We start from the raw sequence: 112,493 nt of genomic DNA, 5'->3' as shown, positions 1-112,493 counted from the left end.
ATGCCGATCAGCCGGTGCCGGCCGTCCACCCCGAACATCTCCACGCTGTACTCGGGCGCGTCCAGATACTGCTCGACCAGCGCCCGACCCGCCGTGGCCTGCCCGCGGCCGTTGGTCCGTACGGCCACGATCTCCTCGGTCAGCGCGGCGGCCTGCTCCGCGGTGTCGCAGCGGCGCACCCGCGTCGAGCCGGAGTCGTCGACCGGCTTGACCACGCAGGGCGTGCCGATCCGGGCGGCCGCGGCGGCGGCCGACGGCCCGTCCGCCACCACCTCGAACGCCGGCTGGCCGATCCCGGCCCGCAAAAGGGTGCGGCGCAGCTCTCCCTTGTTCCGGCAGCCGGCTATCGCCTCCGCGCGCTCCGCGGGCAGCCCGACCGCGGTGGCCAGCGCGGCCGCCGCCACCAGGTAGAACTCGCTGGTGGTGGACACCCCGGCGATGCACCCGGGCTCGAACGCCTTGGTCACCGCGCGGACCAGCGCATCGGTGTCGTTGGTGTCGCAGTCCACGACCGTGGCGCCGGTCTCCGCCAGCCCGGCGTACCGGGTGGAGTCACCGGTCGCCAGCACCGGCTCGTAGCCGGCCTCCGCCGCGATCCGCAGCGCCAGCATGCCGGTGCCGGTGGTGTTGGACTCGACGAAGACGAACGCCGGGCGCGGGGCGTCGGCGCGGTTGCGGCGGAACGACCAGCTGTGCACCTCCGTGCCGTCGAGCACCTGACGCGGCACGGTGGCCGACGGCAGCCGTTCCAGGTCCTGTTCGGCCCAGTGCGCGCCGCTGTGCACGGTGTCCGCATAGCGGTCACCGCGGTCCGGGAAGATGCCGACGACGGTCGTGCCCGGGGTGGCCCGCTCGGCCATGGCGCCCAGCACCCGGTACACCGAGCCGGAGGTGTTGCCGGCGAACAGCTTCTCCTCGCGGGCCAGGTCGCGGGTGGCGCCGAACGCCTCCCGGTCGTTGAGCCAGTGCACCTCGTCGATCAGGGCGTGGTCCAGGTTCTTCGGGTGCAGGCTGTTGCCCAGTCCGCTCTGGAGCCGCTTGGGCCGGTCGGGCTGGCCGAACAGCACGCTGCCGACGCAGTCCACCCCCACCACGTACAGCTCCGGCCGGGACTCACGCAGCACCCGCGAGGTGCCGCACAGCGAACCGCCGCTGCCCACCGCACCGACCAGGACGTCCACCGTGTCCAGGTCGGCGAGCAGCTCCTCGGCCAGGTGCCGGTAGGCGGCCGGGTTCTGCGGGTTCTCGTACTGCCGTGGCCAGAACGCGCCCGGGTTCTGGTCCATGATCTCCCGCAGCCGGGTCAGCCTGGCGCCCTGCCAGCCGCGGTCGTCCATCGCGGACACCACGTGCACCTCGCAGCCCAGCGCCTCCAGCTTGGCCAGCGTGATCCGGTCGATCCGGGGGTCGGTGACGATGTGCACCGGGTGGCCGAGGGAGGTGCCCACCAGGGCGACACCGAGGGCCATGGTCCCCGAGGAGCTCTCCACTATGGGGGCGCCCTCGGCCAGCGCGCCGGTGCGGCGGGCGTCGGTGATGATCTGCTTGGCGACCCTGTCCTTCATCGCGAACAGGTTGTTCATCTCCAGTTTGGCGTAGACCGCGACGCCCCGGTCGGCGCCCAGTCGCAGGCGCACCAGCGGCGTATGGCCGATGGCCTCGATCACGTTCTGGCTCAGCATGTGCGCTCTCTCTTCCCGTCCCTGCACCCGGCCGGCCCGGCCCCGTCGTCGAACTCCCGCCGGGGCCGCGGCGCCGGGCGTCACCGGTCGAAGCTCAAGGTCCGATAGACCGTCACGTTGCCGACGAGCTCGGAGCACGCGCTCGCGGCGTCCACCACCCGCTGCGGGTAGGAGGGATCGGCGGTGTCGAGCAGCACCCCCAGGCTCGTCCCGCTGTGGCCGACCACCACGCCGAGCCCGCCGACCTGCCGGCAGACCTCGATCATCGGCTCCAACGTCCGCTTGGGACGCAGCACTTGGTTCATCAGGGCGCTGCGGGTGGCCACCGCGCCCACCTCGGCGAGGTCGGCGGCGGCCACCGCCGTGGTGATCCGCTCCAGCAGCCGGGCGTACTCCGCGCGGTCCGCGGCGGAGAACGGCTTGGGGATGCGGTTGAAGGCGACGGTGTCGATCTCGCCGCCCTCGTCGACGCCCACCACGGTCATCGACGGCAGCGGCCCCAGCCTGGAGTGCAGCGCCACCCGGCGGTGGTAGAACGCCACGATGCCCGGGTACAGGACGCCGTCGGTCGGCTCGATCTCGGCCAGCAGCGTCTCGATCCGCCGGGGCGGCATCGGCTCGCCCAGCGCATTGGCCACCGCGCGCGCCGTCGCCACCAGGTCGGCGGAGGAGCTGGCGAGCCCCTTGCCCTCGGGCAGCGTGCTCTCGATCGTCAGCACCCCGCCCATCGGCGTCGCCGACGACTGCGTGATCATCCTGGCGAGCCGGAGCGCCTTGTGCTTGTGCGCCGGGTGCACCGTCAACGCGTCGGCGCCGGGCGTGCCGTGGAAGGTCACCCGGGCCCAGCGGGCGATCGGCAGGGTGACCAGGAAGTCGCTGTTCTCCTCCGGCAGCACGCCCTGGAGCAGCTCGCCGAACGTGCCGGACGCGGTGCTCATCCCGGTCACCGCCGCGTACGGGGCCGCGCCGCGCCCCAGGACGTCCTGCACCGCCCCGTCGGGGACCGTCGCCACTACTGCCGCCCCTCCGGTCCGGCGAGCAGCCGGTCGAGGCCGGCGGCCGCCTCCTCGATGCCGGCGCGCCGGTCGCGCCAGCGCTCCGCCAGCGCGTCGAACGCGGCCTCCTGATCGGTGAGCAGGGACCGTACCGCGTCCGGACTGGCCGAGCCGTCCGAGCGCTTGGCCGCGAGCCCGCCCGACACGCTCATCGCCTCGGTCAGCAGCCCGGCGGCGTCGTCGGCCCGGTGGCCCTCGTCGGCCAGCAGGGCGTCCAGCAGCGGGCCGTCCGGCTCCGCGGGCGGCAGTCCGCGCTCGACGGCCCGCACGATGTAGCGCCCGGCGACGACCTGGGCGGTGCGCCAGGGCACGGCCGCCCGCAGCGTCAGCAGGTTGGCGAGGGTGAACCCGCCCAGGTACTCGCGCTCGCAGGCCTCCCGCATCCGGTCCGCCCGGAACTCCAGGTTCGTGAGCACCGCACCGAACAGCCGCAGCACCGACCCGAAGGCGTCGAAGGCGGCGGGCACCCCCGCGTTCGCCTCCTTGGACACCTCGACGGAGTTGCTGTACGGGGTGTTCCGCTGGCCGGTGGCGATGTCGGTGTAGGCCGCGCTCAGATGCGCCGTACGGGCCCGGATGCGCTCCAGCACCGGGTAGTTCTTCTTCTGCGGCATCGCCGAGGAGATGCCCGACCAGTGGTCCGGCAGGTCGATGAAGCCGTACCCGGCGCTGCCCCAGGTCATCAGGTCGGTGACGAACCGGCTCAGCGCCACGCCCAGCAGCGAGAACTCCGCGCAGGCCTCCAGCGCCCAGTCGCGCTGCGCCACCGCCCGCAGGGCGTGCGTGCGGACCTCGGTGAAGCCCAGCAGCCGGGCCATCCGCTCCCGGTCCCAGGGCAGTTCCTGGCCCGCCATGGCACCCGCGCCCATCGGCGAGGCGCTGGCGGTCCGGTACACCGCGTCCAACCGTTCCAGGGTGTGCAACACCTGGTCGCACAGCCCGGCGAAGTAGAAGCCCGGACTGATCACCTGGGCCGGCTGCATATGGGTGTAGCCGGGCATCGCCAGTCCGACGCCGCGGCCGGCCAGCCGGTGCGCGGTACGGCCGAACGCCAGCAGCGCCTCGGCGCTCTCCAGCAGCCGGCCGCGGCCGTACATCAGCTGGGCGGTGGCCTGGAGGTCGTTGCGGCTGCGGTCGACGTGCCAGGCGGGCGGCACCTCGGCCAGCCGGCGGGAGACGTAGCGCTCCAGGGTGAAGGCGATGTCGCTCATGCTCTCCCCGGCCTCCCGCGCGATGGCCTCGGGGGTGACCTGGTCGAGCAGTGCGGCGACGGCGCCGACCTGGGCGGCGTCCAGCAGCCCGAGCCGCCGGTACTCCAGCAGCAGCACCTTCTCCAGCTGGACGTACCCGGGCAGCAGGGCGTCGATCTCGAAGCGGAGCTGCGGTTCGAGCACCTCGGCGCGCAGCAGGGCGTCCGGGCCGGACGCGATCCGCCCGGTCAGCCCGCCCGGTCCGCCGGCACGGGGCGCCGTCACATCGTCGTTGGGCATGCGTTCCTCACGGGGGCGAAGGGGTCTCACGGAGACGAGGGGGCGGGTCGGGACGGTGCCGGGGCCGGGGCGGGGTGGGAGAGCGCCGGGGCCGGGGCGGGGTGGGTGAGAGCAGCCAGCACCACGTCCTTGGCGTCGGCCGCTCGGGTTCGTAGGAAGTGGGGCCCACCGGCGTCGAGTTGACGGTACGTCACATCCTCGGAGAGGGACTGCCAGTCCTCCCGTCCGCGGTCCTCGGCGGCCGGCGGGGCGCCGGGGCCGTCCGCGGCCACGACCAGGTCGATGCCCGCCGTGACCCGGTGGTCGGCCGGGCGCTGCCGGGCGGCCAGCAGGAAGCGACCCGCGGAGCGCACGTCGTGCCGGTAGGCGGGGCCCAGCAGCCGGGCCCGCTCGGGCTTGAGCCCGTCGAACTCCACGTACGCACCCTCGCGGAGCAGGGTCGCGGTGACCTCCTGGTCGCTCATCGCCGCGACCCGGTCCATCCGCTCCGGCAGCCCGGCCAGCCAGCCCGGCCCGGCGCCGCCGACGACGACCCGGCGGGGGGCGCAGGGGCCGTCCTGGAGCAGCCGGGCCAGCGCCAGCGCGGGCGCCGCGCCCTCCCCCTGGCCCCACAGCAGGAGCGGCACGGCGGGCAGCCGGCGCAGCTCGTGCTCCACCCGCCGGGCCGCCTCCGCCACGTCCACCAGGTCCTGCGGGCCGGGTACGAAGTCGTGTCCGGGCAGTTCCACGCCGTACACCTCGATGCCGCCGGGAGCCAGCTCCCGGGCGAGGGCGAGGAAGTTGACGGCGTTCCCGCCGGCGCCGGGGAAGCAGACCAGCCGGCCCACGGGCACGGCGCGGTCCGGGGGCGCACCCGTCAGCGGCCGGAGCAGCGCGGCCTCGGAACCGCTGCGTGCGGCGGCGCCCCCGACGTGGTGCCCCGCGTCGGTTGCGGCGTCGACCCCGGCATCGATCGCGGCGTCGATTGCGGCCGCCAGGTCGGCCAGTACCGGGTGGGCGACGATCTGGGCCAGCGAGACCAGCCGGTCGAGTTTGACCACGAGCCAGGTCGCGGAGAGCGATGTGCCGCCGAGCGTGAAGAAGTCGTCGGCCCGGCCGATGCACTGGAGCGGCGCGTTCAGGGCCTCGGCCCAGGCCATCGCCAGGCGCTGTTCGGTGGGGGTGGTGGGGGCGGTGCCGGTGACGTCGGCGTGCCCGAGCGTCCCGGCCAGCTCGGTGAGCGCCTTCCGGTCCACCTTGCCGTTCTCGCTGACCGGCAGCGCGTCCAGCCAGTGGCAGTACGCGGGGATCATGTAGTCCGGCAGATGGCCGGCGAGGACGTCCCGGATGCGGCCGGCGTCCGGGCGGCCGGTGCCGATGAGGAAGGCGACCAGCACCTTGTGCCGGTCGTTGCCGGCCGAGGCCACGACCACCGCGTCCTTCACCCCGTCGACGTCCAGCAGCCGGTTCTCGACCTCACCGGTCTCGATGCGGAATCCGCGGATCTTGACCTGTTGGTCGCGGCGGCCCAGGAACTGCAACCGGCCCTCGGGCAGCCAGCGACCGAAGTCACCGGTCCGGTACATCCGTTGGCCCGGCCGGAACGGGTCGGGCACGAAGGCCGCCCGGGTGCGTACCGGGTCGTTGACATAGCCGCGGCCGACCGCGACGCCGGAGAAGACGATCTCCCCGGTGGCCCCGAGCGGCGCCAGCCCGCCCTGCTCGTCGAGCACGTAGCCGCGCACATTGCGGCGCATCCGTCCGAGGGTGACGAACCCGCGGTCCGGTACCCGGTCGAGGGCCTCGTGCATGGTGTCGTCGGAGACCTCGGTCGCGCCGTAGGCGTTGACCAGCCGGATGTCCGGTTGGCAGGCGAACCACCGCCGCACCAGGTCCAGTTTGAGCTCCTCGCCGGTCACCGAGACCGCGCGCAGCCCGCCGAGGTCGCGGGGGCGCCGCTCCAGGGCGGTGATCAGCGCGTCGAAGTAGGACGGGACGAGCTGGACGACCGTCGCCCGCGCGGCGGTGAGCTCCGTGACGAACCGGTCCACGTCCAGGAGCACGTCGGTGTCCACGATACGGGCGCTGCCGCCGGTCAGCAGCGGGGCGATGAGCTGCCACAGCGAGATGTCCAGGGACTGCGCGGCGGTCTGCGCCACCACCTCGCCGGGCCCGAGGTCCAGGTCGGCCACCTTCATCAGCAGGTGGTTGAGCAGCCCCGCGTGCTCGCACATCACGCCCTTGGGCGTGCCGGTGGAGCCCGAGGTGAAGTAGATGTAGGCGAGCCGGCCGGGCGCCGGGGCCCGGCCGGGGTTGCCGGTGGGATCCGCGTCGTCGGGCCGGCCTCCGTGCCCGGCGACGACGTCGCCGTCAGCTGTGTCATTGGTGTCATCTGTGTCATTGGTGTCATCGGTGCACAGCGCGGCGGCGTCCAGCAGTCGGCGCGCGCCCGCGCCGCCCGCCGCGGTGCGGGCACCCTCGCCGGCGCCCAGCACGAACCGGCATCCGGCGCCGTCGAGCTGTGCGGCGATCCGGGCGGCCGGGAAGTCCGGCTGCACCGGCAGGTAGCAGCCGCCGGCCTTGAGCACGCCGAGCGTGGCCGCCGCCCACTCCAGGCCGCGCTCCATCACGACGGCCACCACGTCCTCGTCGTCGAGCCCGTCCGCCAGCAGCGCGTGCGCGATCCGGTTGGCCCGGGCGTTCAGCCGTCCGTACGTCCACGACCGGCCGCGGTGCGAGACCGCGACCGCGTCCGGGTTGTGCCGGACCTGTTCCTCGAACCGCTCGACGAACAGCCTCCCGTCGAAGGGCTCCGCCGGGCCCGCCAACCCGTAGACCTGGAAGTGCCGTTCGTCCTCGGCGAGCAGGCTCCGCTCGCCCGCCGGGGCGTCCGGGTGCGCGGCCAGCAGCTCCAGGGCCCGGCCGTGGTAGCCGACGATCCGGGTCAGCTGCTCGTCGGTCATGACGTCCGTACGCGACCGGGCGCGCACCGTCACACGGCCGGCGTGCACGGTGATCCGCACCCACAAAGGCGGGGTCGCCTCCGGGACTTCGGGCGGTTCGGCGGCGGACAGGTCCAGTACGGATTCGTGCTGCGGCCGGTCGGCCGGGCCCGGTTCGTCGAGGCGTCGGATACCCTGCGCGGCCTGTCCGACGAGCTCGCGCCAGCTGGTGCGCAGCACCCCGGTCGCGCCCACCGGGTGCGGTGTGCGCGGGTCGCCACCGGCGGGCACGTACCCGCTGACCGGCGCCTGCCGGGAGGTGAGCGCCGCGACCACCCGGAGGTGGGCGGCGAGCAGCACGGCGTCCAGCGGGGCTGGATCCAGCGGGGCGGCGTCCAGCGGGGCGGCGCCGGCCTCGGCGACCGCGATCAGGCGGGCGGCCGTTCCCGCGTGGAGGGCGAGTTCGGCGGCCACCACCGCGGGCGCACCGGTCTCGGGTGCGGTCCATCGTGGGATGCGGACGGCCGCACCCGCCCCGCCGTCCCCCGAAGCGCGCTCGCCCGCCGTTCCGGCCGCGACGGAGCGGCCCAAATTCTTCGACACGTGATCGCCAACCTACGGAGGAATGTACAGAGGACTGTGCTGTCCGGCGTCGCCTGCCCGACCATGCTGTCGAGGGGCACTGACAGGCCGCTGACGTACCGTTACCGGCCGCCGACGCCAGGCCGGCCGCCCTCCGGCGGCGGTCGCTGTGGGCCCCTCGGCTGGCTGGAAACCTCCTTACGCCGTCGCTGTCCGCCGCCCTAGCGTTGACTCCGTGACCAGATTCGAAATCTGGTCACGGAGTCAGGGGGGAACGGGGCAGTGGAACGGGTGGAACGGGCCGAACGGGCCGAACGGGCCGAGCGCATCCTTGAGGCGGCAGCCGAGCTGCTGCTCGCCTGGGGCTACCGGCGGGTGACGATCGACGAGATCGCCCGCCGCGCCAAGGTGGGCAAGGGGACGGTCTACCTGCACTGGAAGACCAAGGACGCGCTGTTCCTCGCCGTCCTCGTCAAGGAGCAGATCCACAGCCAGCAGCGCCAGTTGACGCAGATGCGTCACGACCCGCTGGAGGTTCTGCCCAGCCGGCGGGCCGGCAGCCTGTTCCGCGAGTTCCTGCACCGACCGGTGCTCCGCGCCCTGTACACCGACGACTCCGACCTGCTCGGCCGCCTCAACGACATCGCGAAGAAGGAGTTCGCGCAGCTGATCGCCGAGACCGACCGGATGCTGGGCCGCCACCTCCAAGTACTCCGCGAACACGGCCTGGTACGCGACGACGCCGACGTCCACCACCAGCGGTACTCCCTGATGGCCACCGTCTCCGGCTTCTTCAGCACCGAGGCGCTGCTCGCGGACCGGGCCCCGGACACCCCGGAGGTACGGGCCGACATCCTCACCTGGACGGTCCGCAGCGCACTGGAGACACCGGACCCCGATTCCGTACGCGCCGTCGCGGCGGCCGCGGCCGCACCCGAAGTCATCGCCCTCTACGAGCACTTGGCAGAGCTCAGCGCGCAGGAGATGCACCGCCAGCTCCGCAGCTGAGGGCCGTCCTGAGAGCCGTCCTGAGAGCCGTCCTGAGGGCGGCCCGCGACTCTCCACCCACTCCCAACCGGAGGAGAACGCACGATGTCGGCAGTACCCCGCTCTCCATTCACCGAGCACGTCGGGAAACACCCGGGCGAGCCGAACGTGATGGACCCGACGCTGATCAACGACCCGTTCACCGGCTACGGCGCGCTCCGCGAACAGGGCCCGGTCGTCCGCGGGCGGTTCGTCGACGACTCGCCCATGTGGTTCGTGACCCGCTTCGAGGAGGTCCGCCAGGTCCTGCGCGACCAGCGGTTCCTGAACGACCCGGTGTCGCCGGTCCTGGACCGCGCGCCCGAGGACTCCCCGACGGCCCGGCTGCTGGAGACGATGGGCCTCCCCGAGCACCTCCGCCCCTACCTCGCCGGGTCGATCCTCAACAATGACGCGCCCGACCACACCCGGCTGCGGCGCCTGGTCTCCCGTGCCTTCACCGCACGGAAGATCACCAACCTGCGGCCGCGCGTCGAGGAGATCGCCGACCAACTGCTGGACCGACTCCCCGAGCACGCCGAGGACGGCGTCGTCGACCTGATCCAGCACTTCGCCTACCCGCTGCCGATCACGGTCATCTGCGAACTGGTCGGCATCCCCGAGGAGGACCGCCCGCAGTGGCGGAAGTGGGGCTCCGACCTCATCTCCCTGCAACCGGACCGGCTCGGCACCACGTTCCCCGCCATGATCGACCACATCCACGAGCTGATCCGCGAGCGACGCCGCGCCCTCACCGACGACCTGCTCAGCGAGCTGATCCGGACCCATGACGACGACGGCAGCCGGCTCAGCGACGTCGAGATGGTCACCATGGTCCTCACGGTCGTCCTGGCCGGCCACGAGACCACCGCCCACCTCATAGGCAACGGCACCCTGGCCCTGCTCACCCACCCCGACCAGTTGCGCCTGCTCAAGGACGACCCGGCCCTGTTGCCGCGCGCCGTCCACGAGTTGATGCGCTGGTGCGGACCGGTACACATGACCCAGCTGCGCTACGCCGCCGAGGACGTCGAGATCTCCGGCACCAAGATCAGCAAGGGTGACGCCGTCCAACTCATCCTGGTCTCGGCGAACTTCGACCCCCGCCACTACACCGACCCGGAGCGGCTCGACCTGACCCGGCACCCCGCGGGCCACGCCGAGAACCACGTGGGCTTCGGCCACGGGGCGCACTACTGCCTCGGCGCCACCCTCGCCAAGCAGGAGGGCGAGGTCGCCCTCGGCAGACTGCTCGCCCACTACCCGGACGTCTCACTGGGCATCGCACCCGACCGCCTGGAACGCACCCCGGTGCCGGGCTCCTGGCGACTGACGTCCCTGCCGGTCCGCCTGCGCTGAGGGACGCACCGACAGCTGCACCGACAGCTGCACCGACAACTGCACCGGCTGCCGAACCGACAGCCGGTGCACGGCGGTTCGCCCGCCTACTGCCTACTGCTGGTCGACCGACGCCCGCCAGACGATCGGTGTCGAGCCCTCACCGTCACCGGTGAAGAGCACGGCGGCCGGCGGGTCGCCCTTGGGCAGCAGGTGGACGGAGCACTCGGTCACCACACCGTTCGGCTTCACCATCTTGTCGGGGACGGCTTCGGGGCACTTGGCCACGCCGGGCCCGCCGATGTCGATGAACGTCATCCGCTGCACGCTCTGGCCGCCCGCGGTCCGCAGCGACACCCCTTCGCTCATGCTGGGCAGCAGGTCGTACTTGCCGCTGTTCCGGTACTGCATCGTCACGTAGTACGGCACCATCTTCTTCTGGTCCGCGTCCAGGTCGAACCGGCTCAGGTCGGCGAGGGAGCCGGTACGCACGCCCTTCGGCGTGATGCGCAGCGAGACGGGGCGGCGCCGGCTGTCCTCGGTGATGCCGTCCGCGGGCACGTCCGGCGCCAGCACGCCCTTCGCGCTGCCGCCGGCGTTGCCGACCGGCCAGATGAGGGTGTCGCCGCCGTCGTCCTTGTAGGAGACGGTCGCCGGCCGCTGGCTCTTGGGGAGCATGAAGATCTGGCAGAGCGCGGCCGTGGCACCGGCGGCCAGCTCCGTCGCGCCGCCCTCGCGGCACTCGGGCGGCAGGCCCGAGTCGGTGGCCAGCGGGTTGGTCCGGAACAGCGAGACCGGCTGGGCGGCCAGCCCGTCCACCCCGTTGACGGAGAAGTTCCGCTCCGGGGACGCCATCTTCACCGTCTTCTTGCCGGTGTTGGTGTAGGAGAAGGTGAGGTAGTACGGCACCATCCCCTTGAGGTCGTCGTCGAGCCGGATGTGCTTGAGGTCGGAGTCCGAACCGCGGGCCAGCCGGGTGGGCGTGATCCGCAACGGGTGCGCCGTGTGGTCGGAGCCCGTCCAGGTGGCCTGGCGCGGGGTGGGCTTCATCGGCAGCGGCTTCGCGGGCGTCACGGCGTCCGACGCCCCGGGGGAGGCCTTGCCGTCGGCGGGTGCGCCCGCACACCCCACGGCCAACAGCAGCAGCGCGCTGAGGCTCGCAGCACCAGCAAGACGTATCGGCACCCGCACGGCATCCCCCGTTGTTCTCCGCCGCGTGGCGCCACGCCATGCGGCGGCTTGCTCTCGTCACTCCCGACCGGCACCGGCACCGGCCCCTGCCCTGGCACCGGCATCGGCACCGGCACCGGCACCGGCACCGGCACCGAGAAACCGCACGCCCGGCGCCCGTCAGACCGCACGCCCAACGCCCGTTGAACCGCACGCCCAACGCCCGTTGAACCGCACGTCCGGCGCCCGTTGAACCGCATGTCCGGCGCCCGTTACCGCCGTCCCGGCCGGTCCGGTGCGCCACATTAGCCGCCCCGGGCCGGACGCGGAGCGGCGGCCCTCAGCGCGGCCGGCTCGCCCGCAGCGAGTACATCAGCGGGATGCGCGGCCGGTCGCCCGGGAAGCGGTAGTAGCCGTCGTCGCCGCGGCTCAGTGCGCCGAACCGCTGGAACATCGTCATGTCGTGCTCGTGCAGGAAGTCGATGCGCAGGCCGGCTCCGGCCAGCGCGGAGACGACCTCGCCGAGCGGGTGCTGCCACTCGACGCTGCGGTTGTTGACTGTCGGCGCGCCGCGGTCGGTGTAGGTGCCGGGCGTTTCGTCCACCCAGGCGTCCCGGCTGAAGTAGTCATGGACGACGCGCGCCCCGCTCTCGTCGTCCAGCGCATCGGTCAGCGGGTGGAACTCGGCGAGGTAGAGGAAGCCGCCCGGGGCGACGAGGGAGGCGGCGGTGTCGGCCCAGCGCTCCAGGTCCGGGAGCCAGTTCAGCGCCCCGATGCCGGTGTAGACGATGTCGTACGCGTCGTCCGGGACGGCCTCGGCGGCGTCGTACACGTCGGCGGCGACGAAGGCCGCGCGGTCCGGGCCGTAGCCGAGCGCGGCGGCCAGCTCGCGGGCGGTCTCGACGGCCGGTTCGGAGAAGTCGAGGCCGACGACGCGGGCGGCGCCGCGGTGCGCCCAGGAGAGGGTGTCCTGGCCGAAGTGGCACTGGAGGTGGAGGAGTGACCGGCCGGTGACGTCGCCGACCTCCGCGACCTCGAAGTCCCGTATCACGTCCCGGGCCCGTCGGAACCCGTCCTGGTCATAGAAGTCGCTGGCGGTGTGGATGGCGACCCGCTCGTCCCACCTCGCGCGGTTGGTCTCCCGCCAGTCGTCGGGGCCGGTGTGTCGTGGCATAGCGCGAAGTTATCCACAGCCTTGTGCTCCTCGCCAACGCATTATGAGCGCCGGGCGCAGAATGGGCCCATGACTGACGAGACGACCACAGCCCCCGACCGCTCCACCGACCCAACTCCTCCGGCGACCGCAGCCGGCGGCTCCTCCGTGACGGCGACGGGCCCGGCCACCCCGATAGCGGGCGCCGGAATGCCCGACTGGGAGAAGCGCTTCCGTGCACCGCGGATCGGGCTGCCGGAGTGGGCCGAGGACGCCCCGGACCGCTCCCTGTTCGTCTCGAACGCCACCGGCACCTTCGAGCTGTATGCCTGGGACCGTGCGACGGGCGGGCAGCGCCAGGTCACGGACCGGCCGAACGGCACGACGGACGGGACCCTGTCCCCGGACGGCGAGTGGATCTGGTGGTTCTCCGACACCGACGGCGACGAGTTCGGTGTCTGGATGCGTCAGCCGTTCGCGGGCGGTGCGGACGAGCCGGCCACCCCCGGGCTCGAACCCTCCTACCCGGGAGGCCTCGCCATCGGCCGGGACGGCACGTCCGTCATCGGCCGCTCCACGGACGAGGACGGTTCGACGATCCATGTCGCCAGGCCAGGGCAGCAGCCGGTGGAGATCTACCGCCACCGCGAATCGGCGGGCGTGGGCGACCTCTCGTACGACGGCTCGCTGATCGCCCTGGAGCACACCGAGCACGGCGATGCGATGCACTCCGCGATCCGCATCGTCCGCCCCGACGGCTCCACGGTCGCGGAGCTGGACGACACCAAGGGCGGGACGGAGGAGCTGGGCCTGTCGGTGATGGGCTTCGCCCCCGTGGACGGCGACGCCCGGCTGCTGGTGGGCCACCAGCGCCGGGGCCGGTGGGAGCCGATGATCTGGGACCCGCTGACCGGTGTGGAGACGCCGCTGGAGATCGATCTGCCCGGCGACGTGGGCGCCGACTGGTATCCGGACGGCTCGGCCCTGCTGGTGGAGCACGAGTACCAGGCGCGCAGCGAGCTGTGGCGGTACGACCTGGGTGCCGGCGGCCCCGCCCTCACCCGGGTCGACACCCCGGCCGGTACGGTCTCGGGCGCCACGGCGCGGCCCGACGGAACGATCGAGTTCCTGTGGTCGTCGGCCGCCCAGCCCCCCGAGGTGCGCTCGACGAGCGGCCGGGTCGTCCTGGACCCGCCCGGGATGACGGCACCCGGGTCGGTGCCGGTGCGGGACGTCTGGGTGGACGGCCCCGGCGGCCGGATCCACGCGCTGGTCCAGCAGCCCGCCGGCGAAGGCCCCTTCCCCACCGTGTTCGACATACACGGCGGCCCGACCTGGCACGACAGCGACGCCTTCGCCTCGTCGCCGGCGGCCTGGGTCGACCACGGCTTCGCGGTCGTCCGCGTCAACTACCGCGGCTCGACCGGCTATGGCCGGGCCTGGACGGACGCGCTCAAGCACCGCGTCGGCCTGATCGAGCTGGAGGACATCGCCGCGGTGCGTGAGTGGGCGGTCGAGTCCGGTCTCGCGGATGCCGAACGGCTGGTGCTGGCGGGCGGTTCCTGGGGTGGCTACCTGACCCTGCTGGGGCTCGGTACGCAGCCGGACGCCTGGGCGGTGGGCCTGGCCGCGGTCCCGGTCGCGGACTACGTCACGGCGTACAACGACGAGATGGAAGCCCTCAAGGCGATGGACCGCACCCTGCTCGGCGGCACTCCCGAGGAGGTCCCCGAGCGGTTCGAGGCCTCCTCCCCGCTGACCTACGTGGACGCGGTACGGGCACCGGTCTACATCTCCGCCGGCGTCAACGACCCCCGCTGCCCGATCCGGCAGGTGGAGAACTACGTCAAGCGCCTGGAGGACCGCGCCCACCCCCACGAGGTCTACCGCTACGACGCCGGCCACGGCTCCCTCGTGGTGGAGGAACGCATCAAGCAGCTCCGCCTGGAGCTCGACTTCGCCCGACGCCACGTCACCGGAGGGAGCCGGCAGGACTAGCGGAGCCGCCGAAGCCGGCCGGACCCCCGCCCCCATGTGCCACGCCAGGCCCTCCGCCCGCCGTAGGAGTCGTCACACCGCGCCATGGTGGGCGAGGGCCGCGTGCGGGTCCGTGCCGTCGCTGGTGTGGTCGGTGTGGACGGTCGCGGCGGCGAGCCGCGGGACGGCGTGGATGAGGGCGTGCTCGGCGGCGACGGCGAGCGCATGGGCCTGCACCACGGTCAGTTCCGCGTCGACCACGATGTCGGCCTCGGCACGCAGGCTGTGGCCGATCCAGCGCATCCGGACCTGCCCGACGCCGCGCACGCCGCGCACCGTGCGCAAGGTGGCCTCGGCGGTGTCGACCAACTGCGGATCGACCGAGTCCATCAACCGTCGGTAGACCTCGCGGGCGGCGTCGCGCAGGACCATGAGGATGGCCGCGGTGATCAGCAGACCGACGAGCGGGTCGGCGAGGCGCCAGCCGAGCGCCACGCCGCCCGCGCCGAGGAGGACGGCGAGGGAGGTGAATCCATCGGTACGGGCGTGCAGCCCGTCGGCGACCAGGGCGGCGGAGCCGATCCTGCGTCCGGTGCGGATGCGGTAGCGGGCCACCCACTCGTTACCGATGAACCCGATCACCGCGGCGATGGCAACGGCCCATAGGTGGCTGACGTCACGGGGGTGCAGCAGGCGGTCAATGGCCTCGTAGGCGGCCAGGAGGGAGGAGACGGCGATGGTCAGCACGATGGCGATACCGGCGAGGTCCTCGGCGCGGCCGTAGCCGTAGGTGTAGCGGCGGTTGGCCGCCCGACGACCGAGGACGAAGGCGATGCCGAGCGGGACGGCGGTCAGCGCGTCGGCACCGTTGTGGATCGTGTCGCCGAGCAGCGCCACGGACCCGGACAGCACGACGATCACCGCTTGGATCGCCCCGGTCAGCCCGAGGATGCCGAGCGACAACCACAACGTGCGCATCCCGGCCCGGGAGGTCTCCATCGCCGCATCGACCTTGTCCATGGCCTCGTGACTGTGCGGCGTGACCAGATGCCCGACCCGATGCCACAGCCGCACCCACGGACCGCCGCGGTGCCGGTGGTCTCCGTGAGCGTGCAGGTGGTGATCGACGTGCGGCTGGTCGGCGTGCGCGGGGTGGTCGACGTGCACGGGGTGGTCGACATGCACGTGCTGGTCGGCGTGCAGGTGGTGGTCGACGTGCGCATGGCGATCAGCGTGCTCGTGGCGATCGGCGTGCTCGTCGTGACCGGCGTGCTCGTCGTGATCGGCGCGGGGATGGTGGCGGTGCACATGCGGATGGTTGCCTGCCATAAGACCTACCGTGGCACGCCGATCCGATTGCGGCTACAACGGTCGTACGCCCTATGACCAGGTGCGAATCCGTTGCAAGTGGGGGTGGGGAGGGGTGGGGCGGGGGCGGGGGCGGGGGGGAGCCCCCCGGAGGAGCAGCCACTCCACCCCTCGCGCCCCCCGCCCCTCAGCCTTGCCCCGACCCGACCCCGGCTGCCTCACCGTCATCGGAACCTGCCGCGCCGCCGTGCCCCTCGCCCGCCTCCACCGACGCCTCCACCGACGCCTCCGCAGGCGCAACCACGGCCGCAGCCGCCGGCGCCTCCACCGGCGTCTCCGCCCCCTCAGCCACCTTCGCCGTCACCGCCGCCGAAGCCGTGACCGACTCCGACTCCGACTCCGACTCCGTCACCGTCGCCGACGCCGACGCCGACGCCGACGCCGGCAGGATGCCCAGCGCCGCATCCCGGGCGGCCTCGGCTTCGCGGCGGAAGAGGCGGAACCACATGAAGACGACGAAGCCGGCGAAGACGAACCACTCACCGGTGTAGCCGAGGTTCTGGAACGCCTTGAGGTCCAGGCCGCTGCCCTCTACGGCGGCCGGTGGGACGGCGCGCAGCGGAGCCTGGGTGTCGGTGAGGGTGATCCAGCCGTCGTAGACCGGGTACGGCACGATGTTGACCAGTGACGCCGCGCTGATCATGCCGAGCTGGCCCCGCGGCAGCCCGCCGCCCGCCTGCACGCCGTCGGTGCCCTGGTTCTCGGAGGCCTGGAGCGCCCCGGTGACCGTCACCTCGCCCTTGGGCGGGGCGGGCACCTTCGCCGCGTCGGCCGTGACGTCGGCGTCGCCGGGCAGCCAGCCCCGTACGACCGGGAGCGCCTTGCCGTCGTCAGTCCGCAGCAGGTTGAGGACGTAGAAGCCCTGCCGCACACCGTGCGCGTCCTTCAAGGTGCGGCCCGGTACGAGCAGTTGGTGGCCGGTGTCGTAGTGCCCGCGGGCGCTGGCCTGACGGCCGGAGGTGACCTGGTCGACGGGCAGCAGGCTCTCGATGGGCCGGGCCGCCGCGGCCTGGGCCCGATCGGAGCGGTCCATCTGCTGCTGGTGGCTGTCGACCCGGTCCTCGAAGCGGCCCAGCTGCCAGCTGCCCATGAAGACGCAGAAGGGAATCGCCAGTACGGCGAAGACGTTGATCCCCCACCACCGCGGGGTCAGCAGGAACCGGTACACACCATCAACGGTACGGGGCCCGCACGGAGGGACCGCACCGCCCCCTCCACGGCCCGACGCGGCGGCCGGCGCCTGGGCCGACGGCCGTCACTGGGCCGTCAGCGCCTCCGTGTGGTACACGGTTCCGGCACACGCATCGGCGATCTTGGCGTCGGTCGCGGTGGGCGGCCCGGCCTCCGGCGTATGGCTGAGAACGATTCCTCCGGTCGCGGCCCCGCCGTCGCCAGAACCCGTTTCACCGCCCGCCTGGCCGCCGCCGTCACCGGCAGTCGTGGCCCCTGCGTCCGGGGACTGGCCCGGGGTCTTGGACGGGTCGGGCGTCGGCGAGGGCCCGGGGTTGACGCATCCCGTGGGGCCGCCGCCGGCCTCCGGGATCCAGGCGAACTTGACCTCGTACGCCTCTCCGGGCTTGAGGACCAGCTGGTCAGGGGTGGTGGCCGGGTCGGGCAGGCCGGTCGCGTCGTCGCCCGAGGTGTGGTCGACGACATGGATGCGGTCGGGGTTCGTGGCGCCCTGCGCCACCACGCCGATGGTGCCGCCGCCCTCGACGGAGCAGGCCGCACCGGAGGTGTTGACCACCCGGAACGCGCCGTAGACGCGGCCCGAGGAGTCCGCCGGCTGGACCGTGCCGCTGCCCTGTCCGAGCTGGTCGCGGCTGCACACCGGCGAGGTGACGTCCATGGTTTCGTCCGGGGCGGGGGTGCCCGCCCCGGCGCCGTGGCCGGTGCCGTTCTTCGCGGTGCCGGTGTCCTTGCCCGCGGGCTTGCCCCCGCCGGGCTTGGCTGCGCCCGTGCCGGTCGGTCGGGGCCCGGCCTGCTCGGTGCCCTCGCCGTGGGCCCCGTCGGCTCCGTCGTGTGCCTGCTGGCTGCTCGCGGCGTTGGCGGGCCGGTCCGTCGAGCCGTCCGCGAGGTCCGCCACATGGATCATGGCGGGGATGGACGTGCCGCCGAGCAGCAGCGCGGCGGCCGCGCCGACGACGACGTGCCGACGGCGCTGCCGGCGCGCCGGGACCGCGAGGCGCAGCCGCTCCAGCGCGTCCGGTGCGGGTTCGAGGGCGCCCACGCGGTCCTGGAGCAGTCGCCTCAGCTCGTCCTCGCCGCCGAAGCCACCGCCGGTGGGGTGGCTCCGGCCGTGCCGGTCGCCGTCATCCCCGCCGTTGCCGCCGAGAAGGCCGCCCAGGCTGCCGAAGCCGCCGAACGCCACGTCGGCCTGTACGTCCCGATCGTGCACGTCACGGGCTTCGCCATCGCCATCGCCATCGCCGTCGTGCACGGCGATCGGCCGGGTACGGCTGATCCGCGCACGGTCGTCGTCCGCCGTGCCGTCCGGACGGTCCTCCGGGCCCGCCGCCTCCCGTGCCTCGGGCGAGTCCGTCGCGCCCATCGGGCCCGTCGAGCCGAACGTGTCGAGCGGGTCGTACCGGCCGAACCTCTTGCCACTCATGCCGGAGCCTCCATCGCGACGCGGAGCGCCGCGATACCCCGCGACCCGTAGGCCTTGACCGAGCCGAGCGATATGCCCAGCGTCTCGGCCACCTGGGCCTCGGTCATATCGGCGAAGTAGCGGAGCACCAGCACCTCGCGCTGCCGGCGCTGCAACCCTCGCATCGCCTTGATCAGTTGGTCGCGCTCCAGCAGGTCGTACGCGCCCTCCTCGGCGCTCGCCATGTCGGGCATCGGCTTGGAGAGCAGCTTGAGCCCGAGGATGCGGCGGCGCAGCGCGGAGCGCGAGAGGTTGACGACGGTCTGCCGGAGGTAGGCCAGGGTCTTCTCGGGGTCGCGCACGCGCCCGCGCGCGGAGTGCACGCGGATGAAGGCCTCTTGGACGACGTCCTCGCAGGAGGCGGTGTCGTCGAGGAGCAGGGCGGCGAGGCCGAGCAGGGAGCGGTAGTGCGCGCGGTACGTCTCGGTGAGGTGGTCGACTGTGGTGCCCGCTGCCATCGCGTCGTCAGTGTCCCCACGCTGAGAAGGAAGCTGCGCGGGGCGCGTTGTGGGCCAGGGGGCGATCACCGGCATGCCCCCGGCCGCACGGGGCCGCTGCGGGCGCACTGTTGCGCCTGCTGCGCCCGCCGGGGCGATAGTGAATCCGAGTACCTCTGCCACGTCTGTTGGACACGCTTCCCCCTATGAGGGTTGTACGCGCAAGGCACCGCTTTTGACGATGCATCAAATGCCCTCATGCGTACCAGCTCTTCCCGAATGCCCTATTCATCCCGACGCGATCGCCCCTGATACCCGAGGGCTCACCGACCGGCCCGCGGACACCCCGAGCCACCCATGAGGGTGGCCACAAAGACGCCCCCCACCCAACTGCCGGTTGCAGTATGGCGGGGAGCGAATGGTCGAACAGATCGTCAGCCCAGATCAAGAGGTATGGGCCGGCAATTCGCTCACAGGATCTTCACACGTCCCACAAAGTATCTCCCAGCAGGTCGGCCCGCGACGGCCAATCACGCCAAGTCGCAAACCCCATACGCCCAGTGTCCACCCAGGACGCATGCATGAGCCCCACGACCCTCAGGAATCCCCGACACATCGGCCACCCGCTCCACTACAACAGAGACCACCGAAAACGGAAACCGCCGAAAACGGAGACCGCCGAACCGCCCGACCCCATGCGACTCGCCCGACCCCATGCGATGCGCCCGACCCGTCGAATCGTCCGACCCCATTGAATCGTCCGACGTCCCCGACCCCTCCAGCACCCCCGGCCACCGCCCTCGCCGAACGCACCCCCGGCCACCGAACGCGCCGCCCGCAGCGCCCACATCGCCCTCGCCGAACGCACCGCTCGCATCGCCCGCGACAACCACGACGACCGCACCGCCCGCGTCTACCGCCGCAGTTCCGCCGCCACCAACTCGCCGATCTGCGCCGTGTTCAGCGCCGCCCCCTTGCGCAGGTTGTCCCCGCACACGAACAGCTCCAGCGCCCGCGGATCGTCCAGCGAGCGCCGCACCCGCCCGACCCACGTCGGATCGGTCCCGACCACATCGGACGGCGTGGGGAACTCCCCTTCCGCCGGGTCGTCGCACAGCACCACTCCTGGCGCCGCGGCCAGAATCTCGTGTGCGCCGGCGACCGTGACCTCGTTCTCGAACCGTGCGTGCACGGCCAGCGAGTGGGTGGTGAGCACCGGCACCCGCACACAGGTCGCGGTGACCGGCAGGTCCGGCAACCCCAGGATCTTGCGGGTCTCGTGACGGACCTTGAGCTCCTCCGAGGACCAGCCGTCCTCCTGGAGCGAGCCCGCCCAGGGCACGACGTTCAGCGCGATCGGCGCCGGGAACGGCCCCAGCGTGTCCCCGACGGCCCGCCGTACGTCGCCGGGCGTCGTCCCCAGTTCCGTGCCGGAGACCGCGGACAGTTGGGCGCGCAAGGTGTCGATACCGGACTTCCCCGCCCCGGAGACCGCCTGGTACGAGGAGACGACCAGCTCGCTCAGCCCGTACTCGGCGTGCAGCGCGCCCAGGGCGACGATCATCGACGCGGTGGTGCAGTTGGGGTTGGCGATGATGCCGCGCGGACGCACCCGCGCGGTGTGCGCATTGACCTCGGGAACGACCAGCGGCACGTCCGGATCCAGCCGGAACGCGCCGGAGTTGTCCACCACCACCGCGCCCTTGGACACCGCCACCGGTGCCCACTGCGCGGAGACCTCGTCCGGCACGTCGAACATCGCGACGTCGATGCCGTCGAAGGCCTCCTCGCCCAGCGCGACGACCTCGACCTCCGCACCCCGCACGGTCAGCTTGCGGCCGGCCGAGCGGGGCGAGGCGATCAGCCGGATCTCGCCCCAGATGTCGGCACGCTCGGACAGGATGCCGAGCAGCACCGAGCCGACGGCGCCGGTGGCACCGACGACGGCGAGATGCGGCTTGCAAGCCGTACGGGCGTCCGCCCCCGCGGTGTCAGCGAGGGACGGACGGCCCGCCTCGGCCGGGATCATCGTCCGGTGCCGCCATAGACCACGGCTTCGTCGCTCTCCGAATCGAGACCGAAGGCGGTGTGCACGGCGCGCACCGCCTCGTTGACGTCATCGGCCCGGGTCACGACCGAGATGCGGATCTCGGAGGTCGAGATGAGCTCGATGTTCACGCCGGCGTTGGACAGCGCCTCGAAGAACGTCGCGGTGACGCCCGGGTTGGTCTTCATCCCCGCGCCGACCAGCGAGATCTTGGCGATCTGGTCGTCGTAGCGCAGCGAGTCGAAGCCGACCTTGGTGCGGGTCTTCTCCAGAGCCGCGACGGCCTTGCGGCCCTCGGTCTTCGGCAGCGTGAAGGAGATGTCGGTCAGCCCGGTCGACGCGGCGGAGACGTTCTGCACGACCATGTCGATGTTGACGTCGGAGTCCGCGATCGCCCGGAAGATGAGCGCGGCCTCACCCGGCTTGTCCGGGACACCGACGACCGTGACCTTCGCCTCGGAGGTGTCGTGTGCGACGCCCGAGATGATTGCCTGCTCCATCGGCTGGTCCCCTTGCGGTTCGTTGCTGACCCAGGTGCCCTGCAAGCCCGAGAAGGACGAGCGGACGTGGATCGGGATGTTGTAACGGCGTGCGTACTCGACGCAACGGTGCAGCAGCACCTTGGAGCCGGAGCTGGCGAGCTCCAGCATGTCCTCGAAGGAGATCCAGTCGATCTTCCGGGCCTTCTTCACGACCCGCGGGTCGGCGGTGAAGACACCGTCCACATCGGTGTAGATCTCGCAGACGTCGGCGTTCAGGGCGGCGGCGAGCGCCACGGCGGTGGTGTCCGAGCCACCGCGCCCGAGCGTCGTGATGTCCTTCTTGTCCTGGGACACGCCCTGGAAGCCGGCGACGATGGCGATGTTGCCGTCGTCGATGGAGGCCTTGATACGGCCCGGCGTGACATCGATGATCCGTGCCTTGTTGTGCACGGAGTCGGTGATGACACCGGCCTGGCTACCGGTGAAGGACTGCGCCTCGTGACCGAGGTTTTTGATCGCCATGGCCAGCAGGGCCATGGAGATCCGCTCTCCGGCGGTCAGCAGCATGTCGAACTCGCGCCCCGACGGGATCGGGGACACTTCCTGCGCGAGATCGATCAGCTCGTCCGTCGTGTCGCCCATCGCCGAGACCACCACGACAACCTGGTTGCCGTTCTTCTTGGCCTCGACGACTCGCTTGGCAACGCGCTTGATGCCCTCGGCATCCGCAACGGATGAGCCGCCGTACTTCTGCACGACAAGGCCCACGTGCGCTCCTCGCAACTGTCTCTTCGGGAGTTTCCTCCCGGACCCCCGGACATGGGGGTACTGCGGTCGGCTCAGTCTAACGAGCGAGCGGATTCCGCCCGTCCGATACCACATGGTGAGATGCGTTCCTGAGACGCGCAGCCCACTGTGTGGTCATGTCCGGCTCGGCGGTTCCGCATGGCGCACCGTCGCGCCCGCTCGGCCAGCACATGCCCGCTCAGGGCCGGTACACACGGAAACGTAACCCAGGTCACAGACTTCCGGGCTCAGGTGCTGCGCAGCCCCAGCGGCCCGGCGATCTCCGCCGCCATGACCTTCCCGGCCTCCTCCGCGAGCCGGTCCTCGTCACCGTCGCCGTCGAGTCCACTGTCGGTGTCCAGGCCGTCCAGCGCGTCCAGCGGCTGGTCGAGGCGGACGTGGGCGACCAGCGACTGGAGCGCGCGCAGGGCTGCCGAGGCGGTCGGGCCCCAGTTGGAGAGGTAGGAGAACTGCCACCACCACAGGGCCTCGACGACCCGGCCCGCCCGGTAGTGCGCCAGGCCGTGGCGCAGGTCGGTGATGATGTCGGCCAGGTCGTCGGAGATCCGGCAGGCGACCGGCTCGCTACGCGGCACGTACGGGTCGAAGACCTCGGAGTAGATGTCCACCGGGTCGAGCAGGACGGCGAAGCGCTCGCGCAGCTCGTCCACGTCCGGCTCCGGGCCGGTGTCCGGCTCGTACCGCTCGTCGGGAACGATGTCCTCGTGGGCGCCCAGTCGGCCACCGGTGAGCAGCAGCTGGGAGACCTCCAGCAGCAGGAAGGGCACCGCGCTGTCCGGCTCGTCGCCCTTGGCGACCTCCGTGACGGCGACGATGAAGCTCTCGATCGAGTCGGAAATCGAAACGGCGAAGTCGTCCGGGTCCTGTGTCGCGTTGTGCAGCGTGGCGTCAGACATCGAGAAGTCTCCTCCCTTCGAAGGCCCGCCCGAGCGTGACCTCGTCGGCATACTCCAGATCGCCTCCGACCGGCAGTCCGCTCGCCAGTCGTGTCACTCTCAGGCCCATGGGTTTGATCATGCGGGCCAGGTACGTGGCCGTGGCCTCGCCCTCCAGATTCGGGTCGGTGGCCAGGATCAGCTCGGTGACCGTGCCGTCCGCGAGCCTGGCCAGCAGTTCCCGTATCCGCAGGTCGTCGGGGCCCACGCCCTCGATCGGGCTGATCGCCCCACCGAGGACGTGGTAGCGACCGCGGAACTCTCGGGTCCGCTCGATCGCCACGACGTCTTTGGGCTCTTCCACGACGCAGATGACCGCCGGATCACGCCGCGGGTCCAGACAGACCCGGCACTGCTCCTCCTGCGCCACATTGCCGCAGACGTTGCAGAACCGGACCTTCGCCTTGACCTCCATCAGCGCGTTCGCAAGCCGGCGGACATCGGTCGGCTCCGCCTGAAGGATGTGGAAGGCGATCCGCTGCGCGCTCTTGGGACCGACGCCGGGCAGTCTGCCCAACTCGTCGATCAGGTCCTGGACCACGCCTTCATACACGGAACGTCTTCTCTCTCTTCTGGCGTGCTGCGTACGCTAGTTGGCTACTCCTCAGAAGGGGAGACCGGGGATGCCACCGCCACCCAGACCCTGGGCGAGCGGACCGAGCTTCTGCTGCTGCAACTGCTGGGCGCTGGCGTTGGCGTCCCGGACCGCCGCCAGGACGAGGTCCGCAAGGGTCTCCGCCGTCTCCTCGGCGGATTCGACGTCCACCGCCTTGGGGTCGATGACCAGTCCCTTGAGCTCGCCGGCACCGGTCACCGTCGCCTTGACCAGACCGCCGCCCGCGGAGCCCTCCACGGGCGTCTCCGCCAGCTCCTGCTGGGCGGCCGCGAGGTCCTGCTGCATCTTCTGGGCCTGCTGGAGCAGCTGCTGCATATTGGGCTGACCACCGGGGATCACGACGGGACTCCTGCCGTACGACAACGATTGGTGCGGTAGCCCGAGCCTACGTGTTTCACGGGCCCAGCGCCCTACGCCGTAGGGAGGAGCACGGGTGTACGCCTGATGTACACCGCGTACCGGTCGGCCCCGGAGCATGGGTCCCCCACCGGCATCCCTGCACCGTCGCTAACCGCAACCGCTACGCAGCACCACGTATCCGCCCGCTCACCGGCACACGCCCACCCGCCGCCGAAGCACGCCCACTCCTCCACGCACGAGCGCGCACCAGCGCACGCCCACGGTCACTCATTGTTGAACTCCTCCACCACCGTCGCGCCCAGCTCCCGGACGATCAGCTCATGGCCGCTGAGCGCCGAGTCGACGAGATCGGGGTCGTCCTCCGCCGGCATGTCGTACTCGATCGACATCGGCGGCGGCTCGGGCGGGGTGTACGAGGGCTCCGGCGAGGGGGCAGCCTGCCCGCCGCCCGCCGATGCCGACGGCGCGACCGCCTCCCGCGCCATCCGGGCGCCCTGGCTGCCACCACCACCGGCTCCGCCGCCGCCCTGCCCGTACGGCCCGCCGGCCTGCGGGGACCCTGCCGGGCCGCCCTGCGGAGCCGGCGACTGCGGAGCGGACTGCTGCGGTGCGGCAGGCGCCCCGCCGCCGAAACCACCGCCGCCGCCGAACCCGCCACCGCCGCTACGGGGGGCGCCCCCGGCCGGCGGGTTGGCGCCGCCCGACGGATCGACGATCGCCTCGACCCGCCACTGCACCTGGAAGCGCTCCGCGAGCACGTCCTTCAGGACGTCCTCGCTCCCGCCGTTGGCGAAGCTGTCACGGGCACCGGCATTGGGGAAACCGATCTGTAGCGTCGTGCCGTCGAAGCCGGAGACCTGGGCGTTCTGGCTCAGCAGGATCCAGGTGAAGCGCCGGCGGTCCTTCACCGCCTCCAGGATCTCCGGCCACATCTGCCGCACCTGAGCCGCGCCCTGCGCCGCCCCGGGAGCCACCCCGGCCTGCGCCGGCTGCTGCTGTACCGGCGCGGGACCACCGGCCGCCGGCCCGCCCTGCGCCGGCTGCGGTACGGACGCACCGCCCTGCTGCCCCGGACCGCCCTGCCCGGGCGCCACGGCCGTCGGCCAGCCACCGGGCTGCCGGGCCCCGCCCCCGTTGCCACCACCGGCACCGTTTCCGCGGCCGGCACCACCGGGCCACGCCCCGGGCCGCGCCGCCGCGGCCTCACCTGCCGGAGCCGGAGCCCCCGGAGCCGGAGCCCCCGGAGCCGAATCACCAGGAGCCGGCGCAGCGGCAGCCGGGGCGACCGGCCCCTCCGCGCCAGCACCACCAACACCGCCGGCACCCCCCACCGGCCCGACGGCCCCGGCGGACGCCCCGACACCACTCGCAGAAGCCGCAGGAGCCACACCACCCGCAGCACCCGCACCGCTCGCACTCCCCGCGGCCCCGGCCCCGCGCACCGCGGCCCGCGCGGCCGCCGGCCCGGACGGCCCCGCGGCCGGCATCGGCGGATGCGCCTCCGGCCCCGGCACATACCCGGCCGCAGGCCCACCACCGGCCTCCGCGGGCGCCACACCCGGCGCCACGCCGCCCCCGACACCCGGCACAACACCGGCACCGGCACCGGCACCGGCACCGGCACCGGCCAGCATGGCCGCGCCCGCCCCACGCTCCAGACGGTCGAGCCGTGCCTGCACCGACCGCTCGTCGTCGTACGCCGCGGGCAGCAGCACCCGCGCGCAGATCAGCTCCAGCTGCAACCGGGGCGAGGTCGCCCCCCGCATCTCCGTCAGACCCGCATTGACCAGGTCCGCGGCCCGGCTCAGCTCCGCCGCGCCGAACACGGACGCCTGCGCGGTCATCCGCTCCACGACGTCGGCGGGGGCGTCGATCAGCCCCTTCTCCCCCGCGTCCGGCACCGCCGCCAGGATCACCAGGTCCCGCAGCCGCTCCAGCAGGTCGGCCACGAACCGCCGAGGGTCGTTGCCGCCCTCGATGACCCGGTCCACGACCTCGAAGGCCGCCGCCCCGTCCCCCGCGGCGAACGCCTCCACCACGGCGTCCAGCAGCGACCCGTCGGTGTACCCCAACAGGGCCGTGGCCATGGCATACGTCACACCGTCGGCGCCCGCCCCGGCGAGCAGCTGGTCCATCACGGACATCGAGTCACGCACCGAACCGGCACCGGCCCGCACGACCAGCGGCAGCACGCCGTCCTCGACCGGGATGTCCTCCCGCCCGCAGACCTCCGCCAGGTACTCCCGCAGCGTCCCCGGCGGCACCAGCCGGAACGGGTAGTGGTGGGTCCGCGACCGGATCGTCCCGATGACCTTCTCGGGCTCCGTCGTCGCGAAGATGAACTTCAAGTGCTCCGGCGGCTCCTCGACGACCTTCAGCAGCGCATTGAAGCCCGCCGAGGTCACCATGTGGGCCTCGTCGATGATGTAGATCTTGTAGCGACTGCTCGCCGGCCCGAAGAACGCCTTCTCCCGCAGCTCACGGGCGTCGTCCACGCCACCGTGCGACGCGGCGTCGATCTCGATCACATCGATCGAGCCCCGCCCGTTCCTGGCCAGGTCCACGCACGACTGGCACGTCCCGCAGGGCGTGGGAGTGGGACCTTCCTCACAGTTCAAGCACCGCGCCAGGATCCGCGCACTGGTCGTCTTGCCGCAGCCCCGCGGCCCACTGAACAGATACGCGTGGTTGACCCGGTTGTTCCGCAACGCCTGCTGCAGCGGGTCGGTCACGTGCTCTTGCCCGATGACCTCGGCGAAGGTCTCGGGTCGGTAGCGGCGGTACAGCGCAAGGGACGACACGCATACGACGATATCGGGCCCCACTGACAACCGACCCGCCCCACAAACGCAGGCGCCCCCCACGCACCCGCCAGAGCCGACCTACCCTTGCTGCCTTCCGGCCCTGGGGGAGTTCAGTCAGATAGCGCCACGTGAGGGGCTGCCCCCCACCCTAGCGGATCCCCCGCCCGACAAACGAACCCACTCCCCTCCCACACCCCCACCTCCACCCCCTCCCCCGGATCATGTTCGCGAGCACTCCCCAACGTCTTGTATTGTTTGCGGCGGAGGATTCGCCTAGTGGCCTAGGGCGCACGCTTGGAAAGCGTGTTGGGGGCAACCCCTCACGAGTTCGAATCTCGTATCCTCCGCCAGTGCTCTCACCGGGCACGATGTCGAAGGGCCCCACCGTTCGCGGTGGGGCCCTTCGACGTTCCTCAGCCCTCGTTGTCCTGGTCTTTGTCCACAAGGGCTGTTTCCGGGGCTCCCCAGATCGCCGTTCCGATCTTCTGGGCCACCTCCTTGAGCAGGTGGTCCGGCACGTGGAGGTACCGCGCGCGCATCCACGCGGCGCCGCCCGGCTCCCACCCCATGATCTGGTCGATGACCCGATCCGGGACGCCCAGCAGCATCAGCACCGTTCCGGCGGTGTGACGTGCGTCATGAAGTCGGCCGTCCCGCACCGCAGCGACATTGTGCAGGCGCTTCCAGTCGTGGTAGTCCGTGTTCGGGCTGAGCGGGCCGCCCAGCGGGCCCGGCAGAGGGACCGCCCGGCGGCCGGCACGCGACTTGGTGTTCTTGTGTTCCCTGCGGATGCGCTCCGGGCACTGGCCGGGCTTCCGGCCGTATCTGTCACCGCAGCCATGCTCGTACTTCGGCCGCAGGCGGTTCTTCCGGATGCGGAGGCAAGTCTTCGTCCAGCGCCCTTTGCGCATGCCTCATGAACCAGATGCGGTCCGCCGAGCGATAGAGAGGGCGTGAGACTGTTCCGCCCCATGGGGGCAGACCGAGATGACGACACGGTGCTGCTGCGTGCCGTGGCCCGGGGGAATCAGGCTGCGCTGGCCACGCTCTACGACCGGCACGCAGGTTGGCTGCACGCACGGCTGACGCGGCGGTGCGGGGACCCGGAGACCGTGCGCGAGGTCCTTCAGGACACTTTTGTCACCGTGTGGCGGTCCGCCGGCACCTACCGGGGCGGTGAGTCCGGCGGCTGGCTGTGGGTGATCGCGGCGCGGCGGCTGGTGGACGCGCAGCGAGCGCAGGCACGGGCCGAGCGGGTCGAGTACGAGCCGGCGACGGCTGCGCCGTCCGCCGAGGACCGGGTCCTGGCCGGGCTTGAGTACGGGGAAGTGGGCACCGCCCTCGACCGGATCTCCCCGGAGCTGCGCGAGGTGTTGCGCGCCACCGTCGTCGACGGGCTGACCACACGCGAAGCCGCGCTGCTGCTCGGGATACCCGAGGGCACGGTGAAGTCCCGGGCAATGCGGGCCCGCCGCGAACTCCGCACTCTCTTGTCCCAGTTGTCCGATGGTGGCATGCCGTTGGGAGACCTTGCATGACGTGGAAAGACGAAGACCCGGGTGGGAGGGGCCGGAATGCCGCCGCCTCGGCATGGCATGTGGACGCGGCGATGAGCGCGCGCTACGCGGCAGGGTCCCTCCCCGAGCCCGACACGTGGTCCCTGGAGAAGCACCTGGAGGCATGCACCCCGTGCGCGACCACGGTGTCGAGGGCGGTCGGCGCGACGGGGGGCGCGACGGCGGTACTGGCAGAGATACGGGGATCGGTGCTACTCGCGATTGCGGAGGCGGAGGCGCACGAGGCCGCGGGCGCCGCCCACCACCCCTCTCCCTCCCTCAACCGTCGACTCGGCCGCACGCTCTGGGCCGCCGGGCCGGCGCTGCGGGGATCGTGGGTCGTCGCGCTGCTGCTGGTGTGTGCCGCAGCCGCAGGACTGGCGTATGGAGCCGGGTTCGACGGCGCGCGTCCCCTGCTGCTCGCGCTCGCCCCCGTGCTGCCGCTCGCCGGCGTCGCGCTCTCGTACGGGCCGCATGCCGATCCGATGTACGAGATCAGCGCCACGACGCCGTCCGGCGGCCTGCGCCTTCTGCTTACCAGGGCCGCCGCTGTTCTCGGGGTGAGCCTGCCGTTGCTCACCGCCGTGGGTGCCTTCTTGCCGGGCCCCCCGGGGATGCCCGGCGCCGCGGCCTGGCTGTTGCCGGCGCTGGCGCTGGCGCTGGGAGCGCTCGCGCTCGGCTCATACGTCGGATGCCGGACCGCCACTGGGATCGTCGCCGCAGGCTGGACGTTCGCGGTACTGCTGCCCGTGTTCTCGGTGCCCGGCGACGGCGGGGGAGACAGCGGCGACGGCAGGACTCTCCCGGTGACCGCGCTCGCCGAGCAACTGGCGCAGTACCTCTCTGGGGTCTCCGTGCAAGGAGGTTGGGCGGTGGCCGCTGCGCTCTGCGCGGGTGTGCTCGCCCTGCGCCGCCATTCCTTCGACTTCAGCCCGGGCTCCGGCCGGGGCCTGCGTTTCGACCGTCTGGAGAATCTGTGACCGCCACGACCACCATAAGCGTCACCGGGCTGAGCGTCCGGCACCGCAAGACCGTCGCCCTTGACGGCATCGACCTCGACTTCAGCCCCGGAGTACACGGGTTGCTCGGCCCGAACGGCGCCGGCAAGACCTCCCTGATCCGGGTACTGGCAACGGTCGCCCGCCCCGACGGCGGACGCGTGGAACTGCTGGGTCATGACCTGTCCGGCCACCGGGAGCTGGCGGCGGCCCGACGCAGACTCGGCTACCTGCCACAGGACTTCGGGTATTACCCCGGTTTCACCGTGCGGGAGTTCGTCGCGTACGTCGCCTGGCTGAAGGAGATGCCGGGCGCCGAGGCCGGGGCGGCGGTCGAGCGTGCCGTCGCGCGGGTCGGGCTCATGGACCGAATCGATGCCAAGGTGAAGACGCTGTCGGGCGGCATGGTGCGGCGGGTCGGTATCGCGCAGGCCATCGTCAACGATCCGGCCGTGCTGCTGCTCGACGAACCGACCGCCGGACTGGACCCTGAACAACGCGTCGAATTCCGCTCACTACTACAGGAGTTGGGCGGCGAAAGCACGGTTGTCGTCTCCACCCATCTGGTGGAGGACGTGGCCGTGGCGTGCACCGAGGTGACCCTCGTCGAGTCCGGACGGGTGGCCTATCGCGGTACGCCCGCCTCACTCACCGAGCTCGGCGAGAGTGTGGACGGCGCGGGAATCGGGGGCAACGCCATTGAGCGCGGCTACACGGCAGCCCTGCGCGGCCACCGCGCCGAGGCGGCAACCACCGCAGGAGCACACCGATGAGCACACCGACCCTTTCCCGGCCGTCCGTCGCCGGCACTCCGCAGCCGGACCGCCGCACTCGCCACCCGCTGTACGCCGAGGTGCGCAGCGGCCCTGCCCGCTGGGCCGCGCTCGCGGCGTTCCTCACTCCCGCTCTGTCACTGGCGGCCAAGGCAGCCTATTGGCAAGGGAGTTGGGGCCATACGCAGCTGCAACTGCATATCGCAGCCGTACTGCTCGGCGGCCCCCTGGCCGCAGCCGCCGGGTGTTGGCAGGGTGGCCGGGAGCACCGGTCACGCACGACGGAGCTGCGGGTCTCCGGCACCAGGGGCCCGCTTGCGCAGTTCTTGGTGTCGGCGGCGCCGGTGGTACTCGGCGTCCTCGCCGGATACGTACTCGCCGCGGCCGGGGCACTGGCGGCCACCTGGCCGTACGTCTCGTCCGGCCGGCCGCACGCCTCCCTGCCGGCAGCGGACGCGATGTTCCTGGCCGCGATGACGATGGGTGGAATGGTCGTTGGGCGTCTCGTGCGGTGGCGATTGGCCGCGCCGGCCCTCGCCGGCCTCGCCTATGTGGCACTCGCCCTGCCCACCCACCAGAAGTCAGCGCTCCGCTTCCTCAGCCCGGCCACGACCCACGGCGGTGGCGACGCACTGCCGGTCTGGTGGCAGCCGTTGGCGATGGCAGCGTGGACGGCCGGTATCGCCGCTGCGGCGGTCCTCGCATACGCCGCCCGCCGTCACTGGTACGCCGCGCTTCCGGCCCTGGCCATCGCGGCCGCCGCGGCCGTGCCCCTCATGCGGTCAGGCGAGGACATGTGGCACCTGGATCCCGCCGGGAAGGCTGAGGTGTGTGACGACTCGTCTCCGCGCGTGTGCGTCAACGCGTTGAACCGCGGTCTGTTGCCGGAGGTCTCGCGTGCCCTGTCGGGAATCACCAGCCGGCTCGACGGAGTGGCGAACGCCCCCACCCGCTTCGAGGACCTGCACCGCGCCCCCCGCAGCGGCGAGGCGGAGTTGCCCACGCTCTCCCTCGGTCAGAGCGTCGTCCGCGGTGCGCTGGCCGAACCGGAGCAGTTCGCGTGGGAGGCCGCGGCAGCCCTGACGTCGCGCGATTGCGACACTTTCCCGACCCAGAGGACCGACGACGCCGTACGGGACTGGCTGGCCTCCAACAGCCTCAGTGAGCGCAGACGGCAGACAGCGGAGGAGACTGCCCGCGAGTGGGGCAACGCGACGGCAACCGCCGATGCCCAAGCCGGCGCACGGGCGCTGTCCCACCTCACGGCCATGCGCGACGACCAGCGGCGCGCCTGGCTCGGCCGCTACTTCGCGACCGCGGGCCGCTGCGACGTGAGCGGGGTACCCGCCCTATGAGGCCCAAAACAGCTGCCTACCCACCGACGTACGGGCTCGTCCTCTACTGCCGCTCGCGTGCGCTGCCGCTCACCGTGGCCACGCTCCTCGGCGCTGCGCTCCTAGCCGCCGTCTGCGCGCACCAGCTGAACACCTCCACCGACTCGTTCCAGCGCGTGCCGCTGGTGGTACTCGCGCCGATGCTCGCCGCCGCGGCGATCGGCACCAGCCTGCGTCAGCACTCCGCGGAGCTGGACCGGACGGCCGCGCGCCCCGCGTGGCCCCGGCGGCTGGCCCATCTGCTGGCGCTGACCGCCCTCGCCGCCGGCACACTGGCGCTCACCATGCCAGGGCACACGCAGGAGTTCGGTGCTCCCGCGATGGTCCGCAACCTTGCAGGGGCGGTGGGGATCACTGCGGCGGCCGCCACAGTGATCGGCGCCCGGCTGAGCTGGCTGCCGACGGTCGCGTATCTCGGCGCGATGTCCTTGGCAGGCGATGGCGTCCCCGGCCGAGCCGCCACGATCTGGGCCTGGCCCGTGCAACCGGGGCCGCAGCCCGCCGCATGGGCAGCCGCCGCCGGCGCCTTCATCGTGGGCGGAGTGCTCTATACCGTGCGGGGGGCGTGGTCGGAGAGCCCCCACGACTGACCCCGCCTGTGCGCCAGCGGCCGGGGCGAGACACAGAGCACGGGGCAGCCGCCCCCTCTCGATCCTCGCGTCATCTCACGGCTCAGGGTGGCGCAGATCGCATACACCGCGAGACCGCCGAGCGCGACGGAACGTGGTTGCAGATCTGGTTGTTCTGCACGGCGGGACGAAAATCCGTCCCACCAGCTCGTTCCGAGGCGCACGGCAGCCCAGAGGGCGGGCCGTTTGCACAGCCCGCCCTCTGACTTTGCACTCAGCCTCCGGCGACCGGTCCGAAGGACAGCGCATCCGCCAATGCATGCGCCGGTATGAGTGAACGGCACGAGATGACCGAGTGAAGCGGCATGACCCGGCAATCATGCGCGGGAAAGGCTCACGGATTGACCATTGGCATCCTGGGTCTTACAGATCGCAGCAGCCCTCTGGTAGGGGCCCTTACACCAAGAGTATGGTCTCTTGTATGGCGACCAAGAAGGTGACGGTGACGATCCCCGAGGATCTCCTGGACGAGATCCGTGCCGAGGCGGCTGAGCGGGGACTTTCGGCATATGTTGCCGAGGCACTGCGATTCAAGCGCGACCGGGACCGGCTGCTGGAGCTCGTCGACTGGCTGCAGGAGGAACACGGTTCGGTCACCGAGGACGAGCGCGCGGCGGCACTCGCGGAACTGGAAGATCTCGACGCCGAGCACGAGCGCCGCCACGTGGCCGGAAAGCGCAACGCCGGAGAGGCCGCGTGAAGAAGCGGGCCGGTGAGTACGGGCAGCGTCCACTACGCGTCTTCGTACTCGACTGCGAGGCCCTGTCCCTCGCCGTGCGCGGCGACCGCAAGATGATCGCCTGGCTGGACCTTGCGGCCCGGGGTGAAGCCGACGTGGTGACGTCTCCGATGACGTTGGTCGAGGCGTACGACGGCAGAACCACCGAGCAGCGCTGGGACTGGGTGCTCTCGCGACTCAGAGTCGCCGACATCGGGAAGGACGAGGCCCGGCAGGCCCGTCGGCTCCTGGCCGACGCCAAGCTCCGCGGCCACAAGTACGCGATCGACGCCATGCTCGCCGTCATCGCGCGACAGCAGAAAGGGCAGGTCACCGTCTTCACCTCGGACGTGGATGACCTGGATAAGCTCGTCCCGGACACAATCGTCGTCAAGCGAGTATGACTGCACTCTGGGTGTCAGTTCTGGTCTCATTCACCCCTGTCCAGCGCTGTCCGTCACCTGCCCCCAGCCCCACACCGCCGCAGGTCAGGACGGATCCAAGCACTCCAGAACGTCCGGACCCATTCGCTGGCGGCTCTCGCATCAGCGGAGGAACCCTTCGTAGTTGCGCTGTTGAAGCTGGCTCTCGATCTGCTTCACGGTCTCCAAGCCCACACTCACGATGATGAGGATGCTCGTCCCGCCGAACGGGAAGTTCTGGTTCGCGTCGAACAGCACCAACTCCATTGTGGGTACGAGCGCGATCAGCCCCAGGTACAGCGAGCCCGGCCACGTGATCCGGTTGAGCACGTAGCTGAGGTACTCGGCCGTCGGGCGACCGGCCCGGATGCCCGGGATGAAGCCACCGTGCTTCTTCATGTTGTCGGCGACTTCTTCGGGGTTGAAGCTGATGGCGACGTAGAAGAAGGCGAAGAACACGATCAACGTGACGTACGCGGCGATGTAAACGGGGCTGTCTCCCTTGGTGAAGTTGGTGGCGATCCAGGTCGCCCATGCCGCCTTCGATCCGCTGAACTGTGCGATGAGCGTCGGGATGGAGAGCAGCGATGACGCGAAGATGACGGGAATCACACCGGCCTGGTTCACCTTGAGCGGGATGTACGTGGACGTACCGCCGTAGGACCGGCGACCGATCATCCGCTTCGCGTACTGCACCGGGATGCGCCGCTGGGCCTGCTCGACGAAGACCACCAGGGCGACCATCGTCAGGCCCACCAGGATCACCGCGAAGAACTCGATCCAGCCGCCGGCGAGCGTTCCCTGGAGCTTGACCTGCCACAGCGCGCCCGGGAAGCGGGCGGCGATCGAGATGAACATCAGGATCGACATGCCGTTGCCGATACCGCGGTCGGTGACCAGCTCACCGAGCCACATGGTCAGGCAGGTGCCGGCGGTCATCGTGATCACCATCGTGATGGTGGTGAAGACCGAGTCGTCGGGCACGATCTGGCGCGTGCAGCCCTGGAAGAGCGAACCGGCGCGGGCCGCGGTTACCAGGGCGGTGCCCTCCAGGGCGGCGAGCGCCACGGTCAGATAGCGGGTGTACTGGGTGATCTTCGCCTGGCCGGACTGACCTTCCTTTTTCAAGGCCTCCAGTCGGGGGATGACCACGGTCAGCAGCTGGAGGATGATGCTCGCCGTGATGTACGGCATGATCCCCAGCGCGAAGATCGTGATCTGTAGCAGCGCTCCACCGCTGAACATGTTCACCAGGCCGAACAACCCGCTGTCGGCGTGGGTCCGCTTCATGCAGAACTCGACGTTCGCGTAGCTCACCCCTGGGACCGGGATGTGCGTTCCGATCTGGTAGAGCACGACGATGCCCAATGTGAACAGCAGCTTCTTGCGCAGGTCGGGCGTCTTGAACGCTCGGGCGAACGCGGTGAGCACAGTGCCTCCTGCGCCTCCCGCCACTTTCAGGGCCGGGAGACGACGGTCTTGAGGATCAACGAATACGTAGCGGCTGTACGGCGCGGAGCTCGCCCGCACGGCGGGTTCCGAGGCAGCACCCCGTGGCCGGCTTGGTTGCCCAGGGCGCGGTGCGCGCGCAAACGAAGTCGCCGTCTCCCTCTCGCCCGGGCGTACGGACACCGGGCTGCTTCCTTACACACCCATCGGGACCGCCTGAACGCGGCCAGGGCGTTACCTGACGGTCGAGGTTCGTGTCGGCGTCGGAACCGGCTCGGCGGTTGAGGGACCGTACGGCATCGGCACGGGGCCGGTAGTCGAGGCGCAGGTCGGCATCGGAACCGGCCGGGTGGTTGACGTGCAGGTCGGCAGCGGCGCCTTCGTGGCACCGGGCGCGGGGCGGGGTGTCGACGGCATCGGGACCGACTCGGCGGGGGTGCCGGGGCGGCGCTGAGGGCCGGTGGGGCCGTCCTGAGCGAAGGAGCTCGGCAGGACCATCAGTCCGACTCCGAGTCCGGCAACGGTCAGCACGGATCCGGTGGCCGTCCAGGCCGCTCGAGCCCGCCGGCGTGCGCGAACGCCGGCGTGCAGTCGGTCGCGGTGCCGGTCCTCATAGAGCGTGTCCTCCTGGCTGTCGCGCATCATCCGCGCCAGCTCCTGCTCGAAGTGATCCATAGCTCCCTCTTCACTCCACCGGCTCTGCCTCAGCCAGAAGCTGACGCAGCCGTGCAACGCCGCGGGTCGTCAGTGAACGGGCGGTACCCACTGGACAGCCCAGTGCCTCCGCGACATCCCGCTCGGGCAGGTCCTGGTAGTAGCGCAGCACCACCGCAGCCCGCTGCCGCGCCGGCAGCAACGCCAACACGGCCTCCAAACGGGTCTGCTCGTCCACGGCGGCGGTCTCGTCGGCCACCTCGGGCGGGTCGGGCAGCTGGTCCACAGGGTGCTCGCCCCACCAGCGACGCCGTGCCGAGCGAGCCGCAGCACGGGCCAGGACCCTGCGCACATACGCCTCGGGCGCCTCCTTGGCCACCTTCGGCCAGGCAAACCACAGTTTGACCAGCGCTTCCTGCAACAGATCCTCGGCCCGGTGCCGGTCTCCACCGGTGAACAGCCGCGCCAGGTGAAGCAACGCCGACCACCGAGCCGCCACGAACCGGTCGAACTCATCGGCCCGCAACTGCCCCATCAGCGCCCCCCTCACCTCAACACGCCCCTACACCCTGAATAAAGGCACTGGCCCCTGCCCCGCTATGCACCTCCGGCAAGTGACATGGCTCACTAGGAGGGGGCTCTCCACCGGGCAGGTGGAGAGCCCCCTCATCGATCGCCCGTCGCCGTACTTGTCGGGGCCTTTCGCCCTGTCCACCGCCTGTGGACACTCCGCGCCCGTTGCAGGCGCGGAGCCTTCGCTCGGCGGCCCCGGTCGTTCAGCGAACCCTGTCGTTCAGCGACCCCTGTCGTTCAGTGGCCCCTGTCGTTCAGCGGCCCCGGTCGCTCAGCGGCACCTGTCGTTCAGTGGAAGGGGCCGTGGTTCGCGAAGGCGTGGGTGGCGAAGCGCTTGCCCATGCGGCGGTATGCGGCGGCGGTGGGGTGAAGGCCGTCGGTCAGGTCATGCACCTCGTCGGGGCCGAGCAGCTCGCGTCCGTCGAGATGGTGGAGGTGGGGGTCGCGGGCCCGCCGGGCCGCCACGATCCGGGCCAGCTCGGCGCGGACCACCGACAACGACAGCGCCCCGCCGGCCACATCGGTCGGGTCGCCCAGGGCTGTGATCTTCCCGTCCGGGCCCGTCGCGGTCGGGCCGGGAGTCTCCTCGAGCGCCGGACAGCTCACCGGGGACATCAGCAGCAGCGGCGTGTCCGGGTGCCCGTCCCGGATCGTGTCCAGGAATCCGTGCACCGCCGGGCCGAACGTCCGCAGCCGGAAGGCGGCCAGGCTCACGATGTTGATGCCCACCTTGAGGCTGATCAGGTCGGCGGGCATATCGCGGATCGTCCGGGCGACATACGGGTCCAGCACTGCGTTGCCCGCCTGGCTGAGGTTGATCACCTCCACGCCTCCGAGTGCGGCCGCCACCACCGGCCAGGTGCCGGTGGGGCCGTCGGCCTCGATGCAGTGGCTGAGGGAACTGCCGTGGTGCACCCAGCGGCGCCGGCCGTCCGGCAACGGCGGCAGCACCTCGCCGTCGGCCCTCAGCGCCACCAGTTCCGTGGGGGTCTGCTGCGGCAGCCACAGCTCGACGGTCTTCATGCCCGTCGGCAACCCGGTGAACCGTACGGTGCTCGGCTCGCCAGGGATCGTTCGCTGCACGGCCCCAGGGCCCGCCATCCGCACCACATTGCCCAGCGGTGCTTGCCGACGGCCGGCCGGGGCGCCGTCCACCAGAAGTTCCAGCATCCCGGTGGGGCGGGGCCGGGGGTCGGTGTCGAGCTGCCCTGTGGAGGTGAGTACGTCGAACTCCACCTCACGCGCATCCGTGCGGAACACCAGTCGCACCCCCGAAGGCATCAGGGTCACCCCGTAGACCGACGGGTCCTGATACTGCTCCTTGGTCCACGCGGGCAATCGGCGCGGCATCACCCCCGCCGGCGTCGTCTCCAGGTCCAGCGCACCCCGTAACTCCACCGGTCCGCCCATCAGCGGCACCGCCCGCATCGCCATCGTCATCGCTCCCGCCCCAGGTCAACGCTCTCAGGCCAACGCTCTCAGGTCCGGATGCGTGTAGGCACCCGCGAGTTCGCCACCACCCTGGCACACCGGCGCTCCGTGCGACTCGAACGGGCCGCTCGTGTTCACTCGTGTTCGCTCGTGGTCAACGGCACTTGTGGTGGCGGCACTTGGGGCTCGTTGTCGGAACGCCGGGGGTGGGGGTGGCAGTGGCGCCCGGCCTCTTGCCGGTCCGGCCCGTCCTGCCGGTCTTGTCGGTCTTGCCGCCGTTCTTGTCGGGGGTGGCGGACGGGGAGGGTGTGGGGGCGCCCGGCTCGTCGGTGCCGTGGCCGAGGGGGGCGGGGGCGGGGAAGGGGGTGTCGGGGAGGCCGGCGAGGGCGTCGGTCATGTACTGGGTCCAGATGTCGGTGGGGATGTCGCCGCCGAACACCTTCTGGAGGCCGCCGACGCCCACCAGGGATTGCAGCTGGGGGTGGGTCGCGTCCTCGCGGAAGAGGACCACGGAGGTGGCCAGTTGGGGGGTGTAGCCGACGAACCAGGCCGAGCGGTAGTCGTCGGTGGTACCGGTCTTGCCCGCGGCCGTCCTGCCGAGGGCCTTGGCCTTGGTGCCGGTGCCCCGGGCTATCACGCCCCGGAGGACGTCGGTCACGTTGTCGGCGACGGCTGCCGGCAGCGCCCGTACGGGGGTGGGGGCGGTGAAGCCGGGCAGTGCGGAGCCGTTGTGGGTCACCTTGGTCACCGAGTAGGGGGTGGCCCGCATCCCGGAGGCGGCGAAGGTCGAGTAGGCGCCTGCCATGCGAATGGCGCTCGGTGTCGAGGTACCGATGTAGAAGCCGGCGCTGGGGGCGGCGAGGCTGCCGGGGCGCAGGCCGAGGGTCTGCGCCGTCCTCGCCACGTTCTGGTAGCCGATGTCCTCCCCCAGTTGCACATACGGCGTGTTGACCGACTGCTCCATCGCCTTGCGCAGAGAGATGTAGCCCCAGCGCCGGGGGGTGTCGTTGTGCTGGTGGAGGAGGCCGGTGGGGTCCTTGTCGTCGGTGACGTAGTCGCCCTGCCGGTCCTTGATCTTGATGCCGTCGTCACCGTTGAACTTGCTGGCCGGGGTGATCGGCGCCGGGGGCTTGCCGGGTTGCAGTACGGCCTGGTGCTGGAGCGCGGCGGCGAGCACGATGGGCTTGAACGTCGAGCCCACCGGGACGCCGGAGGTGTCGGCGTTGTCCGAGTAGTGGGAGTGGGCGTAGCCGGGGCCGCCGTAGACGGCGAGGATCCGGCCGGTCGTGGGGTCGACCGAGGCGGCTCCGACCTGGACGTCCCGGTCGACCGACCGGTGGGCGGGGTCGAGGCGTTCCGCACGGACCTTGGCGACGGCCCTGGCCAGTGCCGCGGTCCGTTTCCGGTCGAAGGTGGTGTGTATCTGATAGCCGCCCCTGCTCAGGCTGCTGTCGGTGATGCTCGGGTCGTGTGCCTGGGCGTACGACCGGGCGAGCTGGACCAGGTAGCCGGTCTGGCCCGGGAGACCCGAACCGAGGGTCCACTTCTTGGGTGCCGGGAATCCCGCGGCCGCGTACCGTGCCCGCTGCCCCGGCGTCATCCTGCCGATCTTCACCATCCGGTCGAGCACCCAGGACCAGCGTGCCTTCGCCGTCGCCTTGGCCGTGGGGTCGGAGTCCGCGTGCTGGAAGAGGCTCGGCTCGTTGACCGCTGCGGCGAGGAAGGCTCCCTGGCTCGCGTTGAGCTTCTGCACCGGAAGGCCGTAGTACATGCGGGACGCGGCCTGGATGCCGTTGGCCTGCCGGCCGAAGAAGCAGGTGTTCAGGTACCCCTGGAGGATCTGCTGCTTGCTCATGGCGGCGCCGATCTTGGTGGAGATCAGCAGTTCCTTCAGCTTCCGCGACACCGTCTGCGACTGGTCCAGGTAGGTGTTCTTGACGAACTGCTGGGTGATCGTCGACCCGGACTGCACGGAGTCGCCCTCGGCCATGTGGACGACGGCGCGGAGGATGCCTTGCGGGTCGATGCCCGGGTCGGTGTAGAAGGAGGCGTTCTCCGCGGCGATGAAGCCCCACCGCACGTCCGCGGGGACCTGCGAGAGCGGGATGTTCTGCCGGTTGACGCTGCCGTCGGTCGCCAGGACCGTGCCGTCCGACCAGTAGTAGACGTTGTTCTGGAGCAGTGTCGTGGGGTTGGGGTCGGGGATGGTGACCGTGGCGTAGGCATAGCCGACGGCCGCTGCCGTGCTGCCGAAGAGGAACAGGAAGAGCGCCAGCAGTTGGCGCTTCGACGGCAGCCAGCGGCGCAGGCCCGTCCTGCCCCGGTGCGGGTAGTCGATCCACCGTCTCTTCTCCGGCGCCGCTCTCCGTGCACGGCGTGACGTGCCCTCTCCGGTGGGCCGGTTCCGTGCGGCGCGGTTGCCGGTGGTGCGGACACCCTCGGCACGCGCGCCGCCGTTGGACTGCTGCGACGGTCGGCGGCGGTGTCCGCTCATGGGCTCGGATCACTGTCCTCTCGGTACGGATGCTCAGTACGACTGCGATGTCTCATGCGGTGCGGGCGGCCGGAAACCGTTGTGGGGTGGGGGCTGTTGAAGGCCGTCGTACGGTCCCAGCTGGTGGAAGGGGTCGTACGGTGCCTGCTGCGGCACGCTGTCGTAGGGCGCCTGCTGCGGCACACCGTTGTACGGCGTCTGCTGCGGCACGCCGTTGTACGGCGTCTGCTGCGGCGGCACGCCGTCGTACGGCGCCGAGTGCGTGGAGCCGGGAGCTGGCGGAGGCAGGTCCATTCCGGGCGCCTCCGCGGCCACCGGGGCCTGGAGGCTGCCGTACCGCTCCATCCGCTGCCATCTCAGGCGGGAGCCCGAAACGGCGGTGAAGACGGACTGGATCACCACCAGGTACATCAGCTGCCGGTAGACGAACTGCTGCAACGGCAGGCTCCACAGCGGGCCGGGCCGCTCCCCGTCCAGGCGGAACGCGTACAGGCCCATCAGAAACTGCAGCAGCAGGAAGGCCAGCCAGAGCCCGATGATCCGGACCGGGTCGAGGAAGAGCAGCCCGTACAGGGCGAAGACGTCCACGACGGGGGCGAGCAGGGGCAGCAGGACCTGGAAGAGGAGGAGGTAGACCAGGCCGCGGCGGCCGAGTTTCCCGGCGGCGCCGCGCTGCACCAAGGCGCCGCGGTGCTTCCACATCGCCTGGAGGGTGCCGTAGCACCAGCGGTACCGCTGCCGCCACAGGGCGTTCAGTGACGCGGGCGCCTCCGTCCAGGCCACCGCGCTCTCCTCGTAGACCACACGCCAGCCGGCGCGGCACAGCGCCATGGTGAGGTCGGTGTCCTCGGCGAGGGTGACGTCGCTGACGCCGTCGAGGGCGAGCAGCGCCCGGCGGCGGAACGCGCCGACCGCCCCCGGGACGGTCGGCATGCACTCGGCGAGGTCGAACAGGCGGCGGTCGAGGTTGAAGCCGACCACGTACTCGATGTGCTGCCAACGGCCCAGCAGGCCACCGCGGTTGACGACCTTGGCGTTGCCCGAGACGGCGCCCACCCGGGGGTCGGCGAAGGGCTGCACGATGGTGCGGACGGTGTCGGATTCGAAGACCGTGTCGCCGTCGACCATGACCACCAACTCGCATGAGGCGGCGGCGAGTCCCGTGTTGAGCGCGGCGGGCTTGCCCGCGTTCTGCTGCCGGATCACCCGCACCCCCGGCAGGTGGAGCGACTCCACCAGGTCGGCGGTGCCGTCGGTGGAACCGTCGTCCACCACGATGATCTCCACCGGATGGTCCGAGGCGAGCAGTGAGCGCACGGCCGCCTCGATCCCGGCACTCTCGTTGTACGCGGGGACGATGACGCTGACCGGTTCGGTCACCGGCGGCCCCCAGGACCGGCCGTGGCGCCCCGTCCGCAGCCGCCGGTGCCGGCGGGCCGCGATCAGCACGACCGCCGCGCGCAGCACGCTGATCGCGCCGGCCGCGAACATCAGCACGCCGAGCAGCCACACGGTCCAGTCGCCGGCCTGGAGCAGCTCGATGAGGGCCATGCCTTGCAGGTGGTCGCCGAGCCCGGCGCTCTGGACCGGCCCGGCCATGCCGACCGAGGCGCCGACCGTCGCGAACCGGAAGCCCTGCGCCTTGAGCCGTGGGATCAGGGCGCTCAGCGCGGCGACGGTCTGTGACCGGTCACCGCCGCCGTCGTGCATCAGCACGATCTGCCCGGCGTGGCCGCGGGGTGTGGCATGGGCGAGGATGCGGCCCACACCGGGGCGCTGCCAGTCCTCGGCGTCCTGTGTGGAGAGCGCCGTGACATAGCCCGCCCTGTCCGCCTGCTTGAGGACGGACCAGTCGGCATCGTCGAGCGCGTCGTTCTGCGAGGAGTACGGCGGCCTGAGCAGTGCGGTGGTGACCCCCGCGGCGCCGGCCACCGCCAGCTGCGTCTCCCGCAGCTCCAGGGAACGCTGCCAGGGGGCGAGCCGGGCCAGGTCGGGATGGGTGAAGGTGTGGACACCGATCTGGTGGCCCTCGGCGACGATCCGGCGGACCAGCTCCGGGTGGGCCACTACCTGGGTTCCGACGACGAAGAACGTCGCGTGCACATGGTTGCGGCGCAGTGCGTCCAGGATGCGCGGCGTCCAGACGGGGTCGGGGCCGTCGTCGAAGGTGAGTGCGACGGTGCGGTACTTGACCCGGGCGGTGTGCGCGGAGGTGGCGGCGTCCGCGATCACGGGGCCGCCGTGGGTCACCTGGCCGGGCACCGCCCCGTGCCGTCCCCGGGCACCGGTCACGGCGTCGGATGTGATCCCGAACATGTGGTGGGTGTAGCCCTGTAGCAAGAGGGCCGTCGACAGGGTCACCGCGAGCACGCTCAGCAGGAGCCAGTGGGCGCGGGGTGTGATCTGGCGGGTGCGGCCGTGGCGGCGGGCGGGAGCGTTGCGGTGTCGGCGGTCGGTCACGTCGGGGCCTTGGATCACTTCACGCGCTTGTGGGACGAGCCGAGGCCGCGTCCCCTGGAGGAGGGGGCAGAGGTGGCGGTCGGGGTCGGGGCGGCGGTCGTGGTGGGCGCAGCCGTGGGCCGGGAGGGGGCCGTGGGGGCGGTGGAGGATGCCGAGCGGTCGGTGGGGCCGGAGGCCTCTCGCGCCGCGGTGGGGCTCGTGCTCCGCGCCGGGTGTCCGGCGTCGGACGAGGAGGACGAGGAGTCGGGTGCGGTCGCCGTGGGCGTGGCCGAGTGCGCGGAGTCCGCGTGCGGGACGAACGGGGAGCTGATGCTGGGGCCGCCCAGCATCGTGCTGATCAGCACGGCGACATAGCCGCCGGCCGGGATCACCAGCAGCCGGGCGGCGCGGAGCACGCGGCGCTGGCGTCGCCCCGAGGAATCGACGAAGACGGGCCGCGCCGACTCGCTCTGGGACGTGTCAGGTTCCGGCACGGGGTGGCCGGGTGCGCCGTCGAACACCGGGAGCTGGTGCGTGTCGAGTACCGCGAGCTGCGCCGTGTCCAACACCGGGTGCTGCTCCGTCTCGAACACCGGGTGCTGCTCTGCGAGGACGTCACCGTGCGGGAATTCCCACGCCGTCGTGGTCTGCTCCGTCGGGTGCGTCCACTGCACGGGCGGTACCCCGTCCCAGGGCGGCGAGGTCGTGTCGGTGGTGACGCCCCCTCGGTACTCGCGGCCATGGGCGTACTCGTGGCCGTACTGGTGGTCGTATGTGTACGCGCGGTCGTGGGCGTACACGTGGCCATGCGCATAGGTGTGGCCGGCGCCGGCGTAGGGCTCCTCGCCGTACCCCGGTCCGCTTCCGTCTGTCCACCGCACTGGTCGTGTCCCCTGTCCTGGCCGACCGACGCGGTCGCCCGCAGGGAAAGAGCGCGGGCGGCCGGAAGTGTTACACCTGGCCCGCACAGGACGGATGAAGTCTCCGGAAAGGGGCGATCCAGGTTATTCAGGCGAAGAGTGAGCACATGCGGCGCGACGACGGCGTGAAGGACCACTGGCCGCTGTGACACTTCCGTGCGGGCGGACGCTGTTCCTCATGGGCCGTCGATGCGACCGGAGGCGCGGCCGGCGACACGGACTCGACTATGAACCCGGTGCGAACGAGGACAGTTTTGGGCCAGGTAGGGCAACCCCGGCGCGCACGGACGTACGACGGGGAACTGGGCGCCGCGGTCACGCGGGCCCAGGACGGCGACGAGGCCGCCTTCGCGGTGGCCTATCGGATCGTGCAACCGGGCCTACTCGGCTATCTGCACGGGCTGGTCGGCAACGACGCGGAGGACGTGGCCTCCGACGCCTGGCTGGAGATAGCCCGCGACCTCGGACGTTTCAAGGGGGACGGGGCGGGGTTCCGCGGCTGGACCGCGACCATCGCCCGGCACCGGGCCCTGGACCATCTGCGCCGCCAGCGCGTCCGGCCCCGGGCCGGCGGGACCGAACAGGACCTGCTGCACCTGCCCGGACCGCACGACACCCATGACCAGGCCCTGGAGTCCCTCTCCACCGAGCAGGCCCTGGAACTGGTCCGCGGGCTGCCGCGGGACCAGGCCGAGGCGGTGCTCCTGCGGGTCGTGGTGGGTCTGGACGGTCCCGCCGCCGCACGCGTCCTCGGCAAGCGTCCGGGAGCGGTGCGCACGGCCGCCCACCGGGGCCTGAAACGTCTCGCCCGCCAGCTGGGCGTCGGCGGCGGGGCGGACGAGGGTGTGACGGATGGGGCCTCCCGAACGCTGGGGAAGTCGACATGAACGACGAGGGCGACAGTGGGCGGCCAGATGGTGCCGCGACCCGGCACCTCGACGCATCGAAACGGTCGGACAGAAACGGAAGCAGACATGGGTGAACAGCTGAGCGGCGACGGAGCTCCGGTCCGTCACCGGTATGGGCACCCTGACGGCACCGTGTCCGGCCCGGGGGACGCGCATGACTCCGCCGCGCTGGAGACGGCGCTGGGCGCCGCCATACGCGCGGACCGCCTCGATCCCGAGGCCGAGCAGCGGGCCCTGGCCGCCTTCCGGGCCGCCGCCCACAGCGCGGGCGCGCGCCGGGCACGTACCCGGCGCCGGGACGACTGGCGGCCGCGCGAGGAGCGGAGTGTCCGGCGCCCGGTGCGGCTGACGCTCGGCGTGGCGTTCGCCAGCCTCACCCTGGGCGGTGTCGCGGTCGCGGCCATCGGTTCGGCAGGCTCGTCCGGCGACGGTGCCGGCACCGGCCGGGGGACCGCGCACCCCTCCGTGGTCGCCCCGGACCAGCCGGGCGGTACGGCCTCCCCGAAGCCGTCCGGCCGCACCGGCCCCACGGACCGCCCCTCCCCCGCCCAGGACACCGAGGCCCACTGCCGCGCCTACAAGCGGGTCGAAGGGCGTGGCAGAGCACTCGACGCGACGGCCTGGCAGCGGCTCGTCACGGCGGCCGGCGGAAAGGACAAGGTCGCCGCGTACTGCTCCGAGCTGCTGGCGCGGGCGACGGCCGGCACGGACAGCCCCGGCAAGGGTGCCGCGAGCGCCGGCAACGGCACAGCGGGGAACACCGGCGGCGCCGGCAACGGCACGCCCGACACCGACCCCGGCGGCACGCACCACGCGACCGGGAACGGCCGGGCGGGCGAGGGGAAGGGCAGCGGGAAGCACCCGTAGCCCCGCGCCCTCCGCAGAGCTTCAGGTGTCGTCTCCGGCCAGTTCCCGTTCGCCGATCCGGGAGAGCAGGATGTCGTTGGGGGTGCCGATGATCGGTAGTGCCAGGGCGTCCCGGTAGTGGCGGCCCAAGGCGTTCAGGGTCCCGGCGTAGGCGGCTCCCCCGCACAGTACGGAGGCCGCGCGGACGAGCTCCTGGAGGGCCGAGGTGCAGAAGACCTTCGCCGCGCCCGGTGTGAGCGGAGGGCGCTGCTCGGTGAGGCACTGCCAGACCGCGTGCATCGCCGATCGCTGGGTGGACAGCTCGCCCATCCGCAGTCCGATGGCGCCCCGGGCCTCCGGCGAGCGGTGGTGGGCCGTCTCCCGTACGAAGCGCAGTGCGCTTTCGTAGACGGCGTCGGCGGAGCCCAGTGCACGGGCGACGTAGCTGGTGACGTCGTAGGTGCGCAGCGCGTCGGTGAGGTCGTGTTCCGGGCCGCCGATCACCTCCGTCTTCGGGTCGAACGCGTAGTCCCGGTAGGTGACTTCGGCCAGTGACACCCCGAGCATGCCCGGGCGCGGGAGCTCGGCTCCGATGTCGATACCCGGCCGGTGGGGATCCGTCAGGACGCCGACGGTGGCGTCGTCGGCGCGGGCGATGACCACGATCCGGTCCGCGTGCCGGGCGTTGGTCACCCAGCTCTTGTGCCCGTTCAGCCGGCCGGTGCCGTCGCTGATGTCGACCGTGGTCCGCACGGCCGCCGGGTCCCCCACTCCGCGTTCGTGGTAGGCACGCGCGAACACCTGCTCGCCGCGGGCCATGGGCGCCAGCCACGTTCGCTTCTGCTGTTCGGTCCCGTGCCGCAGCATCTGCTGGCAGAGCTTCAGGTGTGTGCCCACCAGTCCGGCCAGGGACTGCCATCCGCGTGCCAGTTCATAGCTGAGCTGGGCCACCTCCTGCGACGGGCGCCCGGAGCCGCCGTGTTCGACCGGCACGGTCGCCCCGAAGGCCCCCAGCTCCCGCAGCCGCTCCACCAGCACGTCCGGGTAGTCGTCCTCCGCGTGTGACGCCAGGTAGCTCTCCACGTCCTCGCGGACGAAGGCGCTGAGGCCGGACGCCCCTTGGCCCGCCCTGGCGGTCTCGTCACTGCTCCGCATCCGACCCTCCTCGTCGCAGGTGATGGAGGCATCGCCCGAGCAGTGAGCCCTCCAGACACACTGGACATGCAAACAAGGGGGCGAGTGGGTCGCACGGGATGTTCGGCCGGTCGGGTGACGGTGGGCTGCGCGCCGCGCGCCGGGGCGCGTCAGGCGCCTCCCGGCACCCAGGGGGGCGCCGCGCCGTTGCCGCTGATCGGTGCCGGTGCACGGCTCGGGTTCGGGTTCGGGTTCGGGTTCGGGTTGAGGTTCGGGTCGCCGGCGTATCCGCGCGCGGGCGTCTGTGCCAGGAACAGCCGCGTGTACAGGCCGTGGTGACCCAGCAGCTGGGCGTGGGTGCCGGATTCGACGAGGCGGCCCCGGTCCAGGACCAGGATGTGGTCGGCTTCCGCGGCGAGGTCGAGGTCGTGGGTGATGACGATGGTGGTGCGGCCCTCGGCGAGGCGGCGCAGTGGGGTGAGGATGCGCTGGGTGGCCAGGACGTCGAGGCCGGTGGTGGGCTCGTCGAGGACGAGTACCGGGGCGTCGCGCAGCACGGCGCGGGCGATGGCGACGCGCTGTAGTTGACCTCCGGAGAGGCGTGCGGTGCCCGGGGCGATGACGGTCTGGTAGCCGTCCGGGAGGGCGGAGATGAAGCCGTCGGCGTCGGCGGCCTGGGCGGCGCGTACGACCTCGTGGTGGGTGGCGCGGGAGTGGACGCGGCCGGAGGCGATGTTCTCCTCGACGGTGTCGTGCAGGACGAGGGTGTCCTGGGGCAACAGCGTGATGTTGCGGCGGACGTGGGCGAGCGGGAGGTGGTCCACCGGGACGTCGTCGAGGCGGACGCTGCCGGAGTCGGGGTCGTAGAAGCGCAACAGCAGCGCGGCCAGGGTGGACTTGCCGGCGCCGCTCGGGCCCGTGATGACGAGGAGTTGGCCGGGGACCGCGCTGAAGGACAGGTCCCGCAGGACGAGGGCGTCGGCGGGGCTGCCCGGGTAGTGGAAGTCGACGTGCCGGGCCTCCACTTCGCCCAGGGCGCGGTGGTGGTGCGGCGGGGCGACCAGGGAGGGCGGGGGGTCGCTGACGGCGGGGCGGGCGTCGAGGATCTCCAGCAGGCGCTCCGCGCCGGCGGTCGCCTCGGTGGCGGTGAGGCCGAGTTGGCCCAGTGAGCGGATCGGCGGGTAGAGGTAACCGATGAACGCGGCGAAGGCGAGCAGCTGGCCGAGCGTCATCCGTCCCGCGGAGATCTCCCATGCGCCGAGGCCGATGATCGTCAGTACGCAGAGGGTCTCCAGGAGTTCGACGACCTCTGTGTACAGCTGGTTGAGGCGGGCGCTGGTCACCGACGCCCTGAACCATTTGCGGGCCTGTCGGTCGAGCCGTTGTTCCTCGTCGTGCTGCCGGTTGTAGGCCTGTGTCAGCACGACGTTGACCAGGCCCTCCTCGACGACCGAGGTGATGGCGCCGTCGGCGGCGCGCTCCCGGCGGGAGACCTCTTTCACGCGGCTGGTGAAGCGGGTGGTGGCGAACCAGAACACCGGGGCCAGGATGAAGGTGACCAACGCCAGGTCCCAGCGCATCAGGAGGGCGGCGCCGGCGTAGAAGACGATGCCGAACGCGGCGGCGGCCAACTGGACGAGGCCGGTGACCACCATCGCCTCGATGGCGTCGACGTCTCCGGTCATCCGCTCGACCAGGTCGCCGCGGCGGTTGCGTTGGAAGAAGTGCGGCGGCAGCACCTGGAGATGGGCGAAGGTGCGGGCACGGAGCCGCATGACGAAGCGCTCGGCGGTCCAGGCCGCGAGCGAGTTGCCGAGATAGCCCACCACCGCGCCGACGACAGCGACGCCGAGCCAGAGGCCGGCCGGCTGCCAGAAGGCGTCGACCGAGCCCTTCTGTAGTGCGTGGTCGGTGAGTTGGGCGAAGAGGAGGATGGCCACGGTCTCGGCGAGCGCGGCGACGATGGCGCTCAGGCAGACCAGGAGGATCCAGCGCCGGTCACCGTGGGTCAGTGGCCAGAATCGGCGAAGGGCTTCCCGGATGCCCACCCGTCGGGTACGGATCGTGGGATCCGCCTGAGGACCCCACAGACTCCGGCCAACCGGCGTTTCCCCAGTGCCTTGTTGGGGCGCCGGCGACGCTTCGATGCGCGTCTGCCGCCGGCGTGAGCTGCGCAGATGCATGGTTGTCACGCCATATCGGGCTGCTCGGGGCCGAGGCCCGTGGGGCCTTAACCCGCAAGGCGGACCCGCGCGGGGCGCGAGCCAGCCTTGAGCTCAGAGCTTTGGGTCAGCGGTAGTAGCCGTAGCCGAAGAAGCCGCGCCCGAAGCGACGGCCATACCTGCCGAAGCGACCTCCGAATCGGCCGCCGTAGCGGCCACCGTAGCGACCTCCGCGGCCGCCTCCGCGGCCACCGTGGCCCCAGCCGCCCCAGCCGTGTGCGGGAAGGATGCGGAAGCTCATACCTGCCTCCTAGATCGGTTCCTTGGTGACGAGCCATATTTCCGGCTCCGTCAACTCCCAAGCTACGTCCACCACCTGCTCACCAACAAGGAAATATGCGTGAAAATTCAGACAAAAGAGCAAATTCTTCTCGTTCCGGCGGAGAGTTGCCGCAGATAACGCTCCGCATGCGGGGTTCGGCGGGGACCCCGCCGCCACGCGGACGGCCCCACCAGGCAACCGTCACCCTCCGTGGCCGGCACGGGACTTGACGGTCCGGTGTGCACATGAGCGGGTACGGAGAGGTGCGCGCATAAGAGCCGCGGCGAGGGCGGTGCCGACGAGGAGGACGGCGGCCAGCCAGCAGGCGTACCCTGCGCCGCGCAGTGCGGCCTCGGGGGTCGGCGCACCGGTGGTCGTCGCGCGCAGGAAGACCGTGCCCAGCAGGGCGGTGCCGAGCGTGCCGCCCAGTTGCTGGGCGGCGTTGAGCAGGCCGGCCGCGGAGCCGGTCTCGTGCGGGCGGACCCGGCGCAGTGCGGTGGTGAAGAACGGGACCGCGAACAGCCCCTGCCCCAGCCCGCCGGCCGCCAGTGCGGGGAGCAGCGGCCACGGGTAGGACGTGGCCGGCCCGGCGGCATAGACCACGGCCGCGGCCAGCGCGCCGGCCAGCAGCGCGGCGAGCCCGGCGAACATCACCCGTGAGCCGTGGCGCGGGACCAGCCGGGCACCGGCGATCCAGGACGACAGCGCCATCGCGCACGACCACGGCAGCAGGGTGAGACCGGCGGACCGGACATCGGTGTGCGGCCCCAGCTGGAGCTGCAACACGATGACCAGCATCAGGCCGTTGATCACCGCGAAGAACAGCAGCGAGGCGGCCAGCGCGGCCGGAAAACCGCGATCCCGGAAGAGGCCCGCCTCGACCAGCGCACTGCGGCCCCGGGCGCTGCGGCGGCGCTGGTGCGCCCCGAACCCGGCCAGGACGGCGAGGCCCGCGACCAGGGCGCCCCAGGCCCGGGGCGAGCCGGACCCGAGGTCGCCCTCGATGAGCGGGTGGACGACCAGTCCGGTGCCGAGGACGGCCAGCACCGTACCGGTGAGGTCGAGGCGCGGCCGCCGGTCGGAGCGGTCCTCCGGCAGCAGGGGAGCCGCGGCGAGGACGCCGACGCCGAGCGGGGCGTTGACGAGGAAGACCGCCCGCCAGGAGGAGCCGAGCAGATCGGCGTGGGTCAGCACGCCGGCGAGTACCGGCCCGCAGACCGCGGCCAGGCCCATCACCGGGCCGATGCTGCCCATGGCCCTGGCCAGTTCGTCGCCGTCGAACATGCTCCGGATCAGGCCGATGGTCTGCGGGATGACCAGCGCCGCCGCGGCGCCCTGGACGGCCCGCGCGGCGATCAGTACGGCGGGCGAGCCGGCCAGCGCGCAGACCAGCGAGGCCAGCACGAACCCGGCAACCCCGATCCGGAAGGTCCGGCGGCGCCCGACGATGTCGCCGAGCCGGCCGCCGGTGATCAGCAGGACCGCGAACGGCAGCGTGTAGGCGGCGCCGAACCACTGGATGTCGGAGGCCGGCCCGCCCAGATCGGCGTGGATCACGGGCGCGGCGACCGTCATGATCGTGGCGTCGAGCAGGTTCATCGCCTCGGCGATCAGCAGCGTTGCCAGGGCGGCCCAGCGGCGGGGGTGCGGCGGGGCGGACGGCCTCGGGACGGGGGTCGGCGCGGTGTGCGGCACGGGTGCTCCCTTCAGCACGTTCGGGTGGGACGTCCGGGCCTTCCGGCCGGACGTCGGGTCGGGCATTCCGATCGGTGGATGCCGGGCCGAGCGTGCCGAGGCGTACGGTGGAGCTTCCACCTACGGCGTTGTGATAGCGGTTCTTTTCCTTTCAGCGCCCTTGAGTGAAGGATTTATCCATGAAGGATCTATCCGTGTCGGCGGTCCGAGGTGCCGTCAAGGAGCTGCCGTGAAGGATGTTCCGGCCGTGCTGGACGAGGTCGACCGCGGACTGGTGCACGCCCTGCACATCGACGGGCGGGCGCCGTTCAGCCGGATCGCCGAGGTGCTCGGCGTCTCGACGCAGACCGTGGCCCGCCGCTACCGGAGGCTGTGCGCCCGGGCCGGGCTCCGGGTCGTCGGCCTGGTCGATCCGCACCACGCGGGGCGGGCACAGTGGCTGGTCCGGCTCACCGCCGCACCGCACGGCGCCCAGGACCTCGCGCTGGCACTGGCCCGGCGGGCGGACACCTCCTGGGTGAAGCTCGCCTCCGGCGGTACCGAGATCATCGCGGTGGTACACGCCCCGGCAGCCGGCGCCGGCCGGCACGCACTGTTGCTGCACGACATCCCCCGCACCGCCGGGATCACCGAGGTCTCCGCCCACTACCTGCTCCACACCTACCTGGGCGGGCCCACCGCCTGGCGGGGCCGGGCGAGTTCCCTCGACGAGCAGCAGCAACGCCGCCTGCTCCCCCGCCACGAGGCGTCGGACGCCACCCGACTCCCGTTGCCCACAACGGAGTTGGCCGAGTCGGACGACGCGCTGCTGGCCGCGTTGCAGCGGGACGGCCGGACCAGTCACGCCGACCTGGCCGCAGCCACCGGCTGGTCACCCGCCACCGTCGCCCGCCGGCTGGCCGCCCTACAGGCCTGCGGCGCGCTCTTCTTCGACGTCGAGTGCGACGACGCGCTGTTCGGCGCCACCACGCAGGCGATGCTGTGGATGACCGTCACCCCGGCCCGGCTCGACCGGGTCGCCACCGCCCTGGCAGAACACGAGGAGCTCGCCTTCGTCGCCGCCACCACCGGCCGGACGAACGTGGTCGCGCACGCGCTGTGCCCGGATCCGGCTGCCCTGCACCGCTACCTCACCCAGCGCCTCGGCGACCACGGCGCGATCCTCACCCTGGAGACCGCGCCGGTGCTGCGGACCGTCAAGGGCGCCGGGCCGCTCGCCCCGTTCGGGCCAAGTCCTGCCCTACGGGCGGGTGGTCGGACTGTCAGAGGGAGGCCCTAGTGTCCTCGCTCGTGACCGATCCTTCCTCGCACCTGTGCGCGACAGCCGATGCCTACGATGCCGTCGCTGTCCTCTATGCCGAGCTCTTCCGCAATGCACTCGACGATCTTCCGCTGGATCGCGCGGTGCTCGCCGCGTTCGCCGAGACCGTGCGGGCCGCCGGCGGCGGGCCGGTCGCCGAGCTGGGATGCGGTCCCGGCAGTGTGACCGCGCACCTGCGGGACCTGGGGCTGGACGTCTTCGGCGTCGACCTGTCGCCGGTGATGATCGATCTCGCCCGCGAGGCGTACCCGGACCTGCGGTTCGAGGTCGGCTCCATGGACGCCCTGGACCTGGCCGACGGCACGCTGGACGGCATCGTGTCGTGGTACTCGGTCATCCACACCCCACCGCAGGACGTGCCGTCGTACCTCGCGGAGTTCCGGCGGGTGCTCGCGTCCGGCGGCCACCTCCTGCTCGGCTTCTTCGAGTCGGAGGGCGCGCCGGTCACGGCGTTCGACCACAAGGTGACGACGGCCTACCGGTGGCCGATCGACGACCTGGCGGCGCTGGCCGGCGACGCCGGGTTCGCCGAAGTCGGCCGGATGCTGCGTGAGCCGCTCCAGGGGGAACGGTTCCGCCGGGGTCATCTGCTGATGCGCAGGGGCACATGACGCACCGCCCGGAGTGACGCGCTGCCCGGAGTGACGCACCGCCCGGAGTGACGCGCTGCCCGGAGTGAGCCGAACGGCCCGGCAGGGCTTTCCCGGGCGGCGACTCCGCCGTCAGGCCCGCTTCCCCCTCATCAGGAACAGCCCCACCGCCGAACCCAGCACCACCACGCCGCTGGAGACGCTGATCAGGATCTGCTGTAGACCGTCGAAGGCGAAGCTGGTGGAGACGTTGACGGCGACCGCGACGATCAGGACGAACCAGAGCAGGGCCTTCATGGGGGTTCCCTTCCAGGAGGAGTGCGGAGCGTGGCGTGCTGTGCCGGTGATGACAATGCCGCGACCCGGCGCCCGTTTCGATGGGGCACCCTCCCGAACGGAGGGTGTAGTGCGCTACACCCTCCGGCGGGGAGACCGCCCGCCCGCCGCCGCACCGCAGGTCAACTAGCCTGACGGCATGGGGGATACGGTGCGGCGGGCGGGACGGGCGACGGGGCAGCTGATGACGGCCGCCGGGTTGGCGCTGCTGTCGTACCTGTTCCTCGCCGTGCTGATGTTCACCGCGGTCGCGACGGCGATCGTGGTCGGCGCGGGCGTACTGCCCGAGACGGTGCTGATGCTGCGCAGGATGGCCGGGTTCAAGCGGCGCCGGGTGGCGGGCTGGACGGGCCGGGCGGTCCCCGAGGCGTACCGCCCGCTGACCGGGGAGTTGGGCGAGCGGGTGCGGACGGCGATCGCGGACCCGGGCACGTACCGGGATCTGCGCTGGCTCGCCGCGCACTTCGGCTACGGCTGGTTGCTGGCGTACCTGGCGCTGCCGCTGTGGGCCGTCGGACTGCTCGTCGACGGGGTGTGGTGCGGGCTGCTGCGCCGGCGGCCCGTCGTCCTGCCGCTGATCGGGCGCCTCGCCGACCTCGACGCGGCCTGGTCACGGGCGCTGCTGACGCCCTCGCCGGAGAGCCGGCACACCGCCGAGCTCGCCGAGCGGGTCGAGGAGCTGACCGTCACCCGGGCCGGCGCGGTGGCCGCGCACGGCGCCGAACTGCGGCGCATCGAACGGGACTTGCACGACGGCACGCAGGCCCGCCTGGTGGCGCTGTCGATGCGGGTGGGGCTGGCCCGGCGCGCGTACGACAAGGACCCCGAGGCGGCGCGCAGGCTCCTCGACGACGCACAGGACCAGGCCGAGGAGGCCCTCACCGAGCTGCGCCAGGTGGTCCGCGGCATCCACCCGCCGATCCTCACCGACCGGGGACTGGCCGGTGCGGTAAGGGCGTTGGCGGCGAGCAGCGCGCTCGACGTGGCGGTGCGCGAGGACGGGGTGACCGAGGGCCCGCGGGCACCGGCGGCGGTGGAGGCGGCCGCGTACTTCGTCGTCGCGGAGGCGCTGACCAATGCGGCCAGGCACAGCGGGGCGGACCGGGCCGCGGTGGAACTGTCGCGCCGGGACGGGGTGTTGCGGGTGGCCGTGCGCGACGAGGGGTGCGGCGGCGCGGAGCGTCCGGTGCCGGTGGGAGCGCCGGGGGGCAGTGGGCTCCTCGGCATCCGGCGGCGGGTCGCGGCGCTCGACGGGACCGTGGATGTGACCAGCCCCGTCGGGGGGCCGACCGTGATCGAAGTGGAGCTGCCGTGCGCGTGGTGATCGCCGAGGACAACGCCCTGCTGCGGGAGGGTCTGGTGCTGCTGCTGACCTCCGCCGGGCACGAGGTGGTGGCGGTGGCGGCCGCCGGGCCGGACGTGCTGCCGGCGCTCCTGGCACACCGGCCGGACGCCGCGGTGCTGGACGTGCGGATGCCGCCCGGCTTCCGCGACGAGGGGCTGCGCGCGGCGCTCGCGGCGCGGCGGGAGCTGCCCGGCCTGCCGGTGCTCGTGCTGTCGCAGTACGTCGAGGAGACCTACGCCGCCGAGCTGCTGGGCGGCGGCGCGAGCGGGGTCGGCTATCTGCTGAAGGACCGGGTGGGGCGGGTCGACGAGTTCCTGGACGCCCTGGAGCGGGTCGCGGCCGGCGGCACCGCGCTGGACCCCGAGGTCGTCACGGAGCTGCTGACCAGGCGCCGGGACGATCCGCTCGACGCCCTGACCCCACGCGAACGGGAGGTGCTCCAGCTGATGGCCGAGGGCCGGGACAACGCGACCATCGCCGAACTGCTGGTGGTGTCGGACCGCGCGGTCAGCAAGCACATCGGCAATGTCTTCGCGAAGCTGGGCCTGCCGCCGAGCGACAGCGGACACCGCAGGGTGCTGGCCGTCCTGGCGTACCTGAACGGGAGCTGACCCGCGGCGACGGGGCGGGCTCACCGACCGGGCCGTCCCGGGTACCGTCCGCGCAGCGCCGCCCGAGCCGGCAGCAGCGTTCCCGCCGCGGTCGTCGCCACGACCGCCGCCACGACCACCCCCGCCTGCGTCAGCGGCAGGTACGGCAGCGTGCCGGCCACCGCCGCGCCGAACGCCAGCAGCGGCACCGATGCCACCGCGGCCCCCACCGCCAGGCCCGTCACCGCGGTGACCGCCGCCTCCAGCCGGAGCATCCGCCTCAGTTGGCGACGCCCCGCACCGGCCAGGCGCAGCAGCCGCAGTTCGGGGCGCCGGCCGACGGCGATCAGCGACAGGGTGCTCAGCACGGCGATGGCCGTGAACGCCCCGATGGCCGCGACCGCCGCCACCGTGACCACCTCGCCGAGCGCCTGGTCAGCCGCCTCGACACGTACCGGCCCGGGGCGCGTCGTCACCTCGGCGCCGGGCACCGCCGCCGCCAACGCCCGCGCGACCGCGGTCCGGTCCCCGCCCGGTGCGTCGGCCGCGACCAGCACCCGTGCCCGGTCCGGCGCCGCGCCGTGGCGCCGCAGCTCGTCGGCGGAGAGCAGGAAGTCCCCCAGGGCGAGCGACCGTTCGTAGGTGGCGACCACCCGCAGCCGCGCCGGCGCCCCGTCCCCGAAGCGCAGCACCGCCGTGTCGCCGGGTCGCAGATCGAGCGAGTCGGCCCGGTCGGTGCCGACCGCGACGGTGCCGGGCCGCAGCTGCCGCACCGTCCCCTCCCGGACGTCCGGGTCGAGGGTGCGTTCCAGTCGTCCGGGCGTGACGCCGAGCACCGGCAGCCGCTCCAGCCGGGGCGAGCCTGCCTCCCGCCCGGCCAGCACCACCGTGCCGGCCACCCACTCCGTCGCGGCCCGCACCCCCGGCACCGCCCGGATGCGCTCCAGCGCACCGGCCGGCAACCCGCCCGCGGCCCGCACCTCGAAGCCGGCTCGCAGCGCCCGGTCGGCCTGTGCGGCCCCTTCGTGGGTGAGCGTCGCACCGGCCGACAGCTGGACCCCGACGAAGGCGGTGACCAGGACGACGGGGGTGAGTGCGGCGCCCGAACGGCGGGCGGTGGCGGTTGCGTTGGCGGCGGCGAGCCGCCCACCGGGGCCGCCGAACCGCCGCAGCGGCGGGCCCAGTACCCGCATCGCGCCCTCGGCGATCCACGGCCCGAGGAGGGCACAGGCGCTCACCATCGTCACCGCCGCCGCCCCGGACGCGGCGGCCGCGGCCGCACCGTGCTGGAGGGCCGCGGTCCCCGCCGAACTCACCCCCACCGTCAGCAGCACCAGCCCGCCGACCTTGCGCCCCTTGCCGGGCACCGCCGGACGCAGCGCCTGGGCCGGCCGCACCTTCGCGGTGCGGGCACAGGCGATCAGCGCCGCCAGCCGCGCCACCAGGACGGTGATCGCCGCGGTGACCAGCGGCGCCGGCCACAGCGCCGGCGGCATCGGGAGTTCGAGCCCGGGCGGCAGCGCCCCGCGGGCGTCCAGGAGCGCCCGCAGGCCGAGGTGGGCAGGGAACGCCCCCACCGCCCCCAGCAGCGCGGCGCGGACCGCGACCCGGCCGACTTCCCCGCCCACCGCGGCGCGCAGCTGCCGGGGTGTCGCCCCGACCACGCGCAACAGGGCCAGCTCCTCGGCGCGTTGTTGCAGCGCCTGCACCACCGTCGACGACACCACGAGCAGCGCGATCAGGACGACGGTGCCGGCCACCGACCCGAGCAGCTCCAGCAGTCCGGCACGGGCGGGCCGGGCGGCCAGGAACTCGGCTTGACCCCGCCCGTTCCCGGCCAGCACCCGCAGCGCCGCCGCGTCCCCGTCCGCACGCCGGCCGGCGCTCCCCAGGCCCGCGGTGTCCAGCGCACGGCGCACCCGGTCATGCAGCTCCGCGGGGTCGGTACCGGGTGCGGCGGTGATCCCGATGGCGTCCACCGCCCCGGGGTGCCCGGCCAACCGGCGGGCTTCGCCCCGGGTGAAGTAGACGGCGGCGCGGGGTCCGTCGGCGACGCCCACCACGGTGTACGGCGCGTCGCTGCTGCCCGCGCGCAGCACCCGGCGGGCGCCGGCACGGACCCCGGCGCCTGCCCCGCCCCCCACCACGACCTCGTCCGCACGCTGTGGTGCGCGCCCGTTCCGCAGGCCGTAGGGCGCCAGCCGGGCGGCGTCCCAGGGCCGTCCGACGGCGGTCTCGGGGTGCCGGCCGACCCGGCCCACCGGGAACACGTCGTCGGCGACGGCCGACCGCACCCCGGGCACCCGCCGGACCACGGCGAGCGCCGCCGCCGGCACCCGCACCCGCTCGGTGAGTCCGGCCGTCGCGGTCTCCGGCTCGCTGCCCCACGGCGTGGCGGTGAAGCGGGTGTTCTGGTCGCCGGCGACCACCAGGTCGGCCGCCGCGTAGCGCGCCACCCGCGGGTGGCCGAGCCCGGCCGAGGCGAGGGCGAGCCCGAAGGTGCCGAGCAGCAGCGAGGTGAGGGCGAGTGCGGCACAGGCGGCGGCCCAGGCAGTGCGGTGGGTGCGGGCCGCTCGGGCGGCGAGCAGACGGGTGACGTTCACGCGGCCCGCCCCGCCCGCATCGCCGCGCTCTGCTCGCGCCCCAGGTCCCGCATGACACGGGTCACTTCATCGACGTCCGGGCACTCCACCCGCCCCGCGACCCGCCCCCCTACGAGGAAGAGCGCGGCATCCGCCCAGGTCGCGGCGGCTGGATCGTGGGTGACCATGACGACGGTGCGGTCGTCCCGGTCGACGGCCCGCCGCAGCAGGGCGAGTACGTCCTCGGCGGCGGCGGGGTCGAGGGCTCCGGTGGGTTCGTCGGCGAAGACGACGTCGGGGTCGTTGATCAACGCGCGGGCGAGCGCCACCCGCTGCCGCTGCCCGCCGGACAGCTCCCAGGTCGCGGCGTCCGCCCGCTCGCCGAGCCCGACGGCGGCCAGGCCCCGGCGGGCCCGCCCGTCCACGGGCGCGCCGCCCAGCAGCAGCGGGAGGGCGACGTTCTCCACGACGCTCAGCGACGGCACGAGGTGGTGTGCCTGGAACACGAACCCTACGCGCTCCCGCCGCAGCCGGGTCAGCGCGGTTTCGGAGAGCGCGGACAGCTCCGTTCCGCCGATCCGCACCACCCCCGCCGTCGGCCGGTCGAGCCCGGCGGCGCACTGCAACAGGGTCGACTTCCCGGAGCCGGACGGCCCCATGACGGCGAGGAACCGGCCGCGGGGCACGGCGAGGTCCACCGGGTGCAGGGCGACCACCCCACGCCCGTGGTCACGGCCGACCCCCTCCAACGTGAGCGCATCGGGCACCGTGCCCGACCCCGCCGCGGTAGCTGTCGCGGCCTCGCGCCGCCGCCCGAACATTCGCTTCACACGCCCTCTCCATGGCCCGGTGGCCCGGTCGCCACACCACGCAGAACGCTAGGAACGGAACGGCGCGCGAGGGAGAGAGCTCGCCCCCGTCCTGGTGGTGTAGCAGGCCCCACCGCCGACCTGGTGGCCGGCTCGGTGGCGCCGAGCGAGAGGGAGCCCACCGGACCATCGGACCACCGGACGTCCGACGGCCGGGAAACGGGCGAAGTCCCGCCCGGTGGGCGGGACTTCGCCGTTCGGCTGCCCCGGCGGGGAGGCACGGCCGATGCGACTGCGGCGGCCTTCGCCGAGGACGCGGAGGCGCTGCGGCGGAGGGGGCGGCTATCCGACGGGCGCGTCGCCTGCCGGACGGCTGGCCACCCGGGGACGGGCGCTCGGCCGAGCACTCGGCCGGTTGGGCGACTTGGAGGCCGAGGGCGGGACGACGGCCGGGGTCTTCGAGGCCGCCGGGGTGCGCGCGGGGTTCGGCCGATCGGCGGGGGACGCGGAGTCGGACGGACCCGGCCGGTCGGAGGGATCCCGGTGGTCGGACGGATCCCGGTGGTCATTCGCGTCCCGACGGTCATTCGCGTCCCGGCGGTCATTCGCGTCCCGGCGGTCCCCGGTATCCCGACGATCCCCGGTATCCCGAGGGTCGTTCGTATCCCGGCGATCGTCCCCGTCACGACGGTCATTCGCATCCCGACGGTCATCCCCGTCACGACGATCCCCCGGATCCCGACGGTCGTCCCCGTCACGACGATCCCCCGGATCCCGACGGTCATCCCCATCCCGGCGATCATTCGCATCCCGACGGTCGTCCCCGTCCCGGCGATCGGACGGCCCCGCGGTATCGGACGGCCTCGCCGTATCGGACGGGTCCGGGCGGTCGGCGGGGTCCGGAGAGCGGGACGGGTCGGACGGTTCCGAGGGGTCGGGGTAGTCGGAGGGGTCGTCGGGGTAGTCGGAGGGGTCGTCGGACGGATCCGGGGCGCTGTTCGGGTCGAGCCGCAGGCTCCCGTAGCGCGCGAACCGGGCCGCGTCCCCGGAGTACACGGTGGCCATCGCCTTCCCCGTGCAGTCGCGGGAGGGCCACAGGACGAGGTCGAGCGGGGTGTCGTTGATCAGCTCGCCGCCCCCGTCCCCGAGGCCGTAGCAGTGGTCGTCGCCGGGGTCCTCGATGTAGTACTCCTTGTTGTGTGCCCGCATGTGGAAGGTGATGGTGCCGGTGCTGGCCTGTGCACCGAAGGGGCCGAACGCGGCGAGCGCCACCCCGGCGACGGCCGCGGCGCCCAGATAAACGGTCATGTGTCGCATGGCCCGACAGTTCCCGGCGCAATATCGGACTATTCACCTATAACGGAATATTCACCCAACCCCCGTCACGCTCCCCAGCCACAGCACGTCCCGGGCCCGGGTCATCGCGACGAAGAGCTGACTCCGTGCCAGTTCCGCGCGCTCACGGGCGGTTTCGGTGGCGGCCGCGCCGTCGTCCGGCTTGGTGTCGGCCGGTAGGTGGGCCTCGTACCGCGGGAGGTAGACGCGCTTGAACTCCAGGCCCTTGGCACGGCGGTAGCTGCCGAGCTTCACGGCCTCCACCGGGTGCCCGTCGTACTGTTCCAGCAGGCAGACCCGGATTCCGGCCCGGGTGAGCAGGCGCCGGTAGCACTCTATGGCGTGCTTGGACGGGCAGAGCACGGCGGAGTCCGCCAGCTCCTGCGGGGTCAGGGCGAGCAGCGCGGCCAGCAGCGCCTCGTCGTGGGCGGCCCTGGTGGGCAGGGCGGCGCGCTGCACCTGTCCGTGGTGGTACGTCAGATCGACGTCCCGGCGACCCGACGTGCGCTGCCCGTCGATGTCCTCGAAGGCGTCCTCGGCGACCAGGGACAGCGCGGTGTCCACGATCTCCTTGCTGTTGCGGTAGTTGGCGCGCAGCACCTGTCCGCGGTCGCCCCGGATGTCGATGCCCGCGTCCGAGAGCCGGAACCCGCCCGGGTAGACGGCCTGTTGTCCGTCGCCCACCAGCAGCAGGCCGTTGGGGCTGTCCCCGACCAGGGCGTGCAGCAGGCGCACCCCGACGAGGGTGAGGTCCTGGACCTCGTCCACCACCACGGCCGCGTAGCCGGAGTGACCGGTGCGGCCGGACGCCTCCGCGAGGGCGAGCGAGAGGACGTCGTTGAAGTCGTGCACCGCGCGCTCGCCGCGCTGGGCCTCGTACGCCTCGTACAGGTCCCAGACCGCCTGGCGGTGCGGTCGGCGCAGGCTCGCGCGGCGGCGGCGACGGGCCAGCGCGGCGTACTCCTCGAAGGAGGTGATGCCGCGGCCCTTGATGACGTAGTCGATCTCGTCCTTCCAGTAGCGGGACAGCGGGTCGATCTCGGCGAGGCAGCTGTCCCGGCCGACGTGCTTCCAGGCCAGGCTGAAGGCGGTCTCCGCCTTGCCCCCGTGCAGGTGGACGGGGACGCCGCGGGCGTGCAGGTACTCCTGCGCCCAGGAGTGCAGGCTGCGGAAGTCGACCTGGTCGGCCACCGCCGGGGCCATGGTGGCCAGGAAGGTGGCCTGCACCCGCGGCAGGTTGTTGGCGAAGGTGACGTACAGGACCCGGCCGTTGGTGCGCTGGGCGAGGTAGGCCGCGCGGTGCAGGCCGACGACCGTCTTGCCGGTGCCGGCCGGGCCGGTGATCCGGGCCGGGCCGGCCCAGTTGCGGCGGACGAGCGCGAGCTGGTCCGGGTCGAGGAAGGTCATCCACCGCTCGATGGGGGCCCGGCGGGCCTCGTCGAGCGCGGCCTCGCGCAGCCCGTCGAGGTCGAAGAGGCCGTCGGCCCCGGTGTCCGGCGGCCCGGCGGCGGGGCGTGCGGGCCGGGCTGTTCGGGCCGATCGGGCGCCGGCCGGGTCCTCGTACTCGGGGAAGACCTGCCCCAGGTGCTCGGTCAGGGCCCGGACCGCGCCCGCCGTCAGCCGGGTGCGCTCCGACAGCAGCGCGGGCCCGATCTCCCGCTCGCCCAGCAGCCGTACCCGGCCCACCTCGTCGTCGACGCACTGTCCGGCGAAGGCCATCAGCGGACGCACCGCCACCGGTGACATCCCCAGGGACGCCACCGCGCCCTCGGCGGTCTTGGTGACCGCGAGCAGTTTGCGGCGGTGCTCGTCGCGGGAGAAGCCGCCGGCCCGCAGCCGGCCGCAGGACGGTTCCGGTGCGGCCCGCCAGTTCTTGACGTCGATGACGAAGACCCCGCCGGGCCCGATCAGCAGCATGTCGACATTGGCCGCCCGGGTGCCCGGCCAGCGCCGGTCCACCAGCAGCCGCCAGCCCCGTTCGGTCAGCATCAGCAGCTGGGCGGCGATCCGCCGCTCCCCCTCGCTCGCCGCCTCCCAGCGCTCGGCCTGTTGTCGGGCCGAGCGCCACGCCTCCCGTAACAGACGCTCCTGCGTCCGGGCCTCCTGCGCCCGCCGGGACGCCGAACCGCCTGCCGAACCGCTCGCCGCACTCCCTGCCGCCATCGCTCGCCCCCTCACCACTGGCCCCCGCATCCGCGGGGTCATGAACCATAGGTCCGTGGCACATGACGCGGTAGTGCGCACGGGAGGAGCACAGGGGGCATGGCGCGGGCCAGTCCGCCAGTGGGGCCGTCCGCCAATGGGCTCGTGGGCCCGTCCGCCAATCGGCTCGCGGGCCCGTCCGTCCGTGGGCCCGCGGGCCGGTCGGCGCGCCACGGCGCCACCGGCCGACGGGGACCCCCGGCACACCGGCTATCCCACGGCCGCCGGCGACCGCTGGAAGAGCCGGGCCGCGGACGTGCCCGGCCCGGTCGGCGCACCCGGCCACCCCGGTGAGCCCGGCGGACGGCGCAGCTCGGGCTCGACGTAGCGCAGACAGCCGCGGTGCCAGGTCAGGATGCCGGCCATCCAGTTCTCCAGCTCGCGCACATATCCGTCGAGCGCCGCACGGGCCTCGGGCGAGAGGTCGAAGTCCTCGTGGACGATGGGGAGTCGCTCCTTGGCGACGTGCTGGAACTCGCGCATGCGGGAGGTCATCAGGTCGTTGATGATGGCCAGCGCGGTCGGGTAGTCGCAGTCGAAGAAGGTCTGGACGACGAGGATGCCGTTGTGCACCTCGCCCTCGTACTCGATCTCCTTCTGGTAGGAGAAGACGTCGTTCATCAGGCAGCCGAAGTCGGCGGCGGCGTTCTCCAGCGAGCGCAGGGTGCCGGTGCGGTGGACCTCCGGCGGGACCTGCCGGCCGTGGCCGATGCGGCTGAGGGCCATGGTGAGGCCGGAGCCGAAGGTGGCGCGGCGCATCTCGATGTAGTCGACCGGGTCGGGGATGCGGTTCTGGATCTGGTTGTCGATCTCCCAGAGCCAGCCGGCGGTCATCGTGTCGATCGTGTCGCGGAAGCCGCGGCGCGCCTCGGGCGTCATAGGTGCCGCGGTGCGCGTCCAGAGGTCGGTGAGTCCCCGCTCCAGGGCGTTGACCGGCTCCGGCGTGGGGTCGGCGAGGTCGAGCGGCATGAACGCCGACAGCCGCGCGGTGCACGCCTTGGCCACGGCGAGGTCCCTGGTCCGGCCGAAGACCTGCGGGTAGTAGTCGTCCGCGTAGGTGCCCCAGGCCAACCAGGCGGAGGTCAGGTCGAGTTGCTCGGCGGTGGCGTCCGGGTGGATGCCGGCCGCGCACAGCGCCAGGTCGTGCCGGGCCATCGCCGGCTCGTCCCAGACGTCGGAGAGCGGCACGCCTGGCTGCGGCCGGAGCATGCCGACGCTGTGCGCCCAGGCGATCACCCGGCGGCGGGCGCCCTCCAGGTGGGGGCTGAGGGTGGTGGTGAACGGCATGCGGATGTCGGGGATCCGCGACGGTCCGACCTGCTGGTGCGGGACGTGGGTGGAGCTGCGGAAGCGGTGCGCGCCGGCCGTCGCCAGCGCCCTCTTCAGGTCCGCCGCGGAGGTGCCGAGTCCGCCGGTGGGGAACGGCGACCAGGTGGAGCGGGCCGCCGAGCCGCCGCCGTTCATATAGCGGCTGGAGCGCATGTGCCATTCGTGGCCGCCCGCCTGCCAGTCCTGGAGCCCCTTGGCGTAGGCCAGCACGTCGGCGCAGGCCCCGGGGTCCAGCGCCTTCTCCAGGAAGAGCGCCGGCAGCTCCATGACCACGGTGTTCTCGAACTGCTGGAGCCGGGAGGTGATCAGGTCGTTGACGGCGTCCGCGGCCTCCTGGGTGGTGCAGTCCAAGAAGGTCTCCAGCACCAGGACGCCGTTGCTCAGTTCGCCCTCCTCCTCGGTCTCCCGCTGGTAGGAGAAGAGGTCGTTGCGCAGGTGGACGCCGTCGGAGAAGGTGTCGCGCAGCACCCGCAGCGGGCGGGAGCGCGCGACGGCCGCCGGGACCTCGGCCCCGGTCGCGTACTCCACCAGGCCCGCCGACCAGGGCGCGCCGCCGACCTTGCGGCGCATCTCGATGTACTCGACGGGGTTGGGCACCCGGGCGATGTCGATGTTGGACAGTTCCCAGAGCGACTCGTTGAGCAGGTGCTCGGTGCTCTCGGCGAACCGTTGGCGCCACTCCCGGGACATGTGCGGCACGGTGCGCGCCCAGAGGTCGGCGAGCCCCGCCTCGACCGGGTTGGTCGGCTCGGGCACGGGCGCGGTGTCGTCCATCGGCATGAAGGCGGGCAGCCGGTCGAGGTACGCCTTGCCGCCCTCCCGGTCCAGCGTCCGCTTGAACATCTCCAGGAAGTGGTCGTCGAAGAAGAAGACCCAGACGTACCAGTCGGTCACCAGCGAGAGGGCCTCGGCGTCGCAGTCCGGGTGGGTGTACGCGCAGAGCAGCGGGTAGTCGTGGGCGTCGAGGTCCGTCTCCTCCCAGATGCCCGAGCCCTCCAGCATCCCCATGTCGCGCGCCCACTTCTTCGAGTGCGTACGCGCCGCCTCCAGGTGCGGGTTCAGCCGCGCCGGATGGGGCGTGTAGAAGTCGGGCAGTTCGAATGGCTGTGTCACCGTTGCTGGCCTCTCCCCGTGCGTACGGAAGGAAGGCGCACCGGACACGCCCCCCTGACGGGGCAGCGCTACCCCTCCGGTCGGCGCGGTAGGCCTTGTGGAGGATCAGGTTCCGCCCGGCCGTCGCTTGGGTTCGATCAGCTTCGCCCGGTGATCAGTTCGGGATGACTTCCGACGCCCTGCTTTCGTTCCGCGTGGCGGCACGGAGGGCGAGCTCCGCCAGCGCCTCGGGGGCTCCCGCCTGGCCGCGGATGCCGGGGAAGGCGTTGACGTCCACGATCAGCGGCGCGCCCCCGCCGGCGTCCAGGACGTCCACCCCGTAGACGTCCAGCCCGAAGACCTCGCCGACCCGGAGCGCGGCCTCCGCCCAGCCCGCCGGCAGCTCCCCGGCCGCCAGCGGCCGCGTGGGCCCCCGGCCCTCCGGGCTGAGTTCCGAGCGGCGCAGCCCGGCGAAGAGCCGTCCGGCGACCACCCACAGTTTGTGGTCCCAGCCGCTGTTCGCGGTGAACTCCTGGACGACCACCGGCTCTTCGGGCCAGGCGGCGGCCAGCTCCCGCAGCCGTGCGGCGCTGTCCGCCCGCGCCACCAGGTCGGCACGCCGGCTGTACCGGCTCTTGATCACCAGCGGGGCGGCCGGCGCCCCGGCCGCGGCCAGCTCCTCCGTCGTGGTCAGCGCGAGGGTCCCGGCGAACGGCAGTCCGGCCGCGCGGGCCAGCCGCGCCATCTCCACCCGGTCCTGGCACCGTGCGGTGGCCGCCGCGGAGTTGACGACCGGGGCGCCACGCTCCTCCAGTCGCGCGGCGAGGGCCAGCGCCCGGGGCGTACGGGCCTTGAGGAGGTAGACGTCGGCACGCGTCGCACCGCCGACGCCCGGGGCGTCGCCCTCCGGGTCCAGGTGTACCACCTCGTGATCCGGCGTCAGCAGCGCGCTGACCGCGGCCAGCACCGGATGGCCGGGGTCCGCGGTGATCAGGCCGACCTTCACCGGTCCCCGCCGATCGCCGTCAGCGGGGTCGCCGCGGGGACGACCGTCGCCATGGGGACGGCCCGGTCCGGGAACGGTCGCCCGCCCCCCTTGCGCGCCAGATGCAGGATGGCGGCGGACACCCGGGCGACCGCGTCCGGCACCCGGCGGAAGCTGGGGAAGTCGTTGATGTCGACGACCACCGGACCGTCGGGTCCGAGCAGGACGTCCACCCCGTACAGGTCGAGGCCGAAGACCGCGCCGGCCTCCTCGACGATCCGGGCGACGTCCGGTGCGAGCGGCACCTGCCGTTCCCGCACCGCGTGCCCCGGGTGCAGCGGGGAGCACCGCTCGGTGGCGTACAGCTCGCCGGCGACGCAGTAGACCTTCAGATCGGTACCGGAGTTGGGGACGTAGGGCTGGGCGATGAGCAGCCCGCCGGTCGCGCCGCCGGACTCCCCGGTGGGTGCCTGGTCCACCAGCCGGTCCGGCGTCTCGACCAGCCGGACCGCGCGCCCCGAGCTGCCGTCCGCCGGCTTCACCACGAGCGGGAACTGCGCCTCGGGTATCTCCGCGAACTCCTCGGCTCGGGCCGCCGCGTACGTCACCGGGACCGGCAGTCCGTGGGCCCGGGCCAGCACCGCGGCGAGCGCCTTGTCGCGTACGCCCCGGATGGCCCGGACGTCGTTCACCGTCGTCAGCCCGACCGCGGCGGCGGCTTCCAGGAGGGACAGCCCCGGGCCCCCGGAGACCGTCTTGAGGATCCAGGCGTCATGGCTGCCCGCCCGTATCGCCTCGGACAGGGGTATCAGCGAACGTCCCGGCCGCAGCACGTCCACCTGGTGTCCCCAGGCGTGGAGTTGGCGGATCACGTCCAGCGGCATGCCGTCGTAGCGGTACTGCTCCTCCACCAGGAAGCAGAGTCTCATCGGTGCACCCTCGTCATCGCCGCACGTCCGTCCACCGTCCGTCCGGCAGATCCATGACGCACCAGGATCGCACGGGGGGACCGCCCGGACCCGGTGGCCCCGCGCGCTCGGTCGCATGCCCGGCCGCGGCCCGGATGTCGACCGCGTTACGCCACCTCGCCCGCCCCGTCCGTACGCCATGACCTGCGGCGCGCCGGCCCCCGTCCGACCTTCCGCCACCCACCTCCCGCTCCGTCAAATCCCGCATGCCGGAACCCTTGTTCCGCTGACGGGGTGGACCTAAGGTCAGGCCACCCCGGGGAGCGGTCAGCGCGGTGTACGCGAGCAGCGACGTACGGAAGCAGGCGAGCGGGTTGGCGAACGAACAGCAAGGCGGCTTCGGCCGGCGCGGGTTTCTGGCCGGCATGGGCGGGCTCATCGGCGCATCGGGCATCGGCGCGGACAACACGGCCGATGCCGCCACCCACCGCGACGCCCACGTGAGACCGACCTCGACCAGGCAGGTCCTCACCGTCAGTCGTCGATTGCCTGGTAGAGGGTGGTCCAGAAGTCGTTGATCGCCAGCGCCGAATCCGGCGTGGACATCCCGGTCTGGGTGAGCAGGATGCCGACGAGCTGGTTGGCCGGGTCGGCGTAGGTGGTGGTGCCGGATCCGCCGTCCCAGCCGAACTGGCCGACGGGCGCGTAGTCGCCGCGGTAGGTGCGCACCGTCATCCCGAAGCCCCAACCGCCCTGCTGCCCCAGGCCGTATGACATATGGACGAGGCTGCGTGCCAAGGCTTCTCGGGCGGCGAGCTGCTCGGGCGTGAGGCGGTTGGTGGTCATCAGCTCGACAGCGGGCCGGGACAGGATCCGTTCGGTGTCGTGCATCCCGTGGTTGAGCAGCATCCGGAAGTAGGCGTGATAGTCGTCGACAGTCGAGTCGAGTCCGCCGCCGCCTGACGGGAACGCCGGAGGCCCGCTGTGGTGCCCCCCTTCGGCCGCGTCCTCCACCGTGAACTCTCCGGTCTGCGGATCGGGGGCGTACAGGGGAGGCAGCCGGTCGATCTTGTCGGCGGGCACGTGGAAACCGGTGTCCTTCATCCCCAGCGGAGCGAAGATGCGTTCGCGCAGGAAGTCCTCGAACGACTGGCCGGTGACCCTGGCGACGAGCACGCCGAGCACGTCGTCGCTGATGTTGTACTGCCACCGTTCTCCGGGCTGGTACATCAGCGGGAGCGCGCCCAGGCGCCGCATCCACTCATCCGGCTCCACCGCCGGCAACAGCCATCCGTTCTCGCCGTAGACCCGCTGCTCGAAGAGCGCGCCCATCATCGGGGAGTCCTGCGCCGTCATATCCAGTCCGAGCCCGAACGTGGAGGTGAGCAGGTCCCGTACGGTGATCGGCCGCCGCGCCGGCACAGTGTCGTCCAGCGGGCCGTCGGGCCGCTTCAGCACCCGCCGGTCGGCGAGCTCGGGCAGCCACCGATCCACCGGGTCGTCCAGCCGCAGCCGGCACTCGTCCAGCAGGACCATCGCCCCCGCCACCGCGACCGGCTTGGTCGTCGAGGCCATCCGGAAGATGGTGTCCCGGCACATCGGCGCGCCACCGTCATGGCGCATCGTCCCGATCGCTTCGACGTGGGTCTCCTCGCCCCGGCTGACCAGTGCGACGAGTCCGGGAATCTTCCCGGACTCGACGTGCCGTGTCAGCACCTCGCGCAGCCTGCGCAGCCCTGCTTCGGAGAAGCCGTTATTGCCTTTTCGCATGATAAATCCCCCTGCATACAGCGTTGGATACATAGAGTGTTCGACCTTGCGAGACCCGCCCCGGCGTGACGTGGCGCTCGCGGCGAGAGGTGGCCATGCCGGGCATGCCGGGCATGCCCGCGTCGCGCAGCCGGTCGATGAAAGTGGTGCTCGGCCCCCGGGCACGATGTGCCGTGCCGCTATGAGCGCTATGAGCGCTACGACACGGTCTTGGCTTCTTTTCCGGTGTTTCAGCCGGCGGCGCGCTCGATGGCGCCGGTCAGCCGCTTCCGCTCACGGGCGGGGACGTAGCCGCCCTCCGAGTAGTTCTCGACGAACGCCTCGACGAACTCCACCGGGTCCTCCCCGACGACCTCGCGGATCGGCGTTCCGTCCACCGCGGCCTGCTCGAACAGGTCGGCGAGATCTTCGAACATCGACGCAGTGCTGTCTTCGTCGATCGGCACGAAGAGCATCAGGTACCGCTCGATCGCCTCGACCGCCGCGCGGTAGTTCTCGGGAAGCTCCTTGACCCGCGCCTTATACGCCCACCAGCGCTTCTTGGGCCCGATCACCTTCGAGATGAAGCCGCTCTTTTCGACACCGGACATGGTTACCCGCCCCCTTCGCGGAGCCGTTCCAGTCGTTCCGTGAGGAAGCTCCAGGTCCTCCAGAACTCTTCGAGGTACTCCCGCCCCTGAGCATTGAGGGAGTACACCTTGCGCGGCGGCCCCTTCTCGGACGAGACCTTCTCCACGTCGACGAGGCCGCGCTTCTCGACCCTGATGAGCAGCGCGTAGATGGTCCCTTCGGCGATGTCGGAGAAACCCTGTTCCCGCAGCTCCGCCGTGATCTCGTAGCCGTAGGCAGGCCGACCGGACAGGGTCGCGAGGACGATGCCCTCCAGCGTGCCCTTGAGCATCTCCGTCACCAGCTTGGTCATGGAACACCTCCTCCCCGAGCTATTCAGCGCTACTGACTACCGGTACACCGTAACGCTGACTACCGGTACTTAGCAAGACGGAATAGCGCGTTGGGCGACCGAGATCCTTCTCGGCGCCAACCACGGCTCCATCGACCCCCACGGCCCACGTCAGGACGGATACACCCCCGCAGATGCTTGGCGGGACGGGCTGCGGGTGGACATCATCCTCAATCGGACCGCCTGAGCGGCCCACCCGAGCGAACCACCTGCCCCACCACGCCCGATTGCGAGTCGCCCGCCATGAACCACAAGGCTGCCCCCTCCGACGACCTCGACCGGAAGATCATCGCGGCGCTGATCGACAACGGTCGGGCGAGCTTCGCGGAGATCGGGGCGGCCGTCGGGCTGTCCTCGACCGCGGTCAAGCGGCGGGTGGACCGGCTCCGGGAGAGCAACGTCATCACGGGCTTCACCGCGACCGTGCGGCCGGCCGCACTGGGGTGGCTGACCGAGGCGTACGTCGAGGTGTACTGCGACAGCGCGGCGCCGCCGCGGCGGCTGGCGGAGGTGGTGCGCAACCATCCGGAGATCGCCGCCGCGATGACCGTGACCGGCGGCGCCGACGCCCTGCTGCACGTACGGGCGACGGATGTGGAGCACTTCGAGGAGGTGCTGGAACGGATCAGGACCGAGCCGTTCATCCGCAAGACGATCAGCTACATGGTGCTGTCCCACCTGCTGCCGGACAGCCCGGAGGCGGGGGCCCGGCAATCCTCGACACGACCGTCGGGCCGGCCCTCGGGCCGGGCCGCGAGCCAGTCGTCGGGCCGGGCTTCGGGCGGGTCGGCGGCCCGCGGCGGGGCCGGGCCGCGCAAGGACGCAGGAAAGCAGCGCTGAGGGGTCGGATTGCGCAGGTTTCCTGCGTGGCTGCGCAGCATTTGATTCTTGTGGCCGGAAAGCACCGCTTCTTACCGTTGATGCACCGCGGGTGACGATCAGTGACGACTGGTCATCCCCGCATGTCGTCATCCACGTCCCAGAGGAAGCGGAGGGATAGTTCTGTGCCGACGAGTCGTGTGGCGAGCCCACGGCGCTATCTGGTCTGCGCGCCGAGACACTTCGACGTGCACTACGCCATCAACCCATGGATGCACGCGGACGTGCCGGTCGATACGGCGCTCGCGGGCCGCCAGTGGACGATGCTGATCGAGGCCTACCGCGAGCACGGGCACACGGTGGACCACGTACCGCCGGTGCCCGGCCTGCCCGACATGGTGTTCGCGGCGAACTCCGCGGTCGTCATCGACGGCCGGGTCTTCGGCTCGCTCTTCCATGCTCCGGAACGGCGACCGGAGTCCACCGCGTACGAAACCTGGTTCAAGGCCGCCGGATTCGACGTCTACCAGCCGGAGTCGGTGTGCGAGGGCGAGGGCGACTTCGTCCCGACGGGCCGCTACCTGCTGGCCGGCACCGGATTCCGTACGACCCGGGCCGCCCATCACGAAGTGCAGGAGTTCTTCGGCGTGCCGACCATCGGCCTCCAGCTGGTGGATCCGCTCTTCTACCACCTGGACACCGCGCTCTTCGTCCTCGACGAGGACAACATCGCCTACTACCCCGAGGCGTTCTCGCCCGGAAGCCGCGAGGTGCTCGCCCGGCTCTTCCCGGAGGCGGTGATCGCGAACCGCGACGACGCCATGGCCTTCGGCCTCAACTCCGTTTCCGACGGCCGGCACGTCTTCGTCACCCCCCAGGCGACCGGCCTGATCGACCAGCTCAACGCCCGTGGCTATGTCCCCGTCCCCGTCGACCTCTCGGAGTTCCACAAGGCCGGCGGCGGCATCAAGTGCTGCACCCAGGAGATCCGCTGATGACCGCTCCCACCCGCACCCTCCCCGTACAGTCGCCCGGTTCCTCCACCGACCCTTCTTCCACCGGCCCTTCCTCCACCGGCCGTTCGTCCGCCGAGCTGATCAAGGCCGAGGGCCCTGTGCTGGCGCACAACTACCACCCGCTGCCCGTGGTCGTGGCGCGCGCCGAAGGCGTCTGGGTCGAGGATGTCGAGGGGCGCCGCTACCTCGACATGCTGGCCGGCTACTCGGCGCTCAATTTCGGCCATCGGCACCCGGCGCTCATCGAGGCCGCGCACCGCCAGCTCGACCGGCTGACCCTCACCTCCCGTGCCTTCCACAACGACCAGCTCGCCGGCTTCGCCGAGGGCCTCGCCGAGCTGACCGGCCTGGACATGGTGCTGCCGATGAACACCGGCGCCGAAGCCGTGGAGAGCGGCATCAAGGTCGCCCGCAAGTGGGCCTACGACGTCAAGGGCGTCCCGGCGGACCGGGCGACGATCGTGGTCGCCGGCGGAAACTTCCACGGCCGCACCACGACGATCGTCGGCTTCTCCGACGACGACACGGCCCGCGTCGGCTTCGGACCCTTCGCCCCCGGCTTCCGCACCGTGCCGTACAACGACCTCGCCGCGCTCGAAGCGGCCGTGGACGAGACGACGGCCGCGGTGCTGATCGAGCCCATCCAGGGCGAGGCCGGCGTGATCATCCCGGACGAGGGCTACCTGACCGGCGTCCGCGAGCTCACCCGCCGCAGCGGATGCCTGTTCATCGCCGACGAGATCCAGTCCGGGCTGGGACGGACCGGGACCACCCTGGCCGTCGAGCACGAGTCCGTCGTCCCCGATGTCCTCCTCCTCGGCAAGGCGCTCGGCGGCGGCATCGTCCCGGTCTCCGCGGTCGTCGCCCGCCGCGAGGTGCTCGGTGTCCTGGGCCCCGGCCAGCACGGCTCGACCTTCGGCGGCAACCCGCTGGCGGCCGCGGTCGGTTCGGCCGTCGTCGAGCTGCTCGCCACCGGCGCGTTCCAGCGCCGCGCCGCGGCCCTCGGCGAGGAACTGCGCGCCGGCCTGACCGCGCTGGTCGGCAAGGGCGTGACCGGCTTCCGCGCCCGCGGCCTGTGGGCCGGCGTCGACGTCGACCCCGCCCTCGGCACCGGCCGCGAGATCAGCGAACGCCTCCTACAGGAGGGCATCCTGGTCAAGGACACCCACGGCTCGACGATCCGACTCGCCCCGCCGCTGACCATCACCAGCGAGGAGCTGGCCTCCGCGCTGGCCTGCCTGGAGCGGGCGCTGTCCTAAAAGCGGTTACCTAGAAGCACCCGCCTAAAAGCGGCTGCCTGGCAGCGCCTTGCCAGGACCGATTCCGCTCGGGGGCTGTCCGGTGATCCCCGCCGGTCAGCCTCCGGGCGTACGCGTCTCGTGGTGGAGTTCTTCTTCATGCCCCAACAGTAGGAAAATGCCGCGCAGTTGGGTATCAGGGAGAACCCTGGCACGCCCCTGACTTCACGGCGGTGAACGCCGGAGCCCCCGAGCCCGCCCTCAGGGCTTTCCCCGACCTCCGCCGGCCGCACCCGCCGTCAACAGGCTCTCGGCGGCGGTCCGGGCCTGTCGCGCCGCGGCCGGATCACCGCTGATCGCCGCACCGGCGATCGCGCCGTCGACCAGCAGCGCCACCTGCCCGGCCAGCGCATCGGGTGCGCCGTCCGGCACGGCCGCCCGCACCAGTTCCGTCAGATACGCCAGCAGCGCGAGCTTGTGCTCCCGGGCGACCCGCCGCACGCCGTCCGACGTCGCCCCCAACTCCCCGAAGGAGTTGATGAAGGCGCACCCGCGGAAGTCGGGCTCCGAGAACCAGTCGTGGAGCCAGTCGAAGACCGCCAGCGGCCGCCTGTCCGGGGCGCCGCCGTGCTCGGTCACATACCCGGCGAGCGAGGCCCGCCAGCGCGCGTCCCGCCGTCGCAGATACGCCTCCACGAGGTCCTGCTTGGCGGGGAAGCACTGGTACAGGCGCTTGAGCGACACCCCGGCAGCGGTGCGCAGTTCATCCATGCCCACGGACTGGATCCCGCGGTCGTAGAACAGCTGGTCCGCGGCGTCGAGTATCCGCGTTCGGGCTTCGTCGAGATCCATGGCACTTCCGAGCTTTCCAGCGGTCCAGCGGGCCGGCTTCTCAGCGATCCAGCTCTTCCGCTTTTCAGGAGAACGGTCGTTCTCTACACTAGCGGAACGAGTGGAGAACGACCGTTCTCCCGATGTCGACAGGAGCTCGCCATGGCGCCGCGCCCACCCTTCCCCCCCCCGTTCGACGAGCCGAGCGCGCTCCAGAAGGTGCAGGCGGCCGAGGACGCCTGGAACACCCGCGACCCGGAGCGGGTCGCCCTCGCGTACACCGAGGACTCGATCTGGCGGAACCGCGACACCTTCCTCACCGGCCGGGACGAGATCGTGGCCTTCCTGCGCCAGAAGTGGGCCCGTGAGCTGGACTACTCGCTCCGCAAGGAACTCTGGTCCTTCCACGAGAACCGGATCGCCGTGCGCTTCCAGTACGAGAGCCATGACGCGGACGGCCAGTGGTGGCGCAGTTACGGCAACGAGCTGTGGGAATTCGATGCCTACGGCCTGATGCGGCGCCGCGAGGCCGGCATCCACGACGTCCCCATCGCCGAGGCCGACCGGCGGATCTTCGGCCCCCGCCCGGAGGAGGAGAGGGGCCGGTCGCTGCCCTTCCGCTGATCACCGCCCCGCCAGCAGCTCCCCCAGGACGGCCACCCCGTCCGCGATCTCGCCCGCCGTGCGCGCCGCATAGCCGAGGACCAGCCCCGGCGGGCCGGGCCGCTGACGGTGCCAGGACAGCGGCTGGACCTTGACGCCACGGGAGAGTGCCGCGGCGGCCAGCTCCGTATCGACGATCCCCGTACCGGCCGGGCCGAGGCCCGCCGCCCCGAAGGTGACCGTCAGATGCAGGCCCGCCGCGGCGCCGTGCACGACCGCGCCCGGCAGCCGCTCCCGGATCGCCGTGATCATGGCGTCCCGACGCCGTCGATGGCGGCGCCGCAGCAGCCGCAGCCGGCGCTCCAGTTCGCCCGAATCCATCAGCCGGGCCAGCACCAACTGCGGCAGGACTGCATTGCCCAGGTCGGCGAAGCGCTTGGCGTCGGCCAGCGCCTCCCGGTACCCGGCCGGCGCGAGCAGCCAGCCCACCCTCAGGGCCGGCGCCAGCAGTTTGGAGACGCTGCCGGCGTAACAGACCTGCTCGGGGAGGAGCGACCGCAGCGCGGGGACCGGCGCGCGGTCGTAGCGGTGCTCCGCGTCGTAGTCGTCCTCGACGATCAGGCCGCCGTCCGCCGCCCAGCCCATCAGCTCACGGCGACGACCACCGCCGAGCACCACCCCGGTGGGGAACTGGTGCGCCGGCGTGAGCAGCACGGCCGGCGCACCGCTCGCCCGCAACGCATCGACCCGCACCCCCTCCTCGTCGACCGGTACCGGCGGTGTCGCCAACCCCCGACTGCCCAGATGCTGCCGGGCCCCGAGGGACCCCGGGTCCTCCACCGCCATCTCCCGCACCCCGTCACGGTGGAGCACCTGCGCGATCAGCCCGAGCGCCTGCGCGGTACCGGCGACGATCAGCACCTCGTCCGGGTCCGCTCTGACCCCCCGGTTACGGGCCAGCCAGTTGGCGACGGCCAGCCGCAGCGCGGGGGCGCCGCGCGGATCGCCGTACCCGAAGTCGCCGGCCGGGAGGTCCGCGAGCACGTCCCGCTCGGCCCGTAGCCAGGCCGCCCGCGGAAACGCGGCCAGGTCCGGCACACCGGGCGACAGGTCGATCCGCGCGGGCGCGGCCCGCAGCCTGTCGAAGACGTCCGCGCCGAGCGGCCCCACGAACGGCCCGGTCCTCTCGGCCCCGTGAGGGGAGCCGTCGCGCCCGGACGAGGAGGCGCCGCCCCGCGGGGCAGAGGGTCCGCTCCCGTACGCCGCGCCCGCGGGCCGCACCGCCTTCAGGGGCGCGGCCACGACGATCGTGCCGCCCCGGCCCCGCCCGGCCAACTGGCCGTCCTCGCCCAGCCGCTGGTACGCCTCGGTCACCACCCCCCGCGAAACCCGCAGGTCGGCTGCGAGCGTCCGGGTCGCGGGCAGTCTGCTCCCGACCGGCAGCCGGCCGTCCGCAATCGCTCGCCGCAGCTGGTCCGCGAGCCAGTCGGCACGGCCCCCAACGGGCGCCTCACCCATGTCGAGTTGCAGGAAATCCGAGGACCCCACATCCGTCGACACCACATCTGAGGACCGCGAATCCGAGGACCCCATATCCGAGAGCCCGGCGCCCACTGGCGAGGACCCGGCGCCCACGGTCGAGCCTATGGACCTGTCGGACCGTTCTCCTTTGGACCTGTGCACCGGTCCATTCTCCGCGTCACGGTGTTCCCATGCCTACCTCCCCTTACGCGAACACCGCTTACCCGAACACCGCCTATGTCCACGGATATTCACCCCACGAAGCCACCCGCCTCGGCGACCAGGCCGACACCTTGGCGGCGCTGCTGCACGCCGGTACGGCGTACCCGGCCGGCAGCCGCGTGCTGGAGGCCGGCTGCGGTGTGGGCGCGCAGACCCTCCACCTGGTCAACAGCAGCCCCGGCGCACGGGTCACCGCGATCGACCTGTCCGAGGAGTCGCTCGCACGGGCCCGCGCCCATGTCACGTCCCAATCCCCGAACGCCGATGTGACCTGGCGCCGCGCCGACATCCACCGCCTCCCCTTCCCGGACGCCTCCTTCGACCACCTCTTCGCCTGCTTCGTCCTGGAACACCTTCGGGAGCCGTCGCGCGCCCTGGTCGAACTACGGCGCGTCCTGCGCCCCGGCGGCACGCTCACCGTGATCGAGGGCGACCACGGGTCGGCGGTCTTCCACCCGGACAGCCGCCATGCCCATGAGGTGATCGGCCACCAGGTCCACCTCCAGTCGAAGGCGGGCGGAAACGCCCTCCTCGGGCGGGAGTTGCAGCCGCTGCTCACCGGTGCCGGCTTCGCCGACGTCGTCGTCCGCCCGCGCACCGTCTACGCCGACGGGACCCGCCCTGCACTCGTGGACGGCTTCACCCGCCGGACCTTCATCACCATGATCGAATCCGTCCGGGACGACGCGCTGAACGCCGGGCTGACCACGGCCGCCGACTGGGACCACGGCATCGCCGACCTACGCCGCACCGCGGAGGACGGCGGGACCTTCCACTACACGTTCTTCAAGGCCGAGGCCGTCAATCCGCAGCTTTGAGGGAGCCGACGAACGCCGACCAGGCGTCGGCGGAGAAGAGCAGGGCCGGGCCGTGCGGGTCCTTGGAGTCGCGGACGGGGACGCCGGTGGGGTGGCCGTCCAGGACTTCGAGGCACTCGGACCCTTCGCCGTCGCTGTACGACGACTTGCGCCAGCCACGCCGGGTAGTGCCCTTCGGGATGCTGTGCTCAGTCATGGTGTCCGTATTCCTTCGCGGTCGCCCTCATCAGGGCAAGAGACTCCTTCAGCGGCAATGCATCCCCCAACGCCAAATCGTAGACCTGTACGAGTCGTTGAACCACGTCTGGGGAGTCATGCAGCTTGCTGACAGACACACCCTCACACCAGGCTGCCGGGGGCTGATCCTCGAACCACATCAGCTTGACCAGCCCCGAAAGGAGCGGATGAGCGCCCAGGCTGATGGGCAACACATGCACGCGCACCCGCTTTTCCTCGACCAGACGGACAATGTGCGAGATCTGTTCCGCCATGACCCGCGGGCCGCCGACCGGGCGGCGCAGCACCGCCTCATCAAGCACCGCCCACACTACGGGCGCCACGGGCTCGGCAAGGATCTTCGCGCGGTCAAGCCGTGTGCGGACGAGCCTGTCACATTCCGTTTCACTCCACGGAGGGAAGACGGCCCCCATGACCGCACGCGCATACCCTTCCGTCTGGAACAGTCCAGGCACGAGTGCGGGTGCGAACTCTCGGATCACCGTGGCCTGTTGCTCAAGCTCCAGCGCCACTGCGAAGCGATCGGCGACCGCCACATCGTCCCCCGGCCGGAAGCTGCTCAACACATTCCCCGTGTTCAGCGCCTTGTCCAACCGCCGCGCGTCCTCCTTCGACGGGATCCGGCGGCCCGCCTCGATGTGCGCGATGTGCGAGCGGGTCATCACCGCCGCATCCGCCAACTGCTGCTGTGTCAGCCCCGCGGCTTCCCGCTGCCCACGGAGCCAATCCCCGTATGTGTTGCCCATGTGCGTCAACCCCCTCGTGACGAATGAACCGGCACACTCTGTGCACTGGCGAGACTACTCGCCGTCACTGACGCTTGGAGGTGTACGGAAAGACCCCCGCGACCGCCGACACGGCCCGGGGACACGGCCCGGAATCAGGTGAGCATGCGATGACCTACGACCCGGACAACCCTCAACTCCCCGGCGCCCGACTGCGATTGCTCCCGTGGGAGACCGCCGCCGGGCAACCGTGCTACCTGAGCACCGACGCCGCCGGTGGGTACCTCTCCCGGAAGGCGGACCGGATGGAGGCCGAGCAGATGCGCGACGCGGCCGGCTTACTCGTCGATGCCGAGGACGTGTTGGACGAACTGACCGCGGGCCCGCTCACGCTGCGGGTGATGCTCAAGCGGGCCACGATCGCGCTCACCGACGTGCTGCGGGTCGCGGACAGCAGAGGCGGACGCCTGCCCGCACCGGACGACCAGGACGAACAGCGCGACCAGGACGACCAGGACGACCAGCGCGACCTCGACGGCCGAGAGTAGGTCGCGTCCCGAACTGGGCGTCCGGGTTGCAAAATTGTTTTGCAAAGATCCCTTGCAACTCCTACGCTGCCTGCCATGCCACCCGAACCGCAAGAGATCACCGACGTCGAGGCCCTCAGGGTGCTCGCGCACCCCATGCGGCAGAAGATCGAACAGTGTCTGCGGAAGGGGCCGGTCAACTCGGCCGCGCTCGCCCGCGAACTCGGCGAGAGCACCGGGCTGACCAGCTATCACCTGCGCCAGATGGCCAAGCACGGGTTCATCGAGGAGGCGCCCGAGTTGGCGAAGGGCCGGGAGCGGTGGTGGCGGGCGGTGCCCGGTGACCGCCGCTTCCCGCCGTACAGCCGCCAGACCCCGCAGATGCGGGAGGCGCTGACGGAGATGCACCGGCTGAACTTCGCCGAACTGGTCGAGGCCGTCCAGCGGTTCGAGGGGGCGCGCGACGACCTCGGAGTCTGGGCGGACGCGGCGCTCTTCTCCCGCTCCACCTTGCGGGTCGATCCCGACCGGCTCAGGGAGTTCTTCGAGGAGTACATCGCGCTGCTCCACCGCTACTCCGGCACGCAGGAGGACGCGGCGCCCGATGCCCGCACCGTCCTCGTCCGTCTGATCGGCCTGCCCGAGATCGAGCGAGCGGAGCGCACGTGATGTCACTCTCGCCCAGAGCTCTCATACGTGTGGCGTTCGCCCTGTTGTGGGCCGTCGGCGCCGCGCTGCTTCCCGCGCCGGCGGCTCATGCCGGCGACGACGGCCTGATCCGCGAGGAGGTCACGTTCCGCGGCGGTGGCGGCCTCACGCTGCACGGGACGGTCCTGACCTCCCGCACGACACAGGCTTCCGGGACGGCAACGACCCGCCGGGCGCTACGGGCCTCCGGGACGGCACGCGCCTTTGAGGCACCACCAGGGGCACGCCCCGGCATCGTGCTCGTCGGCGGCTCGGGCCCCGGCCCCCGGGAGGAGTACCGGCAGGAGGCCGAGGCCTTCGCCCGCGCGGGAATCACGACGCTGGTCTACGACAAGCGGACGGTGCAGTACTCCACGATGCACCGGGACTTCGGGCTGCTGACCGAGGACGCCCTGGCGGGGGTGCGGCTGTTGCGCAACCGGGCCGGCGTGGACCCGCGCCGGGTCGGCCTGTGGGGGTTCAGCGAGGGCGGCTGGGTGGCACCGATGGCCGCCGCGCGCTCTTCCGACGTCGCCTATGTCATCACCATCGGGGGCTCCGGCCACTCGCCGCTGCGCTCCCAGGTCTGGAACCTCACCACCCATCTGCGGCACCGGGGAGTCACCGGGTCCTTCCTGTCGGCGACGACCGGCCCGGCGGCCCAACTCGTCGACTCCACCGGGCTGTTCCCGGAGGCCGACCGCGATGTGCTGCCGGCGCTGAAGCGCCTCCGCCGGACGCCGGTACTGGCCCTGTGGGGCGCGTACGACAACCAAGTGCCGCCGCAGGAGAGTGCGCGGATCTTCCAGCGCACGCTCGCCGAAGTCGGCAACGATCACGTCGTGCTGCGCTTCGTCCCCGGCGCGGCCCACAACGGCCACCGGACCTCGGACGGCTTCGACCGGATCGGCGGCCCCTCCTACCGGGGCAAGCGACTGGGAGCGTTGCCCCCCGGCTACGTCCACACCATGACGTCGTGGGTGCGCGCGGTCGCCTCCGGCCACCCGCCCCGCTCCAGCGCCGCCCCCGCTCTGCCGCAGGCGATCCCCAGCACTCCCGTCAGCGGCGCCTGGTACGCACGGGCCGTCCCAGCGCTGCTCCTCCTCGGCTTCGCCGCCTACCCGGTGGGCGGCATGCTGCGCCGGATCACCTCACGCAAGCGGCCTCGGCCTCGTACGGGGCGGTGCGTGCGGCTGTTCCGCTGGTTGGCCGGGCTGGGCTTCGTGGCGGTGGTGGGCGCGGTACTGGCGCCGCTCGCGATCTTCGTACTGGGCGACGGAGCGGCGGCACCGGTGGTGGCCGGGCGCCCGGTGGGGTGGTTGGTGGTACAGGGTCTGAGCGTTGCGGTGGTCGTGGTGCTGTGCGTGACGGCTGCGGCGGTCATCCGCGAGCGGCGCGAGTGGCGCGCGCTCGGGGCGGCACGGTGGATGCGCTCGACGGTCGTGCTGGTCACGGCGGCGGGGTTCGTTCCGTGGGCGCTGTGGTGGGGAGTACTGCGTCCCTGAGGCTCCTGCCGCGAGAAGGGGGTGTGACGGAACTACGGCGGGGTGGAAGGTCAGCAGGGCCGCGGGCGCGAACGACTGCGGGGCGGCAGGGCTGCGGGAAGGGGCAGCAGGGCGGAAGGGTCGACTCCGGAAGTTTTCCACAGGCGGCTCGCCAACTCCTTTGCGTCGGACGGCGCTTGGAGTATCTTGGAATAACCGTTCCAAGATGCGGTGGGAGCGCGCACCGCGAAAGGAGTAGCCCCGCCATGCCGGACATCAAGCACTTCAACCCCGACGTCGTGCTCGACGACGCCATCCAGATCTTCTGGCGCCAGGGACTGCCCACGACCGGAATACAGGCGCTGGTGACCGCGACCGGAGTGAGCCGGTCCAGCCTCTACGCAACGTTCGGGAACAAGGACGGCCTCTACACCGCCGCGCTCGGTCGCTACATAGATCAGCACTCGGTGCCGGCCTTCGCCCAGCTGTCCTCGGCCGGCTCGGGGCTGACCGCCATCGAAGAGTTCTTCGGCGGACTGATCGACGTGCGGTGCTCCGGCCCGGTCGCCGGCTGGGGTTGCATGGTCACCAATGCCTATGCCGGCCCCGAATGTGCCGACCCCGGCATCCGCACCCTGCTCGAAGAGCACCACAGCACACTCCAGTCGGCCATGCGCACCGCCCTGGCCACCGCCGCCGGCCTGGGGCAGCTCCAGCCGTCCACCGATCTCGACGACGCCGCGGCGGTGCTGGCGACCCTTGCGTACGGCGTCAACCTGAGGTCCCGCGCCGGTGCTGACGCCCGGTCGCTGACCGACACGGTGACCGCCGCCCTCGGCCCGCTGCGCGCACACCCCGCACCGTCACCCCTGGAGCGTTCACCTTCACTCCTGGAGCACTCGCCTCCGCCCCAGGAGCAACCACCCTCACCCCAGGAGCAACCACCGCAATGAGCCTCACCGACGAACTCACTGCCTTCTTCCGCTCCCGCTACCCCGAGATCCCGGCCGCCGCACGCGAGGTGATGGAGCGCGCCGGCCGCGACCTCGCCGCCTCGGGCCAGGCCGCCCGCGCCCTTCAAGTAGGGGACACCGCACCCCACTTCAGCCTCCCGTCAGCAACGGGCAGGCCCATATCCCTCGCTGCCCTGCTGTCCGCCGGCCCCGTCGTCCTCACCTTCTACCGTGGCGCCTGGTGCCCGTACTGCAATCTGGCCCTGCGTGCGCTCCAGCAGCACCACGACGGGATCACCTCCCGCGGCGCCCAGCTGGTGGCGGTCTCCCCGCAGATCCCCGACGAGTCCCTCACCCTGGCCGAGAAGCTCTCCCTTGCCTTCGACGTCCTCAGCGACCTCGGCTCGGACACCGCGAAGCAGTACGGCCTCGCGTTCGACCTGCCCGACGACCTGGCCGCGCTCTACGACTCCTTCGGCTTCGACCTGCAACGTGTCAACGGCGGTCATCCGCGCACCCTGCCCCTGCCGGCCACCTACGTCATCGACCGTGACGCCACCATCCGGTGGGCGTTCATAGACACCGACTACACCACCCGCGCCGAACCGTCCCACGTCCTCGCCGCCCTCGACACGCTGCACGCCCCAGGGGCCACTGCAAACTGACTCCCATCGGCCGGGACCGCCACGGACTGCCCCCACCGACACACCCCTCGCCGTGTCCATGGCAAGAGTTTCCGACACCTCTTGACGCGAAAATGACGCCGCGCGACGGCTGCCCAACTCGCCGACATCCCCCCGTAGGCCACCGCTCGTCGGAGCGCTATGGTCGTTTTCCAGGAACGTAACGGGGGGAGGGCAGCCGCCGATGGCACTGGACGATGCCGTGATCGGCTGTACGGGAGTGCTGCTGATCGGCACTCGCGGGGCTGCCGGTCCCGGTGAGGTTCTGGTGCGGGTCAGGGGTGGCACCGAAGCCTTCCTCGCCTGGTCCGCCGAGCCCCTTCCGGTTGGGGCGGCCGTGCTCGTGATCGAGTCCCGTGGCAACCGCCAGGTCGACGTCATGGAGTGGGCTGATCCGTTGGACGCGTTGCCCGGGGATGCCGGCAACGCTGGTTGAGGAGACGAAGGATGTTCGGTTACCGCGTCCCTGCCCCTGATCAAGCCATGCTGATCTCCGGAGGCAGGCGTGGACAGGGCGGTGCGCCATTCCGAGTGGTGACCGGTCACGGCAAGTTCGTGCTGCCGGTCTTCCGCAAGGTCCGCTTTCTGACCCTGGCGCTGTGTGAGGCCGAGGTCGCCGAGAAGTGCGTGACCCGGCAGGGCATCGCGCTCACGGTGCGTGCCGTGATCGCCTTCAAGGTCGGCAACGACACCGAGAGCATCGTCAACGCCGGTCAGCGCTTCCTGTCCGACCAGGACCAGATGTCGATCCTGACCGGCCGGATCTTCGCCGGTCATCTGCGGTCCATCATCGGCTCGATGACGGTCGAGGAGATCGTCACCGAGCGGCAGAAGCTGGCCACCGAGGTCCTGGAGACCTCCAAGACCGAGATGGCCAAGATCGGCCTGATCGTCGACTCGTTGCAGATCCAGTCGATCGACGACGGCGACACCGGCTACATCGAGGCGATGTCCGCCCCGCACAAGGCGGCCATCCAGCAACAGGCCCAGATCGCCCAGGCCCAGGCCACCCAGGCCTCCGTCGAGGCGCAGCAGGAGGCGGCGCGCAATCAGGCCGAGTACTCCCGGCAGACCGCGGTGGTGCAGGCCGAGTACTCCGCCGAGGTGGACCGCGCCCAGGCGCACGCCGCCCAGGCCGGCCCGCTCGCCCAGGCCCATGCACAGCAGGAGGTCCTGGCGGCGCAGACCGAGCTCGCCGAGCGACGCGCCCTGCTGCGCCAGCAGGAGCTGAGGGCCGAGGTCGTCAAGCCCGCCGAGGCGGAGGCCGAGCGGATCAAGCTGCTCGCCATGGCCGAGGCCGAACGGATGAAGATCCAGGCCGAGGCCGCCGCCTCGTACGACCGGGTGGCCCTGGACCGGATGCTGATCGACCAGCTCCCGCAGATCGTCAAGGAGGCCTCGGCGGGCCTCGCCAACGCCAACGTCAACGTCCTCAACGGCACCGACGGCCTCGGCGAGATCGCCGCCGGCCTGGTCGGGCAGGGCCTGACCATCCTCGACTCGGTCCGCCGCAACCTCGGCACCCCCGGCGCACAGTCCGCCGACGCCGACAAGACCACCGGCTCCGCCTCGGCCAACGGCCAGGGACACAGCGGCCGCGTCGAGATCGAGTAACGGCCACCGGCCCGGGCGTATGCGCCCAACGGCGGGGCGAGGGCCGTGGCCCTCGCCCCGCCGTGCCCTCCGCTGTTCCCCCTCTCCCCCTACTCGCCCCGCCCCTGCTCGCGGTCTTCCTCGGCGTGCTTGTGCCGGGCCCAGGCGACCAGGTGGTTGAGCACCGCGACGGTGGTGGCGATGTCCGCATCGTCGAAACCGGCCAGGACCTCGTGGAGGCTGGCCTGGACGGTTTCCTGGAGGCGCTTGAGGACGGCCCTGCCGTGCGGGGTGATCGCCACCTGGCGGGCGCGGCGGTCCAGTGAGTCGGGGGTGCGCTCGACGAGGTCCTGGGCCGCCAACTGGCTGATCTGGCGGGTGACATGAGGGGGCTCGACCATCAGCATGGCGGCCAGATCACCGACCCGGCTGATGCCTCCGCACTCCTCCAGGGTCATCAGTAGCCAGAGATCGGACCGTGCCGCGGTGACGCCCGCCGCGGTCGCCTGGCGTTCGTGCGCCCGGGAGCGGGTGAGCAGGTAGGACAGCGTGGCCAGCACTCTTTGCAGTGCGGCGGTGGGGTCCTGGTCTCTTCCGGGGTCCGGCATGCAGGCACTTTAGCGGCCCTTTGGAACATCGGTTCCGTGCTCGTCCGCGCACCCTGCGTACCGCTCCGCGCTCGGTTTGAGCCAACCTCGCGCACTCCCCGAACGCCCCTTCCCTCCCTCGTTCAGGGTGAGTTAGCGTGCCGCTTAGTTGCTTAACTTAGGTAACTAGCTACGAAGCTGGCCGGCCGGCCAGCGGTTGTTCGCAGCGTCGTCGCAACGCGATCCGCCGTGACGTGACCCGTCATGACGCGATCCGTCGCAGCTGACCCGTCGTGACGAGATCCGTCGCGATGTGGTCCGTCGCGACGCAGCCCGTCGAGGAATGGCGCCACCCGCACCGTTTACCACGGCAGAGCCGTGTCCCGATCGTGGAAGGACCAGCCGAATGACGACTGCACAACGTACCGACGTGGAGCGCACCGCCGGCCCGGCGCTCGCCATCCCGGCCGCGCGGGCCAGCGGCTGCCCCTTCGACCCCGCACCCGGCGTCGAACAGGCCCGTCGGGAGGCCCCGATCACCCGGGCCACGCTGTGGGACGGTTCCTCCTGCTGGCTGGTGACGCGGCATCAGGACGTACGGGCGGTCCTCGGCGACCCGCGGTTCAGCGCCGACGCCACCCGCCCAGGGTTCCCCTTCCTCACCGCCGGCAGCCGGGAACTGCTCACCGGGAGGCCGACCTTCATCCGCCAGGACGATCCCGAGCACGCCCGGCTGCGCCGTATGCTCACCGCCGACTTCATGATCAAGAAGGTGGAGGCGATGCGCCCCGAGGTGCAGCGCATCGCCGACGATCTGCTCGACCGGATGACTGAGGGCCGCAACGCGGCCGATCTGGTCACCGAGTTCGCCCTGCCGCTGCCGTCCCTGGTGATCTGCCTGCTGCTCGGCGTCCCGTACGAGGACCACGAGTTCTTCCAGGAGCGCAGCCGGATCCTGCTCAGCCTCCGCTCGACGCCCGAGGAGGTACGCACCGCCTCGACGGAGCTCCTGCACTACCTCAGCGGACTCGCCGAAGCCAAGCGGCAGGAGCCGGACGACAGCATCGTCAGCCGACTCGTCGCCCGCGGCGAACTGGACTCCGAGGAGATCGCCTCCATGGGGCGCCTGCTGTTGGTCGCGGGCCACGAGACCACCGCGAACATGACCGCGCTCTCCACGCTCGCCCTGCTGCGCAACCCGGACCAGCTGGCACGGCTGCGCGCGGAACCGTCGCTGGTCAAGGGTGCCGTGGAGGAGTTGCTGCGCTATCTGACGATCGTCCACAACGGCCTCCCGCGGGTCGCGAGCGAGGACGTCGCCCTGGGCGGCGTGACCATCCGTGCCGGCGAGGGCGTGCTGTGCACGCTCAACAGCGCCAACCGGGACGACGAGGTCTTCGCCGACGGCGACGCCCTCGACGTCGCCCGCGACGCCCGCCGCCATGTCGCCTTCGGCTTCGGCGTCCACCAGTGCCTGGGCCAGCCGCTCGCCCGCGTGGAGCTACAGATCGCCATCGAGACGCTGCTGCGCCGACTGCCGGACCTGCGGCTCGACGTCCCCTTCGAGGACGTCCCGTTCCGGCACGACATGGGGATCTACGGGGTGCACGCGCTCCCGGTCGCCTGGTAGCCAAGCCTGGTAGCCCGGTCGCCGGGGCAGCAACCGCCCCGCCCTGCCCCGAACACCCACCGCCCTTTCTGTACGCACCACTTGGGAGAACCATGCGCATTCACGCCGACCAGGAGAAGTGCTGCGGCGCCGGAAGCTGTGTGCTGGCCGCGCCGGACGTCTTCGACCAGCGCGACGAGGACGGCATCGTCGTCGTCCTCGACGCCGAGCCGCCGGCCGAGCTGCACGACGCGGTGCGCGAGGCCGCGGCCATCTGCCCGGCCGCCGCGATCTCGGTGACCGACTGATCCTTCAGCGGCCGGCCCCCACGCGCCCCACGGGGGCCGGCCCGTGCGCCCCGCCCCTACGACTGCGGCACCAGCCCGTCCGCCACCAGCCCGGACAGCACCGCCTCACCCAGCGCCTGCACCGCGGACTGCGGGCGCACCATCACGGTGAACTCCTTGATCAGGCCCGCCTCGTCGAACTGAAGCAGGTCGATGCCGTGGATCTGCTTGCCGTTCACGGTGGCCCGGAAGATCAGGACCGCCGAGTCGGCCCGGCCGCCGTCCGCCCCGGCCGCCGTCTCGGCGCTGCCGGCCAGCTCACCGACGTACCGGAAGTCCTCGAAGGTACGCAGCAACACCCCGAACAGCCCCAGCACCATCGGCTGCCCCTCGAAGGGCGTGAACTTCACCGGGCTGTAGAGGCGGACGTCCTCGGTCAACAGCCCTTCCACCGCGTCGAGTTCGCGCGCCTCCACCGCCGCCTTGAAACGCTCCACGGTCGTCGCCATGACGTCTCCCCTCTCCCCGCTCCGCTCTGCCCATCCGGAATAGTCGCGACTATGATTAGTCATATTCTTGAGTATGGGAAGAGGTCATGGCTCTCAAGCACGCGGTGCTGGCGGCGCTGCTGGACGGCGAGTACAGCGGCTATCAGCTGGCGAAGGCATTCGACGTCGGCGTCGCCAACTTCTGGCATGCGCTGCCCCAGCAGCTCTACGCCGAGCTGACCGGGCTGGAGGCGGCGGGGCTGGTCGCCGGCCGACAGGTGGTCCAGGAGACCCGCCCCAACAAGCGGCTGTTCCGCGTCACCGACGAGGGGCTGGCCGAGCTGGAGCGGTTTGCCGCGGCCACCGCCAAGCCGTCCTTCATCCGCGACGATCTGCTGGTCAAGGTGCAGGCCGTGGACCGGATCGACGCCACACCGGTGATCGCGCAGCTCGACGAGCGGGCCCGCACCGCCGCGGCCAAGGTCGAGATCTTCGAGAAGCTGCTGGCGCGGCTGCGCGGTGAGCACGACGAGGCGGACTTCCTGGCCCACGGAGCACGGATCGGCCCGTACCTGACCTGTCTGCGCGGACTGGCCTTCGAGCGGGAGACCCGCGACTGGTGCGCGCGGATCGCGGGCGTACTGCGGGCCCGTACGGCGGTGTCCCAACAGCCGTAGCAGCCGGGCGCCTTGCCGCCGTCGCCCAGTCCCGGCCGCCGCCCCGGCGTCACCCGCCCTGGCACTGGCCCCGGCACCGACCCCGGCACCCGCCGTCACCGCACCGGCGACTCGTACAACGCTCGACGGATCGATTCGTCCGTCCCCCTTCGCGTGACAGGGCGCCGTGCGCGGCGTACCGGGCGCACGCCTGGGCAGCCCACCTTCCGCACGGATACCGGAACGGAAGGAACCTCCCCATGCGACTTCGCCACACCGTCGCCGCCACCGTCGGCGCGCTCGCGCTCGCGCTGACCCTGCCCGCCGCCGTGGCCGAGGCCGCCACCGGCTCCTTCACCTACGTGTACCGGGCCCCGAGCGGTACGCAGCAGATGGGCGAGCTCGCCGACCCGCCCAGCCAGGTGTGCCTCACCCTCCCGGAGGTCGACGCCCCCGAGGCGCCGCCCGCGCACTCGCCCCGCAATGCCACCGACTCCGCCGCCACGGTCTTCACCGGCCCCGACTGCACCGGTGACAGCTTCACCCTCCGCGCCGTCTACGGTCAGGCCTCGGAGCGGCTGAAGCTCCGGTCGGTGATCTTCCACTGATCCGCGTCCGGGACGGAGCCTGGTTCCGGCAGAACCAGGCACGGCGTGCATATGTTCAAGGGAGCACTGGCTGGGCGCCACGGCGCGTCCGATGCTGCCTGGCATGAGCCACACCTCCGTCTCCGCGTACGCCGCCCCCGCCCCGAAGGCACCCCTGGAGCGGATCACGATTCCGCGCCGGGAGCTCGGGGCCCACGACATCCTGATCGAGATCAAGTACGCCGGCATCTGCCACTCCGACATCCACACCGTCCGCGCCGAGTGGGGCGACGGCGGGAACTTCCCGATCGTCCCCGGCCATGAGATCGCCGGTGTGGTCGCCGAGGTCGGTGCCGAGGTCACCCGCTACACGGCGGGCGACCGGGTCGGCGTCGGCTGCTTCGTCGACTCCTGCCGGGAGTGCGAGAACTGCCGGGCCGGCCTGGAGCAGTACTGCACCGGCGAGCTCGGCAACGTCGGCACGTACAACGCGACCGGCCGGGACGGGGAGCCGACGTACGGCGGCTACTCCACCCACCTCGTCGTCGACGAGAACTACGCCCTGCGCATCCCCGACAGCATTCCGCTGGACGCCGCGGCCCCGCTGCTGTGCGCCGGCATCACCCTCTACTCGCCGCTGGCCCACTGGAAGGCCGGCCCGGGCAAGAAGGTGGCCATCGTCGGGCTGGGCGGCCTCGGTCACATGGGCGTGAAGATCGCGCACGCGATGGGTGCCGAGGTCACCGTGCTGAGCCAGTCTCTGCGCAAGAAGGACGACGGCCTGCGGCTGGGCGCGGACCACTACCACGCGACCTCCGACCCGGCCACGTTCGAGGCGCTGGCGGGCACCTTCGACCTGATCGTCAACACCGTCTCGGCCAACCTGGACCTCAACGCCTACCTCGGGCTGCTGCGCACCGACGGCACCCTGGTCCAGGTGGGCGCCCCGGAGAGCCCGCTGCCGGTCGCGCCGTTCGCGCTGATCCCGGGGCGGAAGTCGCTCGCCGGCTCGATGATCGGCGGCATCCCGGAGACCCAGCAGATGCTGGACTTCTGTGGTGAGCACGGGCTGGCCGCGGACATCGAGGTGATCAGCGCGGACCGGATCAACGAGGCGTACGAGCGGGTGCTGGCGAGCGACGTCCGCTACCGGTTCGTGATCGACGCGGCCACGATCTGAGCGGTCCGCCGCCGCCACGCTCCGGGCGGGGAGTCCGCCGGGTCGAGGGGGTCGAGGGGCTCCGCCGAGTCGAGGGGGGTCCGCCGGGCGCGGAGAAGTTTTTCGTCCCGCTCGGCAACCCCGGCCCCCGCCGCACGTCGTCACGGGTGAGGGCGCCATCAGGCGCCGCCCGCCGACGAACGTGGAGCAGCCGACCGTGACGTACGCCCCTACCACTCCCCGCCCCTCCCGGCCACGCGCCGCCCGCCGCCGTCTGCGCGGTGCGGCCGGCGCCGGACTGCTGGCGGCGCTGGCGCTCACCGCGGTGGCGGCCGGTTCCGCGCACGCCGCGGACCGCTCGCCGCAGCCGCGGCCCCCGCACTCCGCCACCCCGTCGCCCACCCCGCGGCCGTCCGAGAGCACCGCGCAGCCGACGCCCGTCCCCAGCACCAGCACCGTCCCCACCGCCCGACCCAGCTCGCCCGGCGACCCCCGGCCGAGCGCCTCGCCCACGCTGCCGGGCCCGCAGCCGAGCACCGCCGCGCCCCGCCCGAGCGCCGAGCCGAGCACGCCACCCGCGCGCGGCCGCGGCAAGCAACTCGCGCACACCGGTGCCTCCTCCGCCACCACGTTGGCCCTGGGCGGCAGCGCCGCCGCGCTGATCGCCGCGGGTGGCGGCGCCGTCTACGCGGTCCGTCGCAAGCGCGGCTGAGCCACCACCGGCCCGCCCGCCCGAGGAAGCGATGGAGTACTCCGCCGGCCCGCACGTCGCCCCGGTACGGTTCGCCCTGCCGGGGCCCCGGCACGCCCTGTGGCGGTGGCTGCTGCGCACCGTCCGCCCGACGGCCGCCGCCCACCGCGAGGCACCCCACCGCCCCGGCCGCCCACCCCTCCACCTCGTCCACGGTCAACCGGGCGACGGTCGGGGCGAGTTGCCGGACGGTGCCGGGGCCGGTCCGCCGCCCGAACCCCGGCCGACGATCAGCGAGCTGTACCACGCACACCGGCTCGCCATGGTCCGGCTGGCCGTCCTGCTCGTCGACGACCGCGCCACCGCCGAGGACGTGGTCCAGGACGCCTTCGCCGCCCTCTACAAGCGCCACGGCGACCGGCTGGACGACGTCGACAACGCACTCGCCTACCTGCGCACCGCGGTCGTCAACGCCGCCCGCTCGGTGCTGCGCCGCCGACGCACCGCACGCGACTACACCCCGCCGTACGAGGTGGACGCCCCGTCCGCCGAGGAGCGGATCGTGCTGGACGAGGAGCACCGCGAGGTGCTGGCCGCGCTGAACGGGCTGACCGCGCGCCGTCGGGAGGTCCTCGTGCTGCGCTACTGGGGCGATCTGACGGAGGCCCAGATCGCCGCCACGCTGGGCATCAGCCGCGGCTCGGTGAAGTCCCTCGCCAGCCGCGCCCTGGACTCGTTGGAGAAGATCTTGGAGGCGCGGTCATGAACGGCCCCGCGACACCGCCCGGACAGCGGCCGGTCGAGGAGCGGCTGCGGCGGGCCCTCACGGCCCGCGCCGAGAGCATCGACATCCGGGACCTGCGGCCGGCCGCGCCCCCCGGGCCGCAGCCGCGCCGCCGTGGCCGGGCGCCCGGCCAACAGCCGCTCCGACTGCGCCGGTTCGGGCTGCCGCTGGCCGCTGCCGCCGCGGCCGCGGCCATCGCGCTCGGCCATCTGGTGAGCACCCGGGACGACGGGCCGGCGGACCGGCCCGTGCGGCCCGCGACGCCGCCGAGCCCGGTCGTCCCCTCCCCGTCCCCGCGCCACCCCGGCCGGACCCCCGAACCGACCCCGAGCAGGCCGTCGGAGGGCCCCGACCGGAGCGTCGGACCGTCCGGCGCGCGGACACCGGGCGCCGACCCGGAACGCCGGCCCCGGCACGCGCCCACGGCCACCCCCACGGCCCGTCCGACCGAGCGGCCCGGCGGAACGCCCACCGACACCGCCCGGCCGGGGTCCACGGCGTCGGCGCCTCCCGCGGCGAGCTCCTCGCCTACGCCTGCGGGTGGTTGACGGCGGCCTGCGGGGGCCGGGACGGCCCGCGGCGGGCACGCAGCCCGAGCACCACCGTGACCAGCGTCCCGGCCACACACGCCCACCCGAACAGGTCGCCGGTGCGCGCGTACACCGTCGCCGTCCGCGGCTGCACCGGCAGTTGGGCCACCAGCGTCTGCCGGTCCGCGGTGAAGTAGTCCGCCTGGGCCCGGACCCGGCCCTGGTGGTCCACCACCGTGGCGACCCCGTGCACGGACTGCCGAACCATGGCGTAGCCGTACTCGACGGACCGCAGGACCGCCCGCTGGGCGTGCAGCGACCCGAAGCCCGGCCAGTCGTTGGCCGGCACCATGACCAGGCCGGCGCCCTTGTCGGCCGCCTGCCGCATCACAGCGGGGAAGTCTGCGTCGTAGCAGATCACCGTCGCCAACCGCCCGTACGGCGAAGCGATCACCGGCACGCTCCCGTTGCCGGGCCGCATCGGCTCCATGGGGGTGGGGTGCGTCTTGTCGTACGTCCAGGCGACCTTCCCCTCCGGGGTGACCAGGGAGGCGACGTTCCGCACGTAGGGGGCCTGCGGGACGTAGAGGGCGTAGGCGGCGTCGACGTAGACATGGCGCTCGCGGGCGATCGCGGCGACCCGGGCGAGCAGCCGCGGCTGATCGGCCGCGAGCACCCCGGCCTGGGTCTCCGGCCACACCACGATCCGCGCACCGGCCCGCGCCTCCCGGTCGGTGGATGCCACCAGGTCGTCGGTGACCGGGGCCAGCGCCCTACGCACCGGGCCGGGCGCGGCCCGCACGACGTTCTGCGGCCGCCACGACGCCACGACGGCCTCCGCCAGCGCCCGTTGGGCAGCGCGTTCCGCGGCCCGGCCGGCGCTGACGCCGGCGACCCGTACGGTCGTGGTCGTCGGCGCGAAGCACAGCAGCCGGACCCCGCCCGCTCCCAGGACCAGGGCCAGCACCCCGGCCCACACCAGTGCGCCGCGCCGGATCTCCGACCACCGGAAGCCGCGCTGCCAGGCCCAGTGCGCCACCGACGCGGTCCACGCCACCACGAAGCTGATGCCGTACACGCCGGTGACGGAGGCGAGCTGGAGCAGCGGCAGGACATCGTGCTGGGTGAACCCGAGCACCCCGAAGTCGCCGAAGTCGGCGAGCCGGGCGAAGAGGTACTCACCGCAGACCAGCACCACCGGGAAGACCAGCGTCGAGGCCGCCGAGCCGGTGCGCGCCGCGATCAGCCGGTCGGCGGCGAACGGCAGCGTCTGCACCGCCGCGAGCACCGCGAACAGCGCCAGCACGGCCGGCACGAACGCCATCCCGGTCGAGAGCGCCCACGCCAACTGGGCCAGCCCCGCCGCGTATCCGACCCTCAGCAGCCCCCGACGGGCCGGCCGCAGCCGCGCATAGCGCAGCAGGAAGACCGGGAACAGCCAGGCGGCCGGCGCCACATGCCAGTTGCTGTGGACGGCGAGGACCATCAGCACGGTGCCCACCGACCACAACCAGCGTCCGGGCGACCGCCCGCGCGCCCCCCGCTTCCCCGCCGGGGTGCCGTCCCCCGCCGGGGTGCCGTCCCCCGCCGCCGTACCGTCCCCCGCCGCCGTACCGTCCCCCGCCCTGCTGCGTTCCCTCAGACCGCGCACCGTGCGCTCCCCTCGTCGTCCCCTGCGTCCTCGTACGCACCGGTCGATGCGTATAAGGACGCTAGGGACGGCCGGACCCCCGCCGCTGCCGCCGTCCGACAGGTCCGCCCCCCGACTTTCGTCAGGTTCCCCTCCGGCCGCGGCCGCTTCCCGGTGCGCGCCCGCTACGCGTTAGCCGCGCGTTAGCCGATCACCAGCGCCCGCACCGAAGGTCGTGTACACGTCGCCGTCCCGGGAGAGCCCGCCATGCCAGCCTTCCGCACCACCACCGCCCGCCGGGCCCTCGCCGCAGGTCTGACCGCGACCGCGGCGCTGGTACTGGTCGCCGGCTGCCGCGGCACCGGCGGCGCCCGCCCCGACGACCCGGCGACGGCCGTTTCGCCGGCGCCCGCCTCGCCCGCGCCGACGGACGGCGGCGGACCGCCCCGGGCCCGGGGCGGCCGGGTCGCCTGCACCGCCGAGATGCTCAGGTTCCACGCCGGCGCGCTGCCGCACCGGGCGCACCGGATGCTGCTCACCGTCACCAACTACTCCGACCGCACCTGCGACTTCGCCGCCCCGCGCCACCCTCTGCTGCGGTTCGGCGAGGGCCGTCAGCCCGCCGTCCCGGCGATCGGGGCCAGTCAGGAGCGCTCCGTGCTCAGACTGGCACCGAACGCCACCGCCTACGCGACGATCATCACCCGGGCGCCCGGCGGGTCGACCGGCAAGGGCCGGCCGGTCTCCCAGTTCGGCGTGGCGCTGGCCGAGCACGCCGCCCCCGTCCAGGTCGGCCTGGACGACCGGGCCCCGGTGCGAGTGGACCCGCACGGGGCCCGGGTCACGTACTGGCTGCCGAGCCTGTTGGCCGCCCGTATGTGGTGATTCGCCGGGCGCGACACGCGGGGAGCCGCCAGTCGCGTGCGGCCTTCGTCACCTGGCCCTTCCTCCGCCAAAGATCCGAATTTGCGGCCAATGATCCCTTTGCGCCGCTGCGGCATGGCTGCGCCCGGTGCCGCTCGCCCGGTAGGCTTTCCGTGTGATCTTCAAGCGCATCGGAAATGGGCGGCCGTACCCCGACCACGGCCGGGAGAGCACCCGCCAGTGGGCGGACGTCGCCCCGCGCCCGGTACGCCTCGACCAGTTGGTGACCACGAAGCAGCAGCTCGATCTCGAAACGCTGCTCGCCGAGGACTCGACGTTCTACGGCGACCTCTTCGCGCACGTCGTGAAGTGGGGTGGCGACCTGTATCTGGAGGACGGGCTGCACCGCGCGGTGCGCGCCGCGCTCCAGCAGCGCCAGGTGCTGCACGCCCGCGTGCTCGAACTGGACTGAGCCCGCGCAACTCCCGCACCAAGGGCCGCAAACCCCTGCGCACCACCCAACTCACCCCAACCCGCCCCGCCCGAATTGACCCTTTTGGGTTGGCTCTCGCGCCACGCGTTGATCATCTAGTAGGCATGGCGTGTCACCCGCACTACGCTGCGGCCATGAGCATGCTGACGCCCCCAGGCATGGGCGGTAAGAAGTACCGCATCACGGGCGACAGGTACCCGCGGATGCGCCGTCCCCGACACCGTCGCCGGATCGTCCTCACCATCCTCGCCACCGTCTGCGCCCTCGGCCTGGTCGGCTGGGGCACCTTGCAGCTCATCGACGTCTTCGGTGGTGGGGGCAGCACCGCTCAGGCCGCCCAGGACAAGAAGCACTGCCCGGACGGCGCCAAGGAGGCCGCGGCACCGGCCGCACCCGCCGTGCAGAAGCCGCCCGCCCCCGGCACCCTGACCGTCAACGTGTTCAACGCCACCCAGCACTCCGGCCTCGCCAAGCGCACCGCCGACGAGCTCCAGAAGCGCGGCTTCAAGATCGGCAAGGTGGGCAACGCCCCGGCCGCCTACGACAAGAAGATCAAGGGCGTCGGGATACTGCTCGGCCCCGCGGCCGCCACCGAAGGCCCGCTGAAGGTCCTGGCCACCCAGATCGCCGGCGTCGACCAGAAGACCGACACCCGCAAGGGCGCCGACCTCGACCTGATCATCGGCGACGCCTTCAAGTCCCTGGCCACCCCCCAGGCCGCCGCCAAGTCCCTGGCCCTGCTGACCCACCCGGCACCGGCTCCCTCGACCGACACCCGGTGCTGACCCCGCACCTGCGGCCCCCGCACCACGCGTTCCCCGGCGTCCGATCACACCCGAGCCCATCCGGGCCCATCCACGAGGGCCCACACCAGAGCCAAAAAAATTCGGACGGCGATGTCGAGAACCCATGACCGGCTCCGTCCCCGAGGTGAACGCGACCACAATGGGTCGCACCAGCACCGAGGAGAAGCACCATGGCCAAGTACTTGCTGCTCAAGCACTACCGCGGCGCTCCGGCTGCGGTCAACGACGTGCCCATGGACCAGTGGACGCCCGAGGAGATCTCGGCGCACGTGCAGTACATGCAGGACTTCGCGGCCCGGCTGGAGAAGACCGGTGAGTTCGTCGACGGGCAGGCGCTCGCCCCCGAGGGGACGTGGGTCCGGTACGACGGCGAGGGACGCCCACCGGTCACCGACGGCCCGTTCGCCGAGACCAAGGACCTCATCGCCGGCTGGATGGTGATCGACGTCGACAGCCACGAGCGCGCCGTCGAGCTGGCCGGGGAGCTGTCGGCCGCCCCCGGGGCCGGCGGGAAGCCGATCCACGAGTGGCTCGAACTGCGCCCGTTCCTCGGCGGGCACGAGCACTGCACCGCCACGGAGTGACCTCATCGATGAACGAGGTCCTGCTGAGGAGCCTCACGCCGAGCGTGCTCGCCGTCCTCGTCCGCCGCGGAGCCGACTTCGCGGCGGCCGAGGACGCCGTGCAGGACGCGCTCATCGAGGCACTGCGCGTCTGGCCGGCCGACCCTCCGCGCGATGCGAAGGGCTGGCTGGTCACCGTGGCCTGGCGCCGGTTCCTCGACGCGACCCGGGCGGACACCGCCCGCCGCCGGCGTGAGGACCTCACCGGCGAGGAACCGGCGCCCGGGCCCGCGCCCGCGGTCGACGACACGCTCCAGCTCTACTTCCTGTGCGCCCACCCGTCGCTGACGCCGTCGTCCGCGGTCGCGCTCACACTGCGCGCCGTCGGCGGACTGACCACCCGCCAGATCGCCCAGGCCTACCTGGTTCCCGAGGCGACCATGGCGCAGCGGATCAGCCGGGCCAAGCGCACCGTCTCCGGGGTGCGTCTCGACCAGCCCGGCGACGTCGCCACCGTGCTGCGCGTCCTGTACCTGGTCTTCAACGAGGGCTACTCCGGCGACGTCGACCTCGCCGCCGAGGCCATCCGGCTCACCCGGCAGCTCGCGGCCGCGATCGACCACCCCGAGGCGGCCGGGCTGCTCGCCCTCATGCTGCTCCACCACGCCCGGCGCGCCGCCCGGACCGCGCCCGACGGCAGCCTGGTGCCGCTCGCCGAACAGGACCGCGGCCGGTGGGACACCGCGTCGATCGCCGAGGGCGTCGAGATCCTTCAGGCGGCCCTCGCCCGTGACCAACTGGGCGAGTTCCAGGCCCAGGCCGCCATCGCGGCCCTCCACGCCGACGCGCCCACCGCCGAGGAGACCGACTGGGTGCAGATCGTCGAGTGGTACGACGAGCTCACGCGCCTGACCGACAGCCCGGTCGTCCGGCTCAACCGCGCGGTCGCCGTCGGCGAGGCCGACGGACCGCGCGCCGGGCTGGCGGCGCTCGCGGCGCTGAACGACGCCTCGCTGCCCCGCCACGCCGCGGTGGCGGCGTACCTCCACGAGCGCGACGGCGACCTGGCGACGGCGGCACGGCTGTACGCCGAGGCGGCCCACAAGGCACCCAACCTCGCCGAGCGGGACCACCTGACGCGCCAGGCCGCCCGGCTCAACGCCCGTCGGTGCCGCTGACGGGTCGCTCGCACCATCCCGCAGCACTCGGACCCTCCCGCAGCGCTCGGCGCGGCCCGGCGGCCGCCCACCGAGAACACAGCGCCCCACCGAGAGCATGCCGCCCCGTCCAGATCACGTCGCCCCGCCGAGCGACGACTCGGCGGGGCGACGTGATCAACCAGGACCAATCAGGATCAACCAGGATCCAGGGCCTCGATCAGCCGGCGGTGCCGTACATCCGGTCGCCCGCGTCGCCGAGGCCCGGGACGATGTAGCGGTCCGCGTTGAGGCGCTCGTCGACCGCGGCGGTGACCACGGTCACCGGGGTGCCGGCCAGTTCCTTCTCCATGACCGCGACGCCCTCGGGGGCGGCCAGCAGGCAGATCGCGGTGACGTCGTCCGCGCCGCGCTTGATCAGTTCGCGGATCGCCGCGACCAGCGTGCCGCCGGTGGCGAGCATCGGGTCGACGACGTACACCTGGCGACCCGAGAGGTCGTCGGGCATCCGCGTGGCGTACGTGTGCGCCTCGTAGGTCTGCTCGTTGCGGACCATGCCCATGAAGCCGACCTCGGCGGTGGGCAGCAGCCGGACCATGCCGTCCAGCATGCCCAGACCGGCCCGCAGGATCGGGACGACCATGGGGCGGGGGTGCGACAGCCGCACGCCGGTGGTCGCCGTCACCGGGGTCTCGATGTCGACCTGCTCGGTGCGCACGTCCCGGGTGGCCTCGTACGCGAGCAGGGTGACCAGCTCGTCGGCGAGCCGCCGGAAGGTGGGGGAGTCGGTGCGCTTGTCGCGCAGTGTGGTGAGTTTGTGCGCCACCAGCGGGTGGTCGACGACGTGGATCCGCATGACATCGACAGTAGCCGAGCCGGAGACCGCCGGCGCCCGCCGTGCAGCGCCCGGCCGCCGGCCCGCGGCGACGCGGCCCGGTGGCATCAAACCGCCGGAGCGAGGGAAAGTGGGCAGGTACGCCCGATTGGCCGTCCGGTCATGCGGCGAAGATCGCGCCCGAGGTGGTGTGCAGCGTGCCCGACCGCAAACGGACCCACGACAGGGACGAGGCCGTCTCCGACGGGCCGGGCGGCCCGGGAGCGGAGGCCGACGCCCAGAGCGAGGCGGCGCGCCGACGGCGCCGAGCGCAGTTCCTGCGTGAACTGCACGAGGCCAAGGAGCTGCGGAACCGGGTCCAGCCGCGCCGGGTACGGGCCGAGCGGATGCGCCAGGCCATGCGGATGCGCACGTTCCGCTGGTAGCAGAGCGAGTTCCGCTGGTAGCGGAACCACGCCGCGCACACGCCCGCGCACCCGCCCGCACTGCGGCACGTGAGCGACATCTCGCACAACCTCCGCACGACGCAGCGCCGAAGACGGCGCGCGAACGCCATGTTTCTGCCACGATTCCGAAAGGGGCGGGACCAACGGCGTGCAGCGCCGCCCCGCCCCGGCCGGCACGCCTATGACCAGTGGGAGAGTCACGGTGTACTTCGCCGCACTGCTCGCGCGCACCGAAGACGGGTGGGAAGCGAGCGATACGGAGCTCGACAATGTGGAGACCCTGGCCGATCTGGCCGACCTGGCCCGAGAGGCTGCGGTCGAGGACGACACGGTGGTGGCGCTCATCGAGCAGGAGGACGCCTGGTTCGGCGTCGTCCGGGTGGACGGTGAGGACGACCCCCGCGTCTTCCTCTCGAACGCCGCCGTCGCCGCGCGCAGCTCGTACGGTGCGATGCTGACCGACGAACTGCTCGGCCGCGACGACCTCGACGCGGACGATCTGGACGCGCTCGACCTGGACGGCACGGAGGACGGCGAACCCGACAGGGACGAGGACGAGACGGACGGCTCGGCGGGCATCTCCGTCCCGCACGGCCCGCTCGGCGACGCCCGTCTCCTGGAGGACTTCGGCGTCGGCGAGAAGGACCTGCTGGCACTGGAGGGCGACGCGGTCGGCGAGATCGCCGAGGCCCTCGGCTGCTCGGACCTCCTGGAGGCCGTGCGGTAGCGCCACCGCCCCCTGGGCGGCCGTCACCGACACTGGTGACATGGCAGATCTCGTTCCGCACACCGGCGCCTCCCCGGTACCGGCGCCCGACCCTCTGCGCGACCCCTGGCTCGCGCCGATGCGGCGGGCGCTGGAGGAGGCCGCCCGCGCCCCCGGGACCGGTGACGTCCCGGTGGGCGCCGTCGTGCTGTCCGCGGACGGCACGGTCCTGGGCACCGGCCACAACGAGCGCGAGGCCACCGGCGACCCGACCGCCCACGCCGAGGTCCTCGCGCTGCGCGCGGCCGCGCGCGGCGTCGGGGAGTGGCGGCTGACCGGCTGCACCCTCGTCGTCACCCTCGAACCCTGCACGATGTGCGCCGGCGCGATCGTGCTCTCCCGGGTGGACCGGGTCGTCTACGGCGCCCGCGACGCCAAGGCCGGCGCCGTCGGCTCCCTCTGGGACGTGGTCCGTGACCGACGTCTCAACCACCGCCCCGAGGTGATCACCGGGGTCCTGGAGGCCGAGTGCGCGGCCGAGCTCACCGCCTTCTTCCGCGACCGCTGACCGCCGGCGGGGCGCCGACGGGGCGCCGCGCCGACCGCCTCCGGGAATCCGATTTCGGCGCACGGCCACCCGTGGGCTAAGCTCTCTCTCGGTAGCGTGTCCGAGCGGCCGAAGGAGCGCGCCTCGAAAGCGCGTGAGGGGGCAACTCCTCCGTGGGTTCAAATCCCACCGCTACCGCTCGTATGACGAAGGCCCCGATCCTCCCGGATCGGGGCCTTCGTCATGTCCGGGGCGGCGGTTAGGCGTTGCGCCGGCCCCGCAGCGCGCGGCGGATGAAGTGGACGATCAGCCAGATCACCAGTGCCACCACGACGAGGAAGACCACGAACAGCACGATCAGAAAGATGCCGAGCTTCTTGAAGAAGCCGCGCTTCTTTTTCTTCTTCGAGGAGTCCTTCGACTTCCATCCGGACTTCTTGGACTTGAAGACGGTCTTGAGGTGCGGCGTGGAGTGGTACGCGCCGTGCCCGGCGTGGAACGAGCCGTGGTGGCCGTACGCGGCCGGCTGCGCGGGGGCGACGGCCGCGGGGGCGACGGCCGCGGGGGCGACGGCCGCGGGGGCGACGGCCGCGGGGGCGACGGCCGCGGTGGCGACGGCCGCGGTGGCGGTCACCCGGGTCGCCTCGACCGGTGCGCGCCCGGCCGCCGTGGCCGGTGCGACGGCCGCGGCGAGCAGGCCGACCAGCAGCGCCAGGACGACGGCCGGCCGACGTGGCTTCAGGGCTCGCCGAGCGGCCGTGGCGGACGCCGAATCGGGCTCGGGCCGTGCGGAGTTCATGGGCATGTTGTGGGTCCCCCCTAGGGTCGTGCGGTCAGCCATTATGGGCGGCGGCGGGCACCCCGGCCGAGGTCTCGACCTCCAGGAGGGAGGCGCTGTGCCGCTCCGCGTCGAAGGCCGCGCGGCCGCCGCGCAGTCCGAACAGTCGCTTGGTGACCGCGATGTAGAGCACCGCGAGGATGTTGATCACCAATGTGGCGATCTTGAGCCAGCTGACCTTCTCGGTGAGCTCGTAGATCTCCAGCGGCAGGAACGCCGCGGTCGCCACCACCGTCAGGTACTCCGCCCACCGCTTGGCGCGCCAGAGGCCCACGCCCTCGACGATCTCCACCAGGGCGTACGCCAGCAGCAGTCCGGCCACCAGCATCAGGGTGGAGTGCTGGTAGCCGAAGGTCTTCTGGATGGTGCCGACGACCGGCGAGTGGTCCAGGTCGTAGTGGAAGTGCCGGGCGACCGGGCGGAGCACGGCGATGTACTCGTCGAAGAACTGGCGGACCGCGTCCTTGCGGTTGCTGAACTGCCATACGCCGACGGCCGCCAGCACGATGAACACCCCGCGCACCGCCCGCTCCACGGCCAGGAACCGCAGGATGAACAGGTCGCGCAGGACCTTGCCGCGCGGGACCAGTGGCGCGTCCGCGGCCGGACCGGAGCCGCGTGGGGCACCGAGGGCGAAGTCGCCGCAGCGCAGACAGCGCCAGGCCTCGCCGAGGGCGGTGGCCGCCCGCAGGTTCTCCCGGAGGTGCTCCTCGTCCGGGAGGTAGGTGATGTGCCCGCGGCGCGCGCAGGTACGCCGGTCCCAGTCGATCTTCATCGTCGGAGCCGTGTTCCTTTCGTCGTTCCCGCGGTCGTCCACCGCACCGCGGTGCCGACCACGCTCCGTTCTGTCGCGTACATGATGCCTGCCACGCCGCGTCGTAGGTGGTGGGTGGTACGTGGGGAGAGACGCCACGACCCTTGCGGCCGGTTGCGCCGGGCCGGGCAAGGGGGACGCAAAGGAGACCGCGCGGGAGGCCACGCAGCGCGCGGTGAGGGACGACGAAGGCCCGTCTCCGGGCCGGGCCCGGGGTCGGGGCCGGGCGGCTCGGGGACGGGCCTTCGAGTCGGTCGGGGGAAGCAGCAACAAGGGGGCGTCCACCGCTCCCCCCGATGAGGACCGAACCCCAAAGTCCACGCCGCAGTCAGGGGGAAGCGCGCGGCATGGACCCCGCAGTGGGGTCCCGGTCCCGGGGCCCTCGGATTCCTGCCAGATCCCTGGGGCCACCTCCCATGCTGCCTCCCGGGGCCGCCCCAACAGCCCGCCGAAGGGCCTCCCTTGGCGGGCCTTTGGTCCATAAAGTCCGGATCAGCGTGCGGCACTTCGGCTGCCGTGATCGAACACGTGTGGTTACACTCGCCCGACTGCATCTAGGGACGGGCCCTAGCAGCCCGCACCGCAGACGGGCGCCGCAGGGACTGCCGTGAGGGACTGCCACAGGGGAGAGACAGGGCGATGGCGCAGGCGAAGAAGATCGTGATGTACCTACTCATCGTCTTCGTGCTGTACACGATCATCACCTCCCCGCAGCGCGCCGCCCAACTGGTCCAAGTAGGCTTCGAGGGCATCTCGTCCGCTGCTCAGGGCGTGGGCGAGTTCATGACCCAGCTGATCAACTAGGGGCGTCCACTTCCGGACCGCCCCGGTGATCACCCGCCGCACGGAGGCCCCTGTGATCCGCCACCTGGTCCTGTTCAAGCTCAACGACGGCGTCTCCCGCGACGAGGAGCGCGTACAGGCCGGCGCCCGTGCCTTCGAAGCGCTCAAGGACACGATCGGCGAGCTGGAGTTCTGGGAGTGCGCCTGGAACATCACCGAGCGCCCGATCGCGTACGATTTCGCGATCAACTCGGCGGTGGCCGACAAGGACGCCCTCACGCGCTACCTGGAGCACCCGGCCCATCAGGCGGCCGCCGCCCAGTGGCGCGAATTCGCCACCTGGGTGATCGCCGACTACGAATTCTGAGCCACGGCACTCCCCCTCGCCGAGCCCCTCGCCCCTCCGGCGGGGGGCTTTGCTGTACCCCGGCCCGGTACCACCTTCCACTCCCCCCGCGCGCCTCCGTCGCCATACCCCTCTCACGACCCAACTCTCTGTTCAACACGGCATTATGGGGTGCTTGCATACAGTGCACATAACTTGTGATGCTATGACCGCTTTTGCCGGATTGATTCCTTGCCGGATATATGCACTGCGAGTCCATGCCTGTGAGCACTGTGAAGGGTGGCGTGACCGTGACGGCCCGTACTGCGCCCAAGGCTCCACCCCGCGAGAGCCGGAGCGCGGACACGCGGGCGCTCACCCAGGTGTTGTTCGCGGAGCTCGCGGACCTGGAACCCGGCACCCCCGAGCACACCCGCGTCCGAGCCGCCCTGATCGAGGCCAACCTGCCGCTGGTCCGCTACGCCGCGGCGCGCTTCCGCAGCCGCAACGAGCCGATGGAGGACGTCATCCAGGTCGGCACCATCGGCCTGATCAACGCGATCGACAGGTTCGACCCGGACCGCGGCGTCCAGTTCCCGACCTTCGCGATGCCCACCGTCGTCGGCGAGATCAAACGCTACTTTCGAGACAATGTCCGTACGGTCCATGTGCCGCGCCGACTCCACGAACTGTGGGTTCAGGTCAACGGCGCGACCGACGACCTGACGGTGCTGCACGGTCGCTCCCCCACCACCTCCGAGATCGCCGAACACCTCAAGATCGGCGAGGACGAGGTGCTGGCGTGCCTGGAGGCCGGCCGCTCGTATCACGCCACATCACTGGAGGCCGCCCAGGAGGGCGATGGCCTTCCCGGCCTGCTCGACCGCCTCGGGTACGAGGACCCCGAACTGGCCGGCGTCGAGCACCGCGACCTCGTCCGACACCTCCTCGTCCAGCTGCCCGAGCGCGAGCAACGGATCCTTCTGCTGCGTTACTACAGCAATCTGACGCAGTCACAGATCAGTGCCGAACTGGGGGTGTCGCAGATGCACGTCTCGCGGCTACTGTCGCGGAGCTTCGCTCGGCTGCGATCCGCAAACAGGATCGACGCCTAACCGGGACGGACTACCACCACCCGGCCGGCCTGCGCAGATATGTCGACAAGGCGCTACAGCGTGTTGCCGACATGTGACATTCTGCTGGAACCGCGTTTGCCGTAGCGCTGCCTCCGGTATTCAGGTGGAGGTATAAGTTCTCGGTCCGCCTCGGGCCGGGACGCCGCAGCGACCCGTCCGCGACCTCAAGGGGGTGGCATGTCCGTAGAACTGGGCAGCTCGAAGGTGCTTCCCGCGATTCCCGCGCCCGCACCGCACGTGCACGACGACGACGCCATCAACACCCGCACGCTCTCCCGCTCCCTGTTCCTGCGGCTGGCCTCGCTCGACAAGGACTGCGCGGAGCGGACGTACGTCCGTGACACACTCATCGAGCTCAACCTCCCGCTCGTGCGCTACGCGGCGGCCCGCTTCCGCAGCCGCAACGAGCCCATGGAGGACATCGTCCAGGTCGGAACGATCGGCCTGATCAAGGCGATCGACCGTTTCGATTGCGAACGCGGGGTGGAATTCCCGACGTTCGCGATGCCGACCGTCGTCGGTGAGATCAAACGCTTCTTCCGTGACACGTCGTGGTCGGTACGGGTCCCGCGCCGACTCCAGGAGCTCCGCCTCGCCCTCACCAAGGCCAGCGACGAGCTCTCCCAGAAGCTGGACCGCTCCCCGACCGTCCCCGAACTCGCGCTGTGCCTAGGGGTGTCGGAGGAGGACGTCGTCGACGGACTGGCCGTCGGCAACGCCTACACGGCCTCCTCGCTCGACTCCCCCTCCCCCGAGGACGACGGCGGCGAGGGCTCCCTCGCGGACCGCCTCGGCTACGAGGACAGCGCCCTGGAGGGCGTGGAGTACCGCGAGTCGCTCAAGCCCCTGCTGGCCAAACTCCCGGCCCGCGAGCGCCAGATCATCATGCTGCGCTTCTTCGCCAACATGACCCAGTCCCAGATCGGCGAGGAGGTCGGCATCTCCCAGATGCACGTCTCCCGACTGCTCACCCGGACCCTGGCGCAGCTGCGCGAGGGCCTGATCTCCGACTGAGGAACGGTCCGCCGAGGGGCCGGCAGCCGCTCGCCGCTCGGCGGACACCCAGGGAAGACCCCGGGCGTCCTCGCCCGGCCCTCGTGCGTCCGATCCTCGTGCGCCCGCCCCTCCCTGCGCACCCGACCCTGTGCAACACCCAGTCCTGCCCAACACCCGTTTCCGTACAGCCCCCACCCCTATACACCTGACGCTCCGTCAGCAACACTGTCCCGATGCGACGGACGACAACGACTCTCGGCTCCGCCTCGGCGGCCGTGCTGTGTCTGGGTGTCCTGCTCACCGGCTGCGGCAGCGCGGCCGACGAGGGCTATGTCGCGGTGGGAGCCGCGGGTCCCGCCGACGGGCGCGCGCCGACGAAGCCGGTACCCCCGCGGGAGGGCGTGGCGCTGACGCCCCTGGACGGCCAGGGCGACCGGAGCGGCACCGGGGACCGTGGAGGCCACGGAGCCCACGGAGGCCGTGGAGGCCATGGGGACGCCGGCGACAGCAGCGGCAACGGAGACGGCAGTGACCGCGACGGCGGCACCGGCACCGGCCGGCCCACCCCCTCCACATCCCCCACCGGCGCCCGCGGCGACGACCACACGCACCCCAACCCGCCTTCCGCGCCGGGCAGTTCCGCCCCTCGGCCGCCCGGCTCCCCCGGCCCCTCGGCCCCCGCCGAGCCGCCCTCCCCCACCATCCCCGCAGGTCCCGGCGCCCGCGGCGGCCTCCTCGTCGGCGCGCCGGTCCGCAGCGACACCGACGTCCGCTGGTGCGAGCGGGTCACCCTCGACTTCCTCAACACCGGGGACGCCCCCGTCACGGCCGGTACGGTCACCTTCGGCACGCACATCATCGGCGCCCTCGGCATCGACTGGGCCACGATCACCTCCCGTCACGCGCTCCCGCTGCCGCTCCCGCCCGGCAAGCGCAGGACCGGCAGCTGGCGGGTGTGCGTGGACGCCTGGCGGGTGCCGCTGGGGATGCACATCGACACCGAGGACGTGGCCTTCACCTGGAAGCGGTCGTGACCCCGCCAGGTGCGTAGCCCCGTTCGGCTGCTGGGACGGTTCGGCCACCGCGCGGCCCCCGTTCGGCCGCCGGAGAATCTCCCGGGATAGCGATGACTTCCGGCCGGTGCGACGGTCTAAAGGGGGACAGCGCAGGCGCGGCCCCGGCAGCGACACCGGCACAGGGAGATGGACATGCCCCAGATCACCACCAGCCTCTGGTTCGACACCCAGGGCAAGGAAGCCGCCGAGTTCTACTGCTCGGTGTTCCCGAACTCGAAGATCACGAACGTCACCCACTACAACGAGGCCGGCCCGCGCCCGGCCGGCACCGTCCTGACCGTGGAGTTCGAGCTCGACGGCCAGCCCTACATGGCGATCAACGGCGGCCCCGAGTTCACCTTCGACGAGGCCATCTCGCTGCTGATCAACTGCGCCGACCAGGACGAGATCGACTACTACTGGGCCAAGCTCTCCGAAGGCGGCGAGGAAGGCCCCTGCGGCTGGCTGAAGGACAAGTACGGCCTGTCCTGGCAGGTGGCCCCGGGCGGCATGGCGGAGCTGCTGAACGACCCGGACCAGGAGCGGGCCACCCGTGCCATGAGGGCCATGTTCGGGATGAAGAAGATCGACATCGCGGCGCTCCAGGCCGCCGCCGACGCCGCGTAGACCGTCCGCGGCCGTACCGCTGCGGCTGTACCGCTGCGGCCGTACCCCCGCCGCCGCTCCACAGGGGCGGCAGCGGTCGCGTCAGGGCTCGTCAGGACGGTCGTGTCAGGACCGGCTCCGGTTCCGTCCGGTCCTGGTGGGGCGGGGTGCCGGGCGGCGGACGCCCACCTCGCGCAGCGCCCGGGTGGCCGCCGTCACGGCTGCGGGGGAGACGCCGGCGAAGACGGCCTGGTGGGCGTCGGAATTGGCGCGGACGGCCCGCTCGGCGGTCTCCACGCCGTCCGGGGTCAGCCGGATCATGGTGCTCCGGCCGTCGTCCGGGGACGGCTCGCGGACGACGAGCCCCCGGTCGGCGAGGTGGTTGACGACATTGCTGGTGCCGCCGGAGGAGAGCAGCAGGGAGCGGGCCAGCTCGTTGGGCTTCATGGCGTACGGCTCGCCGGCCCGGCGCAGCGCGACCACGACGTCGAACTCGGCGACGGTCAGGCCGAGTTCCGGCAGCACGCCGCGGGTGGCCTGATCCAGGGCGCTCGCGAGTTGGGCGATGCGCTTCGACAGCTCGGTCGTCGGGTGGAGGACGTCCGGCAGCTCGGTGCGCCAGGCGTTCATCAGCGCGTCGACGGGGTCGGGGGCCGGGCCGGGTTCCGGGGCGGGGCGTGCGGTCACCTCGACAGAATAGTTCGACATCATGATAGCTTTTTATAAAGCTTTCTTCCGAATGTGTAGAGGGTGACGAGCCATGGAGACCATCGAGAACACGCCACACGAACACCCCCACCACCCCCACCACCCCCAGCACGCCCAGCACGCCTACGACCCCCACCCCCCGTCCCGTCGCCGTCACGCACCGCGCCTGCTCCTGCGCGACGGCCTGGTCATCGACACCGAACCCCACCCCCACGCCCGTCCGCACACCGACGTGCTCATCGAGGACGGCCGGATCGCCGCCGTCGGCCCCGACCTGACCCCGGACGCGCCCGACCCCGGCCTTGAGGTGATCGACGCCCGCGCGCTGATCGTCCTGCCCGGCTTCGTCGACACCCACCGCCACCTCTGGCAGGCGGTCCTGCGCTCCGCCGCGGTCGACGAGAGCCTCGACGGCTACCTCAGCCGGATCCTCGGCGACCTCGCCGGCCGCTTCACGCCCGCCGAGGTGGGCACCGGGAACCTTCTCGGCGCCCTGGAGTGCCTGGACGCGGGCATCACCACCGTGCAGGACTTCTCGCACGTCCAGTACTCGCCCGACCACAGCGCCGCCGCCATCGAGGCCCTGCGCGAGGCCGGCATCCGCGCCGTCTTCGGCTACGGCTACCCCGTCTTCGACGAGACCGCCCGCCGTCCCGACTGGGTACGACGCGTGCGCACCGAGCACTTCCCGTCCCGCGACGCGCTGCTCACCCTGGCCCTGGCCCCCGTCGGCCCGTCCTTCGCACCGCCCGAGACCGTACGGGAGGACTGGCAGTTGGCCCGCGAGCTGGCGCTGCCGCTCGCCGTCCACGTGAGCGCCGGACCGGTGGCACGGCGCCCGGTCACCGCCCTCCACGAACAGGGCCTGCTCACCCCCAACACGCTCTACGTACACGGCAATTCGCTGCCCGACGCGGAGTTGAGGCTGATCGCCGAGTCCGGCGGCGCGGTGGCGATCACCCCCGCGATCGAAGCCTCGATGCGCTTCGGCGCCCCGATGGCGGGCCGGCTGCGCCGGGCGGGCATCACCACCGGCCTCGGCGCGGACGCGGTCACCTCCGCGCCGAGCGACATGTTCTCCCAGATGCGGGCCGCGCTGATGAGCAGCCACTTCGACGGCAACGGCTACGGCAACGGCGACGGTTACGGCGACGGCGATCCGGCGGGGTCCGGGGCGGGGTCGGGGTCAGGGGCGGTCAAGGCCGCCGACGTGCTGCGGATGGCCACCATCGAGGGCGCCGCGGCGCTCGGCCTGGCCGACGAGGTGGGCTCCCTGAGGCCCGGCAAGCGCGCAGACCTGGTGCTCCTCCGCGCCGATGCGCTCAACCTCGCCCCGGTCACCCACGATCCGGTCGGCGCCGTGGTCACCGCCGCGCACCCCGGGAACGTCGACACCGTCCTGGTCGACGGACACCCGGTCAAGCGCAACGGGCGACTGCTGTACGGCGGGCTCGACCGCGTCCTGGGCGACGCGCACCGCGCGGCGGAACGCCTGGGCGCGGGGCGGACGTAGGCCGTGATGGGACCGGCGCAGGGCGTAAAGGGGCCGGTGCAGGCCGTGAACGGACGGGCGTAGACCGTGGAACTAGCCGCCCTCACGGTTCAGGACGCGGCGGGCGGCTGCCAGCCAGCGGTCCTTCCGGGCCTTCGCCTCGTGCAGGCGGCCGGAGTTCTGCTGGATCAGGCGGCGCTGGATGCGGGTCTCGGCCGCTGCCCATACCGTCACCAGCTTCGCAGACTTCTGACAGGCCACGTCGGCGCGGGCGGTGGCGCGTTCGGCCGCGGTGGGCTCGGCCGTCTCCCAGCGCTCACTGTCGGAGGCGGCAAAGGGCTCCGGGTAGTCGAAGCCCGCCTTCGCCATGCATGCGTGCCATGTGCGCAGGGCGCCGCGTACTTCGGGGGTCCGCCGGGAGGTTTCCAGGGCCGTGACGGTGAGCTGGTTGAAGGCGTGGTAGTCGGGTGGGGCGGTGTCGCCGACGAGTTGATTCCGGGCTGTCTTGAGGCAGCCGCCCCTGCCGGAGGTCCCGTAGGCCGCGCGCTGCACCTCGGCCGGGAGCGCCTCGCGCTCGTCCCAGGCGCGGTTGCGCCGTACCACCGACGGCGGGTCGGGGCGCGGGTGGTATCCGTAGCGGACGGCTTCCGACTCGTCGGCTCCGTATCGTCGGAGGTTCGGCGGCTCGGTGTCCTGGGCGTCCACCGAGGGCAGGGTCTTCCACTCCATGTCCAGGTCCTTCATGCACCGGCGCATGAGGATATCCTGTGCGTCTTCCACGACGCGGTTCTCGGCCACGGTCGCTGCATAGGCGTCCAGTGGCAGCCGGAGCTGCCCGGCCTGCCGGGACACAGGCGGGGAGTGCGGGGCCGGCGTGGACTCGTGCTCGGCCGCTGTGCAGGCGGTGGTGGCCAGGAGCAGCAGTGCGAGCGTGGTGGTGGCCCGGGCGCGGGAGGGCGACATGGCTGCCTCTCGTCGTGCAAGGCGCAGTGCGCGTTGAGCGGGGTGTGGTGGCAGGTAGGGCGGGGTGCGGCGACTGGCGCCGCACCCCGCCCGTCAGCAGTTCGCTGTTAACGGAACATGCTGTTTAGCGGAACTTGATGGAGCTCGCGGAGTCGGGCAGGCCACGGTTGCCGAAGTGCGCCTCCCCGCCGCCGGGCGCCAGGGACAAGGGGGCGCCGTGGTAGTTCTTGTGCTGGTAGAACGTGACCCAACGGTTGCCCTTGTTTATGGCGGAGCTGATGGTGTCGTTCCAGCCGTACTTCGACAGCCGCGGGACGTTCTTGGTGAAGGTCGTGCTCCTGTTCTTGTAATTGGCGTCCTGGTAGACCACGACCTTCCGCTTCGCGGCGGCCGCCTGGCCGGCGGCGACCGAAGCGTGACCGTCAGCGAAGGCCGGCAGCGCGGCACCGAGCGAGAGTGCGGTCGCGGCGGCACCCGCGGCGACGATGTGACGAATACGCATGACGTGTTCCCCTCTTGGTCATTCTCACGTGACGTGCGTGCCGCCCCCGTGACATACGCCACGCACGTGCTGTGCCGGCTTGGTTCGCCCTTGCCCCGAAGTGGGGAAGTGCGGCCGGCGATTGCAAGATTGCCCCGCGGGAAGAGGGATGTCGTTAGCAGACGGTCCACACTCGCTTAGCACTCCGTCCACTCCAGGAGTGAGTGGGTGAGGCAGGGCCCTGCCCCTCGGGCCGCCGCTGCGCGCTCAGCTGTTGGCGGCGCCGAACCACCGTGGCAGCTGGCTGAGCAGTTCCTGCTGGTCCTCACCGGCCCACGCCACATGGCCGTCCGGTCGCAGCAGCACCGCGGGCACGTCCAGTTCCTCGCTGACGTCGATGACATGGTCGACCCGATCCGCCCAACCCGCCACCGAGAGCCGGCCGGTCTGGTCGAGCAGCAGCCCGCGGCCGCCGTGCATCAGCTCGTAGAGACGCCCCTGCTTCAGCCCCACGTCCCGCATCCGGCGGCCGAGCAGTTCATGGCCCTCGCCGAAGTCGTAGCGGACCTCGACCGCGGTGATCATCCCGGTCACGTACCGGTTCACCTCCTCGAAGTCCATCAGCTTCGAGAACAGCTCGCGCAGCGCGGTCGCACCCGGATCGCTTCCCAGCAGTGTGATCTGCGCGCGGGTGTTGTCCAGCACGCGGGCGCCCACCGGGTGCCGTTCGGCGTGGTAGCTGTCCAGCAGCCCCTCCGGAGCCCAGCCGTCGACCGCGGCGGCCAGCTTCCAGCCGAGGTTGAACGCGTCCTGCACGCCCAGGTTGAGCCCCTGCCCGCCGGTCGGCGGGTGGATGTGCGCCGCGTCGCCGGCCAGCAGCACCCGGCCGACCCGATAGCGCTCGGCCTGTCGGGTGGCATCGCCGAACCGGGAGAGCCAGCGCGGCGAGTGCGCACCGAAGTCGGTGCCCGCGACGGCCCGCAGCTGCTTCTCGAACTCCTCCAGCGTCGGCGCGCTCGCACGGTCCTCGGCCAACCCTTCGGCGGGCAAGACGACGCGGTACACCCCGTCCTTGTTGGGGGTTGCGCCGAACCGTAGTTGGGTCTTGCGGGCTTCCTCGACGACGGCGGCAACCGTAGCCGGGTCCTCGGCCAACTCGATTTCGCCGACAAGCGTCTCGACCTTGGCGGGCTCACCGGGGAAACCGACGCCGAGCAGCTTGCGCACCGCGCTGCGGCCGCCGTCGCACCCGACGAGGTAACGCGAGCGCAAGCGCAGCCGAGTGTTGCCCCCTCCCCCGGCGGCTGCGTCCCCACTGCCGGGGAGACCCCCACCGGCCACGCCCTCATCGGCGGGGGTGCCCCCGCTGGCCAGCTCGACGGTCACCCCGTCCTCGTCCTGGCTCAGCCCGACCACTTCGCAGCCGCGCCGGATCTCGACACCGAGTTCGAGGGCACGCTCGTTGAGCAGCCGCTCGGTGACCGGCTGCGGAGTGGCGACGCCGTAGGGGTGGGCCGTGTCCAGCCGTTCCGGCCACGACTTGGCGATGCCGCCGAACAGACCGCCGACCTGGAACTTCTCACTGACCGCGAGGAACCGGTCCAGCAGGCCGCGCTGATCCATCATCTCGACGCTGCGCGCGTGCAGGCCCTGTCCACGGGACTGCATGGTCGGCTCGGTCAACTTCTCCAGCACGACCACGTGCACGCCGTGCAGCCGCAGCTCGCTGGCCAGCATCAAGCCGGTCGGTCCGCCGCCGACCACGATCACGTCGATCATCAAGTCCCCCATTTCCGCAGGTTGTGCGCTTCGGTCGGCGATTCTGCGGCATGACCGGGGCCTTGCCGCAAGGCCCCCCATGCGCTATAAGTTGAGAGTGGCAAGGAGTGGTTGACCTCCTTGCCGTTTCTTTTTGTCGCCTGCTGTCGGACCTGTCGTCCGCTGCGGCCCTCTGCCCCCCGCCGCCACCCGGACGGCTACGACGCGCTCACTCCCACACCGCGGACTCCGGGTCGACGCCGTGGGCCGCGGCGTTCGCGAAGATCACGTCGCGCAGCCAGACGGTGAAGCCCGGCGCGACGGCTTCGTAGTACTCGGCGTACCGGGGATCGTCGACGAACATCCGCCCCATGCACGCGTGCATCGAGTGCGTGCAGTCGAAGTACGTCGAGAGCAAGGCGCGGTGCCGCTCCGCGAGGGCGTTCACCGCGCCGGAGCCGGGGGCAAGGCCGGTGCGCTGCGCGGCCGCGAGGTCGGCGTTCAGTGCGTCGGTCCGGGCCGCCACCCGCCGCCAGTCCTCCGGGGTCATCGTGCCGGCCCGCTCGGCGTACTGCTTCCACTGCGCGCTGTCGCCCCAACGTTCCTCGGCCTCCTCGACCCAGGCGGGCTGCCAGTCGTCGCCGAAGATCTCGACCTGCTCCTCCGGCGTCAGCCGCATCCCGGTCTCCGACGCCTCCATCATGCGATCGACCGCGCCGAGCATCTTCTGAAGGCGGGAGATCCGCTCGACCAGCTGTGACCGCTGGCGACGCAGATGGTCTCGCGCGTCGGTGTCCGGGTCGTCGAGGATCCGGCCGATCTCGGCGAGCGGAAACCCCAACTCCCGGTAGACGAGGACCCGGTGGATCCGGGCGATGTCCTCGCCGGAGTACACCCGGTACCCGGCCCAGGTGCGGCCGCCCGGGCGCACCAGGCCGATCGTGTCCCAGTGGTGCAGCGTCTTCACGCTGACCCCGACGAGCGCGCCCGTCCGGCCGACGGTGAGCCCGTCGGGACCGATCGGTTCAGCGCCCTCCCCCGGGAACACCACCCCAGCTCCCCACGTTGTGGCCCCGCAGGGGGCTCTCGCATCCCCTACGGGATCTGTTCGCCCGCCCCCTAGGAGTCCTTCGGAGGGCTCCGGGTGCGTCAACCCTTCGGCCGACGCTGCGTCACGAACGACCCCATGCCCGGGGTCGTCACGATGAGCCCTTCTTCTCGAAGGGCGGCGGTGACCTTGCGGATGGTTACGCGCGCGACGCCGAACTCCTGCTCCATCCGCACCTCGGAAATGAGGTGGCTGGGCGGGTACGTACCATCCGCGATCCGCCCGCGGATGACGTCAGCAATCTGCGTCCACTTGGGCCGCGTCGGATCGAACTCCATCACGAGCGGGACTGTACGCACGGGTAATTAGACGGGCATAGATAGGTCTAGCTATAGACAGGTACTAACAGGGTTGCGTACGGTGACTCAGCAAGGACCCCGGCGACCGCTGCAACGGCCCCGGGGCGTGGCCAACGCTGTGCAAGGAGCGTCGACATGCGGAACCCTATGCGTAGCCTCATCGCCCGGTTATCCCGGCTGCGGCGACGACCCACTCAACCGGTCCCCACCATCACGTGCGGGCCAAGGCCGGCGCCGACCCCTCTCCCCCCTTACCCCGAATCCCCCCTCGACGGCGACACATCCCCCCTCGTACGTCCGTACCTCCTGGCCTTCGAGTACGCGGAGGCGCAGCGCGAGCACGCGTTCCTGCGGGAGATGGCGGTGGCCTCATGAGCGGCAAGATGCGACTGCTCCCCTGGCAGGGGCCGGACGGGAAGCCGTGTTACCTCTCCGCCGACGAGAGCGGTGGCGGATATCTGTCGCGGCTGGCCGACGAGGTGGAGGAGGCCCAACTCGATACGGGTGAGGAGATGTTGGAGCTCTCGGGCAAGCTGCTGCAAGGACCGGACGCGACATCCGCCGACGAACTCCGATTCTGCGTCCACAGGCTGCGCGAGGCCCTTCGGGATGCGCTACGAATCGCGCGTACGCGGTAGGTGCCCGAGACAGACGGGGCACGCCCACACTCAACAAGGGCCCGGCAGGGAACGCCGGGCCCTTCGTGGGTACGCGCGAAGAAGGACGACAGCCGTTACGACAGCGCCAGCCACGCCGCGCCGGCGACGGCCAGGATGCCGACGATCACGGCGAGGATGACACCCACCCGGGGACCGCTCGACTGCTGGGGTGCGGGCGCCCGACGGCCGCCGGCCTGCGGGGTACCGCCCTCGTCCACGAAGGCGCGGAACATCTGCGTGCTGCCCGCCGGGTCGTAGTTGCCCTCGGCCTGGTTCTGCGGGTTGGTCGCCATGGGCAAGGACCCTAGCGAACGAGGGGCCCGGAGGCACCCCTGGGGCGCGTGGGAAGCGACCTCCAGGGAGGGGGAAAGGCGGCGATCGCGCGTGAGGTGCACCACTCGTACACCACTCTCCGGCGTCATTTACCCGGATTCGGACACCCCTGCCGACCTGCGGCTTTACATGGACCTTTGCCCGCACTTACCAGATATCGAGCCAGGCTTTGGCACCCCTTTACC

At 72.0% G+C, this 112,493-nt stretch carries 107 protein-coding genes, 2 tRNA genes, 1 other RNA gene and 1 pseudogene (1 of these 111 only partly in view); 55 read left to right on the top strand and 56 right to left on the bottom strand.

Annotated features, from left to right (window positions below):
• From AB0C96_RS01005 to AB0C96_RS00990, 4 genes are all read right to left on the bottom strand, one after another.
• A protein-coding gene (locus AB0C96_RS01005) for a pyridoxal-phosphate dependent enzyme (protein ID WP_362912287.1) crosses the window boundary here: on the bottom strand, window positions 1-1,682 show its 5' portion. The gene continues 574 nt to the left of window position 1, outside the view; only the first 1,682 of its 2,256 coding nucleotides appear in the window; the start codon lies at window positions 1,680-1,682; the stop codon falls past the left edge of the window.
• An 80-nt stretch (window positions 1,683-1,762) separates the two neighbouring features.
• Window positions 1,763-2,695 carry a kinase gene (locus AB0C96_RS01000; RefSeq protein ID WP_362912285.1) on the bottom strand — a complete coding sequence of 311 codons (933 nt, stop codon included), beginning with the start codon at window positions 2,693-2,695 and terminating at the stop codon, window positions 1,763-1,765.
• On the bottom strand, window positions 2,695-4,227 hold the full coding sequence (locus tag AB0C96_RS00995; protein ID WP_362912283.1) for a lyase family protein: 1,533 nt from the start codon (window positions 4,225-4,227) through the stop codon (window positions 2,695-2,697). The genes AB0C96_RS01000 and AB0C96_RS00995 overlap by 1 nt, the downstream gene beginning before the upstream one ends.
• 26 nt (window positions 4,228-4,253) lie before the next feature.
• Entirely contained in the window at window positions 4,254-7,751 is a 3,498-nt protein-coding gene (locus AB0C96_RS00990; protein ID WP_362912281.1) for an amino acid adenylation domain-containing protein, read from the bottom strand.
• A 261-nt stretch (window positions 7,752-8,012) separates the two neighbouring features.
• On the opposite strand from AB0C96_RS00990, the gene AB0C96_RS00985 reads away from it, so the two are divergent.
• Together AB0C96_RS00985 and AB0C96_RS00980 are read left to right on the top strand one after the other, a co-directional pair.
• Complete coding sequence (locus tag AB0C96_RS00985) at window positions 8,013-8,738, top strand: helix-turn-helix domain-containing protein (protein ID WP_362912279.1); 726 nt, start codon at window positions 8,013-8,015, stop codon at window positions 8,736-8,738.
• Window positions 8,739-8,822: 84 nt separating this feature from the next.
• A complete protein-coding gene (locus tag AB0C96_RS00980; protein ID WP_362912277.1) occupies window positions 8,823-10,115 on the top strand; it encodes a cytochrome P450 in 1,293 nt (430 codons plus the stop codon).
• A gap of 93 nt (window positions 10,116-10,208) precedes the next feature.
• Here the strand turns inward: AB0C96_RS00980 and AB0C96_RS00975 are convergent, their stop codons facing one another.
• Both AB0C96_RS00975 and AB0C96_RS00970 read right to left on the bottom strand, forming a co-directional pair.
• A complete protein-coding gene (locus AB0C96_RS00975) occupies window positions 10,209-11,279 on the bottom strand; it encodes a hypothetical protein (protein ID WP_362912275.1) in 1,071 nt (356 codons plus the stop codon).
• 325 nt (window positions 11,280-11,604) lie between these two features.
• Window positions 11,605-12,438, bottom strand: a complete 834-nt coding sequence (locus AB0C96_RS00970; protein ID WP_362912273.1) for a class I SAM-dependent methyltransferase — start codon at window positions 12,436-12,438, stop codon at window positions 11,605-11,607.
• A 189-nt stretch (window positions 12,439-12,627) separates the two neighbouring features.
• On the opposite strand from AB0C96_RS00970, the gene AB0C96_RS00965 reads away from it, so the two are divergent.
• Complete coding sequence (locus AB0C96_RS00965; RefSeq protein ID WP_362912444.1) at window positions 12,628-14,415, top strand: prolyl oligopeptidase family serine peptidase; 1,788 nt, start codon at window positions 12,628-12,630, stop codon at window positions 14,413-14,415.
• A gap of 72 nt (window positions 14,416-14,487) precedes the next feature.
• On the opposite strand, the gene AB0C96_RS00960 is transcribed toward AB0C96_RS00965, so the two are convergent.
• Complete coding sequence (locus AB0C96_RS00960) at window positions 14,488-15,510, bottom strand: cation diffusion facilitator family transporter (protein WP_362912442.1); 1,023 nt, start codon at window positions 15,508-15,510, stop codon at window positions 14,488-14,490.
• On the opposite strand from AB0C96_RS00960, the gene AB0C96_RS00955 reads away from it, so the two are divergent.
• The gene (locus AB0C96_RS00955; RefSeq protein ID WP_362912454.1) at window positions 15,499-15,780 is read left to right on the top strand and encodes a hypothetical protein; all 282 of its coding nucleotides are present in this window, start codon (window positions 15,499-15,501) and stop codon (window positions 15,778-15,780) included. The genes AB0C96_RS00960 and AB0C96_RS00955 overlap by 12 nt on opposite strands.
• Window positions 15,781-15,889: 109 nt before the next feature.
• Here the strand turns inward: AB0C96_RS00955 and AB0C96_RS00950 are convergent, their stop codons facing one another.
• The 10 genes from AB0C96_RS00950 to ffs form a co-directional block, all read right to left on the bottom strand.
• On the bottom strand, window positions 15,890-16,930 hold the full coding sequence (locus AB0C96_RS00950; RefSeq protein WP_362912271.1) for an SURF1 family protein: 1,041 nt from the start codon (window positions 16,928-16,930) through the stop codon (window positions 15,890-15,892).
• Between the two features lie 87 nt (window positions 16,931-17,017).
• Window positions 17,018-18,373: a hypothetical protein gene (locus AB0C96_RS00945; protein WP_362912269.1), complete on the bottom strand. Its 1,356-nt coding sequence runs from the start codon at window positions 18,371-18,373 to the stop codon at window positions 17,018-17,020.
• A complete protein-coding gene (locus tag AB0C96_RS00940; RefSeq protein WP_362912267.1) occupies window positions 18,370-19,032 on the bottom strand; it encodes a SigE family RNA polymerase sigma factor in 663 nt (220 codons plus the stop codon). The genes AB0C96_RS00945 and AB0C96_RS00940 overlap by 4 nt, the downstream gene beginning before the upstream one ends.
• Window positions 19,033-19,762: 730 nt before the next feature.
• Window positions 19,763-20,878, bottom strand: coding sequence for an aspartate-semialdehyde dehydrogenase (locus AB0C96_RS00935; RefSeq protein ID WP_362912265.1), 1,116 nt, complete (start codon window positions 20,876-20,878; stop codon window positions 19,763-19,765).
• Complete coding sequence (locus AB0C96_RS00930; protein ID WP_362912263.1) at window positions 20,875-22,146, bottom strand: aspartate kinase; 1,272 nt, start codon at window positions 22,144-22,146, stop codon at window positions 20,875-20,877. The genes AB0C96_RS00935 and AB0C96_RS00930 overlap by 4 nt, the downstream gene beginning before the upstream one ends.
• Before the next feature lie 266 nt (window positions 22,147-22,412).
• On the bottom strand, window positions 22,413-23,081 hold the full coding sequence (locus AB0C96_RS00925) for a DUF5063 domain-containing protein (RefSeq protein ID WP_362912261.1): 669 nt from the start codon (window positions 23,079-23,081) through the stop codon (window positions 22,413-22,415).
• Window positions 23,074-23,673 carry a recombination mediator RecR gene (recR, locus tag AB0C96_RS00920; protein WP_362912259.1) on the bottom strand — a complete coding sequence of 200 codons (600 nt, stop codon included), beginning with the start codon at window positions 23,671-23,673 and terminating at the stop codon, window positions 23,074-23,076. The genes AB0C96_RS00925 and recR overlap by 8 nt, the downstream gene beginning before the upstream one ends.
• Window positions 23,674-23,724: 51 nt before the next feature.
• Window positions 23,725-24,075, bottom strand: a complete 351-nt coding sequence (locus AB0C96_RS00915) for a YbaB/EbfC family nucleoid-associated protein (RefSeq protein ID WP_362912257.1) — start codon at window positions 24,073-24,075, stop codon at window positions 23,725-23,727.
• 284 nt (window positions 24,076-24,359) lie between these two features.
• A complete protein-coding gene (locus tag AB0C96_RS00910; RefSeq protein ID WP_362912255.1) occupies window positions 24,360-26,897 on the bottom strand; it encodes a DNA polymerase III subunit gamma and tau in 2,538 nt (845 codons plus the stop codon).
• A gap of 48 nt (window positions 26,898-26,945) precedes the next feature.
• An RNA gene (gene ffs, locus AB0C96_RS00905) (signal recognition particle sRNA small type) lies at window positions 26,946-27,040 on the bottom strand.
• Between the two features lie 122 nt (window positions 27,041-27,162).
• On the opposite strand from ffs, the gene AB0C96_RS00900 reads away from it, so the two are divergent.
• Window positions 27,163-27,250 (top strand) — tRNA-Ser (locus AB0C96_RS00900).
• Between the two features lie 63 nt (window positions 27,251-27,313).
• On the opposite strand, the pseudogene AB0C96_RS00895 reads toward AB0C96_RS00900, so the two are convergent.
• Window positions 27,314-27,781, bottom strand: a pseudogene (locus AB0C96_RS00895) (tyrosine-type recombinase/integrase); the annotation flags it as partial.
• A gap of 90 nt (window positions 27,782-27,871) precedes the next feature.
• On the opposite strand from AB0C96_RS00895, the gene AB0C96_RS00890 reads away from it, so the two are divergent.
• From AB0C96_RS00890 to AB0C96_RS00860, 7 genes are all read left to right on the top strand, one after another.
• Window positions 27,872-28,438, top strand: a complete 567-nt coding sequence (locus AB0C96_RS00890; protein WP_362912253.1) for an RNA polymerase sigma factor — start codon at window positions 27,872-27,874, stop codon at window positions 28,436-28,438.
• A gap of 71 nt (window positions 28,439-28,509) precedes the next feature.
• Window positions 28,510-29,436, top strand: coding sequence for a zf-HC2 domain-containing protein (locus AB0C96_RS00885; RefSeq protein WP_362912251.1), 927 nt, complete (start codon window positions 28,510-28,512; stop codon window positions 29,434-29,436).
• Complete coding sequence (locus tag AB0C96_RS00880) at window positions 29,433-30,227, top strand: ABC transporter ATP-binding protein (RefSeq protein WP_362912249.1); 795 nt, start codon at window positions 29,433-29,435, stop codon at window positions 30,225-30,227. The genes AB0C96_RS00885 and AB0C96_RS00880 overlap by 4 nt, the downstream gene beginning before the upstream one ends.
• Entirely contained in the window at window positions 30,224-31,582 is a 1,359-nt protein-coding gene (locus AB0C96_RS00875; protein ID WP_362912247.1) for a hypothetical protein, read from the top strand. Before AB0C96_RS00880 ends, AB0C96_RS00875 begins: the two co-directional genes overlap by 4 nt.
• Window positions 31,579-32,211, top strand: a complete 633-nt coding sequence (locus AB0C96_RS00870) for a hypothetical protein (protein ID WP_362912245.1) — start codon at window positions 31,579-31,581, stop codon at window positions 32,209-32,211. Before AB0C96_RS00875 ends, AB0C96_RS00870 begins: the two co-directional genes overlap by 4 nt.
• Window positions 32,212-32,671: 460 nt before the next feature.
• Window positions 32,672-32,950, top strand: coding sequence for a CopG family transcriptional regulator (locus tag AB0C96_RS00865; RefSeq protein WP_362912243.1), 279 nt, complete (start codon window positions 32,672-32,674; stop codon window positions 32,948-32,950).
• Window positions 32,947-33,372, top strand: coding sequence for a PIN domain-containing protein (locus AB0C96_RS00860; RefSeq protein ID WP_362912241.1), 426 nt, complete (start codon window positions 32,947-32,949; stop codon window positions 33,370-33,372). The genes AB0C96_RS00865 and AB0C96_RS00860 overlap by 4 nt, the downstream gene beginning before the upstream one ends.
• A gap of 141 nt (window positions 33,373-33,513) precedes the next feature.
• On the opposite strand, the gene secY is transcribed toward AB0C96_RS00860, so the two are convergent.
• From secY to AB0C96_RS00830, 6 genes are all read right to left on the bottom strand, one after another.
• Complete coding sequence (gene secY, locus AB0C96_RS00855) at window positions 33,514-34,821, bottom strand: preprotein translocase subunit SecY (protein WP_362912239.1); 1,308 nt, start codon at window positions 34,819-34,821, stop codon at window positions 33,514-33,516.
• A gap of 703 nt (window positions 34,822-35,524) precedes the next feature.
• Complete coding sequence (locus AB0C96_RS00850; protein WP_362912237.1) at window positions 35,525-36,028, bottom strand: SigE family RNA polymerase sigma factor; 504 nt, start codon at window positions 36,026-36,028, stop codon at window positions 35,525-35,527.
• Window positions 36,029-36,354: 326 nt separating this feature from the next.
• A complete protein-coding gene (locus AB0C96_RS00845) occupies window positions 36,355-37,506 on the bottom strand; it encodes a lipase (RefSeq protein WP_362912235.1) in 1,152 nt (383 codons plus the stop codon).
• A 145-nt stretch (window positions 37,507-37,651) separates the two neighbouring features.
• Window positions 37,652-39,991 carry a transglycosylase domain-containing protein gene (locus AB0C96_RS00840; RefSeq protein ID WP_362912233.1) on the bottom strand — a complete coding sequence of 780 codons (2,340 nt, stop codon included), beginning with the start codon at window positions 39,989-39,991 and terminating at the stop codon, window positions 37,652-37,654.
• Window positions 39,992-40,024: 33 nt separating this feature from the next.
• Window positions 40,025-42,451, bottom strand: a complete 2,427-nt coding sequence (locus tag AB0C96_RS00835; protein ID WP_362912231.1) for a glycosyltransferase — start codon at window positions 42,449-42,451, stop codon at window positions 40,025-40,027.
• A 14-nt stretch (window positions 42,452-42,465) separates the two neighbouring features.
• The gene (locus AB0C96_RS00830) at window positions 42,466-43,311 is read right to left on the bottom strand and encodes a hypothetical protein (RefSeq protein ID WP_362912229.1); all 846 of its coding nucleotides are present in this window, start codon (window positions 43,309-43,311) and stop codon (window positions 42,466-42,468) included.
• A gap of 293 nt (window positions 43,312-43,604) precedes the next feature.
• On the opposite strand from AB0C96_RS00830, the gene AB0C96_RS00825 reads away from it, so the two are divergent.
• The gene (locus AB0C96_RS00825) at window positions 43,605-44,237 is read left to right on the top strand and encodes an RNA polymerase sigma factor (protein ID WP_362912440.1); all 633 of its coding nucleotides are present in this window, start codon (window positions 43,605-43,607) and stop codon (window positions 44,235-44,237) included.
• An 87-nt stretch (window positions 44,238-44,324) separates the two neighbouring features.
• Entirely contained in the window at window positions 44,325-45,125 is an 801-nt protein-coding gene (locus AB0C96_RS00820) for a hypothetical protein (protein ID WP_362912227.1), read from the top strand.
• 21 nt (window positions 45,126-45,146) lie between these two features.
• On the opposite strand, the gene AB0C96_RS00815 is transcribed toward AB0C96_RS00820, so the two are convergent.
• The 4 genes from AB0C96_RS00815 to AB0C96_RS00800 form a co-directional block, all read right to left on the bottom strand.
• Window positions 45,147-46,259, bottom strand: coding sequence for an acyl-CoA dehydrogenase family protein (locus tag AB0C96_RS00815; RefSeq protein ID WP_362912225.1), 1,113 nt, complete (start codon window positions 46,257-46,259; stop codon window positions 45,147-45,149).
• Between the two features lie 149 nt (window positions 46,260-46,408).
• A complete protein-coding gene (locus tag AB0C96_RS00810) occupies window positions 46,409-48,328 on the bottom strand; it encodes an ABC transporter ATP-binding protein (RefSeq protein ID WP_362912438.1) in 1,920 nt (639 codons plus the stop codon).
• Between the two features lie 199 nt (window positions 48,329-48,527).
• Complete coding sequence (locus AB0C96_RS00805) at window positions 48,528-48,701, bottom strand: hypothetical protein (RefSeq protein ID WP_362912223.1); 174 nt, start codon at window positions 48,699-48,701, stop codon at window positions 48,528-48,530.
• A 222-nt stretch (window positions 48,702-48,923) separates the two neighbouring features.
• Window positions 48,924-50,417 carry an MFS transporter gene (locus AB0C96_RS00800; protein WP_362912221.1) on the bottom strand — a complete coding sequence of 498 codons (1,494 nt, stop codon included), beginning with the start codon at window positions 50,415-50,417 and terminating at the stop codon, window positions 48,924-48,926.
• 229 nt (window positions 50,418-50,646) lie between these two features.
• Between AB0C96_RS00800 and AB0C96_RS00795 the strand changes: the two genes are divergently transcribed.
• Together AB0C96_RS00795 and AB0C96_RS00790 are read left to right on the top strand one after the other, a co-directional pair.
• A complete protein-coding gene (locus tag AB0C96_RS00795) occupies window positions 50,647-51,696 on the top strand; it encodes an Lrp/AsnC family transcriptional regulator (protein WP_362912219.1) in 1,050 nt (349 codons plus the stop codon).
• A gap of 11 nt (window positions 51,697-51,707) precedes the next feature.
• The gene (locus AB0C96_RS00790) at window positions 51,708-52,349 is read left to right on the top strand and encodes a class I SAM-dependent methyltransferase (RefSeq protein WP_362912217.1); all 642 of its coding nucleotides are present in this window, start codon (window positions 51,708-51,710) and stop codon (window positions 52,347-52,349) included.
• A 111-nt stretch (window positions 52,350-52,460) separates the two neighbouring features.
• Here AB0C96_RS00790 and AB0C96_RS00785 read toward each other — a convergent pair whose 3' ends face one another.
• Window positions 52,461-52,625 carry a hypothetical protein gene (locus AB0C96_RS00785; RefSeq protein WP_362912216.1) on the bottom strand — a complete coding sequence of 55 codons (165 nt, stop codon included), beginning with the start codon at window positions 52,623-52,625 and terminating at the stop codon, window positions 52,461-52,463.
• A gap of 178 nt (window positions 52,626-52,803) precedes the next feature.
• Between AB0C96_RS00785 and AB0C96_RS00780 the strand changes: the two genes are divergently transcribed.
• A complete protein-coding gene (locus tag AB0C96_RS00780) occupies window positions 52,804-53,988 on the top strand; it encodes a sensor histidine kinase (protein ID WP_362912214.1) in 1,185 nt (394 codons plus the stop codon).
• On the top strand, window positions 53,976-54,620 hold the full coding sequence (locus AB0C96_RS00775) for a response regulator transcription factor (RefSeq protein WP_362912212.1): 645 nt from the start codon (window positions 53,976-53,978) through the stop codon (window positions 54,618-54,620). The genes AB0C96_RS00780 and AB0C96_RS00775 overlap by 13 nt, the downstream gene beginning before the upstream one ends.
• 20 nt (window positions 54,621-54,640) lie before the next feature.
• Here AB0C96_RS00775 and AB0C96_RS00770 read toward each other — a convergent pair whose 3' ends face one another.
• From AB0C96_RS00770 to AB0C96_RS00725, 10 genes are all read right to left on the bottom strand, one after another.
• Window positions 54,641-57,202, bottom strand: a complete 2,562-nt coding sequence (locus tag AB0C96_RS00770) for an ABC transporter permease (RefSeq protein WP_362912210.1) — start codon at window positions 57,200-57,202, stop codon at window positions 54,641-54,643.
• Complete coding sequence (locus AB0C96_RS00765) at window positions 57,199-58,002, bottom strand: ABC transporter ATP-binding protein (RefSeq protein WP_362912436.1); 804 nt, start codon at window positions 58,000-58,002, stop codon at window positions 57,199-57,201. Before AB0C96_RS00765 ends, AB0C96_RS00770 begins: the two co-directional genes overlap by 4 nt.
• A 330-nt stretch (window positions 58,003-58,332) precedes the next feature.
• Window positions 58,333-59,298 carry a hypothetical protein gene (locus AB0C96_RS00760; protein WP_362912208.1) on the bottom strand — a complete coding sequence of 322 codons (966 nt, stop codon included), beginning with the start codon at window positions 59,296-59,298 and terminating at the stop codon, window positions 58,333-58,335.
• A gap of 60 nt (window positions 59,299-59,358) precedes the next feature.
• Window positions 59,359-61,488, bottom strand: coding sequence for a UvrD-helicase domain-containing protein (locus tag AB0C96_RS00755; protein WP_362912206.1), 2,130 nt, complete (start codon window positions 61,486-61,488; stop codon window positions 59,359-59,361).
• A 249-nt stretch (window positions 61,489-61,737) separates the two neighbouring features.
• Entirely contained in the window at window positions 61,738-63,969 is a 2,232-nt protein-coding gene (locus AB0C96_RS00750) for a family 2 encapsulin nanocompartment cargo protein terpene cyclase (RefSeq protein ID WP_362912204.1), read from the bottom strand.
• A gap of 154 nt (window positions 63,970-64,123) precedes the next feature.
• Window positions 64,124-64,954, bottom strand: a complete 831-nt coding sequence (locus AB0C96_RS00745) for an alpha-L-glutamate ligase (protein ID WP_362912202.1) — start codon at window positions 64,952-64,954, stop codon at window positions 64,124-64,126.
• Window positions 64,951-65,862, bottom strand: coding sequence for a hypothetical protein (locus AB0C96_RS00740; RefSeq protein WP_362912200.1), 912 nt, complete (start codon window positions 65,860-65,862; stop codon window positions 64,951-64,953). The genes AB0C96_RS00745 and AB0C96_RS00740 overlap by 4 nt, the downstream gene beginning before the upstream one ends.
• 513 nt (window positions 65,863-66,375) lie before the next feature.
• Window positions 66,376-67,611: a serine hydrolase domain-containing protein gene (locus tag AB0C96_RS00735; RefSeq protein ID WP_362912198.1), complete on the bottom strand. Its 1,236-nt coding sequence runs from the start codon at window positions 67,609-67,611 to the stop codon at window positions 66,376-66,378.
• A gap of 230 nt (window positions 67,612-67,841) precedes the next feature.
• Window positions 67,842-68,201: a DUF1048 domain-containing protein gene (locus AB0C96_RS00730; protein ID WP_362912196.1), complete on the bottom strand. Its 360-nt coding sequence runs from the start codon at window positions 68,199-68,201 to the stop codon at window positions 67,842-67,844.
• Window positions 68,202-68,203: 2 nt separating this feature from the next.
• A complete protein-coding gene (locus AB0C96_RS00725; RefSeq protein WP_362912194.1) occupies window positions 68,204-68,533 on the bottom strand; it encodes a PadR family transcriptional regulator in 330 nt (109 codons plus the stop codon).
• A gap of 282 nt (window positions 68,534-68,815) precedes the next feature.
• Between AB0C96_RS00725 and AB0C96_RS00720 the strand changes: the two genes are divergently transcribed.
• The 3 genes from AB0C96_RS00720 (at window position 68,816) to rocD (ending at window position 71,666) form a co-directional block, all read left to right on the top strand.
• Window positions 68,816-69,412 carry an Lrp/AsnC family transcriptional regulator gene (locus AB0C96_RS00720; RefSeq protein ID WP_362912192.1) on the top strand — a complete coding sequence of 199 codons (597 nt, stop codon included), beginning with the start codon at window positions 68,816-68,818 and terminating at the stop codon, window positions 69,410-69,412.
• Between the two features lie 164 nt (window positions 69,413-69,576).
• Window positions 69,577-70,386: a dimethylargininase gene (gene ddaH, locus AB0C96_RS00715; RefSeq protein ID WP_362912191.1), complete on the top strand. Its 810-nt coding sequence runs from the start codon at window positions 69,577-69,579 to the stop codon at window positions 70,384-70,386.
• A complete protein-coding gene (gene rocD / locus AB0C96_RS00710; protein ID WP_362912189.1) occupies window positions 70,386-71,666 on the top strand; it encodes an ornithine--oxo-acid transaminase in 1,281 nt (426 codons plus the stop codon). Before ddaH ends, rocD begins: the two co-directional genes overlap by 1 nt.
• 240 nt (window positions 71,667-71,906) lie before the next feature.
• On the opposite strand, the gene AB0C96_RS00705 is transcribed toward rocD, so the two are convergent.
• Window positions 71,907-72,497 carry a TetR/AcrR family transcriptional regulator gene (locus AB0C96_RS00705; RefSeq protein WP_362912187.1) on the bottom strand — a complete coding sequence of 197 codons (591 nt, stop codon included), beginning with the start codon at window positions 72,495-72,497 and terminating at the stop codon, window positions 71,907-71,909.
• Between the two features lie 141 nt (window positions 72,498-72,638).
• Between AB0C96_RS00705 and AB0C96_RS00700 the strand changes: the two genes are divergently transcribed.
• Entirely contained in the window at window positions 72,639-73,100 is a 462-nt protein-coding gene (locus AB0C96_RS00700; RefSeq protein ID WP_362912186.1) for a nuclear transport factor 2 family protein, read from the top strand.
• Here the strand turns inward: AB0C96_RS00700 and AB0C96_RS00695 are convergent, their stop codons facing one another.
• Complete coding sequence (locus AB0C96_RS00695) at window positions 73,101-74,672, bottom strand: PLP-dependent aminotransferase family protein (RefSeq protein WP_362912184.1); 1,572 nt, start codon at window positions 74,670-74,672, stop codon at window positions 73,101-73,103.
• Between the two features lie 119 nt (window positions 74,673-74,791).
• Between AB0C96_RS00695 and AB0C96_RS00690 the strand changes: the two genes are divergently transcribed.
• Window positions 74,792-75,640 carry a methyltransferase domain-containing protein gene (locus AB0C96_RS00690; protein ID WP_362912182.1) on the top strand — a complete coding sequence of 283 codons (849 nt, stop codon included), beginning with the start codon at window positions 74,792-74,794 and terminating at the stop codon, window positions 75,638-75,640.
• Here the strand turns inward: AB0C96_RS00690 and AB0C96_RS00685 are convergent.
• Together AB0C96_RS00685 and AB0C96_RS00680 are read right to left on the bottom strand one after the other, a co-directional pair.
• Window positions 75,624-75,836: a DUF397 domain-containing protein gene (locus tag AB0C96_RS00685; protein ID WP_362912180.1), complete on the bottom strand. Its 213-nt coding sequence runs from the start codon at window positions 75,834-75,836 to the stop codon at window positions 75,624-75,626. The genes AB0C96_RS00690 and AB0C96_RS00685 overlap by 17 nt on opposite strands.
• A complete protein-coding gene (locus tag AB0C96_RS00680; protein ID WP_362912178.1) occupies window positions 75,829-76,623 on the bottom strand; it encodes a helix-turn-helix transcriptional regulator in 795 nt (264 codons plus the stop codon). Before AB0C96_RS00680 ends, AB0C96_RS00685 begins: the two co-directional genes overlap by 8 nt.
• Before the next feature lie 149 nt (window positions 76,624-76,772).
• Here AB0C96_RS00680 and AB0C96_RS00675 point away from each other — a divergent pair, with 149 nt between their 5' ends.
• The 7 genes from AB0C96_RS00675 to AB0C96_RS00645 all read left to right on the top strand — a co-directional run bounded on the left by AB0C96_RS00675 (window position 76,773) and on the right by AB0C96_RS00645 (window position 82,550).
• Window positions 76,773-77,150, top strand: coding sequence for a hypothetical protein (locus AB0C96_RS00675; RefSeq protein WP_362912176.1), 378 nt, complete (start codon window positions 76,773-76,775; stop codon window positions 77,148-77,150).
• Window positions 77,151-77,225: 75 nt separating this feature from the next.
• A complete protein-coding gene (locus AB0C96_RS00670; protein WP_362912174.1) occupies window positions 77,226-77,798 on the top strand; it encodes a helix-turn-helix domain-containing protein in 573 nt (190 codons plus the stop codon).
• Window positions 77,798-79,321, top strand: a complete 1,524-nt coding sequence (locus AB0C96_RS00665) for a prolyl oligopeptidase family serine peptidase (protein ID WP_362912172.1) — start codon at window positions 77,798-77,800, stop codon at window positions 79,319-79,321. The genes AB0C96_RS00670 and AB0C96_RS00665 overlap by 1 nt, the downstream gene beginning before the upstream one ends.
• 245 nt (window positions 79,322-79,566) lie before the next feature.
• Window positions 79,567-80,253: a TetR/AcrR family transcriptional regulator gene (locus tag AB0C96_RS00660; protein WP_362912170.1), complete on the top strand. Its 687-nt coding sequence runs from the start codon at window positions 79,567-79,569 to the stop codon at window positions 80,251-80,253.
• Window positions 80,250-80,918 (top strand): peroxiredoxin-like family protein, encoded by a 669-nt coding sequence (locus AB0C96_RS00655; protein WP_362912169.1) that lies wholly within the window; start codon window positions 80,250-80,252, stop codon window positions 80,916-80,918. Before AB0C96_RS00660 ends, AB0C96_RS00655 begins: the two co-directional genes overlap by 4 nt.
• 202 nt (window positions 80,919-81,120) lie before the next feature.
• Window positions 81,121-81,372 (top strand): hypothetical protein, encoded by a 252-nt coding sequence (locus tag AB0C96_RS00650; RefSeq protein ID WP_362912167.1) that lies wholly within the window; start codon window positions 81,121-81,123, stop codon window positions 81,370-81,372.
• Between the two features lie 11 nt (window positions 81,373-81,383).
• Window positions 81,384-82,550, top strand: coding sequence for an SPFH domain-containing protein (locus tag AB0C96_RS00645; protein ID WP_362912166.1), 1,167 nt, complete (start codon window positions 81,384-81,386; stop codon window positions 82,548-82,550).
• 89 nt (window positions 82,551-82,639) lie between these two features.
• Here AB0C96_RS00645 and AB0C96_RS00640 read toward each other — a convergent pair whose 3' ends face one another.
• On the bottom strand, window positions 82,640-83,137 hold the full coding sequence (locus AB0C96_RS00640) for a MarR family transcriptional regulator (RefSeq protein ID WP_362912164.1): 498 nt from the start codon (window positions 83,135-83,137) through the stop codon (window positions 82,640-82,642).
• Between the two features lie 385 nt (window positions 83,138-83,522).
• Between AB0C96_RS00640 and AB0C96_RS00635 the strand changes: the two genes are divergently transcribed.
• Window positions 83,523-84,746, top strand: a complete 1,224-nt coding sequence (locus AB0C96_RS00635; protein ID WP_362912162.1) for a cytochrome P450 — start codon at window positions 83,523-83,525, stop codon at window positions 84,744-84,746.
• Between the two features lie 92 nt (window positions 84,747-84,838).
• On the top strand, window positions 84,839-85,033 hold the full coding sequence (locus AB0C96_RS00630) for a ferredoxin (protein ID WP_362912160.1): 195 nt from the start codon (window positions 84,839-84,841) through the stop codon (window positions 85,031-85,033).
• A gap of 56 nt (window positions 85,034-85,089) precedes the next feature.
• Here the strand turns inward: AB0C96_RS00630 and AB0C96_RS00625 are convergent, their stop codons facing one another.
• The gene (locus tag AB0C96_RS00625; protein WP_362912158.1) at window positions 85,090-85,521 is read right to left on the bottom strand and encodes a nuclear transport factor 2 family protein; all 432 of its coding nucleotides are present in this window, start codon (window positions 85,519-85,521) and stop codon (window positions 85,090-85,092) included.
• Window positions 85,522-85,607: 86 nt separating this feature from the next.
• Here AB0C96_RS00625 and AB0C96_RS00620 point away from each other — a divergent pair, with 86 nt between their 5' ends.
• The 6 genes from AB0C96_RS00620 (at window position 85,608) to AB0C96_RS00595 (ending at window position 89,925) form a co-directional block, all read left to right on the top strand.
• Window positions 85,608-86,177 (top strand): PadR family transcriptional regulator, encoded by a 570-nt coding sequence (locus AB0C96_RS00620; RefSeq protein WP_362912157.1) that lies wholly within the window; start codon window positions 85,608-85,610, stop codon window positions 86,175-86,177.
• A gap of 239 nt (window positions 86,178-86,416) precedes the next feature.
• Entirely contained in the window at window positions 86,417-86,764 is a 348-nt protein-coding gene (locus tag AB0C96_RS00615) for a hypothetical protein (protein ID WP_362912156.1), read from the top strand.
• Between the two features lie 103 nt (window positions 86,765-86,867).
• The gene (locus tag AB0C96_RS00610; protein ID WP_362912155.1) at window positions 86,868-87,923 is read left to right on the top strand and encodes an NAD(P)-dependent alcohol dehydrogenase; all 1,056 of its coding nucleotides are present in this window, start codon (window positions 86,868-86,870) and stop codon (window positions 87,921-87,923) included.
• Between the two features lie 196 nt (window positions 87,924-88,119).
• Window positions 88,120-88,614 carry an LAETG motif-containing sortase-dependent surface protein gene (locus AB0C96_RS00605; protein WP_362912154.1) on the top strand — a complete coding sequence of 165 codons (495 nt, stop codon included), beginning with the start codon at window positions 88,120-88,122 and terminating at the stop codon, window positions 88,612-88,614.
• A gap of 31 nt (window positions 88,615-88,645) precedes the next feature.
• Window positions 88,646-89,359, top strand: coding sequence for a SigE family RNA polymerase sigma factor (locus tag AB0C96_RS00600; protein ID WP_362912153.1), 714 nt, complete (start codon window positions 88,646-88,648; stop codon window positions 89,357-89,359).
• Entirely contained in the window at window positions 89,356-89,925 is a 570-nt protein-coding gene (locus tag AB0C96_RS00595; protein WP_362912152.1) for a hypothetical protein, read from the top strand. Before AB0C96_RS00600 ends, AB0C96_RS00595 begins: the two co-directional genes overlap by 4 nt.
• Here AB0C96_RS00595 and AB0C96_RS00590 read toward each other — a convergent pair.
• Window positions 89,906-91,558 (bottom strand): nitrilase-related carbon-nitrogen hydrolase, encoded by a 1,653-nt coding sequence (locus AB0C96_RS00590; RefSeq protein ID WP_362912151.1) that lies wholly within the window; start codon window positions 91,556-91,558, stop codon window positions 89,906-89,908. The two genes, AB0C96_RS00595 and AB0C96_RS00590, sit on opposite strands and share 20 nt — an antisense overlap.
• A gap of 246 nt (window positions 91,559-91,804) precedes the next feature.
• On the opposite strand from AB0C96_RS00590, the gene AB0C96_RS00585 reads away from it, so the two are divergent.
• From AB0C96_RS00585 to AB0C96_RS00565, 5 genes are all read left to right on the top strand, one after another.
• Entirely contained in the window at window positions 91,805-92,422 is a 618-nt protein-coding gene (locus tag AB0C96_RS00585) for a DUF4232 domain-containing protein (RefSeq protein WP_362912150.1), read from the top strand.
• A 154-nt stretch (window positions 92,423-92,576) separates the two neighbouring features.
• Window positions 92,577-92,873, top strand: coding sequence for a type II toxin-antitoxin system VapB family antitoxin (locus AB0C96_RS00580; RefSeq protein ID WP_362912149.1), 297 nt, complete (start codon window positions 92,577-92,579; stop codon window positions 92,871-92,873).
• Between the two features lie 155 nt (window positions 92,874-93,028).
• The gene (locus tag AB0C96_RS00575) at window positions 93,029-93,679 is read left to right on the top strand and encodes a LytR C-terminal domain-containing protein (protein WP_362912148.1); all 651 of its coding nucleotides are present in this window, start codon (window positions 93,029-93,031) and stop codon (window positions 93,677-93,679) included.
• Window positions 93,680-93,870: 191 nt separating this feature from the next.
• On the top strand, window positions 93,871-94,284 hold the full coding sequence (locus AB0C96_RS00570) for a YciI family protein (RefSeq protein ID WP_362912146.1): 414 nt from the start codon (window positions 93,871-93,873) through the stop codon (window positions 94,282-94,284).
• A gap of 8 nt (window positions 94,285-94,292) precedes the next feature.
• Window positions 94,293-95,441, top strand: a complete 1,149-nt coding sequence (locus tag AB0C96_RS00565) for a DUF6596 domain-containing protein (protein WP_362912144.1) — start codon at window positions 94,293-94,295, stop codon at window positions 95,439-95,441.
• A 199-nt stretch (window positions 95,442-95,640) separates the two neighbouring features.
• Here the strand turns inward: AB0C96_RS00565 and upp are convergent, their stop codons facing one another.
• Entirely contained in the window at window positions 95,641-96,276 is a 636-nt protein-coding gene (gene upp, locus AB0C96_RS00560) for a uracil phosphoribosyltransferase (protein WP_362912142.1), read from the bottom strand.
• Window positions 96,277-96,452: 176 nt separating this feature from the next.
• Here upp and AB0C96_RS00555 point away from each other — a divergent pair, with 176 nt between their 5' ends.
• From AB0C96_RS00555 to AB0C96_RS00540, 4 genes are all read left to right on the top strand, one after another.
• Window positions 96,453-96,680, top strand: a complete 228-nt coding sequence (locus tag AB0C96_RS00555; RefSeq protein ID WP_362912140.1) for a hypothetical protein — start codon at window positions 96,453-96,455, stop codon at window positions 96,678-96,680.
• A 223-nt stretch (window positions 96,681-96,903) separates the two neighbouring features.
• Window positions 96,904-97,428 carry a hypothetical protein gene (locus AB0C96_RS00550; protein ID WP_362912138.1) on the top strand — a complete coding sequence of 175 codons (525 nt, stop codon included), beginning with the start codon at window positions 96,904-96,906 and terminating at the stop codon, window positions 97,426-97,428.
• A 40-nt stretch (window positions 97,429-97,468) separates the two neighbouring features.
• Window positions 97,469-97,975, top strand: coding sequence for a tRNA adenosine(34) deaminase TadA (gene tadA, locus AB0C96_RS00545; RefSeq protein ID WP_362912136.1), 507 nt, complete (start codon window positions 97,469-97,471; stop codon window positions 97,973-97,975).
• Between the two features lie 90 nt (window positions 97,976-98,065).
• Window positions 98,066-98,152, top strand: a tRNA-Ser gene (locus AB0C96_RS00540).
• A 61-nt stretch (window positions 98,153-98,213) separates the two neighbouring features.
• Here the strand turns inward: AB0C96_RS00540 and AB0C96_RS00535 are convergent.
• Together AB0C96_RS00535 and AB0C96_RS00530 are read right to left on the bottom strand one after the other, a co-directional pair.
• Window positions 98,214-98,753: a hypothetical protein gene (locus tag AB0C96_RS00535; protein WP_362912134.1), complete on the bottom strand. Its 540-nt coding sequence runs from the start codon at window positions 98,751-98,753 to the stop codon at window positions 98,214-98,216.
• Window positions 98,754-98,787: 34 nt separating this feature from the next.
• A complete protein-coding gene (locus AB0C96_RS00530) occupies window positions 98,788-99,567 on the bottom strand; it encodes a DUF2127 domain-containing protein (protein WP_362912132.1) in 780 nt (259 codons plus the stop codon).
• A gap of 678 nt (window positions 99,568-100,245) precedes the next feature.
• Here AB0C96_RS00530 and AB0C96_RS00525 point away from each other — a divergent pair.
• The 6 genes from AB0C96_RS00525 (at window position 100,246) to AB0C96_RS00500 (ending at window position 104,528) form a co-directional block, all read left to right on the top strand.
• Window positions 100,246-100,410 carry a hypothetical protein gene (locus AB0C96_RS00525; RefSeq protein WP_362912130.1) on the top strand — a complete coding sequence of 55 codons (165 nt, stop codon included), beginning with the start codon at window positions 100,246-100,248 and terminating at the stop codon, window positions 100,408-100,410.
• 52 nt (window positions 100,411-100,462) lie between these two features.
• Complete coding sequence (locus AB0C96_RS00520; RefSeq protein ID WP_362912128.1) at window positions 100,463-100,756, top strand: Dabb family protein; 294 nt, start codon at window positions 100,463-100,465, stop codon at window positions 100,754-100,756.
• A gap of 263 nt (window positions 100,757-101,019) precedes the next feature.
• Window positions 101,020-101,829, top strand: coding sequence for an RNA polymerase sigma factor SigF (locus tag AB0C96_RS00515; protein ID WP_362912434.1), 810 nt, complete (start codon window positions 101,020-101,022; stop codon window positions 101,827-101,829).
• 198 nt (window positions 101,830-102,027) lie between these two features.
• Entirely contained in the window at window positions 102,028-102,864 is an 837-nt protein-coding gene (locus AB0C96_RS00510; protein WP_026169669.1) for an RNA polymerase sigma factor SigF, read from the top strand.
• Window positions 102,865-103,079: 215 nt separating this feature from the next.
• Complete coding sequence (locus AB0C96_RS00505) at window positions 103,080-103,880, top strand: hypothetical protein (protein ID WP_362912126.1); 801 nt, start codon at window positions 103,080-103,082, stop codon at window positions 103,878-103,880.
• A 174-nt stretch (window positions 103,881-104,054) separates the two neighbouring features.
• Window positions 104,055-104,528 carry a VOC family protein gene (locus AB0C96_RS00500; RefSeq protein ID WP_362912124.1) on the top strand — a complete coding sequence of 158 codons (474 nt, stop codon included), beginning with the start codon at window positions 104,055-104,057 and terminating at the stop codon, window positions 104,526-104,528.
• Window positions 104,529-104,633: 105 nt separating this feature from the next.
• On the opposite strand, the gene AB0C96_RS00495 is transcribed toward AB0C96_RS00500, so the two are convergent.
• Window positions 104,634-105,194 (bottom strand): MarR family transcriptional regulator, encoded by a 561-nt coding sequence (locus AB0C96_RS00495; RefSeq protein WP_362912122.1) that lies wholly within the window; start codon window positions 105,192-105,194, stop codon window positions 104,634-104,636.
• A 73-nt stretch (window positions 105,195-105,267) separates the two neighbouring features.
• Here AB0C96_RS00495 and AB0C96_RS00490 point away from each other — a divergent pair, with 73 nt between their 5' ends.
• Entirely contained in the window at window positions 105,268-106,728 is a 1,461-nt protein-coding gene (locus AB0C96_RS00490) for an amidohydrolase family protein (RefSeq protein WP_362912120.1), read from the top strand.
• A 72-nt stretch (window positions 106,729-106,800) separates the two neighbouring features.
• On the opposite strand, the gene AB0C96_RS00485 is transcribed toward AB0C96_RS00490, so the two are convergent.
• The 5 genes from AB0C96_RS00485 to AB0C96_RS00465 all read right to left on the bottom strand — a co-directional run bounded on the left by AB0C96_RS00485 (window position 106,801) and on the right by AB0C96_RS00465 (window position 111,298).
• The gene (locus tag AB0C96_RS00485; protein WP_362912118.1) at window positions 106,801-107,670 is read right to left on the bottom strand and encodes a hypothetical protein; all 870 of its coding nucleotides are present in this window, start codon (window positions 107,668-107,670) and stop codon (window positions 106,801-106,803) included.
• A gap of 124 nt (window positions 107,671-107,794) precedes the next feature.
• Window positions 107,795-108,172: a peptidase inhibitor family I36 protein gene (locus tag AB0C96_RS00480; protein ID WP_362912116.1), complete on the bottom strand. Its 378-nt coding sequence runs from the start codon at window positions 108,170-108,172 to the stop codon at window positions 107,795-107,797.
• A 246-nt stretch (window positions 108,173-108,418) separates the two neighbouring features.
• Entirely contained in the window at window positions 108,419-109,930 is a 1,512-nt protein-coding gene (locus AB0C96_RS00475; RefSeq protein ID WP_362912433.1) for an FAD-dependent monooxygenase, read from the bottom strand.
• 208 nt (window positions 109,931-110,138) lie between these two features.
• Window positions 110,139-110,960: a MerR family transcriptional regulator gene (locus AB0C96_RS00470; RefSeq protein WP_362912114.1), complete on the bottom strand. Its 822-nt coding sequence runs from the start codon at window positions 110,958-110,960 to the stop codon at window positions 110,139-110,141.
• 98 nt (window positions 110,961-111,058) lie between these two features.
• Window positions 111,059-111,298, bottom strand: a complete 240-nt coding sequence (locus AB0C96_RS00465; protein WP_362912112.1) for a GntR family transcriptional regulator — start codon at window positions 111,296-111,298, stop codon at window positions 111,059-111,061.
• Window positions 111,299-111,687: 389 nt separating this feature from the next.
• On the opposite strand from AB0C96_RS00465, the gene AB0C96_RS00460 reads away from it, so the two are divergent.
• Window positions 111,688-111,954, top strand: coding sequence for a hypothetical protein (locus tag AB0C96_RS00460; protein ID WP_362912110.1), 267 nt, complete (start codon window positions 111,688-111,690; stop codon window positions 111,952-111,954).
• 95 nt (window positions 111,955-112,049) lie between these two features.
• Here AB0C96_RS00460 and AB0C96_RS00455 read toward each other — a convergent pair whose 3' ends face one another.
• Window positions 112,050-112,268, bottom strand: a complete 219-nt coding sequence (locus AB0C96_RS00455; protein WP_362912108.1) for a hypothetical protein — start codon at window positions 112,266-112,268, stop codon at window positions 112,050-112,052.
• Window positions 112,269-112,493 lie beyond the last annotated feature (225 nt).

Source organism: Streptomyces sp. NPDC048506, assembly GCF_040651315.1.
Classification (GTDB): domain Bacteria; phylum Actinomycetota; class Actinomycetes; order Streptomycetales; family Streptomycetaceae; genus Streptomyces.
The sequence above is the reverse complement of the archived record's forward strand: the minus strand, read 5'-3'. Positions and strand labels throughout refer to the sequence as shown.

Excerpts from the sequence above, each read along its gene's own strand:
- AB0C96_RS00890 (WP_362912253.1), top strand. The coding sequence starts at position 27,872 with ATGGGGGCAGACCGAGATGACGACACGGTGCTGCTGCGTGCCGTGGCC.
- AB0C96_RS00755 (WP_362912206.1), bottom strand. The coding sequence starts at position 61,488 with ATGGCGGCAGGGAGTGCGGCGAGCGGTTCGGCAGGCGGTTCGGCGTCC.
- AB0C96_RS00595 (WP_362912152.1), top strand. The coding sequence starts at position 89,356 with ATGAACGGCCCCGCGACACCGCCCGGACAGCGGCCGGTCGAGGAGCGG.
- AB0C96_RS00570 (WP_362912146.1), top strand. The coding sequence starts at position 93,871 with ATGGCCAAGTACTTGCTGCTCAAGCACTACCGCGGCGCTCCGGCTGCG.
- AB0C96_RS00965 (WP_362912444.1), top strand. The coding sequence starts at position 12,628 with ATGCCCGACTGGGAGAAGCGCTTCCGTGCACCGCGGATCGGGCTGCCG.
- AB0C96_RS00530 (WP_362912132.1), bottom strand. The coding sequence starts at position 99,567 with ATGAAGATCGACTGGGACCGGCGTACCTGCGCGCGCCGCGGGCACATC.
- AB0C96_RS00455 (WP_362912108.1), bottom strand. The coding sequence starts at position 112,268 with ATGGCGACCAACCCGCAGAACCAGGCCGAGGGCAACTACGACCCGGCG.
- AB0C96_RS00935 (WP_362912265.1), bottom strand. The coding sequence starts at position 20,878 with ATGATCCCGGCCGAGGCGGGCCGTCCGTCCCTCGCTGACACCGCGGGG.
- AB0C96_RS00535 (WP_362912134.1), bottom strand. The coding sequence starts at position 98,753 with ATGAACTCCGCACGGCCCGAGCCCGATTCGGCGTCCGCCACGGCCGCT.
- AB0C96_RS00635 (WP_362912162.1), top strand. The coding sequence starts at position 83,523 with ATGACGACTGCACAACGTACCGACGTGGAGCGCACCGCCGGCCCGGCG.
- AB0C96_RS00685 (WP_362912180.1), bottom strand. The coding sequence starts at position 75,836 with ATGACTGAGCACAGCATCCCGAAGGGCACTACCCGGCGTGGCTGGCGC.
- AB0C96_RS00680 (WP_362912178.1), bottom strand. The coding sequence starts at position 76,623 with ATGGGCAACACATACGGGGATTGGCTCCGTGGGCAGCGGGAAGCCGCG.
- AB0C96_RS00865 (WP_362912243.1), top strand. The coding sequence starts at position 32,672 with ATGGCGACCAAGAAGGTGACGGTGACGATCCCCGAGGATCTCCTGGAC.
- AB0C96_RS00735 (WP_362912198.1), bottom strand. The coding sequence starts at position 67,611 with ATGCGAAAAGGCAATAACGGCTTCTCCGAAGCAGGGCTGCGCAGGCTG.
- AB0C96_RS00815 (WP_362912225.1), bottom strand. The coding sequence starts at position 46,259 with ATGCGGAGCAGTGACGAGACCGCCAGGGCGGGCCAAGGGGCGTCCGGC.
- AB0C96_RS00885 (WP_362912251.1), top strand. The coding sequence starts at position 28,510 with ATGAGCGCGCGCTACGCGGCAGGGTCCCTCCCCGAGCCCGACACGTGG.
- AB0C96_RS00980 (WP_362912277.1), top strand. The coding sequence starts at position 8,823 with ATGTCGGCAGTACCCCGCTCTCCATTCACCGAGCACGTCGGGAAACAC.
- AB0C96_RS00620 (WP_362912157.1), top strand. The coding sequence starts at position 85,608 with ATGGCTCTCAAGCACGCGGTGCTGGCGGCGCTGCTGGACGGCGAGTAC.
- AB0C96_RS00740 (WP_362912200.1), bottom strand. The coding sequence starts at position 65,862 with ATGAGACTCTGCTTCCTGGTGGAGGAGCAGTACCGCTACGACGGCATG.
- tadA (WP_362912136.1), top strand. The coding sequence starts at position 97,469 with ATGGCAGATCTCGTTCCGCACACCGGCGCCTCCCCGGTACCGGCGCCC.
- AB0C96_RS00925 (WP_362912261.1), bottom strand. The coding sequence starts at position 23,081 with ATGTCTGACGCCACGCTGCACAACGCGACACAGGACCCGGACGACTTC.
- AB0C96_RS00875 (WP_362912247.1), top strand. The coding sequence starts at position 30,224 with ATGAGCACACCGACCCTTTCCCGGCCGTCCGTCGCCGGCACTCCGCAG.
- AB0C96_RS00510 (WP_026169669.1), top strand. The coding sequence starts at position 102,028 with ATGTCCGTAGAACTGGGCAGCTCGAAGGTGCTTCCCGCGATTCCCGCG.
- AB0C96_RS00670 (WP_362912174.1), top strand. The coding sequence starts at position 77,226 with ATGCCACCCGAACCGCAAGAGATCACCGACGTCGAGGCCCTCAGGGTG.
- AB0C96_RS00850 (WP_362912237.1), bottom strand. The coding sequence starts at position 36,028 with ATGGGGCAGTTGCGGGCCGATGAGTTCGACCGGTTCGTGGCGGCTCGG.
- AB0C96_RS00945 (WP_362912269.1), bottom strand. The coding sequence starts at position 18,373 with ATGAGTGGCAAGAGGTTCGGCCGGTACGACCCGCTCGACACGTTCGGC.
- AB0C96_RS00725 (WP_362912194.1), bottom strand. The coding sequence starts at position 68,533 with ATGACCAAGCTGGTGACGGAGATGCTCAAGGGCACGCTGGAGGGCATC.
- upp (WP_362912142.1), bottom strand. The coding sequence starts at position 96,276 with ATGCGGATCCACGTCGTCGACCACCCGCTGGTGGCGCACAAACTCACC.
- AB0C96_RS00730 (WP_362912196.1), bottom strand. The coding sequence starts at position 68,201 with ATGTCCGGTGTCGAAAAGAGCGGCTTCATCTCGAAGGTGATCGGGCCC.
- AB0C96_RS00695 (WP_362912184.1), bottom strand. The coding sequence starts at position 74,672 with ATGGGGTCCTCGGATTCGCGGTCCTCAGATGTGGTGTCGACGGATGTG.
- AB0C96_RS00615 (WP_362912156.1), top strand. The coding sequence starts at position 86,417 with ATGCGACTTCGCCACACCGTCGCCGCCACCGTCGGCGCGCTCGCGCTC.
- AB0C96_RS00995 (WP_362912283.1), bottom strand. The coding sequence starts at position 4,227 with ATGCCCAACGACGATGTGACGGCGCCCCGTGCCGGCGGACCGGGCGGG.
- AB0C96_RS00870 (WP_362912245.1), top strand. The coding sequence starts at position 31,579 with ATGAGGCCCAAAACAGCTGCCTACCCACCGACGTACGGGCTCGTCCTC.
- AB0C96_RS00675 (WP_362912176.1), top strand. The coding sequence starts at position 76,773 with ATGACCTACGACCCGGACAACCCTCAACTCCCCGGCGCCCGACTGCGA.
- AB0C96_RS00565 (WP_362912144.1), top strand. The coding sequence starts at position 94,293 with ATGAACGAGGTCCTGCTGAGGAGCCTCACGCCGAGCGTGCTCGCCGTC.
- AB0C96_RS00610 (WP_362912155.1), top strand. The coding sequence starts at position 86,868 with ATGAGCCACACCTCCGTCTCCGCGTACGCCGCCCCCGCCCCGAAGGCA.
- AB0C96_RS00785 (WP_362912216.1), bottom strand. The coding sequence starts at position 52,625 with ATGAAGGCCCTGCTCTGGTTCGTCCTGATCGTCGCGGTCGCCGTCAAC.
- AB0C96_RS00760 (WP_362912208.1), bottom strand. The coding sequence starts at position 59,298 with ATGACCGTTTATCTGGGCGCCGCGGCCGTCGCCGGGGTGGCGCTCGCC.
- AB0C96_RS00525 (WP_362912130.1), top strand. The coding sequence starts at position 100,246 with ATGGCGCAGGCGAAGAAGATCGTGATGTACCTACTCATCGTCTTCGTG.
- AB0C96_RS00690 (WP_362912182.1), top strand. The coding sequence starts at position 74,792 with ATGCCTACCTCCCCTTACGCGAACACCGCTTACCCGAACACCGCCTAT.
- AB0C96_RS00585 (WP_362912150.1), top strand. The coding sequence starts at position 91,805 with ATGCCAGCCTTCCGCACCACCACCGCCCGCCGGGCCCTCGCCGCAGGT.
- AB0C96_RS00575 (WP_362912148.1), top strand. The coding sequence starts at position 93,029 with ATGAGCATGCTGACGCCCCCAGGCATGGGCGGTAAGAAGTACCGCATC.
- AB0C96_RS00600 (WP_362912153.1), top strand. The coding sequence starts at position 88,646 with ATGGAGTACTCCGCCGGCCCGCACGTCGCCCCGGTACGGTTCGCCCTG.
- AB0C96_RS00645 (WP_362912166.1), top strand. The coding sequence starts at position 81,384 with ATGTTCGGTTACCGCGTCCCTGCCCCTGATCAAGCCATGCTGATCTCC.
- AB0C96_RS00475 (WP_362912433.1), bottom strand. The coding sequence starts at position 109,930 with ATGATCGACGTGATCGTGGTCGGCGGCGGACCGACCGGCTTGATGCTG.
- AB0C96_RS00705 (WP_362912187.1), bottom strand. The coding sequence starts at position 72,497 with ATGGATCTCGACGAAGCCCGAACGCGGATACTCGACGCCGCGGACCAG.
- AB0C96_RS00650 (WP_362912167.1), top strand. The coding sequence starts at position 81,121 with ATGGCACTGGACGATGCCGTGATCGGCTGTACGGGAGTGCTGCTGATC.
- AB0C96_RS00970 (WP_362912273.1), bottom strand. The coding sequence starts at position 12,438 with ATGCCACGACACACCGGCCCCGACGACTGGCGGGAGACCAACCGCGCG.
- AB0C96_RS00485 (WP_362912118.1), bottom strand. The coding sequence starts at position 107,670 with ATGTCGCCCTCCCGCGCCCGGGCCACCACCACGCTCGCACTGCTGCTC.
- AB0C96_RS00625 (WP_362912158.1), bottom strand. The coding sequence starts at position 85,521 with ATGGCGACGACCGTGGAGCGTTTCAAGGCGGCGGTGGAGGCGCGCGAA.
- AB0C96_RS00500 (WP_362912124.1), top strand. The coding sequence starts at position 104,055 with ATGCCCCAGATCACCACCAGCCTCTGGTTCGACACCCAGGGCAAGGAA.
- AB0C96_RS00460 (WP_362912110.1), top strand. The coding sequence starts at position 111,688 with ATGAGCGGCAAGATGCGACTGCTCCCCTGGCAGGGGCCGGACGGGAAG.
- AB0C96_RS00660 (WP_362912170.1), top strand. The coding sequence starts at position 79,567 with ATGCCGGACATCAAGCACTTCAACCCCGACGTCGTGCTCGACGACGCC.
- AB0C96_RS00490 (WP_362912120.1), top strand. The coding sequence starts at position 105,268 with ATGGAGACCATCGAGAACACGCCACACGAACACCCCCACCACCCCCAC.
- AB0C96_RS00820 (WP_362912227.1), top strand. The coding sequence starts at position 44,325 with ATGGGTGAACAGCTGAGCGGCGACGGAGCTCCGGTCCGTCACCGGTAT.
- AB0C96_RS00630 (WP_362912160.1), top strand. The coding sequence starts at position 84,839 with ATGCGCATTCACGCCGACCAGGAGAAGTGCTGCGGCGCCGGAAGCTGT.
- AB0C96_RS00700 (WP_362912186.1), top strand. The coding sequence starts at position 72,639 with ATGGCGCCGCGCCCACCCTTCCCCCCCCCGTTCGACGAGCCGAGCGCG.
- AB0C96_RS00665 (WP_362912172.1), top strand. The coding sequence starts at position 77,798 with ATGTCACTCTCGCCCAGAGCTCTCATACGTGTGGCGTTCGCCCTGTTG.
- AB0C96_RS00845 (WP_362912235.1), bottom strand. The coding sequence starts at position 37,506 with ATGACGATGGCGATGCGGGCGGTGCCGCTGATGGGCGGACCGGTGGAG.
- AB0C96_RS00480 (WP_362912116.1), bottom strand. The coding sequence starts at position 108,172 with ATGCGTATTCGTCACATCGTCGCCGCGGGTGCCGCCGCGACCGCACTC.
- AB0C96_RS00780 (WP_362912214.1), top strand. The coding sequence starts at position 52,804 with ATGGGGGATACGGTGCGGCGGGCGGGACGGGCGACGGGGCAGCTGATG.
- rocD (WP_362912189.1), top strand. The coding sequence starts at position 70,386 with ATGACCGCTCCCACCCGCACCCTCCCCGTACAGTCGCCCGGTTCCTCC.
- AB0C96_RS00765 (WP_362912436.1), bottom strand. The coding sequence starts at position 58,002 with ATGTTCGGGCGGCGGCGCGAGGCCGCGACAGCTACCGCGGCGGGGTCG.
- AB0C96_RS00720 (WP_362912192.1), top strand. The coding sequence starts at position 68,816 with ATGAACCACAAGGCTGCCCCCTCCGACGACCTCGACCGGAAGATCATC.
- AB0C96_RS00640 (WP_362912164.1), bottom strand. The coding sequence starts at position 83,137 with ATGCCGGACCCCGGAAGAGACCAGGACCCCACCGCCGCACTGCAAAGA.
- AB0C96_RS00655 (WP_362912169.1), top strand. The coding sequence starts at position 80,250 with ATGAGCCTCACCGACGAACTCACTGCCTTCTTCCGCTCCCGCTACCCC.
- AB0C96_RS00840 (WP_362912233.1), bottom strand. The coding sequence starts at position 39,991 with ATGAGCGGACACCGCCGCCGACCGTCGCAGCAGTCCAACGGCGGCGCG.
- AB0C96_RS00805 (WP_362912223.1), bottom strand. The coding sequence starts at position 48,701 with ATGAGCTTCCGCATCCTTCCCGCACACGGCTGGGGCGGCTGGGGCCAC.
- AB0C96_RS00505 (WP_362912126.1), top strand. The coding sequence starts at position 103,080 with ATGCGACGGACGACAACGACTCTCGGCTCCGCCTCGGCGGCCGTGCTG.